The sequence below is a fragment of the Micromonospora sp. NPDC005254 genome (assembly GCF_042872525.1).
Lineage (GTDB): Bacteria > Actinomycetota > Actinomycetes > Mycobacteriales > Micromonosporaceae > Micromonospora.
The window spans coordinates 187054-298590 of record NZ_JBIAKM010000004.1; the positions used below are offsets into that span (position 1 = coordinate 187054).

Annotated in this window: 110 protein-coding genes, 4 tRNA genes and 1 pseudogene (1 of these 115 only partly in view); 59 read left to right on the plus strand and 56 right to left on the minus strand. The window is 72.2% G+C overall.

The genetic code is table 11. The features are described 5' to 3' along the window. On the minus strand, positions 1-1477 hold a 1477-nt coding region (locus ACFYPR_RS14015; protein ID WP_387260246.1), incomplete at its 3' end, for a HAMP domain-containing protein. A gap of 305 nt (positions 1478-1782) precedes the next feature. Between ACFYPR_RS14015 and ACFYPR_RS14020 the strand changes: the two genes are divergently transcribed. Next, positions 1783-3852 carry a SpoIIE family protein phosphatase gene (locus ACFYPR_RS14020; RefSeq protein WP_354853746.1) on the plus strand — a complete coding sequence of 690 codons (2070 nt, stop codon included), beginning with the start codon at positions 1783-1785 and terminating at the stop codon, positions 3850-3852. A gap of 23 nt (positions 3853-3875) precedes the next feature. On the opposite strand, the gene ACFYPR_RS14025 is transcribed toward ACFYPR_RS14020, so the two are convergent. Continuing rightward, on the minus strand, positions 3876-5234 hold the full coding sequence (locus ACFYPR_RS14025; protein ID WP_355134204.1) for an FAD-binding oxidoreductase: 1359 nt from the start codon (positions 5232-5234) through the stop codon (positions 3876-3878). Positions 5235-5330: 96 nt separating this feature from the next. On the opposite strand from ACFYPR_RS14025, the gene ACFYPR_RS14030 reads away from it, so the two are divergent. Both ACFYPR_RS14030 and ACFYPR_RS14035 read left to right on the plus strand, forming a co-directional pair. Then, positions 5331-7427 (plus strand): S9 family peptidase, encoded by a 2097-nt coding sequence (locus ACFYPR_RS14030; RefSeq protein ID WP_387260249.1) that lies wholly within the window; start codon positions 5331-5333, stop codon positions 7425-7427. A gap of 92 nt (positions 7428-7519) precedes the next feature. After that, a complete protein-coding gene (locus ACFYPR_RS14035; protein ID WP_354853948.1) occupies positions 7520-7681 on the plus strand; it encodes a hypothetical protein in 162 nt (53 codons plus the stop codon). 29 nt (positions 7682-7710) lie between these two features. Here the strand turns inward: ACFYPR_RS14035 and ACFYPR_RS14040 are convergent, their stop codons facing one another. The 4 genes from ACFYPR_RS14040 to ACFYPR_RS14055 form a co-directional block, all read right to left on the minus strand. Then, on the minus strand, positions 7711-9234 hold the full coding sequence (locus tag ACFYPR_RS14040; RefSeq protein WP_387260251.1) for an FtsX-like permease family protein: 1524 nt from the start codon (positions 9232-9234) through the stop codon (positions 7711-7713). Next, the gene (locus tag ACFYPR_RS14045; RefSeq protein WP_354853734.1) at positions 9231-9932 is read right to left on the minus strand and encodes an ABC transporter ATP-binding protein; all 702 of its coding nucleotides are present in this window, start codon (positions 9930-9932) and stop codon (positions 9231-9233) included. The genes ACFYPR_RS14040 and ACFYPR_RS14045 overlap by 4 nt, the downstream gene beginning before the upstream one ends. Next, positions 9929-10465, minus strand: coding sequence for a PadR family transcriptional regulator (locus ACFYPR_RS14050; protein ID WP_363935209.1), 537 nt, complete (start codon positions 10463-10465; stop codon positions 9929-9931). Before ACFYPR_RS14050 ends, ACFYPR_RS14045 begins: the two co-directional genes overlap by 4 nt. 192 nt (positions 10466-10657) lie before the next feature. Then, complete coding sequence (locus ACFYPR_RS14055; RefSeq protein ID WP_354853728.1) at positions 10658-11248, minus strand: TIGR03086 family metal-binding protein; 591 nt, start codon at positions 11246-11248, stop codon at positions 10658-10660. Positions 11249-11279: 31 nt separating this feature from the next. Between ACFYPR_RS14055 and ACFYPR_RS14060 the strand changes: the two genes are divergently transcribed. Continuing rightward, positions 11280-12095: a DUF6597 domain-containing transcriptional factor gene (locus ACFYPR_RS14060; protein ID WP_387260255.1), complete on the plus strand. Its 816-nt coding sequence runs from the start codon at positions 11280-11282 to the stop codon at positions 12093-12095. A gap of 73 nt (positions 12096-12168) precedes the next feature. Here the strand turns inward: ACFYPR_RS14060 and ACFYPR_RS14065 are convergent, their stop codons facing one another. The 6 genes from ACFYPR_RS14065 to ACFYPR_RS14090 are packed head-to-tail and all read right to left on the minus strand — an operon-like array spanning position 12169 to position 17758. Beyond that, positions 12169-13707: a SpoIIE family protein phosphatase gene (locus tag ACFYPR_RS14065; protein WP_363935224.1), complete on the minus strand. Its 1539-nt coding sequence runs from the start codon at positions 13705-13707 to the stop codon at positions 12169-12171. A gap of 2 nt (positions 13708-13709) precedes the next feature. Next, positions 13710-15071, minus strand: a complete 1362-nt coding sequence (locus ACFYPR_RS14070; protein WP_354853723.1) for a sensor histidine kinase — start codon at positions 15069-15071, stop codon at positions 13710-13712. Then, on the minus strand, positions 15068-16075 hold the full coding sequence (locus ACFYPR_RS14075; RefSeq protein WP_387260631.1) for a SpoIIE family protein phosphatase: 1008 nt from the start codon (positions 16073-16075) through the stop codon (positions 15068-15070). The genes ACFYPR_RS14070 and ACFYPR_RS14075 overlap by 4 nt, the downstream gene beginning before the upstream one ends. Then, the gene (locus tag ACFYPR_RS14080) at positions 16072-16491 is read right to left on the minus strand and encodes an anti-sigma regulatory factor (RefSeq protein ID WP_354853717.1); all 420 of its coding nucleotides are present in this window, start codon (positions 16489-16491) and stop codon (positions 16072-16074) included. The genes ACFYPR_RS14075 and ACFYPR_RS14080 overlap by 4 nt, the downstream gene beginning before the upstream one ends. Beyond that, positions 16488-16898 (minus strand): STAS domain-containing protein, encoded by a 411-nt coding sequence (locus ACFYPR_RS14085; RefSeq protein ID WP_354853715.1) that lies wholly within the window; start codon positions 16896-16898, stop codon positions 16488-16490. The genes ACFYPR_RS14080 and ACFYPR_RS14085 overlap by 4 nt, the downstream gene beginning before the upstream one ends. Continuing rightward, positions 16898-17758 carry an STAS domain-containing protein gene (locus tag ACFYPR_RS14090; RefSeq protein WP_354853713.1) on the minus strand — a complete coding sequence of 287 codons (861 nt, stop codon included), beginning with the start codon at positions 17756-17758 and terminating at the stop codon, positions 16898-16900. The genes ACFYPR_RS14085 and ACFYPR_RS14090 overlap by 1 nt, the downstream gene beginning before the upstream one ends. Before the next feature lie 166 nt (positions 17759-17924). On the opposite strand from ACFYPR_RS14090, the gene ACFYPR_RS14095 reads away from it, so the two are divergent. Further along, positions 17925-18281 carry an STAS domain-containing protein gene (locus ACFYPR_RS14095; RefSeq protein ID WP_007454464.1) on the plus strand — a complete coding sequence of 119 codons (357 nt, stop codon included), beginning with the start codon at positions 17925-17927 and terminating at the stop codon, positions 18279-18281. A gap of 13 nt (positions 18282-18294) precedes the next feature. Here the strand turns inward: ACFYPR_RS14095 and ACFYPR_RS14100 are convergent, their stop codons facing one another. Then, complete coding sequence (locus ACFYPR_RS14100) at positions 18295-19446, minus strand: MFS transporter (RefSeq protein ID WP_355064795.1); 1152 nt, start codon at positions 19444-19446, stop codon at positions 18295-18297. A gap of 176 nt (positions 19447-19622) precedes the next feature. Between ACFYPR_RS14100 and ACFYPR_RS14105 the strand changes: the two genes are divergently transcribed. The 4 genes from ACFYPR_RS14105 (at position 19623) to ACFYPR_RS14120 (ending at position 21790) form a co-directional block, all read left to right on the plus strand. Next, complete coding sequence (locus ACFYPR_RS14105) at positions 19623-20339, plus strand: FCD domain-containing protein (protein WP_355064725.1); 717 nt, start codon at positions 19623-19625, stop codon at positions 20337-20339. A gap of 39 nt (positions 20340-20378) precedes the next feature. Continuing rightward, positions 20379-20852, plus strand: coding sequence for a large conductance mechanosensitive channel protein MscL (gene mscL / locus ACFYPR_RS14110; protein ID WP_387260257.1), 474 nt, complete (start codon positions 20379-20381; stop codon positions 20850-20852). Positions 20853-20933: 81 nt separating this feature from the next. Further along, positions 20934-21185, plus strand: coding sequence for a hypothetical protein (locus ACFYPR_RS14115; protein ID WP_354853705.1), 252 nt, complete (start codon positions 20934-20936; stop codon positions 21183-21185). A 236-nt stretch (positions 21186-21421) separates the two neighbouring features. Then, entirely contained in the window at positions 21422-21790 is a 369-nt protein-coding gene (locus ACFYPR_RS14120; RefSeq protein WP_387260260.1) for a hypothetical protein, read from the plus strand. An 8-nt stretch (positions 21791-21798) separates the two neighbouring features. On the opposite strand, the gene ACFYPR_RS14125 is transcribed toward ACFYPR_RS14120, so the two are convergent. Next, positions 21799-23052: a benzoate/H(+) symporter BenE family transporter gene (locus ACFYPR_RS14125; protein ID WP_387260262.1), complete on the minus strand. Its 1254-nt coding sequence runs from the start codon at positions 23050-23052 to the stop codon at positions 21799-21801. 56 nt (positions 23053-23108) lie between these two features. On the opposite strand from ACFYPR_RS14125, the gene ACFYPR_RS14130 reads away from it, so the two are divergent. After that, positions 23109-23669 (plus strand): helix-turn-helix domain-containing protein, encoded by a 561-nt coding sequence (locus ACFYPR_RS14130; protein ID WP_387260265.1) that lies wholly within the window; start codon positions 23109-23111, stop codon positions 23667-23669. Positions 23670-23676: 7 nt separating this feature from the next. Here ACFYPR_RS14130 and ACFYPR_RS14135 read toward each other — a convergent pair whose 3' ends face one another. Beyond that, positions 23677-24741, minus strand: coding sequence for a LuxR C-terminal-related transcriptional regulator (locus ACFYPR_RS14135; protein ID WP_354853694.1), 1065 nt, complete (start codon positions 24739-24741; stop codon positions 23677-23679). A 62-nt stretch (positions 24742-24803) separates the two neighbouring features. Here ACFYPR_RS14135 and ACFYPR_RS14140 point away from each other — a divergent pair, with 62 nt between their 5' ends. The 4 genes from ACFYPR_RS14140 (at position 24804) to ACFYPR_RS14155 (ending at position 28900) form a co-directional block, all read left to right on the plus strand. After that, positions 24804-25523, plus strand: a complete 720-nt coding sequence (locus tag ACFYPR_RS14140) for a protein phosphatase 2C domain-containing protein (protein ID WP_354853691.1) — start codon at positions 24804-24806, stop codon at positions 25521-25523. A gap of 81 nt (positions 25524-25604) precedes the next feature. Next, positions 25605-26795, plus strand: a complete 1191-nt coding sequence (gene eis / locus ACFYPR_RS14145) for a GNAT family N-acetyltransferase (protein WP_363935198.1) — start codon at positions 25605-25607, stop codon at positions 26793-26795. 42 nt (positions 26796-26837) lie between these two features. After that, complete coding sequence (locus ACFYPR_RS14150; protein WP_387260267.1) at positions 26838-27587, plus strand: ZIP family metal transporter; 750 nt, start codon at positions 26838-26840, stop codon at positions 27585-27587. A gap of 116 nt (positions 27588-27703) precedes the next feature. Beyond that, entirely contained in the window at positions 27704-28900 is a 1197-nt protein-coding gene (locus ACFYPR_RS14155; RefSeq protein WP_387260633.1) for a hypothetical protein, read from the plus strand. A 112-nt stretch (positions 28901-29012) separates the two neighbouring features. Here the strand turns inward: ACFYPR_RS14155 and ACFYPR_RS14160 are convergent, their stop codons facing one another. Together ACFYPR_RS14160 and ACFYPR_RS14165 are read right to left on the minus strand one after the other, a co-directional pair. Continuing rightward, positions 29013-30095: an NAD-dependent epimerase/dehydratase family protein gene (locus ACFYPR_RS14160; RefSeq protein WP_387260269.1), complete on the minus strand. Its 1083-nt coding sequence runs from the start codon at positions 30093-30095 to the stop codon at positions 29013-29015. A 129-nt stretch (positions 30096-30224) separates the two neighbouring features. Beyond that, complete coding sequence (locus ACFYPR_RS14165) at positions 30225-30527, minus strand: hypothetical protein (protein ID WP_387260270.1); 303 nt, start codon at positions 30525-30527, stop codon at positions 30225-30227. A gap of 208 nt (positions 30528-30735) precedes the next feature. Here ACFYPR_RS14165 and ACFYPR_RS14170 point away from each other — a divergent pair. The 3 genes from ACFYPR_RS14170 (at position 30736) to ACFYPR_RS14180 (ending at position 31414) form a co-directional block, all read left to right on the plus strand. Beyond that, a tRNA-Lys gene (locus tag ACFYPR_RS14170) sits at positions 30736-30810 on the plus strand. 74 nt (positions 30811-30884) lie between these two features. Then, positions 30885-31160, plus strand: coding sequence for a type II toxin-antitoxin system Phd/YefM family antitoxin (locus ACFYPR_RS14175; RefSeq protein ID WP_387260272.1), 276 nt, complete (start codon positions 30885-30887; stop codon positions 31158-31160). Further along, on the plus strand, positions 31157-31414 hold the full coding sequence (locus tag ACFYPR_RS14180) for a Txe/YoeB family addiction module toxin (RefSeq protein ID WP_387260274.1): 258 nt from the start codon (positions 31157-31159) through the stop codon (positions 31412-31414). The genes ACFYPR_RS14175 and ACFYPR_RS14180 overlap by 4 nt, the downstream gene beginning before the upstream one ends. A gap of 11 nt (positions 31415-31425) precedes the next feature. Here the strand turns inward: ACFYPR_RS14180 and ACFYPR_RS14185 are convergent, their stop codons facing one another. Genes ACFYPR_RS14185 through ACFYPR_RS14205 form a run of 5 tightly spaced genes read right to left on the minus strand, consistent with a single transcriptional unit; the run spans position 31426 to position 35480 of the window. Then, entirely contained in the window at positions 31426-31998 is a 573-nt protein-coding gene (locus tag ACFYPR_RS14185) for a hypothetical protein (protein ID WP_387260278.1), read from the minus strand. Then, positions 31995-33317, minus strand: a complete 1323-nt coding sequence (locus tag ACFYPR_RS14190; protein ID WP_387260281.1) for a hypothetical protein — start codon at positions 33315-33317, stop codon at positions 31995-31997. The genes ACFYPR_RS14185 and ACFYPR_RS14190 overlap by 4 nt, the downstream gene beginning before the upstream one ends. After that, positions 33314-34114, minus strand: a complete 801-nt coding sequence (locus ACFYPR_RS14195; protein ID WP_387260284.1) for an ATP-binding cassette domain-containing protein — start codon at positions 34112-34114, stop codon at positions 33314-33316. Before ACFYPR_RS14195 ends, ACFYPR_RS14190 begins: the two co-directional genes overlap by 4 nt. 11 nt (positions 34115-34125) lie before the next feature. Next, complete coding sequence (locus ACFYPR_RS14200) at positions 34126-34932, minus strand: hypothetical protein (protein WP_387260287.1); 807 nt, start codon at positions 34930-34932, stop codon at positions 34126-34128. Then, positions 34929-35480, minus strand: a complete 552-nt coding sequence (locus tag ACFYPR_RS14205; RefSeq protein ID WP_355064704.1) for a sigma-70 family RNA polymerase sigma factor — start codon at positions 35478-35480, stop codon at positions 34929-34931. The genes ACFYPR_RS14200 and ACFYPR_RS14205 overlap by 4 nt, the downstream gene beginning before the upstream one ends. A 332-nt stretch (positions 35481-35812) precedes the next feature. Here ACFYPR_RS14205 and argS point away from each other — a divergent pair, with 332 nt between their 5' ends. From argS to ACFYPR_RS14225, 4 genes are all read left to right on the plus strand, one after another. Continuing rightward, complete coding sequence (gene argS / locus ACFYPR_RS14210) at positions 35813-37531, plus strand: arginine--tRNA ligase (RefSeq protein ID WP_387260290.1); 1719 nt, start codon at positions 35813-35815, stop codon at positions 37529-37531. A gap of 21 nt (positions 37532-37552) precedes the next feature. Then, the gene (locus tag ACFYPR_RS14215; protein WP_387260293.1) at positions 37553-38422 is read left to right on the plus strand and encodes an IclR family transcriptional regulator; all 870 of its coding nucleotides are present in this window, start codon (positions 37553-37555) and stop codon (positions 38420-38422) included. 435 nt (positions 38423-38857) lie between these two features. Further along, on the plus strand, positions 38858-40294 hold the full coding sequence (locus tag ACFYPR_RS14220; RefSeq protein ID WP_387260296.1) for an ABC transporter substrate-binding protein: 1437 nt from the start codon (positions 38858-38860) through the stop codon (positions 40292-40294). Positions 40295-40419: 125 nt separating this feature from the next. After that, complete coding sequence (locus ACFYPR_RS14225; protein ID WP_387260298.1) at positions 40420-42324, plus strand: ABC transporter permease subunit; 1905 nt, start codon at positions 40420-40422, stop codon at positions 42322-42324. Positions 42325-42487: 163 nt separating this feature from the next. On the opposite strand, the gene ACFYPR_RS14230 is transcribed toward ACFYPR_RS14225, so the two are convergent. Continuing rightward, positions 42488-43132 carry a TetR/AcrR family transcriptional regulator gene (locus ACFYPR_RS14230; protein WP_354853618.1) on the minus strand — a complete coding sequence of 215 codons (645 nt, stop codon included), beginning with the start codon at positions 43130-43132 and terminating at the stop codon, positions 42488-42490. A gap of 57 nt (positions 43133-43189) precedes the next feature. Here ACFYPR_RS14230 and ACFYPR_RS14235 point away from each other — a divergent pair, with 57 nt between their 5' ends. From ACFYPR_RS14235 to ACFYPR_RS14245, 3 genes are read left to right on the plus strand one after another with little or no spacing between them, the layout of a single operon-like run. After that, positions 43190-43483, plus strand: a complete 294-nt coding sequence (locus tag ACFYPR_RS14235; protein ID WP_354853615.1) for a hypothetical protein — start codon at positions 43190-43192, stop codon at positions 43481-43483. After that, a complete protein-coding gene (locus ACFYPR_RS14240; protein ID WP_387260300.1) occupies positions 43483-44361 on the plus strand; it encodes a class I SAM-dependent methyltransferase in 879 nt (292 codons plus the stop codon). Before ACFYPR_RS14235 ends, ACFYPR_RS14240 begins: the two co-directional genes overlap by 1 nt. Continuing rightward, the gene (locus ACFYPR_RS14245) at positions 44361-44768 is read left to right on the plus strand and encodes a hypothetical protein (protein ID WP_355064690.1); all 408 of its coding nucleotides are present in this window, start codon (positions 44361-44363) and stop codon (positions 44766-44768) included. The genes ACFYPR_RS14240 and ACFYPR_RS14245 overlap by 1 nt, the downstream gene beginning before the upstream one ends. 7 nt (positions 44769-44775) lie before the next feature. On the opposite strand, the gene ACFYPR_RS14250 is transcribed toward ACFYPR_RS14245, so the two are convergent. The 3 genes from ACFYPR_RS14250 to ACFYPR_RS14260 form a co-directional block, all read right to left on the minus strand. Then, positions 44776-45672 (minus strand): GNAT family N-acetyltransferase, encoded by an 897-nt coding sequence (locus ACFYPR_RS14250; RefSeq protein WP_387260303.1) that lies wholly within the window; start codon positions 45670-45672, stop codon positions 44776-44778. Between the two features lie 10 nt (positions 45673-45682). After that, positions 45683-46846, minus strand: a complete 1164-nt coding sequence (locus tag ACFYPR_RS14255; protein WP_354853603.1) for a low temperature requirement protein A — start codon at positions 46844-46846, stop codon at positions 45683-45685. A gap of 72 nt (positions 46847-46918) precedes the next feature. After that, positions 46919-47716, minus strand: coding sequence for an SAM-dependent methyltransferase (locus ACFYPR_RS14260; RefSeq protein WP_387260305.1), 798 nt, complete (start codon positions 47714-47716; stop codon positions 46919-46921). Positions 47717-47856: 140 nt separating this feature from the next. On the opposite strand from ACFYPR_RS14260, the gene ACFYPR_RS14265 reads away from it, so the two are divergent. Both ACFYPR_RS14265 and ACFYPR_RS14270 read left to right on the plus strand, forming a co-directional pair. Further along, complete coding sequence (locus ACFYPR_RS14265; RefSeq protein WP_354853598.1) at positions 47857-48321, plus strand: hypothetical protein; 465 nt, start codon at positions 47857-47859, stop codon at positions 48319-48321. A 147-nt stretch (positions 48322-48468) separates the two neighbouring features. Further along, positions 48469-49095, plus strand: coding sequence for a phosphatase PAP2 family protein (locus ACFYPR_RS14270; RefSeq protein ID WP_355064682.1), 627 nt, complete (start codon positions 48469-48471; stop codon positions 49093-49095). A 31-nt stretch (positions 49096-49126) separates the two neighbouring features. Here the strand turns inward: ACFYPR_RS14270 and ACFYPR_RS14275 are convergent, their stop codons facing one another. Continuing rightward, the gene (locus ACFYPR_RS14275; protein WP_387260636.1) at positions 49127-49840 is read right to left on the minus strand and encodes a prepilin peptidase; all 714 of its coding nucleotides are present in this window, start codon (positions 49838-49840) and stop codon (positions 49127-49129) included. Between the two features lie 723 nt (positions 49841-50563). Here ACFYPR_RS14275 and ACFYPR_RS14280 point away from each other — a divergent pair. From ACFYPR_RS14280 to ACFYPR_RS14335, 12 genes and pseudogenes are all read left to right on the plus strand, one after another. Next, positions 50564-51100, plus strand: coding sequence for a hypothetical protein (locus ACFYPR_RS14280; RefSeq protein ID WP_387260638.1), 537 nt, complete (start codon positions 50564-50566; stop codon positions 51098-51100). Between the two features lie 38 nt (positions 51101-51138). Beyond that, positions 51139-52041 carry a hypothetical protein gene (locus tag ACFYPR_RS14285; protein WP_363937120.1) on the plus strand — a complete coding sequence of 301 codons (903 nt, stop codon included), beginning with the start codon at positions 51139-51141 and terminating at the stop codon, positions 52039-52041. 46 nt (positions 52042-52087) lie between these two features. Beyond that, the gene (locus tag ACFYPR_RS14290) at positions 52088-52747 is read left to right on the plus strand and encodes an SAF domain-containing protein (protein ID WP_355134129.1); all 660 of its coding nucleotides are present in this window, start codon (positions 52088-52090) and stop codon (positions 52745-52747) included. Positions 52748-52749: 2 nt separating this feature from the next. Then, the gene (locus tag ACFYPR_RS14295) at positions 52750-53550 is read left to right on the plus strand and encodes a ParA family protein (protein ID WP_354853589.1); all 801 of its coding nucleotides are present in this window, start codon (positions 52750-52752) and stop codon (positions 53548-53550) included. After that, positions 53540-55081, plus strand: coding sequence for a CpaF/VirB11 family protein (locus ACFYPR_RS14300; RefSeq protein ID WP_354853586.1), 1542 nt, complete (start codon positions 53540-53542; stop codon positions 55079-55081). The genes ACFYPR_RS14295 and ACFYPR_RS14300 overlap by 11 nt, the downstream gene beginning before the upstream one ends. A 4-nt stretch (positions 55082-55085) precedes the next feature. After that, on the plus strand, positions 55086-55988 hold the full coding sequence (locus ACFYPR_RS14305; protein WP_354853583.1) for a type II secretion system F family protein: 903 nt from the start codon (positions 55086-55088) through the stop codon (positions 55986-55988). A 46-nt stretch (positions 55989-56034) separates the two neighbouring features. Then, positions 56035-56904 (plus strand): type II secretion system F family protein, encoded by an 870-nt coding sequence (locus tag ACFYPR_RS14310; protein WP_387260641.1) that lies wholly within the window; start codon positions 56035-56037, stop codon positions 56902-56904. 24 nt (positions 56905-56928) lie between these two features. Beyond that, entirely contained in the window at positions 56929-57132 is a 204-nt protein-coding gene (locus tag ACFYPR_RS14315) for a hypothetical protein (RefSeq protein ID WP_354853908.1), read from the plus strand. A gap of 5 nt (positions 57133-57137) precedes the next feature. Further along, positions 57138-57581, plus strand: coding sequence for a TadE/TadG family type IV pilus assembly protein (locus ACFYPR_RS14320; protein WP_355064678.1), 444 nt, complete (start codon positions 57138-57140; stop codon positions 57579-57581). After that, positions 57578-58045: a TadE/TadG family type IV pilus assembly protein gene (locus ACFYPR_RS14325; protein WP_354853577.1), complete on the plus strand. Its 468-nt coding sequence runs from the start codon at positions 57578-57580 to the stop codon at positions 58043-58045. Before ACFYPR_RS14320 ends, ACFYPR_RS14325 begins: the two co-directional genes overlap by 4 nt. Beyond that, on the plus strand, positions 58042-58473 hold the full coding sequence (locus ACFYPR_RS14330; protein ID WP_354853574.1) for a pilus assembly protein TadG-related protein: 432 nt from the start codon (positions 58042-58044) through the stop codon (positions 58471-58473). Before ACFYPR_RS14325 ends, ACFYPR_RS14330 begins: the two co-directional genes overlap by 4 nt. 14 nt (positions 58474-58487) lie before the next feature. Next, positions 58488-59520 (plus strand): annotated as a pseudogene (locus tag ACFYPR_RS14335) (LysM peptidoglycan-binding domain-containing protein); the annotation flags it as partial. A gap of 457 nt (positions 59521-59977) precedes the next feature. Here ACFYPR_RS14335 and ACFYPR_RS14340 read toward each other — a convergent pair. Then, positions 59978-60829: a Rieske 2Fe-2S domain-containing protein gene (locus tag ACFYPR_RS14340; protein ID WP_354853571.1), complete on the minus strand. Its 852-nt coding sequence runs from the start codon at positions 60827-60829 to the stop codon at positions 59978-59980. A 117-nt stretch (positions 60830-60946) separates the two neighbouring features. Between ACFYPR_RS14340 and ACFYPR_RS14345 the strand changes: the two genes are divergently transcribed. Further along, on the plus strand, positions 60947-61717 hold the full coding sequence (locus tag ACFYPR_RS14345) for a crotonase/enoyl-CoA hydratase family protein (RefSeq protein ID WP_354853568.1): 771 nt from the start codon (positions 60947-60949) through the stop codon (positions 61715-61717). Between the two features lie 30 nt (positions 61718-61747). Here the strand turns inward: ACFYPR_RS14345 and ACFYPR_RS14350 are convergent, their stop codons facing one another. The 8 genes from ACFYPR_RS14350 to ACFYPR_RS14385 form a co-directional block, all read right to left on the minus strand. Beyond that, positions 61748-65479: a discoidin domain-containing protein gene (locus ACFYPR_RS14350; RefSeq protein WP_387260309.1), complete on the minus strand. Its 3732-nt coding sequence runs from the start codon at positions 65477-65479 to the stop codon at positions 61748-61750. 186 nt (positions 65480-65665) lie between these two features. Further along, a complete protein-coding gene (locus tag ACFYPR_RS14355) occupies positions 65666-68587 on the minus strand; it encodes a discoidin domain-containing protein (RefSeq protein ID WP_387260311.1) in 2922 nt (973 codons plus the stop codon). A 153-nt stretch (positions 68588-68740) separates the two neighbouring features. Then, positions 68741-70363, minus strand: a complete 1623-nt coding sequence (locus ACFYPR_RS14360) for a glycoside hydrolase family 13 protein (RefSeq protein ID WP_387260314.1) — start codon at positions 70361-70363, stop codon at positions 68741-68743. Positions 70364-70505: 142 nt separating this feature from the next. Then, entirely contained in the window at positions 70506-71393 is an 888-nt protein-coding gene (locus tag ACFYPR_RS14365) for a carbohydrate ABC transporter permease (RefSeq protein ID WP_355064670.1), read from the minus strand. Between the two features lie 11 nt (positions 71394-71404). After that, positions 71405-72361 carry a carbohydrate ABC transporter permease gene (locus tag ACFYPR_RS14370; RefSeq protein WP_387260317.1) on the minus strand — a complete coding sequence of 319 codons (957 nt, stop codon included), beginning with the start codon at positions 72359-72361 and terminating at the stop codon, positions 71405-71407. A gap of 81 nt (positions 72362-72442) precedes the next feature. After that, positions 72443-73822, minus strand: coding sequence for an ABC transporter substrate-binding protein (locus ACFYPR_RS14375; RefSeq protein ID WP_387260320.1), 1380 nt, complete (start codon positions 73820-73822; stop codon positions 72443-72445). Positions 73823-74117: 295 nt separating this feature from the next. Further along, positions 74118-75122 (minus strand): LacI family DNA-binding transcriptional regulator, encoded by a 1005-nt coding sequence (locus tag ACFYPR_RS14380; protein ID WP_354853550.1) that lies wholly within the window; start codon positions 75120-75122, stop codon positions 74118-74120. Positions 75123-75228: 106 nt separating this feature from the next. Continuing rightward, positions 75229-75477 carry a hypothetical protein gene (locus ACFYPR_RS14385; RefSeq protein ID WP_387260323.1) on the minus strand — a complete coding sequence of 83 codons (249 nt, stop codon included), beginning with the start codon at positions 75475-75477 and terminating at the stop codon, positions 75229-75231. Between the two features lie 296 nt (positions 75478-75773). Here ACFYPR_RS14385 and ACFYPR_RS14390 point away from each other — a divergent pair, with 296 nt between their 5' ends. Further along, a complete protein-coding gene (locus tag ACFYPR_RS14390) occupies positions 75774-75989 on the plus strand; it encodes a hypothetical protein (protein WP_354853544.1) in 216 nt (71 codons plus the stop codon). A 55-nt stretch (positions 75990-76044) separates the two neighbouring features. Here ACFYPR_RS14390 and ACFYPR_RS14395 read toward each other — a convergent pair whose 3' ends face one another. Beyond that, a complete protein-coding gene (locus ACFYPR_RS14395; protein ID WP_387260325.1) occupies positions 76045-77520 on the minus strand; it encodes a dihydrolipoyl dehydrogenase family protein in 1476 nt (491 codons plus the stop codon). Positions 77521-77610: 90 nt separating this feature from the next. Here ACFYPR_RS14395 and ACFYPR_RS14400 point away from each other — a divergent pair, with 90 nt between their 5' ends. Then, on the plus strand, positions 77611-78687 hold the full coding sequence (locus tag ACFYPR_RS14400; RefSeq protein WP_355064666.1) for a serine hydrolase domain-containing protein: 1077 nt from the start codon (positions 77611-77613) through the stop codon (positions 78685-78687). A gap of 12 nt (positions 78688-78699) precedes the next feature. Here ACFYPR_RS14400 and ACFYPR_RS14405 read toward each other — a convergent pair whose 3' ends face one another. Next, positions 78700-80025 carry a deoxyribodipyrimidine photo-lyase gene (locus tag ACFYPR_RS14405; protein WP_355064664.1) on the minus strand — a complete coding sequence of 442 codons (1326 nt, stop codon included), beginning with the start codon at positions 80023-80025 and terminating at the stop codon, positions 78700-78702. Continuing rightward, positions 80022-80945: a phytoene/squalene synthase family protein gene (locus ACFYPR_RS14410; protein WP_354853533.1), complete on the minus strand. Its 924-nt coding sequence runs from the start codon at positions 80943-80945 to the stop codon at positions 80022-80024. The genes ACFYPR_RS14405 and ACFYPR_RS14410 overlap by 4 nt, the downstream gene beginning before the upstream one ends. Positions 80946-81009: 64 nt before the next feature. Between ACFYPR_RS14410 and ACFYPR_RS14415 the strand changes: the two genes are divergently transcribed. From ACFYPR_RS14415 to ACFYPR_RS14450, 8 genes are all read left to right on the plus strand, one after another. Then, positions 81010-82152 carry a polyprenyl synthetase family protein gene (locus ACFYPR_RS14415; protein WP_354853530.1) on the plus strand — a complete coding sequence of 381 codons (1143 nt, stop codon included), beginning with the start codon at positions 81010-81012 and terminating at the stop codon, positions 82150-82152. Between the two features lie 28 nt (positions 82153-82180). Then, complete coding sequence (gene crtI / locus ACFYPR_RS14420) at positions 82181-83662, plus strand: phytoene desaturase family protein (RefSeq protein ID WP_387260329.1); 1482 nt, start codon at positions 82181-82183, stop codon at positions 83660-83662. Continuing rightward, positions 83659-84279, plus strand: coding sequence for an isopentenyl-diphosphate Delta-isomerase (gene idi, locus ACFYPR_RS14425; RefSeq protein WP_355064660.1), 621 nt, complete (start codon positions 83659-83661; stop codon positions 84277-84279). The genes crtI and idi overlap by 4 nt, the downstream gene beginning before the upstream one ends. Then, entirely contained in the window at positions 84269-85213 is a 945-nt protein-coding gene (locus ACFYPR_RS14430; RefSeq protein WP_354853906.1) for a MerR family transcriptional regulator, read from the plus strand. The genes idi and ACFYPR_RS14430 overlap by 11 nt, the downstream gene beginning before the upstream one ends. 74 nt (positions 85214-85287) lie before the next feature. Next, on the plus strand, positions 85288-86091 hold the full coding sequence (locus ACFYPR_RS14435; RefSeq protein WP_363940251.1) for a polysaccharide deacetylase family protein: 804 nt from the start codon (positions 85288-85290) through the stop codon (positions 86089-86091). A 154-nt stretch (positions 86092-86245) separates the two neighbouring features. Then, positions 86246-86318, plus strand: a tRNA-Glu gene (locus tag ACFYPR_RS14440). Between the two features lie 31 nt (positions 86319-86349). Continuing rightward, a tRNA-Asp gene (locus ACFYPR_RS14445) sits at positions 86350-86423 on the plus strand. Between the two features lie 99 nt (positions 86424-86522). Beyond that, positions 86523-86596: transfer RNA gene (locus tag ACFYPR_RS14450), tRNA-Phe, on the plus strand. A 316-nt stretch (positions 86597-86912) separates the two neighbouring features. Here the strand turns inward: ACFYPR_RS14450 and ACFYPR_RS14455 are convergent. Further along, positions 86913-88148 (minus strand): hypothetical protein, encoded by a 1236-nt coding sequence (locus tag ACFYPR_RS14455; protein ID WP_387260331.1) that lies wholly within the window; start codon positions 88146-88148, stop codon positions 86913-86915. A 163-nt stretch (positions 88149-88311) separates the two neighbouring features. Between ACFYPR_RS14455 and ACFYPR_RS14460 the strand changes: the two genes are divergently transcribed. Then, positions 88312-88833: an SRPBCC family protein gene (locus ACFYPR_RS14460; RefSeq protein ID WP_354853515.1), complete on the plus strand. Its 522-nt coding sequence runs from the start codon at positions 88312-88314 to the stop codon at positions 88831-88833. A 4-nt stretch (positions 88834-88837) separates the two neighbouring features. On the opposite strand, the gene ACFYPR_RS14465 is transcribed toward ACFYPR_RS14460, so the two are convergent. Beyond that, positions 88838-89542: a DUF2786 domain-containing protein gene (locus tag ACFYPR_RS14465; RefSeq protein ID WP_387260333.1), complete on the minus strand. Its 705-nt coding sequence runs from the start codon at positions 89540-89542 to the stop codon at positions 88838-88840. Between the two features lie 126 nt (positions 89543-89668). Here ACFYPR_RS14465 and ACFYPR_RS14470 point away from each other — a divergent pair, with 126 nt between their 5' ends. Next, positions 89669-90130 carry a hypothetical protein gene (locus ACFYPR_RS14470; RefSeq protein WP_354853510.1) on the plus strand — a complete coding sequence of 154 codons (462 nt, stop codon included), beginning with the start codon at positions 89669-89671 and terminating at the stop codon, positions 90128-90130. A 52-nt stretch (positions 90131-90182) separates the two neighbouring features. Here ACFYPR_RS14470 and ACFYPR_RS14475 read toward each other — a convergent pair whose 3' ends face one another. Further along, positions 90183-90572, minus strand: coding sequence for a hypothetical protein (locus tag ACFYPR_RS14475; RefSeq protein ID WP_354853507.1), 390 nt, complete (start codon positions 90570-90572; stop codon positions 90183-90185). 155 nt (positions 90573-90727) lie between these two features. Here ACFYPR_RS14475 and ACFYPR_RS14480 point away from each other — a divergent pair, with 155 nt between their 5' ends. Further along, positions 90728-92071 carry an ABC transporter substrate-binding protein gene (locus tag ACFYPR_RS14480; protein WP_354853505.1) on the plus strand — a complete coding sequence of 448 codons (1344 nt, stop codon included), beginning with the start codon at positions 90728-90730 and terminating at the stop codon, positions 92069-92071. A 66-nt stretch (positions 92072-92137) separates the two neighbouring features. Here ACFYPR_RS14480 and ACFYPR_RS14485 read toward each other — a convergent pair whose 3' ends face one another. Continuing rightward, the gene (locus tag ACFYPR_RS14485) at positions 92138-92881 is read right to left on the minus strand and encodes an enoyl-CoA hydratase/isomerase family protein (protein ID WP_354853502.1); all 744 of its coding nucleotides are present in this window, start codon (positions 92879-92881) and stop codon (positions 92138-92140) included. 28 nt (positions 92882-92909) lie between these two features. Further along, positions 92910-93767, minus strand: a complete 858-nt coding sequence (locus tag ACFYPR_RS14490; RefSeq protein WP_354853500.1) for a 3-hydroxyacyl-CoA dehydrogenase family protein — start codon at positions 93765-93767, stop codon at positions 92910-92912. A gap of 179 nt (positions 93768-93946) precedes the next feature. Here ACFYPR_RS14490 and ACFYPR_RS14495 point away from each other — a divergent pair, with 179 nt between their 5' ends. Next, a complete protein-coding gene (locus tag ACFYPR_RS14495) occupies positions 93947-94249 on the plus strand; it encodes a hypothetical protein (protein WP_354853497.1) in 303 nt (100 codons plus the stop codon). Positions 94250-94295: 46 nt separating this feature from the next. Here the strand turns inward: ACFYPR_RS14495 and ACFYPR_RS14500 are convergent, their stop codons facing one another. Then, complete coding sequence (locus ACFYPR_RS14500) at positions 94296-95075, minus strand: class I SAM-dependent methyltransferase (RefSeq protein WP_355064650.1); 780 nt, start codon at positions 95073-95075, stop codon at positions 94296-94298. A 54-nt stretch (positions 95076-95129) separates the two neighbouring features. Here ACFYPR_RS14500 and ACFYPR_RS14505 point away from each other — a divergent pair, with 54 nt between their 5' ends. Further along, entirely contained in the window at positions 95130-95519 is a 390-nt protein-coding gene (locus ACFYPR_RS14505) for a PPOX class F420-dependent oxidoreductase (RefSeq protein ID WP_234583170.1), read from the plus strand. Between the two features lie 66 nt (positions 95520-95585). Here the strand turns inward: ACFYPR_RS14505 and ACFYPR_RS14510 are convergent, their stop codons facing one another. Together ACFYPR_RS14510 and ACFYPR_RS14515 are read right to left on the minus strand one after the other, a co-directional pair. Next, on the minus strand, positions 95586-95795 hold the full coding sequence (locus ACFYPR_RS14510; protein ID WP_007073996.1) for a BldC family transcriptional regulator: 210 nt from the start codon (positions 95793-95795) through the stop codon (positions 95586-95588). A gap of 250 nt (positions 95796-96045) precedes the next feature. Next, positions 96046-96885, minus strand: coding sequence for a hypothetical protein (locus ACFYPR_RS14515; protein WP_234583169.1), 840 nt, complete (start codon positions 96883-96885; stop codon positions 96046-96048). A gap of 194 nt (positions 96886-97079) precedes the next feature. Between ACFYPR_RS14515 and ACFYPR_RS14520 the strand changes: the two genes are divergently transcribed. Together ACFYPR_RS14520 and ACFYPR_RS14525 are read left to right on the plus strand one after the other, a co-directional pair. Continuing rightward, complete coding sequence (locus ACFYPR_RS14520; RefSeq protein ID WP_355134085.1) at positions 97080-98162, plus strand: Glu/Leu/Phe/Val dehydrogenase; 1083 nt, start codon at positions 97080-97082, stop codon at positions 98160-98162. A 307-nt stretch (positions 98163-98469) separates the two neighbouring features. Next, positions 98470-98685: a DUF3073 domain-containing protein gene (locus ACFYPR_RS14525; protein ID WP_007454329.1), complete on the plus strand. Its 216-nt coding sequence runs from the start codon at positions 98470-98472 to the stop codon at positions 98683-98685. Between the two features lie 143 nt (positions 98686-98828). Here ACFYPR_RS14525 and amcA read toward each other — a convergent pair whose 3' ends face one another. From amcA to ACFYPR_RS14550, 5 genes are all read right to left on the minus strand, one after another. Beyond that, on the minus strand, positions 98829-99065 hold the full coding sequence (gene amcA, locus ACFYPR_RS14530; RefSeq protein WP_354853483.1) for a multiple cyclophane-containing RiPP AmcA: 237 nt from the start codon (positions 99063-99065) through the stop codon (positions 98829-98831). Continuing rightward, positions 99034-100137, minus strand: coding sequence for a cyclophane-forming radical SAM peptide maturase AmcB (gene amcB / locus ACFYPR_RS14535; RefSeq protein ID WP_354853903.1), 1104 nt, complete (start codon positions 100135-100137; stop codon positions 99034-99036). The genes amcA and amcB overlap by 32 nt, the downstream gene beginning before the upstream one ends. Before the next feature lie 126 nt (positions 100138-100263). Further along, on the minus strand, positions 100264-101418 hold the full coding sequence (purM, locus tag ACFYPR_RS14540) for a phosphoribosylformylglycinamidine cyclo-ligase (RefSeq protein ID WP_354853480.1): 1155 nt from the start codon (positions 101416-101418) through the stop codon (positions 100264-100266). Positions 101419-101479: 61 nt separating this feature from the next. After that, positions 101480-103018, minus strand: coding sequence for an amidophosphoribosyltransferase (purF, locus tag ACFYPR_RS14545; RefSeq protein ID WP_354853477.1), 1539 nt, complete (start codon positions 103016-103018; stop codon positions 101480-101482). A gap of 168 nt (positions 103019-103186) precedes the next feature. Continuing rightward, on the minus strand, positions 103187-103510 hold the full coding sequence (locus tag ACFYPR_RS14550; protein WP_354853900.1) for a sterol carrier family protein: 324 nt from the start codon (positions 103508-103510) through the stop codon (positions 103187-103189). Positions 103511-103700: 190 nt separating this feature from the next. On the opposite strand from ACFYPR_RS14550, the gene ACFYPR_RS14555 reads away from it, so the two are divergent. Continuing rightward, complete coding sequence (locus ACFYPR_RS14555; protein WP_387260337.1) at positions 103701-105698, plus strand: hypothetical protein; 1998 nt, start codon at positions 103701-103703, stop codon at positions 105696-105698. Positions 105699-105945: 247 nt separating this feature from the next. On the opposite strand, the gene ACFYPR_RS14560 is transcribed toward ACFYPR_RS14555, so the two are convergent. From ACFYPR_RS14560 to purS, 4 genes are read right to left on the minus strand one after another with little or no spacing between them, the layout of a single operon-like run. Continuing rightward, the gene (locus ACFYPR_RS14560; RefSeq protein WP_354853897.1) at positions 105946-106701 is read right to left on the minus strand and encodes a 2-phosphosulfolactate phosphatase; all 756 of its coding nucleotides are present in this window, start codon (positions 106699-106701) and stop codon (positions 105946-105948) included. Positions 106702-106705: 4 nt separating this feature from the next. Then, complete coding sequence (purL, locus tag ACFYPR_RS14565; RefSeq protein ID WP_387260340.1) at positions 106706-109360, minus strand: phosphoribosylformylglycinamidine synthase subunit PurL; 2655 nt, start codon at positions 109358-109360, stop codon at positions 106706-106708. Positions 109361-109406: 46 nt separating this feature from the next. Beyond that, on the minus strand, positions 109407-110090 hold the full coding sequence (gene purQ, locus ACFYPR_RS14570; protein ID WP_266247815.1) for a phosphoribosylformylglycinamidine synthase subunit PurQ: 684 nt from the start codon (positions 110088-110090) through the stop codon (positions 109407-109409). Further along, the gene (purS, locus tag ACFYPR_RS14575) at positions 110087-110350 is read right to left on the minus strand and encodes a phosphoribosylformylglycinamidine synthase subunit PurS (protein ID WP_387260343.1); all 264 of its coding nucleotides are present in this window, start codon (positions 110348-110350) and stop codon (positions 110087-110089) included. Before purS ends, purQ begins: the two co-directional genes overlap by 4 nt. A 356-nt stretch (positions 110351-110706) precedes the next feature. Between purS and ACFYPR_RS14580 the strand changes: the two genes are divergently transcribed. Then, positions 110707-111390, plus strand: a complete 684-nt coding sequence (locus tag ACFYPR_RS14580; RefSeq protein WP_355134081.1) for a trypsin-like serine protease — start codon at positions 110707-110709, stop codon at positions 111388-111390. A 23-nt stretch (positions 111391-111413) separates the two neighbouring features. Then, on the plus strand, positions 111414-111537 hold the start of the coding sequence (locus tag ACFYPR_RS14585) for a YbjQ family protein (protein WP_355134079.1). The gene runs 440 nt beyond the window's last position; the window shows 124 of its 564 coding nt (coding positions 1-124); its start codon is at positions 111414-111416; its stop codon lies off the right edge, out of view.

Consider the following 111537-nt stretch of genomic DNA (forward strand, 5'->3'; position numbering starts at 1 on the left):
CGTTGGTCACCGAGGCGATGTTGCGGACCTGGCTGGTCAGGTTCGACGCCATCGAGTTCACGTTGTCGGTCAGGTCCCGCCACGTACCGCTGACGCCCTTGACCTGGGCCTGACCGCCCAGGTTGCCCTCGGTGCCCACCTCACGGGCCACCCGGGTCACCTCGTCGGCGAACGACGACAACTGGTCGACCATCGTGTTGACGGTGTTCTTCAGCTCCAGGATCTCGCCCTGGGCGTCGACGGTGATCTTCTGCGACAGGTCGCCCTTCGCCACGGCGGTGGAGACCTGGGAGATGTTGCGGACCTGGCTGGTCAGGTTGCCGGCGAGCTGGTTGACGTTCTCGGTGAGGTCCCGCCAGGTGCCGGAGACGCCACGCACCTGCGCCTGACCGCCGAGCTTGCCCTCAATGCCCACCTCACGGGCCACCCGCGTCACCTCGTCGGCGAACGACGACAACTGGTCCACCATCGTGTTGACGGTGTCCTTCAGCTCCAGGATCTCGCCCTGCGCCGCCACGGTGATCTTCTGCGAGAGGTCACCGCGCGCGACCGCCGTGGAGACCTGCGCGATGTTGCGGACCTGGGCGGTCAGGTTCGACGCCATCGAGTTGACGCTGTCGGTCAGGTCCTTCCAGGTGCCGGCCACGTTCGGCACCTCGGCCTGGCCGCCCAGCTTGCCCTCGGTGCCCACCTCACGGGCCACCCGGGTCACCTGCTCGGCGAAGAGCCGCAGCGTGTCGGTGAGGTAGTTCATCGTCGCGGCCAACTCGGCGACCTCACCGCGCGCGCCGACCGTGATCTTCTGCGACAGGTCGCCCTTGGCCACCGCCGTCGCCACCTGCGAGATCGACCGCACCTGGCCGGTCAGGTTCGACGCCATGGTGTTCACCGAGTCGGTGAGGTCCTTCCAGGTGCCGGCGACGCCCCGGACGTCGGCCTGGCCGCCCAGCTTGCCCTCGGTGCCCACCTCACGGGCCACCCGGGTCACCTCGTTGGAGAACGACGAGAGCTGGTCGACCATCGTGTTCACGGTGCGCCCGATGCGCAGGTACTCACCGCGCAGCGGCCGACCGTCGATCTCCAACGCCATGTGCTGGGACAGGTCGCCGTCCGCAACCGCCACGATGACCCGGGCGATCTCGGTGGTGGGCCGGCCCAGGTCGTCGATCAGCGAGTTGATCGCCCGCTGCCCCTCCGCCCAGGAGCCGTCCAGCCCCTCGTCGTCGAGTCGCTCGGTGAGCCGGCCGTCCCGACCGACGATCCGGCTGATCCGCCGCAGGTCCAGGTACTGCCGCTCCTGGAGCGAGACCACCTCGTTGAAGGCGTCCGCCACCTCGCCGGCCTTGCCGGCACGGCGGGGCAGCCGGACCTTCAGGTCACCGCGACCGATCCGTCGCAGCGCCTCGGTCAATTCACCGAGGAGCGCCTCGTGGTCGGGCGCGGACGGATCCGCGACCGACTGCTTCGCCGTGGTCATCATTCCTCGCTCAACTCGGGGGCCCGTGCCCGTACGGACACACCGGCACCCCATATTGTGCCCGCGCGCGCCGCAGTGCCAGGGTGCGCGACCCGCCGGGCGACCCTGGTGGCCTCCACGATCCCCCCGGCGACGCCCAACCCGGCACAGACCTCGCCGAGTGGCGCTGCTCACCGTGACATCTCGTGGCCGGGCTCCCGCCGTGCCCGCCGCCACGCGACCCACCGCACTCCGCCGACCGGCGTCCGTTCCGCCGATCGCGCATCGGCTTGGCACCCGGCGGGGGAACGGTGGAGGATACGGGGGTGTCAGCCGAGGCGGGGGCCGCGACGGCCGGGGCCGGGAGCGGGGCCGTCCGGCGTGTCCGCCTGCCCGCCGACCGCCGTACGCCCGCCGCCGCCCGCGCGGTCGTCCGCTCCGTCCTCGCCGAGGCGCACCTGGACGACCTGGTCAACGAGGCGCTGCTGCTCACCACCGAGCTGACCACCAACGCCGTCGAGCACGCCGGCACCGAACTGGACATCGAGGTCGTCGCGGACGACGTCGGGCTCTCCGTGACCGTTTCCGACTTCGCGCCCAGCTCGGGCAACGACGAGCTGACCGTCGGCGCCCGCAACGACGCGACCGAGATCAACGAGGTCTCCGTACGCGGTCGCGGGCTGCTGCTCGTCGATCACTTCGCGAGCCGCTGGGGCACCACGTACCTTCCGACCGGCAAGGGCGTCTGGTTCCGGTTGGACCGGCCCGGGGCCGAGCCGGCGGCCGGGGCCAGCGCCGGCGGCACGTCGACGGCGGGCAACACCGGGGCCGTCGACAGCTCGGCTCCGAGCGCCGGCGCGATGAGCGAACTCATGCAGACCGCCCCCGACGTGTACGCGGACGACCCACTGCCCGACTTCGCCGCCAGCCTGCTCAGCCGGGTCGCCGAGATGGTCGGCGCGGCCGGCGGCGCCATCCGACTGGACCGGGGCGACGGTCAGGGCCGACAGTTGTTGGCCCGTTTCGGCCGGCAGCCCCGCCCCGACAGCGAGCTGCTCCGGGTGCCGCTGACGGTGCACCGCCCGTACGCCGGGGAGCTGGAGCTGGACGCCGCGCCGTCGGCGTACGCCCGGCCGCTGGCGGTGCTCACCGCCGAGCGCCTGTCGCTGCACCTGGAGAACGACCGGCTGCGCCGGGCGGACGTGCGCCGGCAGGCGTGGCTGACGTTCCTGGCCGAGGCGAGCGAGCTGCTGGCCCAGTCGCTGGACGTCGAGCTGACCATGGCGCTGATCCCGCAGTTGGTGGTGCCCCGCCTCGGCCAGTGGTGCGCGGTGCACACCACCGACGAGTGGGGCCGGCTGCGGCTGGCGGCGGCCAGCCACGCCGACGAGTCGATGCTGCCGCAACTGCACAAGGTGCTGGCCGAGGCCGGCCCGGACTCGATCCAGGCCCGGCTGCGCGAGGCGTCCCGCAGCGCGGCGCAGATCCCGCTCGGCGGGCCGATGGAGGGTTTCGCGGTCCCGCTGATCGCCCGCGGCCAGCGGCTCGGCACCCTGGCGGTGGGCCGGCACCAACGGCACCGGCACGACCCGGACGAGGTGGCGGTGCTGGAGGACGTGGCCCGACGGGCCGCGCTGGCGATCGAGAACGCCCGCATCCACGCCGAGCGCCGACGGGTCGCGCAGACGCTCCAGCACTCCCTGCTGCCGCCCGTCCTGCCCGTGGTGGACGGCATCGGCTTCGCCGCCGAGTACGTGCCGACCGGCGACGACGCCGAGGTGGGTGGCGACTTCTACGACGTGGTGCCGCTGCCCGACGGGCGCTGGCTCGTGGTGATCGGGGACGTCTCGGGCAAGGGCGTCCAGGCAGCAGCGGTCACCGGGCTGGTCCGCGACGTGATCCGGGTGCTGGTCGGCGACGGCAAGCCGTTACCGGAGGCGCTGGCCCGGCTCAACGAGACGCTTGTCGAACGGGGTGGCGGCCGGTACTGCACGCTGGCCCTGGCGGCGGTCGGGCCGGGTGACGGTGACCGCCTGGACGTCTCCCTGCACCTGGCGGGGCACGACCGGCCGGTGCTGCTGGCCGGTGGGGGCGGCGCCCGGTTCGTCGGCACCGGTGGCACGGCGCTGGGCCTGCTCGACACGATCACCTCCCCGACGGCGGAGATCACGCTCGCCCCGGGTGACTCGCTGATCTTCTACACCGATGGGGTCACCGAGCGGCGGCGCGGCCGGGAGCTGTTCGGCACCGACCGGCTGCGGGACGCGGCAGCGCCGTTGGCCGGCTACTCGGCGGACGTGGTCGCCGCCCGCCTACGCGCCGCCGCGATCAACTTCTCGGTCGAGCCGCCCCGGGACGACATCGCCGTGCTGGTGCTCCGCAACGACGCGGGCTGACGCCGACACCACCCGATCCCGGGTCAGAGGCCGCCGGGGAGGCGGCCGGGGGCGAGGCGGTGCTCCGGGTCGAGGTGCTCCTTGGCGGCCTGCAGCCGGGCCAGGCCGGCCAGCTCACCCCAGAGGTCCACGGCCTGGCGCACCGCCGCGGGGGCGGAGACGACCACGCAGCGACCCTGTCGGGCCAGCAGCACGCCACGGACCGCGGCCAGGATGGATGCCACCCGGTCGGGTGCCACCGCGCCGGGCAGGGCTGCGTGCACCACGCCCAGTCCGGCCGAGCCCCGCACCGGCACGGGAGCGCCGGCCGCGTCCCGCAACGCGTAGACGGCGGCGTGGAGATCGCTGATCGGCACCTCCAGGCGTAGCGCGGTGTCGCCGGGCGCGAACGGGTAACGCCGCCACCACGGCGGGGCGGAGTGGGCGACCGTCGCCTCACCGTGCAGCAGCCCGACCAGCCGCTCAGCGCGCTCGGTGACCTCGGCCGGGCCACCCTCCAGCAGCACGACCAGGCTGCCCGCCCGGGACGGGGCGCTGGACCGGCCGGACATCGACGGGTGGCGCTCGCGGGCGGTGGCGGCGGGGTGGCCGGGCGGGTAGGCGGTGCGCGGCCTGGGCGGCCCGCCCGGCAGGTCCAGCTCGATGGCCGCCGGCTCCAGTCGGGCGGCGAGAATCGCGCGGACCAGGTCGTGGACCTCCAGCGGCGTCCACACCGGACGGGACACCCAGAGCCGACTGGCCGGCACCGGCTGCACCCGCAGGCTCGCCGAGACCAGCACGCCGAGGGCGCCCTGCGAGCCGCAGAGCAGCCGGGCCAGGTCGAGCCCGGGTACGCCACCGCCGGCGCTGACCAGCTCACCGTCTGCGCCCAGGTAGCGGACGCCGAGGAGCTGGTCGCACGGGCTGCCGTGGCGGTGCCGGAGCGGCCCGGCCTCCCCGGCGGCGAGCACCCCGCCCAGCGTCGCGCCGGGCGACGGGGCGTCCATCGCGAGCCGCTGCCCGGTGCGCTCCAGAGTGGCCTGCACCGCCCGCAGCGGGGTGCCCGCACCCACCTCGGCCACCGGCGCGCCGACCGGCTCGTGGCCGATCCCCGCCAGCCGGCCGGTGTCGAGCATGATGTCGACCTGCGTGGGGGTGGCACCCCAGTCGATCTTCGTGCCGGCGCCCCGGGGCACCACCGCCAGATCGTGCACGGCGGCCAGCCGCAGCACCTCGGCCGCGGCGTGCGGGCCACCGGGCACCGCCACCCAGCGGGCCGGACGCCCGGCGACCTCGTCGGCCGGGCCGGCGAGTCGGGCGAACGGCGGACCGCAGATCGCCGTCAGTCGCCGGGTGATCTCGAGGGCTCCGGACCGGCCGAGGGAACTCGCTGCTGCCGCCATGCCGGATATCGTACATGTGTTCGAAAGCCGTGGTGATGGCCTTCGGGATGCCGCTGGTCCGGCGCGCGGGGTGAGCCGGCCGGTAACGTGGCCGCCGTGACCACCGAGACTGCCCCGCCCGCGGCGAAGCGGGTGCCCACCGAGCGCACCCACCACGGCGACACCGTCGTCGACGAGTACGCCTGGCTCGCCGCCAAGGACGACCCGGAGACGATCGCCTACCTGACCGCCGAGAACGCGTTCACCGAGGAGCGCACCGCGCACCTGGCCGCCCTGCGCGCGGAACTGTTCGAGGAGACCCGCCAGCGGACCCGGGAGACGGACCTGTCCGTGCCCACCCGCAAGGGCGGGCACTGGTACTACACCCGGACGATCGAGGGCCAGCAGTACGGGGTGCACTGCCGGCGCGCGGTCCGCGACGGCGAGACCGACCCGCCGGTCAGCGCGGACGGCGCGCCGCTCGACGGCGAGGAGGTGCTGCTCGACGGCAACCTGCTGGCCGAGGGGCACGACTTCTTCTCGCTGGGCGCGTTCGACGTCAGCCCGGACGGGCGCTGGCTGGCATACTCGACCGACTTCTCCGGTGACGAACGGTTCACCCTGCGCGTGAAGGACCTGAGCACCGGCGAGCTGCTGCCGGACGAGGTGCCCGACACGTTCTACGGCACCGCCTGGTCGGCCGACGCGTCGGTGCTGTTCTACGTGACTGTCGACGACGCCTGGCGGCCGAACCGGGTCTGGCGGCACACCATCGGCGCCGCCGCCACCGACGACGTGGTGGTCCACCAGGAGGACGACGAGCGGTTCTGGGTGGGCGTCGAGCTGACCCGGTCGGAGAAGTTCATCCTCGTCGACATCCACAGCAAGATCACCAGTGAGGTGCTGGTGATCCCGGCCGGCAACCCCACCGGGGCGCCGGCCGTGATCGCGCCCCGCCGGCAGGGCGTCGAGTACGCCGTGGAGCACCACGGCCACCGCTTCCTGATCCTGCACAACGACGGCGCGGAGGACTTCGCGCTGGCGTTCACCTCGGCGGACGCCCCGGGCGACTGGGTGCCGCTGATCGAGCACACCCCCGGCACCCGCCTGGAGGCGGTCGACGCGTTCGCGAACCACCTGGTGGTGTCGCTGCGCATCGACGGGCTCACCGGCCTGCGGGTGCTGCCGGTCGGCAGCGACGACTCGTACGACATCGACTTCCCCGAGCCGCTCTACAGCGTGGGGTTGGACGCCAACCCGGAGTACCGCACCGGGCAGATCCGGCTGCGCTACTCCTCGCTGGTCACCCCCGACTCGGTGTACGACTTCGACCTGGTCACCCGGCAGATGGTGCTGCGCAAGCAGAAGCCCGTGCTGCCCGGGCCGGACGGGCGGCCGTACGACCCGGCCGAGTACGAGCAGCACCGCGACTGGGCGCTCGCCGACGACGGCACGCGGGTGCCGATCTCGCTGGTCTGTCGGGTCGGTACGCCCCGGGACGGCTCGGCACCGTGCGAGCTGTACGGCTACGGCTCGTACGAGGCCAGCATGGACCCGTGGTTTTCGGTGGCCCGCCTGTCCCTGCTGGACCGGGGCGTGGTCTTCGCGGTGGCGCACATCCGCGGCGGTGGCGAGCTGGGCCGGCGCTGGTACGACCAGGGCAAGATGCTGGCCAAGAAGAACACCTTCACCGACTTCGTCGCCTGCGCCCGGCACCTCGTCAAGGCCGGCTGGACGGCCAGCGACCGGCTGGTCGCCCGGGGCGCCTCGGCCGGTGGGCTGCTGATGGGCGCGGTCGCCAACCTCGCCCCGGACGCGTTCGCGGGGATCGTGGCGCAGGTGCCGTTCGTGGACGCGCTCACCTCGATCCTCGACCCGTCGCTGCCACTCACCGTCACCGAGTGGGAGGAGTGGGGCAACCCCCTCGACGACCCCGAGGTCTACGCGTACATGAAGTCGTACACGCCGTACGAGAACGTCGCGGCGGTGGACTACCCGGCGATCCTCGCGGTGACCAGCCTCAACGACACGCGGGTGCTCTACTCCGAGCCGGCGAAGTGGATCGCGCGGCTGCGGGCGACCGCACCGCAGGGCGACTACCTGCTCAAGACCGAGATGGGTGCCGGGCACGGTGGCCCAAGCGGTCGCTACGACGCCTGGCGCGAGGAGGCGTTCATCAACGCCTGGATCCTGGACCGCCTCGGTCGCGCCTGACGCTTTGATCTCGGACGTGGTGGCCTCACTCTGCCGTCGAGGCCACCACATCCAGGAAAACTGCGCGATCATGCGCGCCTAGACTTCCCGGAGTGAGCGACGAGGCCGATGCGGACAACCCGGGAGCGGCCCGCCGGATGTCCGCGTGGATGATCCTGGGGGTGGTGGCCGCCGCCCTGGTCGTCTGCTGCTGCTCCGCCGCCGTCGGCCTGCTGATCTCCTGGTCCGCCGGCCTGTTCCACGCCCCGACCTGACCGACCGACGGCCGACCCCACCTCGTCGGTCAGGCCGTCCGCAGCTCGTCCACCGCCGTGCTCACCCTGAGGAAGAGCAGGCCGACGCCGACCGTCACCAGCACCGCCGCCAGGGCGCCGGCGCCGAGCCAGGCCAGCTGTTCCAGGGGTACGGCGATCGCTTTCTCCACCCCGGCGGTCTGCACGATCCGTGTGTACTGGCTGCGGGTGGCCGGATCGTCGCAGAGCGCCGCCGTGGCGTCGCAGACCTCGATCGACGACCCGCTCGTGGTGATGCTCTGGAAGAGCCCTCGGCCGAGCAGCAAGCCCACGGTGAGCGCCAGCAGGATCGCCGGCACGGCCGGGGTGAGCGCCTGCCAGGCCACCGATGCGCTGAGCGTGCTGCGGGGCACGCCGGTGGCGACCAGCGCCGCGTAGGCCCGTCGGCGGGCGACGATCCCCTCGACCAGCGCGACGATCAGGCCGCCCGCCGCGATCAGCACCGCCACGGCCACCGCGGCGTCGACCAGATCCATCGTCGACAGGTAGAAGGGGTTGGTGCCCGCGTCCACCCCGGCGAGCCGGTTCTGCTCCCGTTCCACCTCGTCCTGCGCGACGAAGTAGGCGCGCTGTGCCGCCGCGCCGGCACCGAAGATCACGGCGGCCAGCAACGCGGCGAACGTCCGGCTGCCCGCCCACGGGTCGGCCATCAGCCGGCCCGCCGCGAGCAGCGCCGACGCGCCGCGGGCGTGCCGGTGCAGCAACCGTCCGCAGGTGTGCGAGATCCAGCCGGTGCCGACGACCACCCCGATCATCGCGGCGAGCCCACCCGCCAGGAACAACAGCGGCACCAGCCAGCCCAGCACCGCGTCGTTTCCGTCGAACCGGTACACCACCGGGCGTACGGCGACGAAGGTGGCCACACCCAGGCCGATCAGCAGCCCGGCCCAGGGCCGCGGACCCCGCTCGCGGGCGGCCTTGCGACTGACCCCGAGCGGGCTGGTCGTGACCGTGCGCAGCATCAGGGCGGTGGCCAACGCCGCGATCACCGGCAGACCCAGCACCACCGCGACCAGTGCGCCGACCGACGGCAGCACGTCGGTGGGCAGGGCCAGCCGACCCTGCTCGTCCGGGCGGTGCAGCAGCTCACGGCCGGCCAGGTAGACGCCCAGCCCGGCGAGGGTGCCGAGCAGGCTGGCCAGGCCGGTCTCCAGCACCGCCAGGCGGGTGACCTGACCGGGCGTGGCGCCGGCCAGCCGGAGCGCGGCGAGGCGCCGGTCCCGGGCCGGCGCCCCGAGCCGGGCACACTGGCCGGCCAGCGCCAGCACCGGGACGGCCAACATCAGCAGCGCGAAGGCCGTCCCCCCGCGCAGTCCCGGCTCACTCAGCAGCGCGTTGCGGTACTGCTCGGACTCCACCCGGGCGTCGCCGGGCGGTTTCTGGATGGCCAGCACGGTGAGGGCCGCCAGCCCGGCCAGCGTCGCCAGCAGGGCACTGAGCGCGGTCAGCACCACCCGCGCCGTGTCCGTCCGGTTGCCGGCGAGCGCGAGCCGCACCAGCGTCGCCGGCCTCACCGGGCGCCACCCGCCAACGGCACGTCGAGCCCCAGGCCGGTGTGGTCCACCAGGCCGTCGCGCAGCACGATCTCCCGATCGGCGTACGCGGCGATCCGGGGTTCGTGAGTGACCAGCACGACGGACGTGCCTTGCTCGCGGGCCAGCCGAACCAGCTGGGTGAGCACCTGCTCGCCGGTGAGCGTGTCCAGCGCGCCGGTCGGCTCATCGGCGAAGAGCACCCGCGGCTCGGTGACCAGCGCCCGAGCCGTGGCGCACCGCTGCTGCTGACCGCCGGACATCTCACCCGGCCGGAGGTCGGCCAGGTCGGCCACCCCGAACCGTTCCAGCCAGGTGAGGGCCGCCGTCCGTGCCTCTCGCCGCCCCGTGCCGGCGAGGAGCAGGGGCAGGGCCACGTTCTCGGCCGCGGTCAGCTCGGCGACCAGCTGCCCGAACTGGAACAGCACGCCGAACTCGGTGCGCCGCAGCCGGGACCGGGCCGCCTCCGACCAGGTGTCGATCCGGTGGCCGCGCCAGGTGACCTCGCCCGCGTCGGGCCGGAGGATCCCGGCCAGGCAGTGCAGCAGGGTCGACTTGCCGCAGCCACTCGGACCGGTGACCGCGACGATCTCGCCCTCGGCCACGTCGAGCGTCACACCGCGCAGCGCGGGCGTCGGACCGTACGCCCGAACCACGCCGCGAGCCTGGAGTTGCGTCACGCGTGCACCTCCCGGTGCCAGTCGGCGACCCGGCCCAGGGTGGTCTGCAGCCACCGCAGGTCCGCGTCGAGATGGGCGATCGCGAAGTCGGCCGCGACCACGTCGTTGAGGGTGGCGGCCGGGTCGGTCTTGACCGCCGTCAGCTCCCGCAGCCGTGCCGTGTGCGCGGCGCGCTGGGCCACCAGGTACGACCGCGCCCGGTCGACGTCGGCGACCAGCAGCGCCACCACGACCTTGGCGAAGAGCGTGCTGGCCACGTACGGCATCGGTGGCTCCACCGTGGACAGCCAGCGATCCAGCGTGGACCGGCCCTCGTCGGTCAGCGCGTACGTCGTGCGGTCCGGCCCGGAGGCGCGGTCCTGACCCGCGGTGGCCACCAGACCGTCCCGTTCCAGGCGGCCGAGGGTGGCGTAGACCTGCCCGAAGGCCAACGGCCGAGCCCGCGGCAACCGCTGGTCATGCGCACGCTTGAGCTCATACCCGTGCCGGCTGCCCCCAGCGAGCAACCCGAGCAGCACATGCGGCGTGGACACCCGGCCCACTATTCACCCAGCGAATACCCAAGTCAACCACCCACCCACCCCACCCTCCCTCCCACCCCTCCCCAACCCTGACCGCCGGTGATCAAGAGGTTTGGGTCAGATTTCGCCCCGCTGATGACGCAAACCTCTTGATCACCGGGGCGAAGGGTGGGGGTGGGGTGGGGTGGGGTGGGGTGGGTGGGGTTAGGGGGTTTGGGGCCAGGTGGGGGTTCGGCCGGTCTGGGTCAGGAGGTGGTCCAGGTCGGGCGTGGTGACGGCCGGCGTGGATGTGGGTGGGGTTGGGGTGGGGTCGGCGAAGACGCCCATCTTGCGAGCGGTCGGGCCCAGCCGCTCGACCAGGGCGTGCAGCTCGGTCACCGCCTCCGGGGCGGGCTGGTAGGGCTGGCCGGTCGCCACGGCGAGATCCCAACCGTGCACGATCAGGTCCAGCAGGGCCATGCCGCCGACGACGGTCTGCGGCAGCCCCATGCCCGGCGAGACGCCCTCCAGCGTGGACGGGTCCGACCAGGCGGCGATCAGGCGGTCGGTCTCGACCGCGAACCGGTCCCGCCAGCCGTCGTCCAGGTGGTCGGGTTTCTCGGCCCACTCCACCGGCCTCTTCTCGGCCAACTCCTGGAAGTTCACCACCACCTCGAACAGGTGGTTGAGCAGATCACGGACCACGTAGTCGCGGCACGGAGTGGGCAGGTCGAGCTGGTCGTCGGCGATGCCGCGTACCACGTCGACGGTTCGCGGCGCGGCAGCCGCCAGCAGATCGCTAGTCTGAGTGGCCATACGGCCAGCGTATGAGGGTGGTCTTGAAGAAATGCGACAGCGACCGCGCGGCGACAGCCGGGGCATTCTCGACCCGGCGCGGTTGCTGCGCGAGGTCCGCTTTCGGCGGCACCTGCCGGCCGAACCGCTGCGCGAGTGGGTCGAGCACTACTGGTTGATCGACTGGACGTTGAGCGCGCCGTTCGAGCAACGGGTCGTGCCGCACCCGGCGGTGAACGTGGTGCTCCGCAGCGACGGTGCGAGTGACCGCGACGGCGACGCGGCGGAGGCCGGCGAGGTGGCCGGGGTGGGCCGCGACCTGTTCCGGATCACGCTCACCGGCACCGGCCGGGTCTGCGGGATCCAGTTCCGCCCCGGTGGCTTCCACCCGTTCTGGCGTCGGTCGGTGGCCGAGTTGACCGGACGTCGACTGCCACTGCCCGCCGGCCGGCTGACCCGTCCCGCCCATCCCGTCTGCGCGGGCAGCGACAGCGACCGCTGTCGTGCGCTCGACGCGGCGCTCACCGCGTGGGCGCCCGACCCGGACCCGGTCGCAGCGGAGGCCGTTCGGCTGGCCGAGTCCATCCGGGCCGACCGGACGGTGCTGCGCGTCGACGAGTTCGCCGCGCGGCACGGGGTTCCGGTCCGCCGGCTACAGCGGCTCTTCACCGAGTGCGTGGGGGTCGGTCCGAAGTGGGTGATCCGCCGCTACCGCCTCCAGGAGGCCGTCGAGCGGGCCGCCGGCGCTCCGCTCGACTGGGCGGGCCTCGCCGCCACCCTCGGCTACAGCGACCAGGCCCACCTGGTCCGCGACTTCACCGCCGTCGCCGGAGTGTCACCAGCCGCGTACGCCCGCTCGGTGCACTGAGCCGCACGCGCGACCGCCCGAGCAGCGACCACCGGGCAGCGACCACCGAGCAGCCCCGCGGGTGCCGCCGTGCTCAGCGACGGCGCAGGACGACCACGGCGACGTCGTCCTGGATCTTCGATGGGGCCAGTTCCACCAGCAGGCGGGCGCAGAACTCGTCCAGGTTGTCGTCCACGGTGGCGGCCACCGCGGCGAGTGCGGCCAGCCCTTCGTCGATGGTGGCGTCCCGGCGCTCGATCAACCCGTCGGTGTAGAACACCAGCGTGGCACCGGCCGGCAGGACGAACTCCAGGTCGGCCGGTCGGGGCGCGCGGACGCCGAGCAGCGGCGCCGAGTGCTGCACGAACTCGACCTTGCCGCTCTGGTGCAGCAGCGGGGGCAGGTGACCGGCGCTGGCCAGCCGGACCCGCCCGGTCGGCGGGTGCAGCAGCAGGACGCAGAGCGTGGCCAGTTCGTTCGGCAGCAGGGTCCGCATCAGCTCGTTGACCCGGTGCAGGATCTCGCCGGGTTGGTGCCCCTCGACCGCGTACGCCCGCACCGCGTGCCGCAGCTCGGCCATCACGGTGGCCGCGTGCAGCGAGTGGCCGGCCACGTCGCCGATCGCCAGCAGGAGGTGCCCGTCGAGCATCACCAGCTCGTAGAAGTCGCCGCCCACCTCGGTCTGCGCGCTGGCGGGCTCGTAGCGCACCGCGAAGTCAAGTCCGGCCACCGTGGGCAGGCTGCGCGGGAGCAGGCTGCGCTGGAGGGTGACGGCGATGCGGTGCTCCTCGTCGAAGGAGCGCTGAGCCTCGACCGCCGCCGCCACGGCCTGCGCGAGCTGCACGAGCACCGGCGTTCGGGCGGTCTGGGTGGCGGTGGGGACCACCACGTACAGCGGTGCCCGGTCCTCGCGCAGTCGAGCCGCGGCCACGGTCACCGAGTCGTCCGCCGGCCAGGTCAGCAGCGCCCAGTTCGCCGGGGCCTCCACCTTGACCGTGGCGCCCGTGGGGACCCCGGTGTCGTCGACGACCCAGGGCACGATGGCGGCCTCGGCGCCGGGGCCGGCGCAGATGCCGGCGATGCAGTCACCGTCGAACGTCTCCGCGATCACGGCGGCAGGGCTCTTGAAGATCTGCGCGGCCCCCTCCGCCGCGACCTCCAGCAGCCGTGCGAAGGTCGACGCGGCGTGCACCGCGACTGTGGTGTCGGCGAGGACGAGCAGCCGCTCGGCGAGCAGCTCGGCACGCTTGCGGGCCTGGTAGTACCGCAGGACCGCCCGGGTGGTGGCGATCAGCTCCTCGGGCTCGATCGGTTCGGCCAGGTACGCGTCCGCTCCCCGGGTCAGCCCCTGGGCGCGGTCGGCGACGTCCACCGCGTGCGCGGAGACGTGGATCACCGGCATCACCGGGTGTGCCGCCTTGATCCGCTCGCACACCTCGTAGCCGCTCAGGTCGGGCAGCCGGACGTCGAGCACCACCAGGTCGATCCGGTCCGTCTCGACGCGGGCCAGCGCCTCGGTGCCGCTCTCCGCTTCGAGGACGGTGTACCCGGCCCGGGTCAGCCAACTGACCAGCAGGTAACGCTTGGTCCGACTGTCATCGACCACCAGGACGGTCGCCGGGCCGCCGTCCACCGTCACGCTCCGCCTGTGGGCAGGGAGACAGTGAATGTGCTGCCCCGGCCCGGCTCGCTGGCCAGCTCCAGCGTGCCCCCGAGCAGGGTCACCAGCCGCCGGGCGTACGGCAGGCCGAGGCCGGTGCCACCGACCCGGGTCGCCCCCGGCACCTGGTAGAACTCCTCGAAGATCCGATCGTGCATCTCGGGCGCGATGCCCGGGCCGGTGTCACTGACCTCGAAGTTCCACCGGTCGTCGCGTTGCCGGACGCGCAAGCGCACCTCGCCACGCTCGGTGAACTTCAACCCGTTGTGCAGCAGGTTGCGCAGCACCTGGCCGAGCAGCACCTCGTCGGTGCGGAGCACGGCCGGCGCGGTCGGCTCCTCCACGGTGAGCTCCACCTCCGGCCGGGTGGCCAGCGCCCGCATGGTGCCGCGCAGTTGGCCGAAGACCGGGCGCAGATCCACGTCCGCCCAGTCCGGCTCGATACGGCCCGACTCCGCCTTGGCGAGATCCAGCAGTTCGTTGACCAGCCCGAGCAGGTCCTCCGCCGACGAGCGGATGAGGCCCACCTGGCGGGCCTGTTCGGCGGTGAGCGGGTCGGAGGCGGAGTCGGCGAGCAGACGCCCCAACCCGATGATCGCGGTGACCGGGGCGCGCAGCTCGTGGCTCACGTTGGCCAGGAAGCGGCTCTTCGACTCGCTCGCGGCGCGCAGCTGGGCCGACTTCTCGTCCAGCTCGGCGTAGAGAGCGACCACCCCCCGGTTGGTCTCCTCCAACTCCTCGGTGAGCTGGTTGTAGAGCGCCAGCACGCCGCGGTTGGTCTCGGCCAGCTCCTCGTTCAGCACGGCCAGCTCGTCGCGCTGGCTGCGTACCTCGTCGAGTGCCGCGATGAGCTGGCCGTTCTGCACGGTCAGCTCATCCAGCGCGCTGGCCGGGGCGGTGCGGCCGAGTTCCGCACGGAACTCGGCCAGCCGCTCCGGAGTTGGTGTCGGCGCGTTGGCCGGGACTCTTCGGGACATCCGTACGACCGTAACCCCCTCGACGGTCGACACGCTCAGTGTGTCGACCAGTCGGGAGACCGCACCCGACTGCGGCTCGTACCGGCCGTCGGGCAGCGGGGCCACCGGGGCCAGGTCGGCGCGGAGGTGGAACCGGCCGTCGGATCCCGCGTCGATGTGGAACGTGACGTCCGCGCCGCCGGTCGTACGCAGCAGGTCCCGGGCGACCTCGCTGAGCGCGGTGGCGATCCGGACCTGGTCCTGGCGTTCGAGGCCCACCACGTTGGCCACCTCGCGGCCACGCTGGCGGATGACGAAGATGTCCTGCTCGACCCGCAGCGCCATCTGCAGCAGCGGCGGCGCGGCCGGCTCCGCGCTCATGCCCACGACCTCGCGACCAGAACGCAGGCGTCGTCGCGTCGGACGCCGGCGTCGCGCAGCAGGGTCGCCGCCATCACCAGCGGGGATCGTTCGGCGAGGCCCGGGTAGTCGGTCAACCGCCAACGGTCGGCCACGCCGTCGCTGTGCATCACCAGCCGGGCGCCCGGCCCGAACGGGTAGTCGTAGCCCCGGACCGTCGGCCGCTGGTGCCCGGCGATGCCGGGCAGCGACACCAGCCCCCGGCGCTGGCCGTCGCCCTCGACGATCACGCCGCTGATGTTGCCCAGCCCGGCGTAGTGCAGCACGCCGGCCGCCAGCTCGGCGACCGCGAGCGCGGCGCCGCGGGTGTGCGACATGCTCCGATGCAGGTGACTGACCACCGCTGCCGGTGGGCTGGCCGGGGCGTCGCGGAAGGCCGCGAGCGCCGCCTCGGTGGCGGCAGCGGCCAGCGGCCCGTGCCCCAGCCCGTCGCTGACCAGCACCTGGTGCCGGCCGTCGGCGATCCGGACGGCGTACCCGTCGCCGCTGACCGTCTCGCCGGAAATGGGCCGGGCGAGCGCGCCGGCCCAGGACGGTTGGGCCGGTTCGGCCGGCCAGACCTGCACGGCGAGGACGGTGCCCCGGCCGGGCAGGGAGTACCCGTCGAACCAGCTCGCCTGCCGGACGATGGCGCCCAGGCCGATGCCGAGCGTGCCGGTGGTGGAGTGCCCGTCGCGGGACGAGACGGCGAGGTCGGCCATGCCGGGCCCGGAGTCGATGGCCACCAGCTCCACGCCGGCCTGCCCGGCGCGGCGGACCGGCCGGAGCAGCAGGACACCGTTGTCGGCGTGCTTGACGAGGTTGCTGGTCAACTCGGCGGCGACGATGGCCAGGTCGGCGATGCGCGCCGCACCCATCTCGATCTGCTCGCCGAGGCGTTCCGCGGCCCGTCGTACGGCGCTGGCGGTGCTGCCGGCCTCCACCCGGAACCAGATGCCGCTGTCGGTGACCGGGTCCCCGTTCACCGCGACCACTTGGTCACCGTGATGCGCGTGCCGGCCTCCGCCGACGTCTCGATCTCGAACTCGTCGACCAGTCGCCGGGACCCACTGAGCCCGAGGCCGAGGCCGCCGCCGGTGGTGTAGCCGTCGGTCAGGGCCAGGTTGAGGTCGGCGATGCCGGGGCCGGAGTCGGCGAAGATGATCCGGACGCCCTTGCGACGACCGTTGTCCACGATCGTCACCTCCACGGTGCCGCCGCCGCCGTACACCAGGGTGTTGCGGGCCAGCTCGCTCGCCGCGGTGACCACCTTGGTCTGGTCGACGAGCGACAGCTTGACGGCGACCGCCACCGTGCGGACCAGTTGCCGGACGCGGACCACGTCCTCATCGCTGCGGACCGACTGCGCCTGCGGCTGGCCCAGGTCGACGCCCGCGGTCACGGCGTGGCCGTCTCGGCGTCCGGATCGTCGTCGAGCTGCAGGTCGAGCTCGTCGGCGCGGGCCGCCGCGATCAGCTCCATGCCGCGCTCGACGTTCAGCGCGGTACGGATGCCGTTCAGCGACAGCCCCAGTTCGACAAGGGTGATGGCGACGGCGGGTCGCATACCGACCACCACCGTCTCGGCGTCGAGCACCTTGGAGATCGACGCGATGGTGGAGAGCATCCGCCCGACGAACGAGTCGACGATGTCCAGCGCCGTGATGTCGATGATGACGCCGTGGCAGCCGGTGGCCACGATCCGCTCGGCGAGGTCGTCCTGGAGCTGGACCGCCGTCTGGTCGGACATGTCCAGCTGGATCGAGACGAGCAGGATGTCACCGATCTTGAGGATCGGCACGCGCTCCATCAGACGCCCCGGCGTGGCTGGCGACGGGCGGTCTCCACCCCGTTGAGCCGCAGCACGTGCCGCAGCGCGTCGGCCAGGCTCGCCTTGGTGGCGATGTCGCCGAACTCGATGCCGAGCGCCACGATGGTCTGCGCGATCTGCGGACGGATGCCGGAGATGATGCAGTCGGCGCCCATCAGCCGGGCGGCCACCACGGTCTTCAGGATGTGCTGGGCGACCTGGGTGTCCACGGCCGGGACGCCGGTGATGTCGATGATCGCGTACGGGGAGCCGGTGTCGACCAGGGTCTGCAGCAGCCGCTCCATGACCACCTGGGCGCGGGCCGAGTCCAGGGTGCCGACCAGCGGGACGGCGACCACGCCCTCCCAGAGCTTGACCACCGGGGTGGAGAGTTCAAGCAGCTGCTCGGCCTGGTCGGCGATCAGGCTCTCGCGGGTGCGCACGAAGCTCTCGAAGGTGAACAGGCCCAGCTCGTCGACCAGCTTGGAGAAGGCGACGTAGTCGTGCAGCGCGTTGGCGCCGCCGGACTCCTGCACCAGGTCGGCCAGCACGTCCTTGAGCGCGAAGACGCTGATCGTCGTCTCGGTGGCGGAGAAGCCCTGCCGGGCCCTGCCCCGGGACAGCTCGGACAGCGTGGCGCGCAGTTCCGCGGCGTGCTCGGCGGACAGGTCGATCGTGCCCTGCTCACCGGTGCCGACGATGGCACGGTGCAGGTCCTCGACCTGCCGGCGCAGCTCGGCGTGACTCAGCCGACCCCGCAGCGAGCTGGCAACGATGTCGGTCCACCGCTGCGTGACCTGCTCGGCATGCCCGCCCAGCAGCGCGGCGAGCCGACCACTTTCCTCGGCGTTCAACGCCATCGTGAAAACCCCCCTCGACCTGGACCGGCCGGACTCTATCACCGGGGTCCGCGCAACTACTTGCTCCGTAGCAATGGAATGATGATGGCCACCGGATGCCGGCTCCCGTCCTGCGTCGGATCACGGTCGTGGGATACCGTTCCCCCGATAACAGGAGGTCTGGCGAATGTCCCTGACGGTGCACACGGAACAACGCGGCGACGTGGTCGTCGTGTCAGTCGCGGGCGAGCTGGACATGGCAACCGCACCGCAGTTGCAGGATCAGATCACCGACCTGCTCGACAAGGGCCGTAACCGGCTGGTGTTCGACCTGGCGGACGTCTCGTTCTGCGACTCGACCGGTCTGTCGGTGTTCGTTCGCGCCAAGAACAGCTGTGACGAGGCCGGCGGTGTGGTGCGGTTGGCCGCTCCGCAGCGCGGGGTGCTGCGCATCCTCGAGGTGAGCGGGCTCGTCGAGGTGCTGCACACCTACCCGACGGTGGATGAGGCCGTCGCCGGCGAACCCACCCCGGCGTCCTCCTGATCGCTGTCGCGACCTACTCGTCCTCGACGTACCGGGGACGAGCGATCGCCATGCCCGCAGTCGTCTGCACGGCGAGTGCGACCAGCAGGAACCCGATCGGCGCGGTCCAGCCGCCGGTGGCCTCGTAGAGGATGCCGACCAGCAGCGGGCCGAGGGCGGCGATCACGTACCCGGTGCTCTGCGCGAACCCGGAGAGCGCGACGGTCCCCTCGGCGGTGCGGGCGCGTAGGCCGATGGCGGTCAGGATCATCGGGAACGCGCCCTGGCCGATCGCCAGGAGGGCGACCCAGAGCAGCGCGGCGCCGTGCGGTGCGAGCGCCAACCCCAGGTAGGCCAGCGCGGAAGCGGTGGTCAACCCGAGCACCAGCGGACGCAGGCTGCCCAGCCGACCGGCCAGGGTGGGCATCAGCAACGCGATCGGCACGCCGAGCGCGGTCACCCCGGCGAGCAGCAGCCCGGCCGACTCCGGATGGTAACCGGCGTCGCGGAAGAGTTGGGCCAGCCAGCCCATGATCGCGTACCCGCTGAGCGACTGCGCCCCGAAGTAGACGGCCATCGCCCAACCGAGCCGGGTCCGCGCCGGCCGGACCCGCGCCGGCGTGGCGACGGCCGCCGTCAGAGTCGCCCGCCGCGCGCCCGCCCGGGTCCGCAGCGCCAGCGGCACCCACGGGAGTACGGCCACCGCGGCCATCGCGGCCCAGACGCCGAGCCCGGCCCGCCAGGACCCGAAGGCGTGCGCGATCGGCACCGCGGAGGCGGCGGCCACCGTGGTGCCCACCGTCAACGTCATGGTGTACGCCCCGGTGACCAGGCCGGTGCGGTGCGGGAAGTGCTGCTTGACCAGCATCGGCAGCAGGATGTTGGCGACCGCGATGCCGGACAGCGCCAGCGCGCTGGTGAGCACGAAGATCAAGGCCGAGTCGGTGGCGACCCGCAGCACCTGGCCAACGGCGAGGGCGAGCATGGCGACCACCAGCACCCGGGCCGGTGCCACCCGGCGGACCAGCCACGGGGTGAGCGCGCCCAGGCCGGCGAACGCGATGGTCGGCAGGGTGGTGACCAGACCGGCCATGGTGCCGGAGAGACCCAGCCCGTCGCGGACCTCGTCGAGCAGGGCGCCGAGGCTGGTGACCACGGCACGCAGGTTCAGCGCGACCAGCAGCATCCCGACCAGCACGAGCGCGCCACCGGTCGCCGGGTGCGTCCGCCGGCCCCCGGGGTCGCGCGTCGGGCGGATGTCGACGGCGGCGGGAGCGGGCGGGGCCGGAGCGGCGGTGGGTGGCGGGGTCATGACCTCTAACCTACAATCATGGGATGAATTTAGGGCCGGTGATGTAACCAGTGCCACCGTCGGTCGATTCCCCCTCCGCGCCGTCGGCGCCGCCCCGCGACCAGGCCGCCGTGCCGCCGCGCGGGCACCGCGTCCGGCAGACCATCGAGCAGCTCCGGGCCCGGATCCTGGGCGGCGAGTGGCCGATCGGCGGGCGCATCCCCACCGAGCCACAGCTGGTCGCCGCGCTGGGTGTCGGGCGCAACACGGTCCGCGAGGCCGTCCGCGCCCTCGTGCACGCCGGGGTGCTGGAGTGCCGGCAGGGCTCCGGCACGTACGTGGTGTCCACCGACGAGCTGGCGCCGGTGGTGGCCCGCCGACTCGGCGACGACCGGATGACCGAGGTCATCGAGGTCCGGCGCGCGTTCGAGGTGGAGGCCGCCCGGCTCGCCGCGCTGAGGCGTACACCGGAGGACCTGGCGGCCCTCGACGGCGCGCTCGCCGAGCGCGAGGCGGCCTGGCGCGGCGGCCGGGTCGACGCGTTCGTCGAGGCCGACGCGGCCCTGCACGTCGCGGTGGTCGCCGCCGCGCACAACACCATGCTCGCCGAGCTGTACGCCTCGGTCGGCGCGGCCCTGCGCAGCACCGTCGCCCAGGCGATGGGAGGCGCGCTCACGCCCGAGCGCTACGTCGACCACACCCGGCTGGTCGAGGCGATCCGGGCCGGCGACGCGGGCCGGGCGGCTATCGAAGCCGGCGCTTTTCTGGAGCCCGCCCCCGGGGCATAGGTTGTGCCGGACGGAAGACCGGACACCTCGGGAGTACGGATGCTCAAGGGCTTCAAAGATTTCATCATGCGCGGCAACGTCGTCGACCTGGCGGTCGGTGTCGTCATCGGCGCCGCGTTCACGGGCGTGGTCACCCAACTCACCAAATCGTTCCTCGAACCGCTGGTCCGGGTGATCATCGTGCTGATCACCGGGAACAAGAACGGCCTCACCGGCTCGGTCCCCACGTTCCGGGAGATCCCGTTCGACTGGGTGGCGTTCGTTAACGCGGTGATCACCTTCCTGCTGACCGCGCTGGCGCTCTACTTCCTGGTCGTCTACCCGATGAACCGGCTGGCTGAGCGGCGCAAGCGGGGCGAGGAGCCGCCGCCCTCGGCGCCGAGCGAGGAGGTCAAGCTGCTCACCGAGATCCGGGACGCCCTGGTCTCCGCCGGCCACACCACGCCGGGGCAGCAGCGCGGGGCGCTGGACGACGTGCTGGGCCGCCGCACCGAACCGCCGGCGCCGCGCTGACCCGAACGGATGCACATCGGCCCCTGCGGGATTCCCGCAGGGGCCGCACCTTCTCGTACGTGTGTTCGATAGAGTCCCGCCATGGAGCAGCGAAAGCACTGGTGGAACGGGAAGTGGGGGCGACTGGCCCGGCGGGACGTCTTCCTGCGGGTGGACGCCGACCGGTGGCACGTCGAGCAGCGGGCCGGCGGCGCTGAGGGCATCTCCCGTTTCTACGAGTACGGCAGCGCGGACGAGGCCGAGGAGACCGTCCGGGCGCTGCTCGACGGCCCGGACACCTGGCGGGAACTGTCCCCGCGCCCACCGGGCAGCTGGACGCTCCCGAACAGCTGAATGGGCGGGCTGTGCGCGGTGCGCGGGTGGCGCAGGTGCGCGGTGGAGCGCTCGTATCCCGGTCTGTCGCCCGCCATCGTCGCAGAGCCTTGGAGGCGGTATTGCCTTCGACGGTTATGACTCTGAGGTATGAATATTCCTCTGAGGTATACCGCTCTCCGGACCTCTCGCCTCCGCGCCGGCCACCAGCAGGCCGACGGCGTTTAGCCGCGCACGACCCCGGGAACCGCTGAGGGATGGACCAGCAGGACGAGCAGCAGGCGACCATCTCGCGGATCACCACCGGGATGTCGGTGATCGACTCCGCCGGCACCGAGGTCGGGACCGTGGACCTCGTCCAGCGGGGCGACCCCAACGCGGTGACCGTGCAGACACCGACCGCCGACCCGGGCAGCAGCCTGGACGAGCTGATCGAGGCGACGGCTGTCGACGAGCCGGACGTTCCGGCCGACCTGGCGGCGCGGCTGCTGCACACCGGCTACCTGAAGGTCTCCACCGACTCGGCCGTCGGTGCCGTCTACGTGCCGGCCGACCGGATCGCCGCCGTCGCGGAGGGCCGGGTACGCCTCACGGTCGGCGTGGCCGACCTGCCACCCGAGGAGTGACCGCCGGGTCAGTGATGTTGCGGTGTCCGGTCGGCGGGGATGGCGTCACTCCCCTGAACTGGTGTTGATCTCTCCGCCGAGGGCACGGGGAGCGCGGCGGGCGGCGCGGGTTGGCGGCGGTGGAAGAGCAGCAGCATCAGGCAGCCGGCGACCAGCCCCCAGAACGCGCCGCCCACGCCGATCAGCGTCACCCCGGAGGCGGTCACCACGAAGGTGACCACGGCGGCCTCCCTGGTCGCCGGGTCGGTCACCGCCGCGGCGAGCGCGGTGGCGAGCGCACCCAGCAGGGCCAGACCGGCGACCGCCTCGATGAGGATCGGCGGCGCGACCGCGACCAGGGCCGTGGCCACGCCGGCGCCCAGCCCGAGCAGGGCCAGCCCGAGCCCGGCGGTGACCGAGGCGACCCACCGGCGCTCCGGGTCCGGGTGGGCGTCGGGGCCGGCGGCCAGCGCGGCGGTGATCGCCGCGAGGTTCACCGCGTGCCCGCCGGCCGGGGCGGCCAGCAGGCTGGCCAGACCCGTGGCCCGCAGCGCCGCCCCGAACGGCGGCCGGTAGCCGTAGCCGACCAGCACCGCCATGCCTGGCACGTTCTGCGCCGCCATCGTGACCAGAAACAGCGGGAGGGCGAGCCCGACCAGCGCGGACGCGTTCCAGGCGGGCACGGTCAGGGCGAGCGACGGGGTCAGCGTGGCACCGCTCAGGCCGGCCGGCGGCGCGGTCAGCGCGATCGCCACCACCGCCACCAGCAGCGCGCCGGGCACGGCCCAGCGGCGGGCGAACCGGTGCAGCAGCAGCCAGCCGAGCACCACCGGGCCGGCCACCCGGGGCAGCTCGACGAGCGCGCGGACCGGGGCGGTGCACAGGGGCAGCAGCACACCGGCGAGCATCGCGCCGGCCACCGGCTTGGGGATCGCGGCGACCGCCCGGCCCAGCGGCGGGAAGAGCCCGGCCGCGACGATCAGCGCCCCGGAGACGAGGAAGGCGCCCACCGCCACCGGCCAACCGCCGGTCGGCGGCCCGGTCGCCACCAGCAGCGCCGCGCCCGGCGTCGACCAGGCCACACTCATCGGGATCCGGTGCCGCCAGCCCAGCCAGGCGGCGGCGAGCCCGCACGCCACGCAGAGAGCCAGCAGGCCGGAGGCCGCCTGCGCGTCCGACGCGCCCGCCGCGCGGAGCCCGGCCAGCACGACGGTGAACGAGCTGGCGAAGCCCACCAGCGCGGTCACGACGCCGGCCAGCACCGGTTGCGCCCGTCCCGCCATCCCGACCTCCCCAAGCGTTCCGTTTACGGAACGACAGCGTGTAGCACGATAGCCGGGTGCCGCACCCACCACCAGCGCGCCGTCCGGGCCTCGACGTGGATCCCGCCGTCGTCGGCCGACGGGTCCGTGCCCTGCGGGAGGAGCGGGGGATCTCGCTGTCCACACTGGCGCGGCTCGCCGGCGTCGGAAAGGCCACCCTCTCCGGCCTGGAGAACGGCACCCGCAACCCGACACTGGAGACGCTCTGGGGGGTCACCGCACAGCTCGGCGTGCCGCTCACCGCGCTGCTTGCCGAGCCGGCCGCCAAGCCCACCGTGCACGGCGCCGCGGTCACCGCCACCCTGCTGGAGGTGTTCGACGACACCGACGCGACCTACGAGCTGTACCGGATGCGCGTCGCACCCGGCGTCGTGCAGATCTCCCCCGCCCATCAACCGGGCGTCACCGAACACGTCACCGTCTTCGCCGGCGTACTGCGGGCCGGCCCGGCCGACGCGCCGCTGACCGCCCCGGCCGGCGGTCACCTGCGCTGGGTCTCCGACGTGCCGCACAGCTACGCGGCGGTGGGCGACGACGAGGTCGCCGCGAGCCTGCTGTTGCGCTACCCGCGCCGCTGAACCCGACTCAGTCCACCGGGGCGGGCACCGGCAGCCGGTGCCGGACCGCCCAGAGCGCCACCTCGGTACGCGACACCGAGCCGGTCTTGCGCAGCAGGTTCGACACGTGCACGGTGACCGTCCGCACCGAGATGCCGAGCGCCTTCGCCACCTGCTTGTTGGACATCCCGGCGACCAGGCAGCCCAGCACCTCGACCTCGCGGGCGGTCAACTCCGGGTCGAGCGGCACGTCGACGACCGCATCGGCCGCCGACGCCGGAGCGCGCGGCGCGGTCGGCTGACGTGGCGGACGCGGGCCGGGCAGCCGCCGCAGCAACGCCTCCGGTCCCTCCGACGCGTGTGCGGCCAGCAGTTCGGTAAGCGCGTACGGGTTGCCGCCGGTGCAGCGCCAGAGGGAGGTGACCAGCCGACCGGACGGGGTGCTGCCCGCGTACACCTGGGTCAGCACCTCGGCGACCTCGGCCGGGCGCAGCGGGCCAAGATGTTGGCGGACGGCGCCGCGCACGCCGCTGAGCCGGGCCAGCGCGCGGCGGGTGAGGTCCGGCGCCACCGCCTCGGCCGGCGGTCGGCTGGCCACCACGAGCAGGGCGGGCAGGTCGGCGACGGTGGCCAACTCCCCGACCAGGTTGACGCTGGCCGGGTCGAGCGCGTGCAGGTCGTCCACGACCAGCACGGCCGGGCCGGCGCCGACCAGCAGCTGGACGGTCCGCACGGCGAGGCGGAGCAGGGTGCCCGGGGCGTACCGCTCGCGGGGCGCGGTGGGCTGCTGGGCCAGCCAGGCCAGCGCGTCCGACGGCAGGCCGAGCCGGCTGGTGTCCCGACCGGTGAGCACCGCCGCCAGCCAGTCGTACGGGGCCGGGCCGTGCACCCGGGCGGCACCGGAGAGAACCAGCGCGGGACGCGGCGCGAAGGCGTCCACAGCGGCCGCGACCAGCAGACTCTTGCCCACCCCCGCCGCTCCGGTGAGCACCGCGACGGCAGGCGCCGAGCGGCGTACGGCCGCCACGGCGGACCATGCCCGGTCGAGCTCGGCGAGCTCGCCGGCGCGTCCGACCATGGACACCGGCATCATTTCTCAACCCTACGCAGTAGTGCGTAGAGACGAAGGCAGGGTGTTCTTGGCAAGCTGACACCATGACGCTGATCCTCCGCTCGGTCATCCTCAACGACATCGGCCTGGTCCGCACCAACAACGAGGACTCCGCCCTCGCCGGTGACCGCCTGATCGCCGTCGCCGACGGCATGGGCGGGCTGCCCGCGGGCGAGGTGGCGAGCGAGATCGTGATCCGGATCCTGGACGAGCTGGCCCCGCCCACCGACCCGGACGGGGCCGCCGACGCCCTCCGTGCCGTGGTCAGCACCGCCAACCAGCGCATCCACGCCGCGATCACCGTCGACCCGGCCCGCGAGGGGATGGGCACCACGCTCACCGCCGCGCTGCTGGCCGGGGAGACGCTGGTGCTGGCCCAGGTCGGGGACTCCCGCTGCTATCTGCTGCGCGACGGGGAGCTGACCCAGCTCACCCGGGACGACACGTTCGTGCAGGCGCTTGTCGACCAGGGCACGCTCTCCCCCGAGCAGGCCCGGCACCACCCGCAGCGGTCCCTGGTGACCCGGGCCGTGCAGGGCGCCGACACCCCGCCGGCCGTCGGCGTGCTCACTGTGGTCCCCGGCGACCGGTTGCTGCTGTGCAGCGACGGGCTCTCCGACTACGTCGAGGACGAGGCCATCGCGACGACGCTGGGCATGTACGCCGACCGGCAGCAGTGCGGTGAGCAGTTGGTGAAGCTCGCCCACCACGCCGGCGCCCCGGACAACGTCACAGTCGTCGTCTCCGACGTCACGACCCGCTGACCCACGCGTGGCCTGCCGGTGGCCCGCGCGGATCGGGCCAATCCAGTTGCTGCGACCTGCGCGGCGGGTTGAGATGGGCGGATGACCATCCGACGGGTGACCGCCGACGAACGTCTCACGACGAGTTTCCCGCTGGCCGCGTACGCCTTCGAGGCATCGCCGCTCAGTGCCGCCCGGGTGGAGGAGTTCCGCGACTACCTGCCCTACAACCAGGGCAACCGGACGCTGATCGTCGAGGAGGACGGCACCACCCTGGCCGCCGTCTCGGCCATCGGCATGCGGCAGAACCTGCGCGGCGTGGTGCTGCCGATGGCCGGTGTCGCCGGGGTGGCCACCCATCCGCTGGCCCGCCGGCAGGGGCACGTCCGCAGGCTGCTGCACCAGCTCCTCGACGAGATGCGCGACGAGGGGCACGTGCTCAGCGCGCTCTACCCGTTCCGGCCCAGCTTCTACGCCCGGTTCGGCTACGTCGGGCTGCCCAAGCCGCGTACGGTCGCCTTCTCCCCGGCCGACCTGGGCCCACTCGTCCGCGCCGAGCTGCCCGGCGAGGTGGGCTGGGAGCGGATCGCCGCCGGTTATCCCGCGTGGCGGGCGTTCACCGAGCGCTGCCTGCAGACCCGGCACGGCTTCTCGGTGTTCCCGGACCACCGGGCGGCCGGCCTGCGCGACCGGGACGAGTACTGGCTGGTCACCGCCCGGGTGGCCGGTGAGGTCACCGGCGCTGTCACGTACCGGATCGACGACCACGGCGGCACGCTGATCGGCAACGAACTGCTGGTCGCCGACCCCCTCGCCCGTACGCTGCTGTTGCAGTTCTTCGCCCGGCACGTCGACCAGGTCGAGCGCGTCACCGTCCAGGTCCCGCCCGACGAGTTGCCGGAGCTGTGGCTGACCGACCTGGACGTGCACGTCGAGGCGCGGGTGGGCCGGCCGGGCTCGTCCGCCCCGATGGCCCGGCTGCTGTCGCTGGACGCGCTGCACGGGCTGCCCGCCGGCCCAGGCCGGGTCCGGGTCGAACTGACCGGGGACCGGTGGCTGGCCGGCACCCATCTGCTCGACGGTACGACCGGCGCGCTGGAACTGGTCTCCGACGACAGCGGCCGCACGCCGACGGCCACGCTGACCGCGGCCGGGCTGTCCGCCCTGGCGTACGGGGTGCTGGACCCGGCCGAGCTGCCGTTGCGAGGGCTGGGCGACGTGCCGGCAGACGCGGCCACCGAGCTGCGCGACATCTTCGGGCGCCGGGTGCCGTACCTCTTCGCCGACTTCTGAACGCGGTTTGCCGACCTCGGTCCAGCGGGTACGGTCCCCGGAATGCCGGAGTGGTTGCAGGCGGGTGGATGGGGATTGCTGGCCGGGTCGGCCCTGCTGATCGGGGCGGCGGTCGGCTTCTTCGTCCGGGTGCCGCAGCGGATCACCGCGTCGATCATGGCGTTCGGCGCGGGGGTGCTGCTCTCCGCCGTCTCGTACGAGCTGATCCAGGTGGCCCACGAGCAGGGCGGGATGCTGCCCACCGTGCTCGGCGCGGCCGGTGGCGCGATCGTCTACACCCTGGCGAATGTGGGCCTCGCCCGACACGGTGCGCGGAACCGGAAGCGCTCGGGCGACCAGCAGCCCTCCGAGGGTGAGCAGCCCGGTTCGGGGTCGGCGATCGCGGTCGGGGCGCTGCTGGACGGCGTACCGGAATCGGTCGTGATCGGCGCCAGCCTGCTCGCCGGCGGCACGGTCAGCCTGGTCACCGTGGCGGCGGTGTTCCTCAGCAACGTCCCGGAGGGGCTGTCCAGCGCGGCCGGCATGCGCCAGGCGGGCCGCACCCGGCGGTACGTCTTCCTGCTGTGGACCGGGATCGCGCTGATCAGCGGTGTGGCGGCGCTGCTCGGCAACACCCTGCTGGGCGGCGCACCGCCGGAGGTGCTGGCCGCCATCACCGCGCTGGCCGGCGGGGCGATCCTCGCCATGATCACCGACACGATGGTCCCGGAGGCGTTCGAGAACGCCCACCTGCTGGTCGGCCTCATCACGGTCGCCGGCTTCCTGACGGCCTTCGCGCTCTCCCACGCGTGAGCGCGAAGGGCTGCGTGAGTCGACCGCCGGCGAGCGGCATTGCTTAGCGGCGCATTAAACCGGCACGGCGGATTCGTCGTGACGCCGTCGGGGCTCCTAGCATCACCGGGGTGCGCATGACGTCGCTTGCCGCTCTGCTCGTCCTCGGTGTCGCCACCGCGACCCTGCCCGCCTGCGGGTCCACCGATCCGGCTCCGGCCGGCGCGTCGGCCACCCCGGGGGCCACGCCGGACGTCCTCTCGACGGGCGACCAGGGTGTCGCACCGGTGGGCCGGGACGGTCTCGGTGGCCCCGGGGCCAGCGCGAGCCCGAAGCCGACCACCCCGGCCGCCAAGGCGCTCGCGGCCGGCAACCCGAACGGCCACGCCACAGTGCCGACCGAGGCGCGCGCGGTGGACACGTCGAAGCCGACCCGCACCATCGGCACCGGCACCCCGGCGAGCTGCACCTCGGCGGCGGTGGTGAAGGCCGTGGCCGCCGGCGGCGTCATCACGTTCAACTGTGGACCGGCCCCGGTGACGATCAAGATGGCCGCCACCGCGAAGATCCGCAACGCCAACGGGCCGAAGATCGTGCTCGACGGCGGCGGCCGGGTGACGCTGAGCGGCCAGGGGCAGCGCCGCATCCTCTACATGAACACCTGCGACGAGGCCCAGGGCTTCACCACCTCGCACTGCCAGAACCAGGACCACCCGCAGCTCACCGTGCAGAACCTGACCTTCGCTGACGGCAACTCCACGGGCGACCGGACCGAGGGCGGCGGCGGGGGCGCGATCTTCGTCCGCGGCGGGCGGCTCAAGGTGGTCAACTCGCGCTTCGTCCACAACCGCTGCGACCGTACCGGCCCGGACCTGGGGGGTGCGGCCGTCCGGGTGCTGAGCCAGTACGAGAACAAGCCGGTGTACGTCGTGAGCAGCACCTTCGACGGCGGCTCCTGCTCCAACGGAGGGGCGCTGAGCAGCATCGGCGTGTCGTGGGTGGTGCTCAACAGCCTGCTCAGGAACAACGAGGCGATCGGCAGCGGCGCCAACCCGGCCAAGTCCGGCACGCCCGGCGGCGGCAGCGGCGGCGCGATCTACTGCGACGGCAACGAGTTCACCGTACGGATCGCCGGCACCGTCATCGAGAACAACAAGGCCAACGAGGGCGGCGGCGCGATCTTCTTCGTCAGCAACAACCGCACCGGCACGATGAAGATCGAAAACTCCCCGCTGCGCCGCAACCCGAGCGGCAAGTTCGAGACCCCCGGCTACCGCGGCATCTTCTTCCTGGGCGCCCGCAACCCCGAGGTCATCGGCCCCAAGCCCGCCTGACCGCCCGCCCTCTGACCGCCCGCGCCTGGCCGCCTGACGGCCTGTCGGAGGTGATCAAGAGGTTCGGGTCACCGAGGCCGGGTTTTCTGACCCAAAGCTCTTGATCACCGCGTCAGTAGGGGTTCTTCTCGCCTGGCGGGTGGGCGTGCAGGAGGCCGGCGGGGCGGCCGGGCAGGGTGCGCGCCGCGGAGAGCGGCGGGCTGGCCGTGTGGTCGCCGCCGGCCATGCCGACGAACAGCTCCTTGAGCGCGGTCAAAGCGTCGATCTTGGGTACCCAACCCAGCTCGGTCTCGGCCCGCTCGCTGGACATCAGTGGCGCGTTCAGGCCCAACTCGACCCAGCCCGCGTCGACCGGCTGCAACCGCGCCCGCCAGGTCAGCGCCGCCGCCACCCGCAGCACCGGAGCGGCGACCGGCACCGTCCAGCCGTGGAAGTGCCGAGCCACCAGCTCCGGGGTCAGCACCGGGTCCGCGGCGACGTTGAACGCGCCGCGCGCATCACCCAGAACCGCCCTGGCGTACGCGTCAGCCACATCGTCGGCGTGGACCGCCTGCATCCGCAGCCGCCGGTTGGTCGGCACCAGCGGTATCCGGCCGAAGCGCAGCAGTCGTACCGGCGCCAACGGGCCGAGAAAATAGCGGGTGATCTCCGTACCGGCGTCCCGCTGGAAAATCAGACCGGGCCGCAGGCGAACCACCCGCAGCGTCGGGTGCTCCCGCTCCAGTCCGTCCAGCAGCGCCTCGACCTCGGCCTTGTGCTCGCTGTACGACGAGCCGGACACTCCGGTGGCCGGCCACCGCTCGCTGATCGGGTGGTCCTTCGGGCCGGGCGCGTACGCGCCGACCGACGAGGCGTACACCAGAGCGGGCACCCCGGCCCGCGCCACCGCCTCGAACACCGCCCGACTGCCGTCGACGTTCGTCCGGCGCAGCACCCGCCGGTCGTGACTGGGTTGGATCTGCCAGGCCAGGTGCACCACCGCGTCCGCTCCCGCGAACACCTCGGCGAGCTGGCCCACCGCGCCCGGCGCACCGATGTCGCAGGAGTGCCACTCCACCTGCTCGTACGGCGTACCGGCATCCGGGCCGGGCAACCGCCGGACCACCCCGGCCAGCTCCACGCCCCGCTCCCGGCGCAGCCGCCGCAGCACCGACGTGCCGACGTTGCCACTCGCCCCCACCACCACGATCCGCATGCCCGACCCCGTACCCGTCCAGCAGCCGGTCAACCGCTGCCGCGCGCCGCGCCCTTGATCCACTCGGCTTCCTGCACGTCGGGGTATCGGCGTGGGCGGGACAGCCCGACTTCCCAGAACCCGAGTCGATCAAGGGCGCGGCGAGTCGCGGACCCAGCCGTGCTTCTCCTTGCCGCGGCGACCGAGGGTGGCCGCCAGGCAACGCGGGCAGACCCAGCCCACCGCGTCCGCCTCGGTGAGCACGTCGGTACCCAGATAGTCGAAGCGCACGTGCGGAAAGCGGCGCAGCCGGGTCCGGCTGAGAGCCAGACCGCAGACGGTCTGGTTCTGGCCGGGCAGCCACGCGTGCACCTCCCCGCCCGGCTGACGTACGCCGTCCGGCCCGATCTCCTCCCCGGAAGCCGCCACCGCCGGGCTGCCGCTCGCGCTCATGCCCGTCCCCATTCCCCAGCCGTCCCTCGCCACACACGGCGGAGTGAGGTCGTCTTGATCCACTCCACCTCCCCGACACGGCGGTATCCACCGCCCCGGACACCGCCACCTCGCCGACCTGGTGTTGATCACCTGGGCTCGCCAGGCATCGACGGCCGGCTGGAAGCCGAGAGTCAGCGACGCTGACTGTCAGGTAACCTGAGCGCGCGGGCCGCTAGCTCAATGGCAGAGCTGTGGACTTTTAATCCATAGGTTCAGGGTTCGAGTCCCTGGCGGCCCACCAGTTGATCTTCTGTGAGAGTCTCCCCGGGTCACCTATGCGAGGTACAGTTTTCTGTACTTGCCCTGGAGGTGGTCATGCGGACCGTGAACTTCACCCAGCTTCGACAGAACCTGGCCGCCGAACTCGACAGCGTCATCAACGACGCGGAGGAAGTAGTGGTGACCCGGTCCGGACACGAGCCCGTGGTGATCGTGCCACTTGCGGAGTACGAGTCGATGAAGGAGACCGAGTACCTCCTTCGCAACCCGGCCAACGCCGCAGCCCTGCGCCGCTCGATGGCAGAGCTTGAGGAGGGCGACGCGGTCGAGCGGGACCTGATCGACCCGGCCACCGTCCGGGACATCGCGTGAGGCTGGTCTTCACCGAGACGGCCTGGAACCAGTACCTCAGCCACACCGACCGCAAGTTGGTCAAACGGATCAACGATCTCATCGCGGACGTGATGCGCAACGGATACGAGGGCATCGGCAAGCCGGAACCCCTTCGAGGAGAGCTGTCCGGCTTCTGGTCCCGCCGGATCGATCGCGAACACCGGCTGGTGTATCGGGTCACCAAGGACGACGTCGAGATCATCGCCTGCCGGTACCACTACGTGGACCGGTAGCGGACGGCCAGTCACTCGCGTCGGGCGGCTCCGCGCATCGCGTACGTCACCAGGCCGGTGACCGCCAGGACGGCCGCGACCGACGCCGCCGGCCGGCTGGTGTGGGGTTGTCCCGGCCAGGTGGCGAACGCGCCCCACGTGCTCGGCTGAGGGAACATGGCGGCGACGACCGCCCAGCCCATGGGGAGGAACCAGGCGCGGGCCGCGCCCACGACCGCCGCGCAGAGGGCGGTCAGGCCGAGCAGGCCGGCGGAGTCGCGGACCACCAGCGCGGCGGGGCCGAAACGGGCGCCGGTGGGCTGAGTGGCGAGCAGCACGACGAGTACGACCGCCAGCGCGGCCAGCAGATGCACGGCTCGGCGCCACGGCCAGTGCAGTGCGGCAGTGCGTTCCAGGTCTTCGTCCGGAGCGGCCAGCGTGGTCGACAGGACCGCCACCATCAGCATGACCGTCAGTACGACGAGCAGGAGGATGGCGTCGCGCTCCTTCGAGAGGGTCAGCCACAGCGCCCAGATCAGCGCTGCGGCGCCGACGGACGCGGCCAGTGCCAGGGGTACGCGTCGTGCGCGTAGGTGGAGGGTCATCGCGACAGCAGTCCGGTGGTGTCCTGGCAGGCCAGGATCGCGTCGCGTACCGCCGTCACGCGGGCGATCGCCTCCGGTGCCGGTAGCTTCTGCAGGCCCTGCCACAGGGTGGCCGCCTCGGCGTTGAGCTGCGGATCCTCCTCGATCATCTCGGGGATCACGCCGACGTCGGAGACCGGCTCGCGGCCGAGCAGGTGGTAGGCGGCTGCTCGTTCGACCGCGCCGTTGCGCTCGCATTCCCCGTTGCCGTACCCGGTGCCAAGGCCGAAGACCATCTCGGGGACCACGGCGTCGGGGTGGGCCAGGCCGCCGTGGTCGTCGATCCGGACGTCGATCGTGACGATGTCGGCGTCGCGGGCGGGCGCGTCCTCGAGGAATAGGGCCCGCCTGTCCTCGTGCGCCTGCGTGGGGGCGTTCGGCATTTTCGCGAGGACGGACAGGCCCTGGCGGGCGAGGGGGGTCAGCGCATCCAGCACGTTCGCGTGGACTCGGGTGACGCAGACCTTCGGCGCGTCGTCGGTGCAGACGAGTTCGCGGGCGACGGGGTCGACAGGTGCGACGAGGGCTGCGTCGTCGCGGGGGACGATCGCCGCCGCGGCGCCGAAGCCGAGCAGCACCGGCAGCACGGCGGCCACCGAGGCCCGTCGGCCCCCGGCGACCAGCAGGAGTACGCCGGTCAGCGCGAGCCCGCCCATGAAGAGGGCGAGCACGGCGGTGACCCGCGGGTCGATGGTCTGGAACGGGTAGAACGGGGTGCTGCCGTAGGCGGGCGACAGGATCGCGCCCATCCAGTCGGGCCGCATGATCACGGTGAAGAAGACCAGCAGCACACCTGCCACGGCGAGCACGGGTGCGGTCACCAGAGTGGGCAGCAGCCGCCCGATGCCCAGGCCGAGCCAGGCCGCCGCGACGAGGCAGAGCGCGCCGACCAGCGTGATGGCGACGACGTCCGGCGGGAAGTAGGCGGCGGTCGACGCGATCCGCAGGCCGCCCGCGGCGACCACGAGCAGGAAGGCGAGCCCGACCGAGGATCCCATCGCGACGAGGACCGGCAGCATCCGGCGGATGCGGGACCGGGGTGTGGTGGCGAACAGTTCGCCGACCTTGGCCCGGTGCTCGCGGCGGCCCTGCCACGCTCCGGCGGCCAGGGCGATCGGCCACAGCAGGATCATGTACTCCTTCACGGTCAGCGTGAGGGACATCCAGCCCTCCGACCAGCGCCCCGGGGCGATGTAGAGGGCGGCGACGCCGACCGCCAACGCGAGCAGGGCAGCGCCGGCCGCGGTGGAGCGCCGCAGTTCGATCCTCAGGACACTCATCGGGCGGCCTCCGCGTGGTGGCGGCGGAGCAGGGCCGAGTAGCCGCGTTCGGCGGGGCTGTCGCCCGGGTGGTGTTCGTCGCCCTGGGTGGCCAGGGCGGCGGGTGTGCCCTGCCACACCAGCCGGCCCTCGTTGATCAGCACGACCTCGGTGCAGGCGGCGACCACGTCCTCGACGAGGTGGGTGGAGACCAGTACGCAGGCGTCCGTGCCCAGGTCGCGCAGCAGCTCGCGCAGGTCGAGGCGCTGTTCGGGGTCGAGGCCGACGGTCGGCTCGTCCAGCAGCAGCACCTGCGGGTCGTTGACGATGGCCTGGGCGACGCCGGCCCGGCGCAGCATCCCGCCGGAGAGTGTCCGGAGGCGGGCGTCGGCCTTGGCGCTGAGTCCCACGCGGTCGATCGCGCGCTGCGTGGCCGCCGGGATGTCGGGCTTCGGCATCTCCTTCAACCAGGCCAGGTACGACACGAACTCGCGCACCGTGAACCGCGGGTAGTAGCCGAAGTGCTGCGGCAGGTAGCCCAGCGCGCGCCGGGCCTGGCGCAGGTCGGCGCGGCCGTCGACCGAACTGCCGAGCAGGGTGAGCCGACCTCCGGCCGGCTTGAGCACCGTGGCGAGGGCACGCATCAACGTCGTCTTGCCCGCGCCGTTGCGCCCCAGCAGGCCGTGCACGCCGGTGCCCAGGCTCAGGTCGAGCCCGTCGACGGCCAGGTGGCGGCCGGCCCGCACCTTCAGCGCCTCGGCGTGAATGGCCCAGGGGTGGATGGTGGCGGCCGTTTCGGCCGTGCTCACCGCTCGCATGGTGGTTCCCTTCAGAACGAGGTGAGGCGCCGGAAGCTGTTGGCGCGCAGGAGGGTCAGGGCGGCCAGCACGACAGTGACGACCGCCCACCCGCCGGTGGCCGCCGGTTCCAGGAGCACCGGCAGTTCGGCGGTGGCGAGGCTGGGCGCGACCACGGCGGCGGCCCAGGCCACCATCAGGCCGATCGCGGCGCGGTGAACGCCGACGAGGGAGCCGAGCAGCAGCGTGGCGGCGGTGAAGGCCAGGCACGGCAGGAGCATCAGCGCGGGGTTCGCCCGGCTGGCGCCGAGGGCGGCGAACGCGGCGAGCACCGGGATGACGAGGACGAGCACCACTGCGGTACGGCGCAACAGCATCGTCAGACCGGCGGAGGGGGTGCCGATGATCAGCTCCCAGGCCGGGTCGGCGCGTCTGCTCCAGGCCGCCGCGACCCCGGGCAGCGGCGCCAGGGGCGCGAGCAGCAACACGATCGACGGCAACTCGGACAGGAAGTACGTGAGCAGGGCCGCGGTGCCGAGCACGCCGGCGGTCATGGCGACCCACGGCAGCAGCGCCGCCACGAACCAGCGCTGCCGTACCGGCGTACGGAAGAAGGCCCTGGACCGTGGGGCGGGGCCGGCGGCGATCCCACGGTCGACGGCTGCCGCGACCTCGGCGACCAGGGCGCGCGACTCGGCCGTGGTGCTGCCGGCCAGGCGGGCGCGGCAGTCGGCGCAGTCCTCCAGGTGCACCTCGATCGACCAGACGGTCGCCTCGTCGAGGCCGGGATCGAAGTCGGCGTAGCGGTCGATGTCGTTCAGGGTGGGATGCGTGGTCATGACAGGGCCTCCCGCAGGACGATCCGGGCGCGGCGGATCCGGGACTTGACGGTGTTCTCGGGTACGCCCAGCAGCACGGACGTCTCGCGGACGGTGAAGCCGTCCAGGACGGTGGCGCGCAGCACCGCGCGGACCTCGGGCGCCAGCACCGCGAGGGCCTGTTCGAGTTCCTGCCCGACCCGGCCGGCCAGCACCTCGTCCTCGGCGGCGGGCACGACCGTCTCGACCGGGTGCACCTGCGGCATCCGCGCCTGCCGGGAGCGACGCCGGAACGCGTCGACCAGGCGGTGCGCGGCGATGGTCCACAACCAGCCGACGGCGCTGCCGCTGACCTGGTCGCCGGCGAAGCTGCCGGCCGCCCGCCAGAGGGTCAGGTAGGTCTCCTGGAGGACGTCGGCGACCACGTCCGGGTCGGCGCACCGACGCCGCAGCCGCACCTCCAGCCAGGGTGCGGTGCGCCGGTAGAGCTCGTCGAAGGCCCGCCGGTCACCGTGGGCCACGCGGCGTACGAGTTCCTGCTCGTCGGCCGCGTCCAGACTTCGTCTCACATCAGGTAAGACGACGACCCCCTCGTGATCGGGTCCCGCATCGGTGTGACCGCCGTCACCGACGTCGGCCCGGTCGACGTCAATGGCGTTGCACGGCCACGGGTCCGCTGGTTAGGTTGACGCCATGTCCAGCTCGTACGCGTCCCCGACGGCGTCCCCCGACGTCCTGTTCGGCGCGCTGCGACGCCGGCGGTCCTGCGACCGCCCGCGCTGAGCATCCCTCACCTGCGACCGGCGGATCGAGCCGCCGGTCGTCACCGATCGTCCTCGGTCCGCCCGCATCCCCTTCCGGTGATCCGCGAGCGGCGGATCCGAGCGAGATCGGCGTACCCATGGATCTGGAAAAGCTGCTGACCGACCGGCTGGCGCCGGCGTTCGCGACGGTGGCCGGCGTACCTGTCGACCCGGTCGTGCGGCGGTCTCCGCGCGCGGACTTCCAGTCCGACGCGGCGCTGGCGTTGGCCCGGCGGCTCGGCCGGCCGCCGCGCGACGTCGCCGCCGAGGTGCTGGAGTACGCCGACCTGGCCGACGTGTGCAGTGTCGCCGAGGTGTCCGGGCCGGGCTTTCTCAACCTGACCGTCGCCGACGCGGTCCTGGCCGGGCTGGTGTCCGCGCTCGCCACCGACCCGCGGCTGGGTGTGCCGGTGGCCGCCGAGCCGGAGACGGTGGTCATCGACTACTCGGCGCCGAACGTGGCGAAGGAGATGCACGTCGGGCACCTGCGCTCGACGGTGATCGGCGACGCGGCGGCCCGGCTGCTGGAATGGCTGGGGCACCGGGTGCTGCGGGCCAATCACCTGGGCGACTGGGGCACGCCCTTCGGCATGCTGATCGAGCATCTGGCCGATCTGGGCGAGGCCGAGGCCGCACATGAGCTGTCCATGGGGGACCTGGACTCGTTCTACAAGGCGGCTCGGGCGAAGTTCGACGCCGACGAGGCGTTCGCCGAGCGGTCCCGGCGGCGGGTGGTGGCCCTGCAGGGCGGCGATCCGGTGACGCTGCGGCTGTGGCGGCTGCTGGTGGAGCAGTCCGAGCAGTACTTCCTGACCGTGTACGACAGGCTCGACGTGACCCTCACCGAGCGGGACTTCCACGGCGAGAGCAGCTACAACGACCTGCTCGCCCCGGTGGTCGAGGACCTGGGTCGGCTCGGCCTGCTGCGCGAGAGCGAGGGGGCGGCCTGCGTGTTCCCGCCCGGCTCGGTGGGCCGGGGCGGCGAGCCGCTGCCGCTGATCGTCCGCAAGTCCGACGGCGGGTACGGGTACGCGGCGACCGACCTGGCGGCGATCCGGCAGCGGACCGACGCGCTGGGCGCGACCCGACTGCTCTACGTGGTCGGGCTGCCGCAACGGCGGCACTTCGAGATGGTGTACGCCGTCGCCGCACAGGCCGGTTGGCTGTCCCCGCCGGCCCGGGCCGAGCATGTCGGGTTCGGCTCGATCCTCGGGTCGGACGGGCGGATGCTGCGCAGCCGGGCCGGCGGGTCGGTGAAGCTGGTCGGGCTGCTGGAGGAGGCGATCGCGAGGGCCACCGCGCTGGCCCGGGACCGGAACCCGGAACTGGGCGAGGCGGAGGCGGCCGAGGTGGGCCGGGCGGTCGGCATCGGCGCGATCAAGTACGCCGACCTGTCCAACGACCGGCACCGGGACTACGTGCTCGACTGGGAGCGGATGCTGTCCCTGGACGGCAACACCGCGCCCTACCTCCAGTACGCGTACTCCCGGATCCAGTCGATCTTTCGGCGGGCCGGGGTGGCGGCCCGGCCGGAAGCGGCCGTCTCGCTGGCCGAACCGGCGGAGCGGGCGCTGGCCTTCGAGCTGGTCGGCTTCGGCCGGGTGGTCGGCGAGGTGGCGGAGAACCTGGAGTTCCATCACCTCGCCGGCTACCTGTACCGGCTGGCCGCGGCGTTCAGCGCGTTCTACGAACGGTGTCCGGTGCTGCGGGCCGAGGGGCCAGTCCGGGACAGCCGGCTGGTGCTCTGCGACCTGACCGCCCGGGTGCTTCGGCAGGGCCTGCACCTGCTCGGCATCCGGACCCCCGAACGCATGTGAACGCCCCCTTACTGCTCCGCCATGGCCATGGCGCTCGGGGCTGACGTGGCTATCCTCTTCAGGTGCTGGTCCGTGTGGAGATCGTTGGCACGAGTCCGGCACTGCGAAGGGACCTTCGACATGCCCCGTGTGGTACCGGCAGTCATCCGCGCGCTTGACGTCCTCGAACTGTTCCTGGATTGCCCCCAACTGTCGGCCCGCCAGGTGATGGAGCGGCTCGACCTGCCCCGCACCACAGTCCACGAGCTGCTCGTGACGCTTGAGGCTCGCTCGTACCTGATCTCCGTACCGGGCCAGCCGGTGCAGTACCGGCTCGGCATGCCGCTGTTCCAGCTGGGCGCGGCGTTCGCGGGCCGGCTTGATCTGGTACGCGAGGCGCAGGGCGTCGTACGGGACGTGGCCGCCAGGTGTGACGAGGCGGTTCATGTGGCGGTGCTCGACGGCGCCGATGTCATCTACCTCGTCAAGTTCGACAGCACGCACCCCGTTCGGATGGTTTCCGGAGTCGGGCTGCGGCTGCCGGCCCACTGCACGGCGGTCGGCAAGGTACTGCTGTCGGCCCTCGATCAGGCGGACCTGGACGCCGTCCTGTCGAAGGATCCGCTGCCGGGGATGACGCCGGACAGCATCACCGACCCGGACCTTCTCCGTGAGCATCTCGAAGGTGTCCGGGCGGAGGGTGTCGCGGTCGACGTCGGCGAGTCGGACAGCGCGATGCGCTGCGTCGCGGCGGCGATCCGGGACCATTCTGGTGCCGTCATCGCCGCGATGAGCCTGTCCGCGCCGATCATCCGCTGGACGCCTGAGGTGCAGGTGGAGTGGACCGGGCTGGTTCGGGAGGGCGCGGCCGCGCTGTCGGCTCGGATGGGCTACCGGGCCCAGTCTCGATAGCCGACCTCCCGCTTTCGGGTCGAAACAGCATCGAAACATTGACATTACTCAGTGCCCTGCTCTAGCGTCGCGACCACTCGATCCGGTATATCGAACCTAGTTCGAAATCTCGAACGGCGGTGGTCCCGTGACCCGACCGAACTGGAACGTCAGCGCCACCATCTCGGCCCGGTCGCCGATCGCCTCAACCTCGTCGCGCTGCCCGACGTGCGGCACCCGAAATGTCGCGAGTGGCCCGGGCGAAGCGTGCGTGAGCGGACGTTCCCCGGTGGTGGGCGGGCCCGCTCGCCACCGTGGCGACCCACGAACGACCTGATCTCGCCGGACGACCGTCCGTGGTCGCCGCCACAGAAACCCAACTGGAACCCAACCATCGCGGTGTCCGCCAGGTGAGCCTTCGGCGTGCAGCCGTACGCGGGGAAATGAAGGAGGCGAATGTCCATGGAAGAAAAGCCGGCGTGGTCTCGGCGCGGCTTTCTGGGGGTGGGGGTGGGTGTGCTCGGCGCGACCGGCCTGGCCGCGTGCGGGGGCAGCTCCGAATCGCCCAGCAAGGTGCAGCCGGACGTTCCTCAGGAGCTGATCGACGCGGCGTCGTCGATGAAGGGCTCCTCGATGGGGATGCTGTCGCAGAAGCTGTACTCGACGGCGGCGAACGAAGCCCTCGACAGCTCGGTCAAGAAGTTCGCCGACACCACCGGAACGAAGATCGAGAACAGTCTGGTCCAGGCCGACGCCGGTGACGTGGTGGCCAAGATCGACGCCGAGGTCAAAGGCGGGGTGGCGCGCGACCTGGCGTTCATGACCGACTCGCGGTTCGTCGCGCAGTTCCAAGCGCTGGGCGACCTGGAGGACGTGACGGACGTCGTCACAGCGCTGACCGCCACGTACGGCCAACCCTCCGCCGAGGCCACGAACTTCTGCGTCTTCGACGGGAGGTGGTTCGCGATCCCGTACCACTTCATCGGGATCGGATCGTTCCTGCGCAAGGACTGGATGCAGGACAAGGGCATCACGCCCAAGGACATCTACAGCTGGGAGGAGCTGCGGGACCTCTGCCTGGAGATCTCCGATCCCAGCAAGCGCCGGTTCGGCTGGGGCATGACGGTGAACCGGTCCGGTGACGGCAACGGCATGATCGAGGCGCTGATCAACGCGTACGGCGGGTCGATCGCCTCCAACGACGGCCGGAAGGTCACGTTCGACTCCCCCGAGACGGTGCAGGCGGTGACCTTCCTGGGCGACATCTACACCAATCCCAAGTACAAGCCGATGCTGCCGCCGGGGGTCGCGAGCTGGACCGACACCAGCAACAACGAGAACTGGCTCGCGGGGATCCTCGGCTACACCCGCAACCAGTTCAGCGTCTACGCGGATTCCCGGACCAAGAAGAACCCGGTGTACGCGAACACCCACGTGTTCTCCGACTGCATCGGGCCGGCGACCAACAATCCCCTGCTGCTCGGCCAGTCGCAGGGCTTCGTCGTCTTCAAGGGCGCCAAGAACCCCGGGCTCGCCAAGCTCCTGGCGCAGTACCTGGTCAGCGCGCCCGCGCTGCTCGGGGTGGCGAAGGAGGCGCCCGGCCTGGTGATGCCCGCCTGGGAGAAGGTCTGGGACGCCGACCCGTTCTTCACCAGCGGCGACCCGGCGTTCCCCATGCTGCGCAAGATCACCGAACTGAAGCTGCCGCTGAACACGAAGAACGGCCTGGCCTTCCCGCAGAAGGCCAGCGCCGGCCAGCAGGCCGTCGGCGCGGCCTACGTCCTCACCGACATGATGCAGCAGGTCGTCCAGGGCACGGCGCCGGCGCAGGCCGTGACGGCCGCCCACGCGAAGATGGTGCAGATCTTCAACCAGCAGGGGCTGCCACAGTGAGGTCGGTCCGTCCCGCGCGGGCCCCGGCGGCGAGGAGGTCCCCGCCGCCGGGACCCGGCTCCCTCACGGCGGTCCAGCGGCGGCTGGGTCGTGACTGGCGACTGGCCGCACTGTTCCTCGCGCCCATGGCCGTACTGGTCGGCGGGCTCGTCCTCGTGCCGATCGCCAGGTCGATCGTCACCAGCACCACGGAACGGCACGGGCAGGACACCGTGTTCGTCGGCCTGGACAACTACCTCCACCTCGTCGGCGACGACCAGTTCCACACGGGCGTGGTGAACTCGTTCGTCTTCACCGCGTACGCCGAGATCTTCAAGGTGGTGCTCGGGCTGGCCGCGGCCCTGCTGCTGCACCACCGGCGCCGCGGCCGCGCGGTGCTGGCGGGGTTGCTGCTGGTGCCGTGGGTGGTGCCGACGGTGGTGACGGCGTTCAGTTGGCGCGCGCTGCTCGACCCCATCTTCGGCAGCGTCAACACCCTGCTCACCGCCACCGGGATCGGGCCGCTGCTGGCCAGCGCGCACCTGGTGGACAGCTGGCCGGCGGGCTGGCTGTCCGACCCGTCGCTGGCCATGCCGTCGGTGATCCTCGTCAACGTCTGGAAGGGGGTGCCGTTCTTCACCGTGTGTTTCCTGGCCGGGTTGAAGGCCATCCCGGCGGACCTCTACGAGGCGGCGACCATCGACGGGGCCTCGTCGCTGCAGCGGTTCGTCAACGTGACGCTGCCCGGACTCCGTCACGTGATCACCGTGACGGTGACCCTGTCGTCGATCTGGACGTTCAACAACTTCGACCTGGTCTGGTTGCTGACCCAGGGCGGCCCGGGTGACGTGACCGCGCCGTACGTGCTCGTCGCGTACTCGAAGGCGATCTTGCAGTTGCAGTACGGCGCGGGCGCGGCGGTCACGCTCGTCATGCTGCCGGTCATCGGCGGGCTGGTGTTCGTCCTGGTCCGGCTGTTGCGCCAGGACTCGGGAGCGAAGCTGCCCCGACCACGCCGCGCAGCGCGGTGGGTCGGTACGCGGTGGACCCCGACGGCACGCAAGGCCCTGCCGTGGGTCGTCGCGGCGGTGGTCACCGGCCTGCTGGCCTGGGCATCGCCACAGATCTTCTGGAAGGCGGCGGTGGTCCTCGGGGTGATCCTGCTGATCGCCGCGGCGGTCGGCCGGGTGGTCTCGACCCTCCAGTCGCGCGGCGGGCGCCGGGCGTCGTCGGTGGTGTCGGGACTGGGATCCGGTGTCGCGCTGGCCGGGCTGCTCTTCTTTGTGCTGGGCCCGCTGTACTGGATCGCCGTCACGGCCTTCAAGTCCGAGGGCCAGGTCGTGATGCGGACCGACGACCTGTGGCCGACGCCGTGGACCACGGAGCAGTTCAGCGGACTCTTCGCCAACCAGCCCTTCGGTCGCTGGTACCTCAACACCCTGCTGGTGTCCGCGGCGTCCACGGCGGTGGCGCTGGTCTGCGCCGCCCTGGCGGGCTACGCGCTGGCCCGGCTGCGGTTCCGCGGCGCGCAGGGCTTCACCGTCACGGTCCTGCTCACCTACGTGATGCCGGGCGCGCTGCTGTTCATCCCGCTGTACCAGATGCTCATCGGCGCGCGGCTCACCGACTCGTTGTGGTCGCTGGTGGTGACGTACCCGACCTTCACACTGCCGTTCGCCACCTGGCTGCTGGTGGGCTACTTCTCGTCGATCCCCGTCGAGCTGGAGGAGGCCGCGCTGGTCGACGGTTGCAGCCGCGTCCAGGCGTTCGGCCGGGTGGTGCTGCCCCTGGCCAAGCCGGGGCTGCTGGCGGTCGCGCTCTTCACCCTGACCAACGCCTGGAACGAGTTCCTCTTCGCCTTCGTGTTCATCACGAAGGACGAGTACAAGACGCTGCCGGTGGGGATGCAGTCGATGATCGCCGGTGACGTCGTACCGCAGGGACAACTCGCCGCGGCGTCGCTGCTCGTCAGCATCCCCGTGGTGATCATGTACGCCCTCGGGCAGCGCTTCCTCACCGAAGGGCTCACCGCCGGCGCGGTCAAGGGCTGACCGGGTACGTCGAGTCGCGAGCCCAAGCGCGGACGTGCATCAGGTGTAGGCGAGCAGGAAGTCCACGGTGCCCGTACCGCCCAGCTGGCCGGGTGGGGTCTGGAGAGCGGTCGGTAGCACCACGCTGTCGCGCAGAATCCGGACGCCGGAACGGATGTGACCGCTATTCGGCGCCGGCGATGGTGGCGCCACTGACGGTGTCCACGTACCACCTCTGGTACCGCTCCAGCGACCATCCGCGTTGCCGGACGAGCCAGTCGAAGTTACGGACGTCCTGAGCCAGCCAGAGGATGTCGGCCACCTGATCGACGTCCAGGTCGGGGCGGAGGCCCCCCGTGCCGACGAGTTCGGCGGCGAACATGGCCATGCCCCGGCGGCGCTCGTCGATGTTCTTGCGCCAGATCTCGGCGGCGTCCGGATCGGCCGTGGCTGCTCCGGCCAGCGCGAGCATCACCTGGACCTGTCGGGCGTTGACCTCGGCCAGATGGCGGGCATAGCGGACGAGTTTGGCGCGAGGGTCGGCGAGCGCGCGGATCTCGGCCACGAAGGGCCGGTCCGGCAGGGCCACCGGTTCGTCGTCGCCGGCCAGGGTGACGTCGACCAACTGGGAGAGCAGGTGCCGCTTGCTGCCGAACACCGCGTACAGGGTCTGGACCGCGACGCCGGCTTCCGCGGCGACCGCGGTCAGCGGGGTGGCCGCATACCCGGGGTCGACGAACAGGCGGCCGGCCGCTTCGAGGATTGCTCGCCGGGTCTGTCGGGCCTGCTCCTGTCGGCGGGAAGAGTCGTAGATTCGCTTGACAACCACCGGTCGAGTGTAGTGCTCTATTGGATAGAGGCTCACTCTATCGAGAGGCGGCGGCCGATGCCGTTCGGTGTGTTGCAGGAGATGCCCGGCGTCAGTGAGGCGGAATACCGGCAGGTGGAGCGGCACCTCGGGCCGGACCGGCCACCGGGGCTCCTCGCCCATGTCTCCGGACCGACCGAGGACGGCTGGCGGATCATCAACATCTGGCAGGACGAAGCGGCGTTCCGCCAGTTCCAGTCGGAGCGACTGGTCCGCGCCGCGGGCTTGGCGGCGCAGGAGGACGGCTTCGACCCGACGAAGGCAGCCAACTTCCGGTCGGTGAGCGTCGACGGCGCCGAGATGCCGTTCTGATGGCCGACACCGCCGCCCTACGCTCCCGCAATGCCGCCTTCTGGGCGGGAGCGGCGGCCGGCTGGATCCGCCACGCCGAGCGGCAGGACGAGACCGGCCGACCGCTGGGCGCGGCGGCAATGGATCGACTGGCCGCACGGCCCGCCGAACGGATTCTTGACGTGGGCTGCGGCTGCGGCGGCACCACGGCCGAGCTCGCCAGGGCGGTCGGCGAGACCGGCGCGGCGGTCGGCGTCGACATCGCCGAGGCGATGGTGACCGCAGCCCGCCAGCGGTTCCCGGACATTCGGTTCCACGTGGCCGACATCGAGACTCTCGATGTCGTGCCGGGGGCGCCGTTCGACGCGGCGTTCTCGCGCATGACCCTGATGTTGCTGGCGGATCCGGTCGCCGGCTGCGCCACGATCCGACGATCCCTGCGCCCGGGCGGACGCCTCGCCGCGACCGTCTTCCGCGACGGCGGCGTCAACCCGTGGCTGTCCGCCGCGATGCTCGGCGCAGCACCGCACCTCGGGCCGCTACCACCGCTACCGGTAGGTGACGAGCCCGGTCCGTTCTCCTTCGCCGACCCGGCGAGGCTCGTCCGAGTCCTCACCAGGGCCGGCTGGACCGCCGTCACGATCACGCCGTACGACGTCGAACTGGACGCCCCGGACGACGCCGACGCGGTTGCCGAATGGCTCATCGAGGTCGGCCCCGCCGGTGCCGCGTACCGGGCTGCCCCGCTGGCTGGGCAGGCTCCGGCCCGAGCAGGAGCTGCCCGGCTGCTCGGCCGGTTTCGCGAGCCCGGCGTCGGCTATCGACTGCCCACCGGCCTCTGGCTCGTCACCGCGACCACCGGGGCTGACCACCAACAACCAGGTCAGGACAAGAATTGATGATGAGAAGCAATCGCTTGATCGCGCCAGCCCTCTGTCTTGTGTTCGCCCTGACGGCATGCACCGACGCCGACGCGCCCGAGCCCTCCACGCCCGCAGCGCCGGGCACCCCGGCAGCACCCGATGCCGCGCCCAGCGCGGCCGGATCCGCTCCGGCCCGCGGCTCGAATCCGGTGTCGGCGAAGGAGGTGTGTGCCTACCTGGACGGCCAGTTGCCGACGCTGAAGGGGATCGGGTCCGAGACGGGCGCGATGGCCAACCTGACCGTGAACCTCTATTCCTGGTACGAGAAACAGGGCCCCGTGCCGAACGGCCGTCAGATCGACGACCAGACCCGTCAGGAATGCCCGGCGATCCGGACCGAGGTGCTGGAGCTCGCCGGGATGGAGAGCTTCGAACGGCTGTAGCCACTACTTACTGCCCGAGCTGCTTCTCGAACCAGTGGTGGGCGTAGCGCTCGGTGTTGTACGGCTCGATCTCCCGGTAACCGGCCGCGTGGTACATGGCGATCGCCTCGGTGAGGTTGCGGTTGGTGTCCAGCCGGACCGCGCTCACGCCTCGGTCGGCGGCGTACCGTTCCAGCTCGCTCAGCAGCCGTCGCCCGATGCCCAGCCCGCGGACGCTGTCCGCCACCCAGACACGCTTGATCTCGGCGGGTGCGTCGCGGTGGAGTTTGACGGCGCCGCAGCCGACGGGCTCGGTGTTGAGGGTGGCCAGCAGGAGCACGCCGGCGGGCGGGGCGATTTCCTCGTCGTGGATCGGCTTGCTCAGTGCCGGGTCGAACCCGTCGTCGAACCGCCGCCCGATGTCCCGGGCGTAGGCCCGCAGGCACGCCCGGGCCCGCCTGTCGCTCGGTGGGCACGGTGCGATGACCACCATCGACCCGATGAGCAGGCGTTCGACCTCGGCCATGGCGGCGACGAGTCGTTCGCGGCGTCGCTCGGTGAGCGGTTGGAGGATCGAGGCGGCGAGTTCGTCGGACCGCTCGTCGAGTTCGGCCCATTCCGTACGGCCGGCGTCGGTGAGCTGGGCGACGCGTACCCGGCCGTCGCCGCCGGCCTGGCCGGCCGGGCCCACGGTGACCAGCCCGTCGTTCTCCAGGGTGCGCAGGAGTCGGCTGAGGTATCCGGAGTCCAGGCCGAGCCGTGCGCGTAACGCCGCGACCTCGGCGCCGACGGGGCCGATCTCCCAGAGCAGGCGGGCCTGCCCGAGGGGTCGGCCCTGCGCCATGTACTCGTCGTCGAGCGCACCCACCCGCTGGGTGACAGTCCGGTTGAACCGCCGCACTGCGGCGATGAGCGCGGAGTCCATCTGCCTGACTTTAGTCAGCAGATCTGCGCCGGCGATAGGTGAAGGGGGCGGCGTGGTCCAGAACCGCCACCACGAGCACCACGCCGGTGGCGACCGCGCTGATCGCCAGCAGCGGCAGCCGCAGGGCGGCCGCCGCGCCGGCCAGCACGAGCAGCGCGCCAACCCGAGGCCAGGACAACCGCCGGTGGATGGCCAGCGAGAACAGGATCCGGCCGACGAGGAACAGCGTGGGTCCGCCCAGGATGACCGCGACAGCCCTCATGTCGCCGACCTCGGAGGGATGAGCGATGCTCAGCTCGGCCCCGACGGCCGTGACCACTATGCCGGCGATCATCACGAGGTGCAGGTATCCGGTGACGACACCGAGCCGGGACGGGTCGGCGCGCTCGATGGCCGAGCCCAGCTGCCGGCCGGCGGGGGTCACGTAGAGCAGACCGATCAGCACAGCCGTGGCGAAGACCAGCAGGAAGGCGGCGGTCTCGGCGAGGTCGAGGCGGGTGCCGGCGTACGAGAGCCCGGCGGCCAGGACGAGTTCGCCGAGCGCGATGATCATGATTTGCTGGTAGCGCTCGGCGAAGTGCGCGCCAGCGAGGCGCAACTCCTGCTGACGGGCGCGACCCAGCCTCGGCGTGGGCCAGCCGAGCCGTGGGCCGGTCACGTCGATCGCGAGGGCGAGCACCCAGAGCGGCACCCGCCATTGCGGCAGGAACGCGCCCGCCAGCCACGGCACGGCGGTGACCGTGTACCAGCAGAGGATCCGCAGCGCCCGGCGCTGCCGTGGATGACCGCGCAGCATCGAGGCGGTGACCACGCCCCGGACGAGATGGACCGCGACGTACGCGCCGGCGAAGAGCACCCCCCGCTCCTCGAGCGCCTGCGGGATCGCCACCCCGGCCAGCAGGCTGCCCAGCGTGGCGACGACTAGCACCACGCGGATGGCCGGGGTCTCCGGGTCGTACCAGTCGGCGCTCCAGGTGGTGGTCACCCAGATCCACCAGACGCCGGCCAGCAGCAGAGCGGTGTGCAGCGCGCCGGCCAGCGTGAGGTCGTGCAGCAGGTGCGCGGCCGACTGGCTGAGGGCGAGCACGAACGCCAGGTCGAAGAAGAGCTCCAGGAACGAGGCGCTCAGCGGCGCGTCGCTTGTCCGCAACAGCCGCTCGGGCCTGCTCGCCATCGGCGCTCCTCCCGGTGGCAGGCGCTGTTTCCGTCGTACCACCCGAGGCCCGCCACCGGAGGCGAAAGCGCGTCAGCGGCGGACGCCGACCCCGGCGTAGCCGTGTGAGTCCCCGACCTCTGGCTCGCCGTCCGGCCGCCACCGGGTGGTCTCGACCAGGCCGGGCTCCACCAGGTCGTACCCGTCGAAGAAGCGCAGCGCCTCGGCGTGGGTGCGGGGCACCAGCGGGGCGCTGCTGGTGCGGTACACGGCCTGCCCGCGCTCGGCCACCTCCGACGGGACGCCGTCCAGCGTCAGGTGCGACAGCACCAGGTGGCTGCCGGGCACGGTGGCGTCGCGCAGCCGGGCGACGGCAGCCCACGGGTCGTCGTCGTCCGGCACGAAGTGCAGCACCGCGAGCAGCAGCACGGCCACCGGGCGGTCCAGGTCGAGCGTGGCCCGCACCTCCGGGTGGGCCAGCAGGTCGTCCGGCCGCCGCAGGTCGCCCTGCACGACGGCCGCGCCGGGCACGTCCGTCAACAACCGCCGGGCGTACGCGACGGCCACCTCGTCGTAGTCGACGTAGACCACCCGGGCGTCCGGCGCCACGGCCCGTACCACCTCGTGCACGGCCCCCTGGGCGGGCAACCCCGCCCCGATGTCCAGGAACTGGTGGACGCCCTGCCCGACGGCGTACCGGACGGCTCTGCGCAGGAAGTGCCGGTTGGTCTGGGCCGCGAGCCCGGTGCCCGGGAAGATCTCCAACACCCGCTCGGCTGCGGCGCGGTCGGCGGCGAAGTTGTTGCTGCCACCCAGGAAGTAGTCGTACATCCGGGCGACGTTGGGTCGGGCGGTGACGTCGGTCGTGTCGGGGGTCGGCTGGTCGGTCACGAGGGGTCCCTTCGCCGCGGTCAGATCTCGATGTCTAGCAGCCGGGGCGACGACCCGCTGACCCCTCGTGTCGTTGATCCGGCTGCACCCCTGGTCAACCCCGACCACGGTGGGGGCACCGAATCACCGAGGGGGACGCGATGACCGGTCAGCGGGAAACCGTGCGCGTCGACCACGACCTGTTCCGCGCCGTGTACGACTCGCCCGCGTCGCTGCCCGGCCGGCACCGGTGGACCACACCGGAGTCGGACGTCCGCCGTCTGGAGAAGCTGCTGGGAATGCCGGCACGCAGCATCGGCGCCCCGCTGTGGGTCAGCGGCGACGAACCGGACTGCCCGAAGTGCGGCCGGCGGATCACCTGGTACGACATCGTCTCGTCGGCGCTCACCGGCCTGCACGACAAGAACATGATCGCCACGGTCATCCTCGGCGAACACAGGTACGTCAACACCGAGGTGCCGGAGGCCATCCCCGGGGTGCGCTGCGCCGACTGCCACACCGCCATCGACGGCCTGCGCAGCTTCAAGTGCCACAACTGGGCGTACGCCTTCGAGGCGCTGGAGGCCGTCCGCGAGCGCATGGCCGGCGGGCCCGCGCCGACCTGAGCGCCTGCGGCGGACCTCCGCCGACCTGAGCGCCTGCCGGCGGGCCTCCGTGCGGCCGGCTCGACCTTCGACTCCTGCGCTGCCCCCTGCCGCGTTCCCAGGGTGTCTTCCAGGTGAACGAGGTATGAACGTCTGGTGAGGTGATTCATGGCCGACAACGGCAGCACGGACGTTCCAGAGATCAGCGCCGAGTGGTACCGCGACATCGTCGACGCGGCCGCCGGCACCCCGCACCCGGTGCAGTGGTTCGTCGGGCACGCCACCGAGGGGGTGATCCTGCTGCTCGGCGCGCTGCTGGTGGCGGCCGCGCTGCGCCGCCTGGTCGGCGGCCCGCACGACCGGGCACTCGCCCTGGTCGCGCCGCTGCCGACCCTCCTCGCGTACGCGAGCAGCGAATGGCTCAAGACCGTGGTGGACGAGGACCGACCGTGCCGGACGGTGGGCCGGGCGATCGTCGCCGGCACCTGCCCACCACCGGGTGACTGGTCGTTCCCCAGCAACCACGCCACCCTGGCCGGCGCGCTGGCGATCACCACACTGCTGCTCTCCCGACGGCTCGGACTGGTCGCGCTGCCGCTGGCCGTGCTGGCCGCGTTCTCCCGGGTCTTCGTGGGCGTGCACTACCCGCACGACGTGGCCGCCGGCCTGCTGCTCGGCGCCCTGGTCGCCATGGTGGCGACCCCGCTTCTGGCCCGCCTGACCGCCGAGGCGCTGCGCCGCCGCGCCGATGCCCGCCGCCCGGTACCCGACCTGGCCAGCCGACCCCGCCCCTGACCCGGCCGCCCGACGGTCGGTGGGGTGGGCGTCAGGAGGTCAGGAGGAGGGCACCCACCGTGCCGAGCAGCAGGAACGGGCCGAACGGCAGGTGCGTGCTCCACCGGGCCCGTCGGGCGACCAGCAGTCCCAGACTCACCAGCGCGGACAGCCCGAACGCGAGCAGCAGCCCGAGGAGCAGGACGGGCAGGCCGTACCAGCCGAGCAGTGCCCCCACGCTGAGCGCCAGCTTCGCGTCGCCCAACCCGAAGCCGCGGCGGCCGAGCAGCAGCGTGCTGGTGGCGAAGAACAGCGCCAGCCCCGCGCCTGCGGCGACCGCCCGCAGCCAGGGGCCCGCGTCGGCGTCGGCGAGCGCGGCCGCGCCGAGCAGCAGCCAGGTCCCGGCCGCCGCGGGCAGGGTGAGCCGGTCGGGCAGTCGGTGCGCGGCCAGGTCGACGAGGACCGCCGGCACGGTCCAGGCGAGCCACCATGCCAGCGCCGGCATCGCCCCGCCCGACGGGCCGACCAGCGCCAGCAGCGCCACGGCGGCGAGCGCGGCCACCTCGACCGTGCCGGGCGGCGGCCCGACCCGGGCCCGGCACCGGCCGCACTGGCCGGCCGGGCCGAGCGCCGGCCAGGGCCGGGTCAGGCCGACCGCCGCGCCGCAGGCGTCGCAGCCGGTCCGGCTGGAGGTGCCCGAGGGTACGGCGTAGCGCACGACTGCCAACCGCAGCAGCGGACTGACCGTCAGGATCGCCAGCCCGATCGCGAGCCGAAGACGGCCAGCACCCGGGGCAGGCCCCGCCGCCGCCCGATCGGTCGGGTTTCGCCGACCGGGTGCCGCCGCAGGGGGGCCGGTCAGCGCCACGTGGACCACGCCGAACGCCGGCCACCCCCGGTAAAGGTGAACACGGATCGTGACTGAACGTTCGCTCGGGTGTAGCGGATGGCGCGGAAACCGACGTCCACCACCGGCGGCACGATGATCTCCCCGTCCGAGGGCGGGCCGGTCGGCACCGCAGACGGGGTGGCCGGTCCGTCGCCCCGGGACGCAGTCCGGATGCCGGGATGGCGGCGCGATGTCCCACTCTCGGGACCGACGCAGGGGTTGCGGCGGATCGGCCCCGGCCGGCGAGGCCGGACCGTCGGCGACCCCTCGACCGGCCATCGTCCGGAGTGCAGCACGAACACCCGCCACCACCACCCATCATCACGCAGAGTGTTCACTTGAATTGCCTCTGTTGCATCGGCGAGCGTCAGCCTATGCTCGCCCCTTGGGTGTGACGCAAGCCTCACCTCTACAACCGGACGACACGGGACCTTGCATTTGTAAAAGATCCGTAACGGTGAATGCAGAAGCGCAATGAGAGCTCCGGAAGGCACTGATCCGGGCGCGCTTCCGCATGCCCGGCGGCGGCGTTTCATGGCCACGTCGGGCGACCACGAGGAGGGCTCAGCGGTGCGCGGACGGCAGCTCAGGCGAGCGGCAATCTGCCTGCTGGCGGTCGTGGCGGCGGTGCCGGTCACCGCCTGCGGCAGCGGGCAGGAGGCGGTCGATCGGCCGGCGACGGCGCGGGACGACGGAGCGCGGGCCGATTCGGGCGCGGAACGGGAAGCTGCCGAAAAGGCGGCGCTCGCGGCGTACTCCGGTTATCTCGCAGCATCGCGGACGGCGAGTCGGCGCAATGATCCACACGCGCCGGAACTGTCCCGGTTTCTCGCTGATCCGCTGCTGACCCGGGTGCAATTGTCCATTCGCGACGCAAAGGAGCACGGCGCGATGCGTACCGGGACGCTGGCGTCCGATCCCAGCGTGACCGCCGTCAGCCTGGACTCTGACCCGGCCACCGTGGAGATCCAGGACTGCCTGGACGCGAGCGGCTACCGGCTGGTCTACACCAAGGACCAGCGCGTGGTCCCGGGCAGCGGTGGCGGCAAACATCTGGCCACCGCCACCGCCACCCGCTATCCCGACGGTCGCTGGCTGATCAGCTCCGGCTCGGCGCACCCGGACCAGCCGTGCTGACCCGGGGGCGGAGAACCCGCACCGGCGCGGCCCGGCGGATGCTCGCGGGGGCCGGTCTGGCGTTGCTACTGGTGGTCGGCGCGACCCTGCCGGCCGCCGCCGCCCGACGCGCCGACCCGGGGGCCGGATGTCCGCCCGGCCAACCGGACTGCAACGTCTGGGACGACGAGCCCGGTACGCCGGGCGGCCCCGGCGGCGGGGGCGACAACGGCGGCGGCGACTCCGGCGGCGGCGGGGGCGGCGGTGTCTGTCAGTGGGGCGGGCGGACGATCCCCTGCTACGACGACCTGCTGGGCTGGTTCAACAACGGTGACGGGTGCTACTACAAGCTCGCCTCGCCGCAGAAGCCGGCACCCGAGGGTCAGCAGTGGTACGTGCAGACCTGCAACGGGGGCGATCTCGGCGCACAGGACACGGTGCTGCGGGACGGGCCGCCGCCCGGCTTCGGCGCTCCGCCGGACCCGGAGGAGCTGGCCCGCCGGGCCCTGGCGTCGATCAAGCTGCTGCCGGCGCGGCTCAAGGTGGCGCCCCGCAAGGACATCGGCCCGGGCCTGGTCGGCCTGCCCGTGTGGATGTGGGCCACCCCGAGCGCCAGCTACTTCGGGCCGCTGCGCGCCTCCGCGTCCGACCGTGGGCTGACCGTCTCGATCGAGGCGAAGGTCGACCGGATCGTCTGGAACATGGGCAACGGCGACACGGTCACCTGCACCAAGGCCGGCACCCCGTACGACCCGAAGGGCAAGCGCGCCGGCCGCACCTCCCCGGACTGCGGCTACGACCGCGGCTACCCGAAGGCCGGCACCTACCGGGTGGGCGCCACCACGTACTGGACGGTGCGCTGGTGGACCGGCAACGGCGACGAGGGTGACCCGATCCCGCAGACCCGGACCAGCGGCACCGTGCCGGTCCAGATCAAGGAACTCCAGGTGGTGACCAGGTGAGTGAGCCGATTCTGCGAGCCCCACAGTCGGGAATGGAGATCGAACGGTGAGTGTGGCTACGCGTAACGCGACCGGGCCGGTGGACGCGCCGGTCAGCCCGCCCAAGGTGGTCCGGCAGCGCCGCGTCCGCCCAGGGCTGCTGGGTCTCGCCGTACTCCTGATCGCCCTCGGTGGGCTGGGGGCGGCGTTCGCGGTCACCTCGGTCCGGGCCACCGGAAGCTACCTCGCGGTGGCCCGGCCGGTGGAGGTGGGTCGGGAGGTCAGCGCCGCCGATCTGATCACCGTGCAGGTCGCCGGCGGTCAGGGGTTGCACCCGGTGCCCGCGGGCCGGCTGGACGAGGTGGTCGGCAAGCGGGCCGCCGTGGCGCTGGTGCCGGGCACCCTGCTCACCCTCGGGCAGGTCACCGACGACCCGCTGCTCGGCCCGGGTCAGCAGCAGATCGCGCTCGGCCTGAAGACCGCCCAGGTGCCGGCCCGAGCGCTGCACCCCGGAGACAAGGTGCTGCTGGTCAGCACCCCGGACGAGAACGCCACCGGGGCGGCGGCCGGGGCGGGCACCCGGTTCGCGGCCACCGTCATCGACATGGTCAGCCCGACGGACGACGAGAAGGTGCTGTACCTGGCGCTGCTCATCCGGGACGTACCCGCCGTGGTGGCGTTGGCCGCCCAGGAGCGGATCGCGGTCGTGCTGACCGAGGCGGCCTGAGCATGGCGATCATCGCGTTGGTGTCCGCGAAGGGTTCGCCCGGCGTGACCACCTCGGCGTTGGCCTGTGCCCTGACCTGGCACCGCCGGCTGGTCCTGGCCGAGTGCGACCCGGCCGGCGGATCGATCCTCGCCGGCTACCTCGGTGGTCAGCTGGACGGGCCGCGCGGCATCGGCGAGCTGGCCGTCGGGGAGCTGCGCGACGGCAACCTGGAGACCGGGTTCTGGTCGCAGCTGGTCGACCTGGACGCGCCGCGCCGGGAACGGCTGCTGCTGCCCGGGTTGGTCGACCCGGCGCAGGCCGGCAGCGTCACCCCGCTCTGGCAGCGCTTCGCCGACTACTTCAACGCCCTGGACCGGGGTACTCCCGGCTACGACGTGCTCGTCGACTGCGGCCGGCTGCACGTCACCGGCCCACCGTGGCCACTGCTGCGGGCCGCCTCGGTGGTGCTGCTGGTGACCCGGGCCCACCTGCCCGACCTGTCCGGCACCCGGGCGGTGGTCACCGCGATCGAGCGGGACTTCGCCGAACACCGGGTGCCGCCGGGCACCCTGCGGCTGCTGCTGGTCGGCGACGGGCACGGGCGCGCGGAGATCAGCCGTGGACTGAAACTGCCGGTGATCGCCCGGCTGCCGCACGACCCGCGTACCGCAGGGGTGCTCGCCCTCGGTGGGACCGTACGGTCCGGACGGCCGCTGCTGCGCGCGGCCGCCGCGCTGGAGGTGCCGGTCGGGGCGCTGCTGGAACGCCGGCGGGCACGGCTGGCCTGGCCGGTGCAGCAGGGGGTGCCGGATGCGGTTTGAGCCCGTCTCCACCGACCCACGTCAGCAGCCGCCGGCCGCGACGTCCACCGCGCCGCCGCTGGCCCCGCCGAACGGCCGGCACCACCAGTCGGCAGCGATACCGCAGCCGATGCCCACGGCCACGCCGCCGCCGGAGGTGGCACCCCGACCCCGGATGGATTTCCAGGTGGTCCGGGAGCTGCGCCGGGAACTCACCGAACGGCTCACCCTGTGGCAGCGCGGCCGGGAGTTCACCGTCGACGAGGAGGACACCGAGCGGGCCCGGCTGGCCGTCACGGTGGTCGCCGAGTACGCGGACGCGGTCCGTCGCGCCGGCACACCGATGGCCGCCGGCGAGGAACGCCTGCTGCTCGACCAGGTGACCGCCGAGCTGGTCGGGCTGGGCCGGCTACAGACCCTGCTGGTCGACGACACCATCGAGGAGGTGCACATCCTCGGCTGCGACGTGGTGCGCATCACCCGGCACGGCGGTGGGGTGGACTGGGCCGAGCCGATCGCCGACAGCGACGCCGAGCTGGTGGAGATCCTCCAGGCGGCGGCGCGGCGGGCCGGCGCGACCGAACGGTCACTGTCCACCGTGAAGCCCACCCTGGACCTGCAACTGCCCGACGGCAGCCGACTGGCCGCGGTGTTCCTGGTCAGCCACCGGCCGTACGCGGTGATCCGCAAGCACAACACCCTGGACGTGAGCCTCGACGACGTGGCCGGCGCCCGGGGTGACCTGGACGAGATGATCGACCCGCTGCTGCGCGACTTCCTTCGCGCGGCGATGCGCGCCGGGTTGAACATCATGGTCGCCGGGCTGGCTGGCGCCGGGAAGACCACGATCATCCGGGCGCTCATGAACGAGATCCCACCCGACGAGCCGTACGTGCTGCTGGAGGAGAGTCGGGAGTTGTTGCCGGCCCGTCGCCGGGAGCGGCACCGGGCGGTGATGAGCTTCGAGGCGCGGGAGGGGCACGGCGAGCGCGGCTTCGACGGCCGGCCGGCGGGTGAGGTGACGATCGCCGACCTGATCCCGCTGTCGCTGCGGATGGGCGTGCTGCGGATCATCGTGGGCGAGGTCCGGTCCCGGGAGATCGTGCCGATGCTCCAGGCGATGACCACCAGCCGGGGCTCGATGTGCACCATTCACGCCCGTACGGCTGCCGGGGTGGGTGAACGGATCGTCGAGCTGGCGCTGGCGCACGGCCGGGAGATGACCGTCGACCAGGCTCGCCGGATGGCCGGCAACGCCCTCGATCTGATCGTCTACGTCACCGTCGAGGACGAGAGCGCGATCGGCGGCCGTAAGCACCGGTTCGTCTCACACGTGGAGGAGGTGATCGGGGCCGGTGAGGCCGGCCGGATCACCACCACCACCGTCTTCGGTCCCGGTCCGGACGGCCGCGCAGTCCCCCGGCACCTGCCGGAACGGGTCCGCGACCAGTTGCTGCGGGTGGGGTACGACGCCCGGCTGCTGACCCGCTGGATCGAGGCCGGTACGGGTGCCTGGCGGCGTCCCCGACAGACCCGACTGGCCCGGCGGTGACCTGATGGGGAACAGCCTGGAGTTGATCGCTGTGGTCTCCGGCGCCGCCTGTGTGGCCGGGCTGCTGCTGGCGGTCGTCGCCCTGGTGGGCAGCCGCCGGCCCGCCGGGCCCGGCCCGGGAGCTGGCCCTGGCCTGAGCCGCCTCTGGCGCGGCTCCGGCGCCACTCCGGCCGAGCGGCGGGCCTACCAGGCGCTGCTGCTCACCGCGGTGGTCGCCGGGGCGTTGGCGTTCCTGCTGACCGGGCTGCCGGTGGTGGGCCTGCTGGTGGCGGTGGCGGTGCCCGGCACGCCTTGGCTGTTCGCCGTCGGCAAGGCCGAGCAGCGGGCGATCGCCCGGATCGAGGCCGTCGGCGAGTGGACCCGCCGGCTCAAGGACGTCTCCGGTACGGGGCAGGGCCTCCAACAGGCGATCATCAGCACGATCGGCAGCGTGCCACCCGGCATCGAGGACGAGGTACGGCTGCTCGCCGCCCGGTTGCAGGCCGGCTGGCTGGCCCGTTCCGCGCTGCTGGCGTTCGCCGACGAGATCGGCGACCCGGTGTGCGACCAGGTCGTGGCGGCGCTGATCCTGCACCTCACCGACCGGGGTGAGCGGCTGGGCGACGTGCTGGGCTCGATCGCCGGCGCGGCGGCCGCGGAGGTGGCGACCCGCCGGGAGATCGAGGCCAAGCGCACCCAGCCCCGGTTCGCGGTCCGCTTCCTGACCGGGATGACGCTGGCGACGCTGGCGTACGGGCTGGTCAACACCGAATACATCAAGCCGTACGGCACACCGACGGGTCAGGTGGTGATGGCCGCTCTCGGTGCCGCATTCATCGGCCTGCTGGCCTGGGTGCGGTCGATGAGCCAGCCGCAGCGGCCGGCCCGGTTCCTGCCGGCCCCCGACCCGCAGGAGGTGATCGCGTGAGCGCGAGCGGCGAAGCGCGGCGCAGCCCCGGAAGGCGGTCGCGGTGATCCTCAACTGGCACCTGGCCGTCGCGGTCTGTGGCGGGGCGACGATCGGGTTGGGCTTGTTCCTGGTGATCCGGGAGCTGGTTCCGGCGACCCCCGCGCTCGGGCCGGCGCTGCGCCGCCTGCACCAGCCGCCGGGCACCGGGCGGGTGGCCGCTCCCGCCTCCCGCCGGCTGGACTGGCTGACCGGGCTGTCCCGCTGGTTGCGACCACCGCACCGGCAGCTCGCCCTGATCGGTCAGACCCCCGAGCAGTACGCCCTGTCGGTGCTGCTGTCCGCGCTCATCGGACTGGCCACGCCGACCCTGCTCGGGGTGGCGCTGTTCGTGCTCGGTGTCTCGCTGCCGCTTGTCGTACCGGTGCTGGGTGGCCTCGGCATGGCGCTGATCGCCGGCCTGCTGGCGCACCGCTCGGTGCTGGCCAAGGCGGACGCCGCCCGCGACGAGTTCCGCCAGACCGTCTGCACGTACCTGGATCTGGTGGCTCTGCAGCTCTCCGCCGCACACGGGCCGGTGCAGTCGCTGGAGCGGGCCGCCGCGGTCTGTGACGGCTGGGTGTTCGACCGGCTTCAGGAGTCGCTGCGGATCGCCCAGATGCAGATGCACGCGCCCTGGGACGAGCTGCGTGACCTCGCCGACAAGATCGGCATCCCGGAGCTGGGCGACGTCGGCGCGATCATGCGCTCCTCCGGCAGCGAGGGCGCGCAGGTGCACGAGACCCTGCGCAGCCGGGCCGACTCGCTGCGCGACCAGATCCGCACCGACAACCTGGCCCGCGCCGAGGGCGTGACCAGCCGACTCGACATCCCGGGCGCGCTTCTCGTCTTCGTGCTGCTCGGCTTCGTCGTCTATCCGTTCATCGCCCGTGTCTGATCCGACCCCGAGAAGGAGTACGCCATGTCCATCCTCACCTACCTGCACGTCGTGGTGACGACGCGCTTCGCCGAGCTGCGGCGGGACGGCGAGCGCGGCGACAGCCCGGTACCGACCGCCGTGATCATCTTCGGTCTGGTCTTCGTGGCGACCATCGTCACCGGCCTGGCCCTCGGCAAGGCCAACGACTGGATGAAGGCCATCCCGAACCACACGAACCCGAAGTAGCCGGCATGCGCCGAGCCGCGTCCGGAAGGTGGCGCCGGGCGGTTCTCGCCGCCCGGTGTCGCCTCGTGGCCGGCGACCGGGAGCGGGGTGCCAACCCGGTGGAGCTGGCCGTGGTGATGCCGCTGATCCTGGTGCTCCTGTTCGCCTCGCTCCAGGTCTCGGCGGTCTTCCTGGCCCGCTCCACGGCGTTGAACGCCGCCCAGAGCGGGGTCAACGCCCAGCGGCTCTACAACGCGTCCGACAGCGCCGGGAAGGCCAGCGCCACCCGGTTCCTGTCCGCCACCGGCGGCTGGTTGCTGGGCTGGGACAGGACCGGCCCGACCTGCGTGACCACCGCGGTCGAGGTGACCTGCACGGTGACCGGCCGATCCCTGTCGGTGGTGCCCGGTGTGGACTTCGCGGTAGAGCAGACCGCGCACGGGACGGTGGAGCGGGTGACCCCGCCGTGAACCGGCCCGCCGAGCGGGGCTCGGTCTCCATCGAGGTGGCGGTGCTCGCACCCGCGTTCATCGCGCTGATGGTGCTGGCCGGCGTGGCCGGACGCAGCGCGGTAGCGGCGGAGGCCATCGACGCCGCCGCCCACGACGCGGCCCGCGCCGCCTCGATCTCCCGCAGTGCGGCCGACGCCCGCAGGGAAGCCCGCGAGGCGGCTCAGCAGCAGCTGGACTGGCGAGGGCTGAATTGCAGCGGCACTCCGACCGTGACGTTCAGCGGCTCGGTCGGAGGCGCCACCACCAGCTTCGACAGGGCCTACCGCAGCGCGCTCGGCCAGGATGCGACAGTCACCGTCACGGTCGCCTGCCGGGTGTCCTTCCGGGATCTGCGCCTCTCGGCCGTGCCCGGCATGCCCAGCGAAAACCGCGTCGAGGCGAGCTTCACCTCACCACTTGACCGCTACCGGAGCCGGCGATGACCGTCCGTCCGCTCTCCGGCGACCACGGCCGCGTGAGCATCTTCCTGGCGGTGGCGATGATCGGCGTACTGGCCATCGTGGGTCTCTCGTTCGACGGCGCCGGTCAGCTGCGCACGCTGCAACGCGCGGACAACCTCGCCGCGGAGGCGGCCCGCGCGGGCGGGCAGGCCATCGACCGGGCCACCGCGATCGAGGGTGGGCCGACGCGGATCGACCAGCCGCAGGCCCGCGTCGCGGTCGCCAACTATCTCTCCGCCGCCGGCACCACCGGCCACACCGTGAGCTTCCCGCAGATCGCCGGGGAGACCGTCGTCCGGGTACGCGTCACGATCACCTACCGCCGCTCGATGCTCGGGCTGTTCGGCTTCGCCGACCGGGTCACCGTCACCGGCGAGGCGACCGCGCGGGCCATCACCGCAGGACCGTAGGAAGGAAGGCCGCCATGTCCGCATCGGGTCGGTCCGTCGTACGGCGGACCGGACGCGTCCTCACCGGCGTCGGCGCGCTCGTCGTGCTCTGCGCGCTGGTTGCGGGCGCGCCGGTCGCGCTGCTCGCCTTCGCGGGCAATCCCCTGCCCGACCATCTGCCCACCCTCGCCGAGGTGGGCACCGCCCTGACCAGCCGCGACGACGGGCAGCTCTTCCTGCGGGCCCTGGCGCTGGCCGGCTGGTTCGGCTGGGCCACGTTCGCCTTCTCCGTCATCGTCGAATTGGGCGCGCAGACCCTGCGCCGGCCGGCGCCGAAGTTGCCGGGGATGAGCCGCCAGCAGAAGGCCGCCGCCGCGCTGGTCGGTTCGGTCGCGCTGATCCTCGCGGCCAGCCCGGCCGCCGCCAGCGCCGCGGCGGTCTACACCGCTCCGGCGTACGCCCAGTCGAGCGCTTCGACCAGCGCCGCCCGACTGCCCGAAGGTGGGCCGCTCGGCATGGCCGGGAGCGGGCCGCTCGCGACGACCGGGAGCGGACCGCTCGGGCTGGTCGCGCCTGACGGGCCGAGCGCCGGTGACCAGGCGGCCCCGGTGTATCGCGTGGCGCGGGGCGACTACCTCGGCGAGGTGGCCGAGCGGTACCTCGACGAGTTCGGCGACTATCGACAGCTCGCCAAGCTGAACCGGCTGGACGACCCGGATCGGATTCGCCCCGGCCAACTGCTCCGGCTGCCAGCGGAGGCCGCCGACCAGGGCGCCCGCCCGCACGCCACCGGAAAACTCGTCGGCCGGCCCGCCGCGCCCAGGCCGCCGGCCCCGCGACCGGCGCCCGAGCGGACCGCGCCGGAGCGGGCGGAGCAGGCGCCCCCCGGCGGTACGGAGTCGACGGGTCAGGTACCCCCGATGACCGTCGGCGCGGCGCGGGCCGGAACCACCGACCGGGTGAACCGACCGCTGGCGGTCTCCGCCGTGCTGGCCGTCGCGAGCATCGTCGGCGCCCAGATCGGCGCGGTGCTCGGCCTGGGCCGCCGCCCGGCCACCGCCGGCGCGGCTCCCCGGCTGGCCGCGGCTGCCCGCGCGCCCCGGCGCGGCGCGGATCGGAGCGGCGCGGATCGGAGCGGCGGCAGCTCCCGCAGCGGCGGTCGGAGCAGCGGCGCCGCATGGGCCGCCAGCCGCGCGGCAGCGGCCACCGAGAGCACGGCGGCGCCCACCGGAGACCCGGCCCTGAGTGCGGCACCGGGCTGGACCGGCGAGGAGGCCTGGACCGGCGACGAAGGCTGGACCGGTCGTGACCAGCGCGGACCGGCCGCCGGCGGGCCCGACTGGGATGCCGTGCCGGACGAGCCATCGACCGGTCGGCACCGGCGAAGCTGACCGGTCGCGCGACAGCATGCGGCGGCAGATGGTCTGGAAAGCGATATACCTCAGAGGTATATCTATGACTCTGCGGTATGTCGACGGGGAGCGACACCAGCCCGACGGCGTCCGGTCGCGCTCAGCCGAGCATGTCAGGGGACGCGGGTCTGGAGCACGCCGTCGCGGATCCGCGTGGGCAGGATCTGCTGGTCGTTGCCGGAGGGCCCCAGTACGACCTCGCCGCCGTTGAGCCGGAACGCGCTGCCGTGCCACGGGCAGACCACGCACGCGTGGCCGTCGATCTCCTGGACCTCGCCCTCGCCGAGCGGCCCGCTCTGGTGGGGGCAGCGCTCCAGCATGACGGTGACCTCGTCGCCGTGGCGGTAGAGGATCACCGAGACGTCGTCCACCTCGCGGGTCACCAGCGTGCGCTGCGGCAGGGCCGACATGTCGACAAGCGAGTGCCAACCGTCGCTCATCCGGCGCAGCTCGGAGATGCTCTGGTTGACCTGCGCCCCCTGCTTGTACGCCAGGTGCCCGCCGATGTAGGCCCCGAGGCTCGCGGCGGACAGCCCGAGGAAGCCGAGAGCGCGGCCCATACCGTGCCGGCCGGAGAGCCGTGCGGCCAGCGAGCCGGCGTAGAAGGTCAGGCCGATGCCGTTCGCGGCGGCGTGCACCAGGCCGACGCGCCGCTGGTCGGGGGCGAGCGCCACCCAGTCGTTCAGGCCGGCGATCGCCGCCGGCACGGCGCTGACGGTGCCCAGCCCGACCAGCGCGGTGGCAGCCCGGCGCTGCCCGGGCATGAGGTCCAGCACCGCCGCGCTGATCCAGGAGCCCACCGGCACCTGCACCATCGCCGGGTGCAGGGGATGGCCCAGCGGCACCCCGTGCAGGAGGTCGCGTAACCGCCGTGGACGCAGCGTGCCCAGCACCACCCGTTGCAGCCGGTCACCCACCCGGTCCAGCCGGGACGCCTGCTCGATCTTCGTCAGGATCTCTCGCACGAGGACCGACTTCCCGGCGAACGCCGTCGCAAACCGGTCGGCGGTGACGGACCTGTAGCAACGTGTGCGGATGCTCCGGTGGGTGCGCTCCGGCGCTCCGCCAGGCACCATGGGCCGATGGGTGTACGGGTGGAGCGCGCCGGGCCGGTGACGACGGTGATCCTGGACCGCCCGGCGGCCCGCAACGCGGTCGACGGGCCGACCGCGCGGGCACTCGCGGACGCCTTTCGCTCGTTCGACGCCGACCCGGACGCGGCGGTGGCCGTGCTCTGGGGTGCCGGCGGCACGTTCTGCGCGGGCGCCGACCTCAAGGCGATCGGCACGGCCAGCGGCAATCGGGTCGAGCCGGAGGGAGACGGCCCGATGGGTCCGACCCGCATGGCGCTGAGCAAGCCGGTGATCGCGGCGATCTCCGGGTACGCGGTGGCCGGCGGCCTGGAGCTGGCACTCTGGTGCGACCTGCGGGTCGCCGAGTCCGACGCCACGCTCGGGGTGTTCTGCCGACGCTGGGGAGTGCCGCTGATCGACGGCGGGACGGTCCGGCTGCCCCGGCTGATCGGTGAGAGCCGTGCCCTGGACCTGATCCTCACCGGGCGGGCGGTGCCCGCCGACGAGGCGTACACCATGGGGTTGGTCAACCGGGTGGTGCCGCCGGGCCGGGCGCGGGCGGCGGCCGAGGAGCTGGCCGCGGCGATCGCCCGGCATCCGCAGACCTGCCTGCGCAACGACCGGGCGGCCGTGCTGGCCGGCGCCGGACGGCCCGAGGCGGAGGCGCTGGCGACCGAGCTGGCGTACGGGATGGATTCGCTGGCCACCGACGCGGCGGCCGGGGCGGCCCGGTTCGCCGCCGGCGAGGGCCGGCACGGCGCGATGCCGCCGGGAGGGTGAACCTCCCGGCGGCATCCGGTACGGCCTGACTCAGTTGCGGTTGATGGTGAAGGTCGAGGTGGTGTTGCGGATGTCCACCGCGTTGTTGCTCAACCGCAGGTTGTTGAAGGTCACCGACCCGACGGCCGGCCCCTGCCCGGACTCGGGCATCTCGTTGACCCAGATGCCGAAGCCGGACTTCGCGTCGTAGGCGTCACCGCTCTTGCGGGCGCCGCTGATCGAGATGTTGGTGAAGACCGTGTCGGTGACCGGGAACTGCGGCTGCCCACCGACGTAGTTGGTCTGGAACATGATGCCGCTGTAGGTCGGATCGACGATGTCCACGTCGCTGACCCGGATGCCCTGGAACACCTTCGAGGCGGAGAAGACCCAGATCGCCGGGAAGGTCTGCGCGCCCCAGAAATGCCCACCGGCCCGCACGATCGAGATGTTCTCGAAACGGGTCGGCGGGCTCGCGCCGAAGCCGTTCATCGGGTAGCCGAAGTCGAGCGAGCTGATGGTGATGCCGGAGTAGACGAGCGTGTCCGCGATGTAGATGTTGCGGAACGTGTTGCCGTAGCCGCCGTAGACGGCCACACCGGCGGCCCGCCAGGTCAGGGTCGAGGTCAGGTTCTCGTAGATGTTGTCCCGCATGTCCGCGCCGCCCGCGTCGATCGCCGAGAACAGCGCGAAGCTGTCATCGCCGGTGGCCCGGGCGTCGTTGTTGCTGACCAGGTTGTTGGTGCTGCCGTTGGTCATGTTGATGCCGTCGGCGAACAGGTTGCGGATCCGCGAGTTCTTGATCGTCATGTAGTCGGTGTTGGCGCCCCAGTAGAGGCAGACCTGGTGCTCGGCCCAGATGTTGTCGATCACGATGTTCGACACGTTGGCGAAGTCGAACACCTTGCCCGGCCCGTCGATGCGCGAGGTGTAGTTGCCGAAGTAGGCGAAGTTCGCGAACGACGATCCGGCCGCGGAGTTCTCGGCCCGGAAGCCGATGTCGGTGTTCTCCTGGCCGGAGGGGGCGTTGAACCGGGTGTACCAGGGCCCGGCGCCGGTCACCTTGACCGCCTTGCCGTACACCTGGAACTTCGACGAGGTGGAGTAGTTGCCGGCGGGCAGGTACACCCCGATCAGGTTGCCGGTGGTGTCCATCCGCACCCGGTCCAGGGCGTTCTGCACGTCCTGGTGGGTGAAGCCGGCCGGCGTCGCGTAGCGGGCCGAGTCCGGGTTCGCGATCGGCGAGACCTGCTCGGTGTTGATGAAGTCGATCGCGTACGTGGTGGTGTTGGCCGCGTCCTTCTGGAGGCGGATCTTGCTGCCGGCCGGCACGGTCGAGTTGAGCATGACGTTGGCTTCGTCGTAGATGTGCCGCGGTCCGCCCGCGCTCGGCGAGTTGCCCGGGCTGGTCTCGTTGCCGTACAGCCAGGCGTAGCGGGACGTCAGGTCGATGGCCTTGTGGAACGTGCCGTTGACGTAGACGTTCAGCGTGGAGTTGATGCCCCCGCCGCCCGACGCGTCGGGGATGGAGAAGCGGGTGACCAGCGTGTTGGTGCTGGCCCGGGTGGTGAACTCGACGTAGCTGCCGGTCGAGTTGAGCGTCACCGCACGCCGGCCGGACGCCTCACCGGCCACGTCGCCGACGGTCCGGTTCGGGCCCACCACTGCCGCGCCGCCGCCGACCACGCCGTCCTCGGCCTCGTACATGTCGTACGGCATGTTGGCGCCGCGCCCGACGAAGAGCGGACGGTCGCTGGTGTTGTTGCCCTGCTTGGCCGGCAGTTCGTTGCTGTCGGCGGCGAGCACGACCCGGACGGTGTACTTGCCGTTCGCGGCCGTCCAGGTGCCCAGGTCGACCGGGCCGACGGTGGCCCCGGCGTTGATCACACCGGAGTACGAGCCGGTGAGGGTACGCACCACCGTGCCCGATTCGTTGAGCACGGTGAGCGTGATGCCGTGCGACCCGGACGCGGAGGCCACGCTGCCGGCGTTGCGGATCGACACGGAGAAGGTGACCGTGCTGCCGGCCGACGGGTTGCCCGGCGACCAGGCCACCGCCGAGGCGACCAGGTCACTCGTGGCGACCGGGCTCACCACCAGCGGGCTCGGGTTGGAGTAGCTGTTGTTGGTGTCGTCGGACTCGACGACGGTGTTGGACTCGTCGACCTTCGCGCTGAGCGGGTAGCTGCCCGCGTCGCGGGTGCCGATGCTGGCGCTGACCGTGGTCGAGGCGCCGGCCGCGAGGCCGCCGACCGACGCGGTGCCGACCCGGGTGGAGCCCAGGTAGAAGTTGACGTCGGTGGCGCCGGAGGCCGCCGAGCCGGCGTTGCGCACGGTGGCCGAGAGCGTGATGGTGCTGGTCTCCACGGGGGCGGACGGGCTGACCGACATGCCGGTCACGGTGAGGTCCGGGTTCGGCGCGGGGGTGCCGATGACCTGGAACTCGGCCACCTGCCCGGCCGGGGCGCCGGTGTTCGAGGCGATCGAGAGCCGTACGTCGGCGGCAGCCCCGGAGACCGGGATGGTCACCGTGTTGCCGCTGCCCGGGTTGAAGGTGTAGTTCGCCGCGCCGACCAGGGTGGTGAAGGTCGACGAGCCCTGGTCGCGGCCGAGCACTGTGATGTTCTGGGTACGCGTACCCCAGGCGGAGTCCGGGTTGAGCTTCAGCACGACCTGGCTGAGGCTGGCGTTCGCGCCGAGCTGCACGGTCAGCGTGCTCGGGTTGCCGTTGCCCTCCCAGTAGGTGGTCACGTTGTTGTCGTTGGCGTTGGTCGCCACGAACGTGTGCACGTACCCGGAGGCGGTGATCGGCTTGCCGACCGCCAGGTTGGTGCCGGTGGGAGGGGTGCCGGTGCCGGTGCGGGTCACCGTGTTGCTGTTCGACGACTGGTTGCCGGCCGCGTCCCTGGCCCGCACGTAGTACGAGACCGTGGCGGTGTCCGGCTGGCTGTCGGTGTACGTCAGCGTCGAGCCGCTGACGCTGCCGCGCAGCGCGCCACCCGCGTAGACGTCGTACCCGGTCACGCCGACGTTGTCCGTGGACGCGGACCAGGCGAGCCGGATCTGACCACTGGCGGGCTGGGTGTAGGCCAGGTTGCCGGGGGCGCTGGGGGCCTGGGTGTCGGTGCTGCCGCTGGCGCCGTACACCTCGACCTCGGAGAACTGGGCGGCCGGCCAGCCGGTGTTGCCGGTGACCTGCACCCGTACGTAGCGGGTGCTGGCCGCGGTGAAGCTGACGGTCGCGGTGTTGCCGGTGCCCGGGTCGAACGTGTAGCCGCCGGACGCCTTCAGGGTGGTGAAGGTCGAGCCGTTGGTGGAGCCGAGGATCGACAGCGTCTGGGTGCGGGTCTGCCAGTCCGACGAGGGCGGCAGCTTGAGCACCACCCGGTCCACGTTGACGGTGGCGCCGAGGTCGGCCTGGATCCACTGCGGGAACGCGTTGTTGGCGCTCTCCCAGTAGGTCGACGCGTTGCCGTCGTTGGCGTTGCCCGCGACGTAGTTCTGGTTGTAGCTGCTGGCGCTCATGCTGGCGGAGAGCCCGGCGAGCAGGGCCGCGCGGGCGGACCCGGCCGGGGCCGGAGCCGGCTTCGCCGCCGGTGCCGCGGTCGCCGGGGTGAGGGCGGGGACGGCGGCGAGGAGCAGTCCGGCGAGCGCGCCGGCGAACAGCCGCCGGCGGGCCGGCAGTCGGCCGGCTCGGTGGGCTCGGTCGGCTCGGTCGGCTCGGGGGACGGGACCGGGCGAGCCGGCACGCGGGGTGCCTCGGGTGGGGCCGTTTCTGGACATGGGTGGCTACACCTCTTTCGGGGGTGGTGTGGGTGCGTTGCCCGGTGACGGGTGCAGGGGTACGCCCGTCGTGCCGCGACAGGTGGGGGACGGTGCGGTGCGGGACGGGTGCGGGCGGGCCGGCGCCGCGCTGCGCCGGGCTCCCCGACCGGTGGCCCCCGCCCTGCTCGGGCGGGGGCCGTCGGCCTAGCTGGAGTAGACCTCGAACTCGCTGAGCTGGCCGGCGGGCCAGCCGGTGTTGCCGGTGACGGTCAGCCGCAGGTACCGCTGGCTGGTCGCCGTGAAGGTCACGGTGACCGTGTTGCCGCTGGCCGGGTTGAAGGTGTAGCCGGCGGACGCCTTCAGGGTGGTGAACGACGAGCCGGTGGTGGAGCCGAGCACCGACAGCGTCTGCGTACGGGTCTGCCATGCCGACGACGGCGGCAGCTTCAGCACGACCCGGGACACCGAACGGGTGGCGCCCAGGTCCACCGTCAGCGACTGCGGGAAGGCGTTGTTGGCGCTCTCCCAGTAGGTGTTGGCGTTGCCGTCCACCGCGTTGGGAGCGGCGTACACGTCGGAGTGGCTGGTTTCGGTGATCGACCGTCCGGCCGCGAGGTTGCCACTGGGCGGGGGCGTCGTGGGCGGGGCGGTGGTCGGCGGGGCGGTCGTCGGTGGGGCGGTGGTGGGCGGTGCCGTGGTCTGCGTGCCGCCGTACACCTCGACCTCGCTGAGCTGGGCGGCCGGCCAGCCAGTGTTGCCGGTGACGGTGACCCGGATGTAGCGGCGGTCACCGGAGGGCAGCCCGATCGACACGGTGTTGCCCGTGCCCGGGTCGAAGACCCGACCGGCGGACGACGCCAGGGTGCTGTACGACGAGCCGTCGGTGGAGCCGAGCACCGACAGCGTCTCGGTGCGCTGCTCCCAGCCGGCGGGCAGCTTGAGCACCACCCGGTCGACCGAGCGGGCCGAGCCCAGGTCCACCGTCAGCGACTGCGGGAAGGCGTTGTTGGCGCTCTCCCAGTAGGTGGCCGCGTTGCCGTCCACGGCGTTGCCCGCCGTGTAGCTCTGGTTGGTGCTGGTCGCGGTCGTCGACCGGTTCAGCGCCAGGTTCCCGCCGGTGGGCGGCGGTGTGGTCGGGGGCGGCGTGGTCGGGGGCGGCGTGGTCGGCGGGGCGGTGGTGGGCGGCGCGGTGGTGGGGCCGGTGGTCGGCGGGGTGCTGGGGCCGCCACCCCACTGCGGCTCCGGCCACGGGCCGCAGTACGGGGTCGACGTGTACCAGCCCGAGTTGCCGGAGCCCTGGGTGATCTGGAAGCCACTGCCCACGCAGTTGTGCATCGGGTTGCTCTGCGCGATGTTGGTGGCGCGCACGTTGGTGAACGACACCTGGCTGGGCGCCTGCACCTGGAGCGCGTACGTGCCGGCGCCGTCGATCCGTACGTTGGTGAGGTTGATGCCGCTGGTCTGGCCCTCGATCCAGTGCAGCGCGGCGTACGAGCTGTCCAGGATGTCGGTGTCGGTGATGTTGATGGTGGCCTGCTGGAACGCCTCGTTGAGGGCGGAGAACCAGATCGCCCCGACGCCGAAGTTCCAGTTGTAGTCCGAGTTGCCGTTGCGGATCAGCGTGTTCCGGGCGATCGTCCAGGTGCCCCGGACCGCGGTGTCGCCCTGCACGCCCGGGTAGCGGTTGGCGACGTGGATGCCACCGCCGTTGGTCAGCGAGTCGGCCGTCACGTTGTCGGTGATTGTGATGTCCCGACCGCCGTAGCTGACCAGGTGGTTCGCCAGCAGCGTCACGCCGATGGTGTTGTGCGTGAACGAGTTGTTGACGTTCGGCACGCTCTGCGCCCACATCGCCAGGGCGTCGTCACCGGTGTTGCGGACGAACGTGTTGGTCACCGTCGAGTTGGTGACGCCGGTGTGGAAGTTCACCCCGTCTGCGGTCTGGTCCAGGATCCGGCTGTTGCGGATGGTGAAGTTGTCCATCGGGCCGTCCATCCACGCCCCGACCTTGGTGTTCTCCAGCCACAGGTTGTCCACCACCGAGTTGGTCATCGCCCCGCCCAGGGCGTTGACCTGGTCCTCGTCCACCCGCTCGCGGATATCGCCGATGATGGCGAAGTCCCGCAGGGTAACGTTGCGGCTCGGCCCCCCGGCCTCGTGCGCCCGGATCTCACCGGTGTAGCCGCCGCCCGGGACGTACTTGCCGTAGATGCCGGCGGCCCGCTTGCGGTCGGTGGGGTGCCGCCCGCCGAGCACCGAATACCACGGGCCGGCGCCACGCAGGGTCACCCCGTCGACCACCACGTGATCCCAGAGGGTGAACGTGCCGGTCGGGATCCAGACGGCCCGGCCCTGGGCCTTTCCGGCGTCGACAGCGGCCTGGAACTTCGCGGTCGAGTCCGTCGCGCCACTCGGGTCGGCGCCGAAGTCGGTGACCACGTCGAGCACACCGGAGGGCTTGCTGATCGCCGGGGCGACCAGCTCGAAGTCCGCCAGGTCGATCGTGAACGTCGGCGACTGGGCGGTCGAGGAGACCTGCAACCGGATCTTCGTGCCGGCCGGGTAGGTGGTGCCGAACATCGCCCGGGTCTCGTCGTAGAAGTGGTGCGGGTTCGTGTCGCCCGGGTTGTTGTTGAACGGGTAGCCGCCGTAGTACCAGCCGTACTTCGACGTCACCGGGACCGACTTCAACAGGTTGCCGTTGGCCCGCAGGTCAATGGTGGCGTCCCGGCCGGTACCGGCCGGGCTGTCCGGCAGGCTGTGCCGGAAGGTGACCGCGTTGGCCGGGGCGGTGAGCGTGAACTCGACGTACTCGCCGACGGAGTCGAGGGTGACCGCCTCGCGGCCGGACGCCTCCGACGGCAGCGTGCCGTAGCGCCGGTCCGGGCCGATCCTCGTGCCGTTGAAGGCGGCCTTCTCCGCCTCCTGCTCGATGAACGGGACGGTCGCGCCACGGCCGGAGATGTCGAAGGGGGACAACCCGGCCGCCGAAGCCGGGGTGGCGGTTCCGGTGACCGCGAGGGCGGTCACCGTGGTGGCGGCGAGCAGGGTGGCGGCGATCGCGGCCAGCCCGACGCGTGCCGGGTGTCGGAGGTGGTGCGGGGTGGCGGTGGTGTGGATGGCCATGAGCTGCGCTCTCCCTTTCGTCAGGCAGGCCAGGTCCCCCGTTGCGGTGCCGCGTTGCGGTTTCTCCCCCCTCGTTCCTCCTTCCTTGGTCGTGGTGTGCGGGTGGGTGGTGCCGGCGGCCGGGACGGGACCGCCGGCACCACGTCGGTCGGATCAGGTCAGGGCGGCGGCGTCCGCGCGCGGTCCGTCCACCGCTTCGGGGGTACGCAGCCAGACGGCCGTGTCCGACGGCAGCAGACCGTCGTCGAGGGGTCCACTGGCCAGCAGCAACTCCCCGTCGGCGGGCAGCGGCACCGCCGCGTCGGTGAGGTTGACCAGGCAGCGGAAGCCACCGCCACGGCTGAACGCCAGCACCCCGTCCGGGGCGGGCAGCCACGTCAGCTCACCGTCGCCGAGCGCCGCCTCGGCCCGCCGGATGTGGATCGCCGCCCGGTACAGCTCCAGCATCGAGGCCGCGTCGCCGGTCTGCGCCAGCGCCGTCCGGTCCTTCCAGTCGGCCGGCTGGGGCAGCCAGGGCGCCGCCGCCCCGTCCGGGCTGAACCCGAACGGCGGCTCGTCACCGGCCCACGGCAGCGGCACGCGGCAGCCGTCGCGACCGGGGTCGATCCGACCGGAGCGTTCCCACATCGGGTCCTGCCGCAGCGCGTACGGGATGTCCTCGACCTCCCAGAGCCCCAGCTCCTCGCCCTGGTAGACGTAGGCGGCGCCGGGCAGCGACAGCGACAGCAGCGCGGCGGCCCGCGCCCGGCGGGTGCCGAGCTCCAGGTCGGTGGGGATCCCCTCGCGCTTGGCCGCGAAGCTGAACGTGGTGTCCGCCCGGCCGTAGCGGGTGACGTGCCGCGTCACGTCGTGGTTGGACAGCACCCACGTGGCCGGTGCGCCGACCGGCGCGTGCGCGCTCAGCGTCCCGTCGATGCTCTCGCGCAGCGCGGACGCGTCCCAGGCGCAGCCGAGGAAGTCGAAGTTGAACGCCGCGTGCAGCTCGTCGGGGCGCAGGTAGTTGGCGAACCGCTGCCGGTCCGGCAGCCACACCTCACCGATCAGCGCGCGATCGGCGTAGGAGTCGGCGACCCGCCGCCAGCCCCGGTAGATGTCGTGCACGCCGTCGAGGTCGTGGAACGGGTGCTGGTGGTCCGGTCGGACCTCGGGCAGCGTCCCGTCCTTCACCAGCAGACCGGCGGAGTCGATCCGGATGCCGTCGACGCCCCGGTCGAACCAGAACCGCAGGATGTCCTCGAATTCTGCCCGCACCCGGGGGTGGTCCCAGTTGAAATCCGGCTGCTGGGGGGCGAACAGGTGCAGGTACCAGTCGCCGGGCGTGCCGTCCGGGTTGGTGGTGCGGGTCCAGGTCTCGCCGCCGAACTCGCCGATCCAGTCGGTGGGCCGCTGGTCACCGTTCGGGCCGCGGCCGGGACGGAACCAGAACAGGTCCCGCTCGGGCGCTCCCGGGCCGCCGGCCAGCGCGGCCTGGAACCACGGGTGCACGTCGGAGCAGTGGTTGGGCACCACGTCGACGATCGTCCGGATGCCGAGGTCGTGCGCCTCCGCGATCAACGCCTCCACCTCGGCGAGCGTGCCGAAGACCGGATCGATGTCGCGGTAGTCGGACACGTCGTACCCGGCGTCGGCCATCGGGGACGGGTACCAGGGGCTGAACCAGATCGCGTCGACGCCGAGCGCGGACAGGTGTTTCAGCCGGGACCGGATGCCGGCGATGTCACCGATGCCGTCGCCGTTGCCGTCGGCGAAGCTCCGGGGATACACCTGGTAGATCACGGCTCCACGCCACCACGGACTTTTGTCAGCTGTGGACACGAGCACCTGCTTTCTGCGTCAGTACGTCGGCGGGTTCGCCGGAGGGAGATATGTGTCGGGACGAACGGTCGTTGTTCGCCGCGCGGGTGAATGCGGTCGTGGGCTATCCCTTGATGCCGCCCGTGGTCAGGCCGGACATGATGTTCCGTTGGAAGATCAGGAAGATGATGACAGTCGGGATGGCGGCGATGACCGACGCGGCGATCACCACGTTCATCGGCGTACCGCCCGCGAAGGTGTAGATGCCGACGCTGACCGTCCGGGTCTCGGGCGACGGCATGACCAGCTTCGGCCAGAGGAAGTCCTTCCAGACCGCGGTCACGGCGAAGATCGAGACGACGCCGAGGATGGGACGCGACAGCGGCAGGATGATCGACCAGAGCGTGCGCAGCGACGTCGCCCCGTCCATCAGGGCGGCGGCCATCAGCTCCTCCGGGATCGAGTCGAAGAACCGCTTCAGCAGGAAGATGTTGAACGCGTTCGCGACCATCGGCAGCCAGATCGCGAACGGTGAGTCGAGCAGGTTGATGTGCAGGATCGGCAGGTCGAGCACCGTCACGTACTGCGGAACGATGAGGACCATCGCCGGGATCATCAGGGTGCCCAGCATCAGGGCGAGGATCGCGTTGCCGAAGATCGGCCGGAGCTTCGACAGGGAGTACGCGGCGGCGCTGTCGAAGACGAGTTGGAACAGCACCGCCCCGATGGCGTAGTAAAAGGTGTTGAACAGCAGCTTGGCGAGGGCGAGGTTGTTCCACGCGTCGATGTAGTTCTGCGGCTGCGGGTCCTTCGGGAACAGCGACGGCGGGGTCTGCGCGATCTCCTGGCCGGACTTGAGCGCGCCGGTGACCATCCAGTAGAGGGGCCCGAGGAAGACGAGCGTGAAGCCCGCCACGACGACCACGAGCAGCGTCCAGTAGATGACCTTGCCGCGCCCCCGGCTCAGCTGGGAGTGGGAGATGAGGGTCCGGGTACCGGAATCCTGTGCCATTGGGCGCCGTCCTAGTCCTGTTTCGCAGTCAGTCGCACGTACACGGCGGAGAAGCCGGCCAGCACCACGAGCATGATCACGCCCAGCGCGGCGGCGCCGTTGAGATCGTTCTGGAAGAACCCGTGCTGGTAGATGAGGTACGCCACCGAGGTCGCGGAATCCTCCGCGCCCGCGCCGTTGGCGAGGATCAGTGGCTCGATGAAGAGCTGCATCGTGGCGACGATCTGCAGCATCGCCAGGAGCGCGAGGATCAGCCGGGTCTGCGGGATCGTCACGTGGCGGATCCGCCGCCAGATCCCGGCGCCGTCGAGCTCTGCCGCCTCGTACAGCTCACCGGGAATGTTCTGCAACGACGCCAGGTAGATCAGGACGGCGCCACCCATGTTCATCCAGGTGGACGCGATCACCATGGCCGGCATCGTCATCGCCGGCGACTGCATCCACTGCGACGTGGGCAGGTGCAGCGCCGTGAGGATCGCGTTGAACAACCCCGCCTCGCTGGGGTCGTACGCGTAGAACTTGAAGAGGAACAGCGCCGAGGCCGGCGGCAGCATGACCGGCAGGTAGACCAGGACCCGCAGGTAACCCTTGGCGTGGCGGAACTCGTTGAGCAGGATCGCCACGAAGAACGGCACCGCGTACCCGAGCACGAGCGCGAGCACAGTGAAGTAGAGCGTGTTCTTCCAGGCGGGCCAGAAGCTGGGGTCGGCGATGAGGCGGGAGTAGTTGTCCCAGCCCACCCAGGTCGTCTCGCCGCGCCTGGTCCGCTGGAAGCTCATGACGATGCCGCGGATCATCGGGTACCAGGAGAAGACCACGAAGCAGAGCACGGCGCCGATCAGGAACGCGTGCCCGGCGAGGTTGTCCCGTACCTTGCGGCCGAGGCTCGTGCGCTGCGGCCCTGTCGCGTACGGCGACATCGGGCGACCCGGTTTCCTGGGGGCCTGGGGGACGGCGGTGATCGCCAAGGCAACTCCTGCGGAAGTCAGTGACGCGGACGGTGCGGCGCGGGATGTGGGGGCCGGCGGGCCGACCCCCACACCTGCCGGTCAGCTCTCGGCGGCCAGGAGCTGGTTGACCTTCTCTTCCGCCGTCTTCAGCAGCGCGTCGATGTTCGCGTTCGGGTTCGTCAGCACTCCGGACATCGCGGCGTCGAGGACCGCGTAGATCGCCTGCGCGTTGCGCGGCTCACCCTTGATCGGCACCGGGGTCGCCTCGAAGATGGCGAAGTTCGCGGTGTCGACGTTCGCGTTCGCCTTGCGCAGCTCGAGTTCCTGCTTCTGCGCCTCGCTGCCGTTGGCGAACAGCAGCGGCTGGGGCAGACCCACCGGGTAGTTCTGCGGCTTGGCCCGGACGTAGTCGAACTGGCCCTTGCCCGGCGTGAGCTTCTGGTAAGCGATCCACTTCAGACCGGCCTTGACCTGCTCGGGAGAGAGGTCCTTCTTGAAGAAGTAGCCCTCGCCGCCGCCGAGCGTGCCCTTCGCCAGGCCGTCCTGGCCGGGCAGCGGGGCCATCGCCCAGTCCTGGAACTTGCCCTGGAACTGGCTGACGATCGCCTGGGTGGCGTCCGGGGCGCCGATGAACATGCCGACCTTGCCCGCGCCGGCGTTGGTCAGCAGGTCACCCCACTGGAGCAGCTGGCGGGAGCCCATGCTGTTGTCGCCGTACCGCATGTCCTTGATGTTCTGCAGGACCTGCTTGCCCATCGCGTTGTTGAAGTCGGCCTTCTTGCCGTCCGGGGTCAGCATCTGGCCACCCTGCGAGTAGAGCAGCGAGGTGAAGTGCCAGCCGCCGGTGTTGCCGGCGCTGTACTCGGAGTAGCCGGCGATGCCGTTGCCGAGGGCGGAGATCTTCTTGGCGGCCGCCCGGACGTCGGCCCAGGTCTTGGGCGGGTTGTTGACGTCGAGCCCGGCCTTCTGGAACAGGACCTTGTTGTAGACCAGGCCCATCGAGTAGTTCTTCACCGGGACGGCGTACAGCTTGCCGCCGTCGGTGAAGGCCTCCTTGAGCGCCGGGTCGACGCTGTCCCAGGTGGGGATCGTGTCCTTGTTGACGACCCCACTGATGTCCATCGCCTGACCGGAGTCGAGCACCTGCTGGAGATCGGTCATGTACCCGTAGAACACGTCAGTCACGGTGCCGCCGGCGAGGCGGGCGGTGAAGTCCGGCGGGTTGTTGCACTGCTCGCCGACGCTCACGCTCTTGACGACGATGTCCGGGTTCTGCTTCTGGAACTCGACGACATCGTCGTTCCAGTTCTTCAACAACTCTTTTTGTGCGCCGACCGGTTGGCAGTCGACCGTGATGGTGACCTTGCCGCCGGCGGTCGTGCCCTTGTCGTCGCTCTTCGTGGAGCATGCCGTGAGGCTGAACCCCAGGCCGGCCACGAGCGCCAGCGCCGCAGCCCTTCGGTATTGCGGTACGGACATCTGTCCATCCCTTCGGGAACGGGTGTCTCCATGAGGTGCGCTGATCTGCGGTGATGCGACCTGACGCCCTGTAGCTGCGCCGGAGCCAGGTGTGAGTGGAGTCACTGTAACGAGGCCGACTCATTTCAGCAAGGTGTCGACCGTGTTTTGAAAAGACACGACTTCTTGACGACAGAGACCGACAGCCGCTTGTTTTACGCCGGATTTGATCGCTTATGGACGCAAAAAAAGCCGCCGACCGCGATGAGCGGTCGACGGCCGGACGGGGCTGGCGGTCAGTACGGCAGGGGCATCGTCAGCGGCCGGGGGCGGGCGCGGTGGAACCGCGAACCACCAGCTCCGGTTCGAACAGCAGCTCGTCCTGGAGGACGCCGGCGCCCTCGATCTGGGTGACCAGCAGATCCACGGCGGCCTGACCCATCGTCTCGATCGGCTGCCGCACCGTGGTCAGCGGCGGGTCGGTGCAGGTCATGAACGCCGAGTCGTCGTAGCCCACCACCGAGATGTCCGTCGGCACCGCACGACCCAGCCGCCGTGCGGCTCGAATGGTGCCCAGGGCCAGCACGTCGCTGGCGCAGATGATGCCCGTGACGCCACGCTCGACGAGCTTCGTCGCGGCGACCCGCGCCCCCTCCATGGAGAAGCTGGAGCGCTGGACGCACTCAGCGTCGCCCTCGCCCCAGCCCGCAACCTGGACCATCGCGTCCAGCTTGCGGCGGGACGGCACGTGCCCCTCCGGGCCGAGCACCATCCCGATCCGCTCGTGGCCGAGCGAACGCAGATGCCCGTACGCCTGCTCCACCGCCACCGCGTCATCGGTGGAGACGCGCGGAAAGCCCAACTCGTCCACACCGGCGTTGACCAGCACCACCGGAAGGCCCCGATCGGTGAGCCTCCGATAGTGGTCGTGCCGGGCGTCGGCGAGCGCGTACGAACCACCGGCGAAGATCACCCCGGAGACCTGGTGGTCGAGGAGCATCTCCACGTAGTCCATCTCGGACACGCCGCCGATCGTGCGGGCGCAGAGCGCCGGGGTGTAGCCGCGCTGTGCGAGGGAGCCGGTGACGACCTCGGCGAGCGCCGGGAAGATGGGGTTCTGCAGCTCGGGCAGCACCAGCCCGACCAGCCGGGCACGCTCGCCGCGCAGCTTGGTCGGTCGCTCGTAGCCGAGCACGTCCAGCGCGGTCAGCACCGCCGTCCGGGTCGTCTCGGAGACCCCGTCCCGGCCATTGAGCACTCGGCTGACGGTGGCCTCGCTGACGCCCGCCTTCTTGGCAACTTCAGTCAACCGCTTAGTCACGGTCGCAATCGTACGTCACCAGAATGAAAGAAATGAACGGCAATTGAGGCAAAATTTGCGGTCCGACTGTCGCACCGCGCTCGCCAGTCGACAGTCAGATTCTGAGTCACGTCGTCAGGCGCGGACTGGATCGTCGTGAACGCCCGACCGCCGGTTCGACCCGGCGCTGGACGCGCAGCCCGGCTCTTCGGACAAACAGCTCGCGCTTGGCCCTCGCCAACCCCTGCGCGTCGAGCGCATAATCCGTGATCCAGAGCCAGCCGGTGTACGGGTCGACCTCGCCCAGTGACACCAGCCGCAGCAGGAGGGCCCGCTCACCCGTGAACTGCACCGAACAGGCGGCCCCGATCAGCACGACATCTCCCGGACGAGGTGCCGACGTCGTCACCGCTCCTCGCCAGGCCAGTGCCCGCGATTGATCGGGACGCGATGCCTGACTCGGCACGGCAACTCGTTCCCACACCGGCAGACGTTCCGCCACCTGACCCACGACCACACCGGCTTGTGCCGGCGAGCCAGCGTCAGCGCGACCGCCGTCAGGTACTCGGCGTAAGAAACACGTCGGGTCATACGCCTACAGTCGCCACCCCGGACGAATTAGTCAACTGGCAATAGCCAAAAGGAAAGGCTAGGTCGTCTTACGTTCGGGCCATGGACCGAGGGCCGGGTCAGCTCATGGGGCCGTACGAGATCGCCGAACGCCTGGGCGTCTCGCGCCAGCGATTCCAGCAGCTTGCCCGGTATCCCACCTTCCCGAAGCCGTACCAGGAGCTACGAGGGACGAAGGTCTGGTTGGCCGAGGATGTCGAGGCTTGGATCAAGAAGTACCGCCAGCCTCGCCCAACGGAGGACGACACCCCGGGCTGACCGAGTCGAGCGGTCAGCCCCAACGCTCGGCAGCACACAGAGCGGCACGCCACCGTCAGGACAGGTCGCGCAGCGCGTCCTCGATGGCGCGGTGGAAGGTCGGGTACGCATAGATCATGTGCCGCAGCTGACTCAACGGCACGGCCGCGTGCACCGCCACCACCAGCGCGGACAGCACCTCACCACCGGCCGGGCCGACCGACGTCGCGCCGATCAGCACGCCCTGGTCGGCGTCCGCGATGAGCTTGATGAAACCCTCGTCACCGACCTGGTGGATCCAACCGCGGGTCGAGCTGCCCAGCTTGGTGAACCCGACCTGCACGTTGATGCCGCGCTCGCGGGCCTGCTGCTCGGTCAGCCCCACCGCCCCGACCTCGGGATCGGTGAAGGTCACCCGGGGCAGCGCGCGGTAGTCGGCGCGCGGCACGGTGCCGGCCGACCCACTCGACCCGCTGGCGGCCAGCGAACTGGAAGCGCCCATCGCGCCGCCGACGACGCTGGCGGTCCCGCTGGCGTCGGCCCCCGCCGTCGCCCCCCGGGCGTGGGCCAGCAGATCGGCCACGACGATCCCCGCCTGGTACATGGCGATGTGGGTGAACGCCCCCTCGCCGGTCAGGTCGCCCACCGCCCAGATGCCGTCGGTGACGTGCAGCCGGTCGTCCACCGGCAGGTAACGCTGGGTGGCGTCCACACCGACGCTGTCCAGCCCCAACTCCTCCAGGTGCGCCCGGCGGCCGGTCACCACGAGCAGTCGCTCGGCGGTGAACTCCGCCCCACCGCCGCCGTGCAGCGTGAAACGGTCGCCATCGTGCTCGACCCGTTCGGCCCGTACGCCGGTGTGGATCTCGACGCTGTCGGCGCGCAGCGCGGCGGCGGCCACCTCGGACGCCTCCGGCTCCTCGACGGCCAGCACCCGGTCCAGCGCCTCCACCACGGTGACGCGGACGCCGAAGCGCGCGAAGACCTGGGCCAGCTCCAGCCCGATCGCGCCCCCACCGAGCACCAGCAGCGACTCGGGCAGCTGCTCGACCTCGATCGCCTGGTGGTTGGTCCAGTACGGCGTGTCGGCCAGGCCGTCGATCGGCGGCACCGAAGGCCGGGTGCCGGTGCCCAGGACGACGCCGTGCCGGGCCTGGAACACCTGGTCACCGACCCGGACCCGACCCGGGCCGTCGAGCCGGCCACTGCCCCGGACGAACCGGCCGCCCTTGCCGGTGAACCGCTCGACCGCGACCGTGTCGTCCCAGCTGTCGGTGGCCTCCTCGCGGATCCGCTTCGCCACCGGCGCCCAGTCCGGCCGGACCTGCGCCGTGCCCGCGAGCCCGTCGACCCGACGCGCCTCGGCCAGCGCGTTGGCGGCCCTGATCATCATCTTGCTCGGGATGCAGCCCCAGTACGGACATTCGCCGCCGACGAGGTCCCGTTCGACGCCGACCACGCTGAGGCCGGCCTCAGCGAGCCGCCCGGCCACCTCCTCGCCGCCGACCCCGAGCCCCACCACGATCACATCCACCAGCTCCGGCTCCGCCATCGAGACAGCATCCCCCAGCGGTCTCTCCCCGACCACCGGGGTCGGGAAAAGTCGGCACGGTAACGCCGTCGGACCGCCTACGGTGATCCGATGCCTGCACGCTTCGACCCCGTCCGGGACTGCTTCCACGACCTGCTCGCTTCCGGCCGGGAGTCCGGCGCCAGCCTGACCGTCTGGTACGACGGCCAGCCGGTGCTCGACCTGGTCGGCGGCTCCCGGACCGCCGACGGGCCGTCCGACCAACCGTGGCGGCCGGACACGCTGGTCAACGTCTACTCGGTCGGCAAGCCCGTGGCCGCGCTCTGCCTGCTGCTGCTCGTCGACCGGGGACAGGTCGACCTCGACTCGCCAGTCGAGAGGTACTGGCCGGAGTTCCGCACCCCGGCCACCGTGCGGCAGGTGTTGTCGCACACCGCCGGGCTGCCGGCCTTTCCGGTGCCCCGGCCGGCGGCCGCCATCACCGACTGGGCGCTGCTGGCGGGCGACCTGGCCGCCGCCGACCCCGAGTGGCCGCCCGGGTCGCTGGCCGGAGAGCACGCCTGGACGTACGGCCATCTGGTGGGCGAGCTGGTCCGCCGGGTCGACGGCCGCGGCGTGGGCCGCTTCCTGGCCGACGAGATCGCCGGCCCGTGGCAGCTCGACCTCGGCTTCGGGCTGGCCGAGGCGGATCAGCGGCGCTGCGCGGACCTGCGCTACGGCGACCCACAGTGGCCGAGCCGGCAGCTCGGCGAGCCCGGCTCACTGCGGGCGCGGGCGATGGGCAACCCGGCCGGCGGGCTGGACCTCGCCGTGCTGAACAGCCCGCTGTGGCGGGCCGCCGAGATGCCGGCGGTCAACCTGCACGCCACCGCCGCCGGCCTGGCCCGGCTCTACGCCGGCCTGCTGGCCGGTGGCGTCCTGGACGGCGTACGGCTCTTCAGCCCCGGCCTCGTCGACGAGGCCACCCGGGTCCAGTACGACGGGCCGGACCTGGTGCTGGACCGCCGGGCCCGGTGGACGCTGGGTATGCAGTGGGAGCCGGACGGCAGCTGGGGCATGGGCGGGCTCGGTGGCAGCAGCGCCTGGGCCGACCCGGTGCGCGGCTACTGCCTCGCGTACGCCACGGCGCTGCTCGCGGAACACGACCGGGTCGACGAGCTGGCCGAGGCCCTGCACTCGGTGCTCTGACGCGTCGTCGCCTCAGCGCAGCCAGACCGGGTCGGTGCCGGGTACGGAGAGCGGCGGCGGGTAGTCCACCGTGCGGCGGAGGTCGTCGGGCAACTTCCACGGCTGGTGGACGGCCTTGCCCGGCACCTCCGACAGCTCCGGCACCCAGCGGCGCACGTAGTCGCCGGCCGGGTCGTACCGCTCGGCCTGCCGGACCGGGTTGAACCCCCGGTACGGCTTGGTGTCGTTGCCGGTGCCGGCGACCCACTGCCAGTTGCCCGAGTTGTTGGCCACGTCCCCGTCGAGCAGCCAGCGGAAGAAGACCCCGACACCGGCCCGCCAGTCCTGCCCCAGGTGCTTGGTCAGGTAGCCGGCGGTGATCAGCCGCGCCCGGTTGTGCTGCCAACCCTGCGCCCGCATCTGCCGCATCCCGGCGTCCACGATCGGCATTCCGGTCCGCCCCTCGGCCCAGGCCGACAGGGCGTCATCGTCGTAGCGCCACTCTTCGGTGGCACCCCGCCGGTAGGCGGCCGTCGAGATCTCCGGAAACGCGGCGGTGACCTGGTAATAGAAGTCGCGCCAGCAGACCTGCCGGACGAAGGGCCCGGACCGGTCGCCGGCACGGTTGGCCACCGACAGCGGGGACAGGCAGCCGAAGCGCAGGTACGGGCTGAGTCGGGAGGTGTCGTCGCCGGCCATGTCGTCGTGCTGGTCGTCGTACCGGCCCAGCTCGGGCAGCCAGTCGGTGAGCCGCTGTCGGGCGAGCCGCTCGCCGCCGACGGCCGCGTCCGGTGACTCCCCGGCCGGCGGGGCCGGCACCCGACCCACGCGCACCCCGTCGGGCAGCGTGATCCGGCGGGGTGCGGCCAACTCCTCGCGCCACCGCGCGGACGCCCACGCCCGGTGGTACGGGCTGAACACCCGGTAGTGGTCGCCGCCGCCGCCGGGGCGCAACGCACCCGGCTCGACGACCGTCAGCCCCGGAAAGAGCCGCAGGCGCAGCCGGTGCCGCTCGCACTCGGCGCGCAGTCGCCGCTCCCGCCGACGGGCGTAGCGGCTGACGTCGGCGGAGAGTGCCACGGCGGTGGCGCCGACCTGGCCGGCCAACCGGATCGTCTCGGCCACCGGGTCGCCGCGCCGCACCACCAGGTCACCGCCGCGCTCGCGCAGCGCGTCGCGCAGGTCGGCGAGCGCCTGGTGCAGGAACCGGGTGCGGTTGGCCGACAAGCCGGCCAGAGCCGGGTCGAGCACGTACAGCGGCACCACCCGGTCGAACGCCGCGCAGGTGGTGGCCAGCGCCGGGTGGTCGTGCACCCGCAGGTCGCGGGTGAAGAGCACGATCGCGGTGCCCGCCGTCATCGGGCCGCCGGCTGGACCGTCGGCCCGGGGATCGTGACCGGGGTACCCGTCGGGGTGAGCAGAGCGCGGGCGGCCACCGCCATCCGCCGCCGCTGCGGCACCAGGGCCCGGCGGGTGAAGACGTCGTAGTCCTGCGCGGCAACCTCGTCGAGGATGCCGCCATAGAGGGCGTACGCGGTGCGCATGCACGCCTGCGACGCCGGCGCGAGCATGGTGATGCCGGGCGCGGCGGCGGCATAGTGCGCCTGCGCCCGGGTCACCTCGTACTCGATCAGCTCGCGCGTCCGGGGCGTTCCGCGCCCGCGGGCGCTGGCCTCGGCCAGGTCCTCGCGGGTGACGCCGAACTTCGCCAGGTCCTCGTCGGGCAGGTAGGTGCGACCCCGGTCGAGGTCCTCGGCGACGTCGCGGATGAAGTTGGTGAGCTGGAAGGCGAAGCCGAGCTGCCGAGCCGGCTCACGGGCGGCCGCCGGATCGGTGCTGCCCAGGATCGGCAGCATCATGGTGCCGATCACCGCCGCCGAGCCCTCCATGTAGTCGAGCAGGTGGTCGTACGTCGCGTACGAGGTGACGGTCAGGTCCATCGCCATGCTCGTCAGAAACGACGCAAAGTCGTCCCGGTCGAGATCGAAGATGGCGATCGTGTGCAGCACGGCCGGCAGCAGCGGGTCGTCGACCGGCGCACCGTGCAGACCGGCCACGAACCGGCTGGCCCAGTCGTCGAGCCGGGCGGCCCGCTCGGCCGGTGGCAGGTCCTCGGTGCGGTCGACGATCTCGTCGGCGTACCGCGTGAATCCGTAGAGGGCGTGCACATGTCGTCGTTTCCACGCGGGGAGCAACCGGGTGGCGAGATAGTAGGTACGCCCGTGCCGTTTGTGCAGCTCACGACACCGGTCATAGGCAGCGGTGAGATTCGTGTCCACCGGCCCTCCTCAATTATCGACGCACCAATCGACGCAACTCGCACCCTAGGGTACGCTCGCCACCATGGCCAACGACGCAGTAGCGGGCAACGCGACCCGTGTGGCGCCGACAGGGCCGGGCGACAGGGACGATCCGGTCCGCGCCGTCCTGGCCGCGTACACCCAGGACCTGATCACGGCGGTCGACGAGACCCTCTCCACCTTCCTCACCGCCGAGGTCGACGCACTCACCGAGATCGACGCGGCCATGGGCGGCTTCGCGTCCGCCGCCCGCGAAGCCGTGCTGGCCGGCGGCAAGCGGATCCGGTCCACGTTCGCCTACTGGGGCTGGCGCGGGGCGGTCGGCGGCACCGAGCCCCTCCCACCGGTCCTGCCCGCGCTGGCCTCCCTCGAACTGCTGCACACCTTCGCGCTGGTACACGACGACGTGATGGACGCCTCCACCACCCGCCGCGGCCGGCCCACCGCACACGTCGCGCTCGCCGCGCAGCACGTCGCCGCCGGCCACCGGGGCGACCCCGACCGGTTCGGCGAGGCGGCCGCCGTGCTCATCGGCGACCTCTGCATGGTCTGGGCCGACAAGCTGCTGGCTCGCGCCACCATCACCCCGGCCCGACTGTTCGAGGTCCGCCGCTGCTACGACCAGATGCGCGTCGAGACGGTTGCCGGGCAGTACCTGGACGTGCTCGGCGAGAACGACCCGAGCAACTGGTCGGTCGACCGGGCACTGCGCGTGGCCCGCTACAAGACCGCCAGCTACACGGTGCAGCGACCGCTGCTCTTCGGCGCCTGCCTGGCCGGGGTGACCGCCGACGCCGCGCTGGTCACCGCGTACACCCGCTACGGCCTGGCCGTCGGCGAGGCCTTCCAACTCCGCGACGACCTGCTCGGCGTCTACGGCGACCCGGCGGCGACCGGCAAGCCGGCCGGCGACGACCTGCGCACCGGCAAGCCGACCACGCTGCTCATGCTGGCTCGCCAACTGGCCACTCCCCGCCAGCTCCGAGCACTGGAGCAGGCCGACGGCGAGCCGGTCGACCGGCTCGCCGACCTGGTCGCCGAGACCGGCGCGGTGGCCCGGGTGGAGCGGATGATCGCCGAGCGGGTGGGCGACGCCCTGGCCGCGCTCGACAGCGCGCCCGTGGACCGGACGGCGCGTACCGCGCTGACCGGGTTGGCCGCCGCCGCCACCAGCCGGCGGGCCTGATGAGCGATTCTCACGAGGAGGTGGTCACGTGCGGACGGTGACGGGACGGACGGACCGGGTGGTGGTCGTCGGCGCCGGGCTGGGTGGGCTCGCCTGCGCGCTGCACCTGGCCGGCAGCGGCCGACAGGTGACGGTGCTGGAGCGCGAGCCGGTCCCCGGCGGGCGCGCGGGCCGACTCTCCGTGGGTGGGTACGAGTTCGACACCGGCCCGACCGTGCTCACCATGCCCGACCTCATCGCCGAGGCGCTCGGGGCGGTCGGCGAGGAGCTGCACGACTGGCTCGACCTGACCCCGCTCGACCCGGCCTACCGGGCGTACTACCCGGACGGCTCGACCCTCGACGTGCTCACCGACACCACCCGGATGGCGGCCGAGATCTCCCGGGTCTGCGGGCCCCGAGAGGCCGACGGCTACCTGCGCTTCGTCGACTACGCCCGGGAGCTGTGGCGGCTGGAACGGGCCGACTTCATCGAGCGCAACCTGGACGCGCCCACCGACCTCATCACCGGCAACCTGCTCAAGCTGCTCGCCGGCGGGGCCTTCCGCCGCCTCCAGACAAAGATCAACCAGTTCTTCCGGGACCCGCGTACCCAGCGGATCTTCTCCTTCCAGGCGATGTACGCCGGGCTCGCCCCGCACGACGCGCTGGCCATCTACGCGGTCATCGCGTACCTCGACTCGGTGGCCGGTGTCTACTTCCCCCGCGGAGGCATCCACGCGGTCTCCCGGGCGATGGCCGGCGCGGCCGAGAAGCACGGCGTGCAGATCCGGTACGACACGACGGTGACCCAGGTTCAGACCGCGAACGGCCGGGCCACCGGCGTGCTCACCGCCGACGGCGAGCTCGTGCCGGCGGACGTCGTGGTGCTCAACCCGGACCTGCCGGTCGCCTACCGGGACCTGCTCCCCGCCGCGCCCGCGCGACGCCTCACCTACTCACCCTCCTGCGTCGTCCTGCACGTCGGCTCGCGACAGGGATATGCGAAGATCGCCCACCACAACATCCATTTCGGACGCGCGTGGAAGGGCACCTTCGATGAGGTCATCCGCAGGGGCGAGCTGATGACCGACCCGTCGCTGCTGGTGACCAACCCCAGCCGGACCGACCCGTCGGTGGCCCCACCGGACCGACACACCTACTACGTGCTCGCGCCGGTGCCCAACCTCGACCGGGCGCCCTTCGAGTGGCGCGGCGACCTGACCAGGCGCTACGGCGACCAGCTGATCAGCACGCTGGAGGAGCGCGGGTACGTCGGCTTCGGCGCCGGGGTCGAGGTGTTGCAGGCGATCACCCCCGCCGAGTGGGCGGAGCAGGGGATGGCCGCCGGCACCCCGTTCGCCGCCGCGCACACCCTCTTCCAGACCGGGCCGTTCCGCCCGTCGAACCTGCACCGCGACCTGTCGAACGTGGTCTTCGTCGGCTCCGGCACCCAGCCCGGTGTGGGCGTACCGATGGTGCTGATCTCCGGCAAGCTGGCCGCCGGCCGGATCACCGGAGAAGGCCGATGACGAGCCGCGAGGACCACCTCGTCGAACTGGTCGACGACCGCGGGCAGCCCTGCGGCGACACCACAGTCGCCGCCGCCCACCAGCCGCCGGGGCAACTGCACCGGGCCTTCTCGGTGCTGCTGATCGACCCGGACGGCCAGGTGCTGCTGCAACGACGGGCCGCGGTCAAGACCCGCTTCCCGCTGCGCTGGGCCAACTCCTGCTGCGGCCATCCGCGACCCGGCGAATCGCTGACCGAGGCGGCCAACCGGCGGCTGAAGGAGGAGCTGGGCACCGGCCCGGTCGAGCTGACCGAGGTGGGCGTCTACGTCTACTACGCCGAGGACCCGACCTCCGGTCGCGTCGAATTCGAGTACGACCACGTGCTGCGCGGCGAGTTCCTGCCCGCCGCCCCGCTGCGACCCGACCCGGACGAGGTGGCCGAGCTGCGCTGGGCCGACCCGGCCGCCCTGGAGGCCGAACTCGACCGCGACCCCCGGTCGTACGCACCCTGGCTGGGCGGGGTGGTGAACCGACTGCTGCGCCCCTCGGGTGCTCCGTCGGGCGCCCCCGGCTCGACCACGACCCCGGCCGGATCGTCGGCGGATGACGCGGCGGAGCGGTCGGGTGGCCGATGAGGCGCTGAGCGCGGGCGCCGTCGCGCGCCGGCTGGGGGTCGCGGTCACCACGCTGCGCACCTGGCACCAGCGCTACGGGCTCGGGCCCAGCGAGCACGTGCCCGGCCACCACCGCCGGTACACCCCCGCCGACCTGGCCCGCCTCGAAACCATGCGGCGGTTGACCGCCGAGGGCGTGAGCCCGGCCGAGGCGGCCCGGTGGGCGCGGCAGGCACCCGACCGGACGTCCGTCGACACCGTCACCCGCAGCCGGATCCGTCCGCCCGGCCGCGACGGTGGCGGCGCCATCCCGGTGGGCCGCGCCGGCCCGGCCGCCCGGGGCCTGGCCCGCGCCGCCATGCGCCTGGACGCCGCGGCGATCAACGAGACCATCGCGCACACGATCGCCGCCAGCGGCGTCGTCGCCACCTGGGAGACCCTGCTGCGCCCCGTGCTCGCCGGCATCGGTGACCGGCACGCCGCCACCTCCGGCCTGATCGAGGTCGAACACCTGGTCTCCCGGTGCGTGTCGGAGGCATTCGCGGCAGCCAGCCAGGCCAACGCGCCCAGCGGCCCCGCCCGGATCCTGCTCTCCTGCGCCGACGAGGAACAGCACACCCTCCCCCTGGAAGCGTTGGCCGCCGCGCTCGCCGAGGCCGGGGTGAGCTACCGGATGCTGGGTGCCCGGGTGCCGGTGGCCGCCCTCGTCGAGGCGGTCAACCGCACCGGCCCGGCCGCCGTGGTGCTCTGGTCACACACCCGGGCCACGGCCGACCCGGCCCAGCTCAGCGCGCTGCTCGCGGCGCCCCGCCGCCCGCTGCTGATCCTCGCCGCCGGCCCCGGCTGGCGGGCCGACACGCTGCCCGCCGGGGTGGTCCGGCCCGTCGACCTGGCCGAGGCGGTCTCGCTCGCGATGGCGGTCCGTGACTCGCTGGACCAGTCGCGGGAGGCGTGACCGGACTGTCGGTCCCCCACTCGCTTCCACTACCGTCGGGGCGTCCGCCTGCCCCGACCCCCGGGAGCGAACAGATGCAAGCCCGCGCCGCCCTGGCGTCCGTCCTCGCCGTGGTGCTGGTCTTGTCCGGTTGCGCTCAGCCAGACAGCACCGTCCACGCCGCCGGCGGGTCGCAGCCCGTCGAGTCGACCACCCCGACTGCCCCGCCCACACCGACGCCCACCCCGTCGCCGAGCCCCACCCACACCAAACCACCGAAGCCGCCCCTGCGACCGCTGCCGGCGAAGCTCCCAGCCGGGCTGCGGCGCACCACCGGCGTACGCCCCGTGGCGTTGACCTTCGACGACGGGCCCAGCCCGGCCTGGACCCCGAAGGTGCTCGACCAACTGCGGTCGGCCCACGTGACGGCCACCTTCTGCGTCGTCGGCCTCGAAGCCCAGCGGCACCCGGAGCTGATCCGGCGGATCGTCCGGGAGGGGCATCAGCTCTGCAACCACAGTTGGCGGCACGACCTCGACCTCGCCCGCCGACCGGTGGCAGAGATCAGGGCCGACCTGGTCCGCACCAACAAGGCCATCCAGGCAGCCTCCCCGGGCACACCGGTGTCCTTCTACCGGCAACCCGGTGGTCGGTGGACACCTGAGGTTCTGGCCGTGGCGAAAGAGCTCGGCATGCGCCCGCTGCACTGGGCCGTCGACCCGCAGGACTGGGACAAGCCGACCGCCGCCACGATCGCCAAGCGGGTCCACAACGCGGCACGTCCCGGTTCCATCGTGCTGCTGCACGACGGGGGCGGAAACCGGGCCGCGACGCTCGCTGCCTGCCCGCACCTGATCGCCGACCTGAAGCACCGCTTCGGCATCACCCGCCTCCACTAGATTGGCTCTGACCTGCGGTTATGCGGTGCACAACGGCTCCAGCGATACCGGTTTTGTCGACCAGCCAGGCATCACGTATGCTTTCCAAGCCTCCGGCGGGGCCGGATGGGAGCAAGTCCGCTTGAAGTTGCGAATGTGCAATGATGGCGGGGCCGCCCTCATCGTCTAGCGGCCCAGGACGCCGCCCTTTCAAGGCGGTAGCACGGGTTCGAATCCCGTTGGGGGCACGACCGGCGCAAGCCGGAGCAACACAAGCTAGGTCCTGTGGAGCAGTTGGAGTGCTCGCCGCCCTGTCAAGGCGGAGGTCGCGGGTTCAAGTCCCGTCAGGACCGCAGCGCTGACGCCGCGCCTCGCGCGGCGTTCTGCGTATCGGAGCAGGTGACCCTGCCAGCGGTTCATCCGGTTGGCGGGTAGCATGAGCCGAGCAACACGGCCAGGTAGCTCAGTTGGTACGAGCGTCCGACTGAAAATCGGAAGGTCGGCGGTTCGACCCCGCCCCTGGCCACATAGCCTTTCGCCGGGCTACAGGAGCGCCGACCAGCGGAAACGCGGTCGGCGTTCTGCTTTTCCGCCGCAGCCTGCCCGGCCTTTCCCCGTGATCGCTCGGCCTGGCCCGTGATCGCCCGGCCTGGCCCATGATCGCCCCCGCCCGGCCTGTGATCGCCCGGCCTGGCCCGTGATCGCCCCGCCTGCCCCCGTGATCGCCCGGCCTGCCCCTTGATCGACTCGCTTTCGGCGATATCGGGGTATCGCAGCGACCGGGATACCGCGACATCGCCGAACCCGAGTCGATCAACCGCGTCGGCCGCGCTGGGCGCTGGTCACTGATCGCGGCGGCCCTGTTGACGGTGCTGGGCCATCCCGCCCTGGATCGCCTCCCACACGCTGCGCCCGGCCTGCCGCAGGGTCTCACCCGCCTGCTCGGCGAGTTGTGCCGCGCTCTGAGCTGCGGCATGCGCCCCACTCGAAACACCACCGCCACCCTGGCCACCACCACCGGCCTGCCCGCCGCCCTGACCGCCGCCACCCTGACCACCACCACGCTGGCCACCGCCTCCCTGACCGCCGGCGCCCTGACCACCACCGGCCTGCCCGCCGCCGCCCTGGCCACCACCACCCTGACCAACGCCACCCTGACCATCGCCGCCCTGGCCGCCAGCCGCTTGCCCGGCGGGTTTGCCACCACCGCCACCCTGGCCGCCCTGATTCCCGCCGCCGGAGGCCCGCGACTCACCAGGACCGGGGGTTGGCGAGCCACCCGGCTGACCGGCGGGCTTCCCGGTCGACGATGCAGCCGGAGCGGGTCGGTCTCCCCCCGGACCACCCCCCGGTTGCTGCCGGTCCTGGCCCTCGGGCGGCCGCTGCCCCGCAAACCCCTGCCCCGCGGAGGTCGGGTGCGCCTGCGCGGAGGCCCGGTCCACCGGCCACCGGCCCTGCAACCGAGACTCCGGCCGCTGACCTTCCGCCGGGCGCGACTCCGCTCGCTGAGCTTCCGCCGGCCGGGACTCCGCCGCTCGCGACTCCGCCGGCCGGGACTCCGTTGGGTAAGGCTCCGCCGGGCGGGCGGGTCGTGCTCGCGTCTGGTCGCCGAGCGCGCCGGGCACACCCGCCTGTCGGGCCAGCTCGTCGCGTACGCCGGAGTGCTGCGCCTGCGCGGTGACCTGGGCGGCGCCGGCGGCCAACTGCTGGGTGCTGCGGTTGACGTCGTCGAGCGCGCCGCTGCCCGCCCGGGCCAGGGATTCGATGACCTGCGGGTTGTTGTCGATCGTGTCGAGTGCCCGGCCCAGGAGTGTCACCAGCTGCTCCAGGCGTACCCGTAGCTGCGCCTCGGCGTGCACCCCGTCGATGTCCAGCTCGACGCCGTTCAGGTGGACCCGTACGCCGGCGTCGAGCTGGAGCAGGTTGGCCAACCGGGCGCGCAGCGAGATGTCGGCGTCCAGCCCGTCCACGACCAGCCGGATCGAGTCGACCGACACATTCGGGATGTCGAGCAGGACGTCCGGGTCCCCGGCGTCGACGTCCCGGTCCGGATTCCGCTGCTGCGCGTTCTCGCTCATGCTCTCCCGCTCCCGTACGCCGCCCCGGTCGTCCGAGCCGTTCGGCGCGGTTACCCGCTTTCCGGCGGGGCATCCCGTGCGTGACGGCTCGGCAACCCACTGTCTGGAACCGGGCACCGCGCGAAGCTGCACACCGAGGCATCAGCCGGTATGGTCCGGGCCTATGGGACAGGGGATGACTGATCCGGCCGACATCCGGCAGGACCTGGAGCGGTTCTCCTTACGGTGCAGCCTCCTCGTCCCGGGTTCCGCAGAGCGGGCGTTCGCGGTCTTCACCGATGAGCTGACCGACTGGTGGGTCACCGAGTACACGTGGTCCGGTCCGGAGGCCCTCGCCGAGCTGGGCATGGAGCCACGGGCCGGCGGCATGCTCTACGAGATCGGCCCGTACGGCTTCCGCGCCGACTGGGGACGGGTGCTCACCTGGGATCCGCCCCGGCGGCTGGTCTTCGCCTGGCAGCTCGGTCCGGACCGGGTGCCGGTGCCGGACCCGGCGAAGGCGAGCGAGGTCGAGGTGCTGTTCCTCCCCGACGGGCCGGAACGGACCCGGGTCGAGCTGGAGCACCGACACTTCGACCGGCACGGCGAGGCGGCCGAGGGATACCGCAAGGCGTTGACGGCGGGCTGGCACGAGTTGCTCACCCGCTATCTCGCCACCGTGTCACGCGGCCAACAAGCCGCCTGAGCAGTCAGCGGTCGAGTTGTCGACCAGCCCGGCTGCCGTCCAGGCCCCGGCCGCCCAGGTGTGCGCGGTTTCCGGCCTCCGCCCCGGAGCCGAAGCCCGTGCCGCCGAGCCGGCGTGCCGGTGCGGTCCGCAGTCGCGGGTACTCCTCGGTGAGCCGTCGTTGCACCCGGTCGGAGCGGTCGGCCAGCATCAGCGCCACCGACGGGCCACCCGACTCGCCGGCCGCTGCCGTCTCGGCCGCCCAGAGCCGGCCCCCGATCACCTCCGCGAAGCCGGCGAGCCAGGACCGCCGGAAGGCGGCCGGATGGTCGTCCGCGGGCACCGCCGTGGCGGCCAGGCCGTGTGCGGCCTGCACGAGCAGTGAGGTGAAGAGCAGGTCCACCCGTTCCAGGTCGCTGGCGAAGCCGAACAGGTGCACCGCGAACCCGTTGCCCTGCCGGCGACGGACGCAGCGGCAGCGCAGCGGCTCCGCGACCGCGGCGAGCAGGCCCACCTTGTCCCGGGCGTACGGGGCGACGATGTCGAGCACCCGGTCGCTGACCGGGTCGGTGGTCGGATCCCGGACGGCGAGCAACGCCCTGTCGACGCCGTAGCGGGCGATCAACTCGGTCGCCTTGGCGGTGAAGGCCGCCGACTCGGCGGGTGTGCAGGCCGGGTCCTCGGCCTGGGCGAGCAGCTTGCGCACCTTGCTGAGCATGGCCTCGGACATGCCCCCAGAGCTATCACACACGGCGGACGATCTGGGACCACGATCGCATTGATCGATCAGTATCATCGTCACGATCAGCTCGACCGTCCAATACGGACGGTCAATTAACTGTTTCCGGAGGCACGCATGTCATCCCCGACCGCCCGCCTGCTCGCCGTCGCCACGGCCGCCGCCCTGCTCGCTACCGGCGCACCCGCCCAGGCCGCTCAGGCCGCCGCACCGGCCGCCCCCGCCGCCGACTCCACCGACGTCACCTCGGGGCCGAACCTCTTCGCCCCGCTCGCCACCTGTTACGGCGGGGCGGTTCGCTCGTTCTTCCAGACCGGCGGCTACGGCGGCCAGGCCGGCCCGTACCGCACCACAACCCGGTGCCGCGACATCAACGTGCGCAACGCCAGCGCGTACGGCACCGACGCCTGCGTGATCTTCATCGACAAGACCGGCAACTGCAACTACTGGACCTACCTGCCGGCCAACTCCGGCTGGGTCACCGTGGCGACCGACGTCCGGGACGGGGTCAACTTCCGGGTCCGCTTCGAGAACGTCCGCTACGAGTACGAGCCACTGGTCGCGTACCACGCCTTCTGAGCGGCCCGTGCGGGCGCGGCACCCGACGGGAGCCGCGCCCCGGGAGGCGTGGTCAGCCGGCGCGGCTACGCAGGGTGGCGACCGTCGAGCCGGCGAGCGTGAGCAGACAGTCGGAGAGCAGCCCGTCGGCCGCAGCCGCACCGAACAGGGCCTCCCCGGTCGGCACGTCCCGGTTGGCGTACGCGCTCACGAACCGGGCCACCCAGCGGGTGTCGTAGTCCGCCTGCTCGATGCCCGGGAAGTCCAGCGCGCATCCGGTGCTCGGCGCGGCGTCACCGACCATCGTCGCCGCCAGGCACCAGGCGACCCCGTACGCGCCGGGCAGGCCGGCCCGGTCGACGACGGCGTCGAACGCACCTGTCACCGCTTCCCCATCGCCGGCCAGCGCCGAGCGGAGCACGGCGGTCGCGTCGTCGAACGTCTGCTGTGGTAGGTCCGTCACCCAGCGCACAGTAGGACGGAGGGTCAAGGCCCGCCATTTCCGTCACTCTGCGTGTTCGATGCGAGCGACCTGCGCATTTCGCCACCTCCACGGTCCCGCCGCCGGCCCGGGCACGCTAATGTGCGCAGCGGACCTTCGCCGGAGGAAGGACGACCATGCTCGTATCACGCCGCTCGCGGGTAGCCACACTGGCCGCCTGCGCGACGATCCTGCTCGCCACAAGCGCTTGCGGGGATGACAAGGCCGAGGAGGGAAGCGCCCAACAGGTGCGCCTCTACGGCACGGACGGCAACATGCTCAACTCCTACCCAGCGGAGTTGAAGGATCGCGCCGATCTCGTCGACGGGATGAAGGGAACCACGCCCCTCACCCCGCTGCCCGACGACTTCAAGAGTCGGCTACGGTCCGTCAATCCGGCGCTGACGGACTACCTCTACGCCGCCGAGACGTACGACGCTGTCGTGATCGGTGTGCTCGCCGCCCAACTGGCCGGCAGCACCGACCCGGCCGCCATCGCCAAGCAGATCGTCGGCGTGACCAACAACGGTCAGCGCTGCGAGGACCCGGCCAGTTGTCTCACGCTGGCCCGGGCCGGGCAGGACATCGAGTACCGCAGCGTCTCGCTGACCCGCGCGGGCTTCACCGACAAGGGTGAGCCGGCCACCGCGAGCTACGCCACGCTGACCTTCGACGGCCAGCAGATCAACGACGGCAAGACCGAGTTCGTCGGCGCGGGCGCCGAGTCGGCGGCGAGCACCAAGACCCCGCCGAAGGCGAAGAAGGCACGCCCCGGTGAAGCCGACGACCAGCAGCCGCTGATCGTGGGCGGACTGCTGCCGAAGACCGGCGACCTGGCGATCGCCTACCCGCCGATGGCGGCCGGCGCGGCGCTGGCGATCCGGGAGATCAACGCCGCGGGCGGCGCGCTGGGCAAGCCGGTGACGTGGAAGGACGGCGACGACGGCACCAGCACGACGGTGGCCAAGGCGACCGTCGCCAAGCATGTGGCCGACGGGGTCAGCATCATCATCGGCGCCGGCGCCTCGGGCATCTCCCGGGAGGTGCTGCCGGACGTGGTCCGGGCCGGCAAGATTCTCTTCTCGCCGTCCAACACCGACTCCAGCCTGACCGACGTCGAGGACAAGGGCCTCTACTTCCGCACCGCCCCGCCGGACAGCCTGCAGGGTCGGGCGCTGGCCGACGTGATCCTCCGCGACGGGTCGCAGAAGATCGTCATCGTCGCCCGCAAGGATTCCTACGGTGAGGGCCTCCAGGCCACCGTCCGTGACGAGCTGGAAAAGGCCGGCATCGCCGGCGACCGACTCAAGCTGCTCACGTACGACCCCCCGGCCGACGCCTCGGCGGCGCCGGTGGACTTCACCGGTGGCGCGAAGGAGATCAAGGAATTCGGCGCGGACGCCGTGCTCATCATCGGTTTCGGTGAGTCGGCCCAGGTGATCCGGGCCCTCGCCGACACCGGGGTGCAGATCCGGCACTGAGCACCACCGCGGACCGCGACGGCCGCACCGGCTTCGGAGCCGGTGCGGCCGTCCTTCGTTTCCGCCTCAGCGGGCTCGGCGGCGCTCCAGGAACTCGGTCATGCGGCGGTGCTTCTCCTCGTCCTCGAAGAGCACCGCCTGGCTGACCAGGTCGAGCTGCGGATGTGCGGCGGCGGGCGCGTCCACCGCCAGCTTGGTGAGCCGCAACGCCAGCGGGGAGCCCTGCGCCATCTCGTCGAGCAGCCCGTGCGCCACCGTCAGCAGGTCGCCGGGCTCGTCCACCACCCGGTTTACCAGACCGATGCGCAGCGCCTCGGCGGCGTCCACCCGCCGGCCGGTGAACAGCAGCTCCTTGGCCCGGCCCTCGCCGATGAGGGCGGGCAGCCGGTGGGTCGCGCCCGCGCCGGCCAGAATGCCCAACCGCACCTCCGGCTGGCCGAAGACCGCCCGCGCCGTGCACACCCGCAGATCGCAGGCGTACGCCAGCTCCGCGCCACCGCCCAACGCCGGGCCGTCGACGGCGGCCACGCTCGGCATCGGCAGCGCCCTGATCCGGGCGAAGGCCGCCGAGTTGATCGCGGCCAGCGCGTCCGTGCGGCCTCGTTCGCGGAGCTGACCGATGTCGGCGCCGCCGGCGAAGATGCCCTCCGCGCCACCGGTCAACAGCAGCAGTCGGGGGTGCGCCTCCAGCTCGGCGCAGACCTGGTGCAGCTCGGCGATCAGGTCGGCGTCGATGGCGTTGCGCTTCTCCGGCCGGGCCAGCGTCACCACGAGCCGATCCGGCCGCTCCTCGATCCGCAGACCGCTCACCGTGCCCACCCTCCGTTCACCACCGCGCTCACCGCTTGACCCCGCCGTCCCAGTGGTAGAAGCCGTGCCCGGACTTCTTGCCCAGCCGGCCGGCGGCCACCATCTCCACCAGCAGCTCCGGCGGCGCGAAGCGGTCCCCGTACGCGGCCTGGAGGGTGCGGGCGATGTCCAGCCGCACGTCCAGGCCGACCAGGTCGGTGAGTTCCAACGGCCCGATCGGGTGTCGGTAGCCCAGCACCATCGCCTTGTCGATGTCGGCCGGGCTGGCCACCCCGTCGGCGACCATCCGGATCGCCTCCAGCCCCAGGGTGACCCCGAGCCGGGAGGTGGCGAAGCCGGGCAGGTCGCGTACGACGACGGGGTCCTTGCCGAGCCGGCCGGCGAGCGCGACGGCCGCCGCGGTGGTCTCCTCGGCGGTAGCCGGGCCAACCACGATCTCCAGCAGCGCCATCGCCCAGACCGGGTTGAAGAAGTGCAGGCCGAGGAAGCGCTCGGGCGCGTCCAGGCCCGCGGCCAACTCGCCGATGGCGATGCTCGACGTGTTGCTCGCGAGCAGGGCCGGGCTCAGGGCGGCGGCGTCCCGCAGCACCGTCCGCTTGAGGTCGAGCCGCTCCGGCACCGCCTCCACGAGCACTCCGGGAGCGGGGGCGACCTCGGCGAGGCTCGGGCGCAGCGTCACTCGCTCCCGGTTCGCGGCGGCCTCGTCGGCGGTCAGCTTGCCGCGCTGCACCGCCCGCTCCCACAGGTCGGCGAGCCGGGTCAGCGCGGTCGCGCCCCGGGCTGGGTCCACCTCGACCAGCTCGACGGCGTGCCCGGCTCCGGCCGCCACGTACGCGATGCCGAGCCCCATCGTGCCCGCACCGACGACCACGAAACGATCGTTCATCACGCCTCCCTGTCCGCCCCGGTGGCGCGCGGGGTCCCCGCCACGCCGGCCCGGGTGCTCGGCCCGCTCCGCTCGCTCATGGTGCGACCCTAAACAGCACGACGAACCCGCCCAGGCTTGGGGGAGCGCGCGATCGGGTACGTACGGCCTGTCAACCCAAAGGGAAGGACCGCATCGAGATGAGCCAGGCACCGGAGAGCGTCACCACCGGGGAGAGCACCAACTCCGAGACCGTGGAGACCCGGGGCGACGAGCGGGTCGACCTGCTGCGCGCCGACACCAACAACGACGGCAAGACCGACGTGTGGGTGGTGGACACCGACGGCGACGGCAAGGCCGACCTGTTCCAGTTCGACACCGACGGTGACGGCAAGGTGGACATCACCATGGTCGACATCGACGAGGACGGCACCCCCGACGAGGTGGTCGACGGCGATGGCGGCCTCCCGCCCGAGCAGCTGCCCCCGACCGTCCAGGTCTGATCTGCCGAAAAAAGGGGGGCCCTCCGACGAGGGTCCCCCTTTCCGGTCAGCCGGCGAGGCGCAGGGTGGCCAGGTAGTAGGGGGCGTCGCGGTCGTCCACATCGGTCAGCTGCCAGTCGCTGCCGTGCACCAGCTCGGCGAACTCGTCCGGCGAGCAGACCAGATAGTCGAACCACTCGGTGCCCAGTTCCCGGTAGCGCAGCCGTAGTCGCAGCTGGCCACCGAGCCGGCCCCGGCGGCGGTTGCGCTCGTGATAGCCGGTGTGCAGCGGGTCGCGGGTGCCGTACGGGTTGGTGCCGTGCGCGATGATCTGCGCCCCCGGTCGGGCCAGCGCGGCGAGCGCGGCCAGGAACACTGGCGCCCGCTCCCGCCCCTCGAACAGCCCGAGGTTGTTGCCGAGCAGCAGGAACGTGTCGTACCGCTGCCCGTCGGCGACGTGCGTGTCCACCGTGCCGTGCACCAGCCGCCGTACGCCGCGACGCCCGCTGACCGCGAGCGCGCCCGCCGACGTGTCCAGCCCGGTGACCGGCACGCCACGCTCCTGGAGCAGCAGCGCGATCCGGCCGGCCCCGGTGCCGACGTCCAGCGTCTCGCCCCGGGCCCGGTCGACGGCCCGGTGGTCGTACGGCTGCCAGTCGGCTGGCCCGTCGAGGTAGTGCGCGGCAGGAGCGCCGTTGATCAGGCCGTCGTCCCGTTCGATGATCTCGATGACCGGCCGGGGCAGCCGCCCGCCGACCATGGGCCGGGGCCCGACCCCGGTGGCCACGGCGAGCGCGTCCCGCAGCAGTTCGCCGACCACGTCACCGATTAGAGGTTCCCCCGTCACGGGGTTCACGCTATCCGGCCACTGATTGGCCCGCGGCGGCCGTATCCTTGCGGCGTGACCACGCTGGACCGGCTGTCGGCCGAGAAATACCTCCTGCTCACGACCTTCCGTAAGGACGGTCGGGCGGTCCCGACCCCGGTCTGGGCGGTCCGCGACGGAGACGCGTTGGCCGTCTGGACCCGGGCCGACTCGGGGAAGGTGAAGCGGATCCGCCACAACGGCGAGGTGACCGTGGCCCCGTGTGACGTCCGGGGCCGGCCGCACGGGGCGGAGGTGCCCGCCCACGCGACCCTCTACGGTGGCCGCGACACGGGCCGGGTGCGCGACCTGCTCAAGCACAAGTACCGGCTGATCGGCCGCCTCAGCCTGCTCGGCAGCCGGCTGCGCCGCGGCGAGGGCGGCACGGTCGGCATCCGGGTCACGCTGACCGAGGGGCAGCGCTGAGGGCGGGCACGACAAAGGGCGGCGGATCGAGATCCACCGCCCTTTGTCGGAAAAACTCGTACCGGCTCAGTCGCCCTGCCGCTGCTGCGGGATCTGACCCTGCAGCAGCGCCCTGACCTCCGACTCGCGGTATCGACGGTGGCCACCCAGGGTGCGGATGGCACTGAGCTTGCCCGCCTTCGCCCACCGGGTCACCGTCTTCGGGTCGACACGGAACATCGACGCCACCTCGGCCGGTGTGAGTAGCGGCTCTGGTTCGTGCGTTCGCGATGCCATCGGTCACTCCTCCACATGTATAGACATCGGCCGGGGTCCCGCCGGCCGACGCGTCTCCCATGGTCCGGCTAGTCCCCGATGTCCGACATGGGCCGAACGGATGAAGGTCCCTAGACGGACGGATGAACCATGCCCGATTTTTACGACTTTTACACAGCAGAAACTACCTTATTCGGACTCATGATCACGGTTCGTGATGCGTCAACTACGAGCGCACCTCGCCTTGGGAGCGCTTCTGGGATGAAATGCCCTAGTTGCACCGCTCCAGCAGCTGCACGGCACGCCACCGGGCCACCAACTTGTCGTACGCGGCGGACGCCTCCTCGGCCTCGCCGCGCGACAGCCCGGCAAGGCCACCGGCGACCAGCTCCGGCGAGTCGTCCGCGGCGAGGGTCTCGTCGGAGAGCAGGGCGACCAGGCCGCCGTAGTCCAGCTCCACCACCGAGCGCGGGTGGAACTCCTCCAGCCAGCGGGCCGCCTCCTCCACCGCCTCGGTGATCGGCGCCTCGCCCACCGACTTACGCAGCACCGACAGCGCCCGCGACGATCGGCGACGGGCCTTGGAGATCTCCGTCCGGTAGCGCAGCGCCCGCCGGCCCGGTTCGGTGACCAGGTCCCGTTCCGCCGGGTCGAAGAGCACGAACCACCGCAGCGGCACGCCCCAGGTGGCGATCTGCTCGTGCACCCGGGGCACACCGTGCTCCAGCACCCGGGCGCCGCTGCGCCAGTCGTCGACGACCGCCCTGGCCTGCCCGGCGAGCACCGGCGGCACGAAGGCGTCGGCGAGCACCGAGGGCACCCCGTCCCGGGCGTTGAGCGCCGCCTCGGCGACCCGGATGCGCAGGTTCCAGGGGCAGACCAGCAGGCCGTCGTCCGTCTCCAGGACGTACGCCTCCTCGGGCAGGTCGGGCAGCCGGGTCCAGCCCGCGCCCAGCGCCTCGATCACCGCCGTCCGCTGGCGGCCGGGCCCCTCGACCGGGGCGACCGCCCGCCCTTCGGAGACGTAGCGGCGCCAGTAGCTCTGCCGGTCCCGGTCGAAGGCGGTCAGCGGCTCGTACACGCGCAGGTAAGAAGCGAAGAGCGACGGCACCGCGCGATCCTCCCACGAACCGCACCCGTACGGGCCCAGCGGCCGGACCACGCGCGCCGCAACGTGAGATGACGCCGGCACGTCGGGCGGCCGCTCGGCGGCCGATACTAGGCTCGACCGCACCGGCAGCATCCCCGCCGGGGTCCACCAGGTCCGCGTCCCACAAGGAACGCACACCACCGTAGGAGCCAGTCATGGGCGTATTCGCGAGCACCGACGACCCGGTATCGACCGGTCACGAACAGGTCGTCTTCTGCCAGGACAAACAGAGCGGCCTGAAGGCGATCATCGGGATCTACTCCACCGCGCTGGGGCCCGCGCTCGGCGGCACCCGCTTCTACCCCTACGACAGCGAGGACGACGCGCTCGCCGACGTGCTCGACCTGTCCCGCGGGATGGCGTACAAGAATGCTCTCGCCGGGCTGGACCTGGGCGGCGGCAAGGCCGTCATCTGGGGCGACCCGGAGCAGATCAAGAGCGAGGCGCTGCTGCGCGCGTACGGCCGCTTCGTGGAGTCGCTGGCCGGCCGCTACTACACCGCCTGCGACGTCGGCACCTACGTCGCCGACATGGACATCATCGCCCGCGAGACCCGGTACGTGACCGGCCGCAGCGTCGAGCACGGCGGCGCCGGCGACTCCTCGATCCTGACCGCGTGGGGTGTCTTCCAGGGGATGCGGGCCGCCGCCGAGCACGTCTGGGGCACGCCGAGCCTGCGTGGCCGGCGTGTCGGCGTGGCGGGCCTCGGCAAGGTCGGCAAGTACCTGACCGGGCACCTGCTGGAGGACGGCGCGGAGGTGGTCGCCACCGACGTCAACCCGAAGGCCCTGGCCTGGGTGCGCGCGAACCACCCGCAGGTCACCCTGGTGGACGACGCCACCGCGCTGGTCGCGGCGGACATCGACGTGTACGCCCCGTGCGCGCTGGGCGGCGCGCTGAACGACGACACGGTGCCGGCGCTGCGCGCGAAGGTGGTGACCGGGGCGGCGAACAACCAGCTCGCGCACCCGGGCATCGAGAAGCTGCTGGCCGACCGGGGCATCCTCTACACCCCGGACTACGTGGTCAACGCCGGCGGCGTGATCCAGGTGGCCGACGAGATCGAGGGCTTCAACTTCGAGCGGGCGAAGCTGCGGGCCACCCGGATCTACGACACCACCCGCGAGATCCTGCACCTGGCGGACGCCGAGGGCGTGCCGCCGGCGGTCGCCGCGGACCGGTTGGCCGAGCGGCGGATGGCCGAGGTCGGTCGGCTGCGCACGATCCACCTGCGCTGACCCCTCCCGGAGGCGGAGGCGGATCGACCGAGATCCGCCTCCGGGCCTCCCGCGCCGGTCCGACTCGGTAAGCTGAGGCCGGGTCAAGTTTGGCGTGTTTTGTCCGGTGTCACGGGTGCTCTTCGTTCCGCTCCTTACCAGGTACACTGGGTGACGGCCGGATCGCCGCGACGCGCAGAGCCGGCCGACGGTAACCCGAGGTGCCGAACGATGGCATCCCCATGTACCGTAAGAGCCACGAGAGATGCCTGACGTCATCGGGGCCCGCCTTCGGGCTGCCCCGCATTCTGTGCGAGGGGGTCGAGCCATGGGGCGCGGCCGTGCTAAGGCCAAGCAGACGAAGGTGGCCCGGGAGTTGAAGTACCACTCCCCGAACACCGACCTCACCGCCTTGCAGCGCGAACTGGCGGGTGCTGGTAAGTCTGAGCACCACTTCGACGACGACTCGAAAGAGTTCGTCGACGACGATGATGAGAATCACGCGGACGACGACCCGGATCCCTGGGTCCGACCGACCCGCTGACCTCTCGACGCAGCTGAGCACGCGGTGACCCCCGCGTGCTCACGCATGTGCCCATCGGGAGCGAGACCGGTGCCGATCATCAGGGGCCTGCCCTGGCCGGAGGTCACTCCGGCCGGCCGACAGGCCCCTGATCACGGTCGGCCTCAGCGCGGGCGGTTGTTCCAGTTGTAGAAGGTCGGGATGTTCTCGAAGTGGTTCCAGGCGCAGACCGCGCTGACGCCGTCTCCGCCCGACACCTCCGCCCGCAGCCGCCGCGCGTCCTCGGCTTCCTGAAGCAGCGCGACGAGCCCGGGGGCGGCCTCCCGCACCCGCTTGGTCACTCCGTCCGGGGCGTCGTCCGCTTCGCGCTCAGGCCGCCGGTGACTGGTGGTCTCGGGCATGCTCCAACACTCCCTCCAATAGGCGGATCTTGCTGTTGCGGCAGTGCTCGGTCTCCGTACCGTCAAAACGCCCCAGCTCGAAGTAACGGTTGGCGGCATGACCGCCGCCGCAGAAGCCGAAGTACGGGCAGGACGCCCGGCACGCCTCCACGCCCCCCAGGAACTCGCCCACCCAGGGCGTCGACGCCGCGTCCGTCAGGATCCGGGCCAACGGAGTGGCCAGCACGTTCCCGCTGCTGAAGTCGCCGTAGTGCGGATCGGTGAACCCGGCCAACTCCGGGGAGAGCACGGTCACCGAGCCGTCGTGCCCGATGGTCGGGATCGGGTCCAGCCGACGGGGCAACACGCCGTCCGCCGCGCCGTCGAGCACCGCCGCCGCGTACCGCAGCGACCACTCGACCTCGCGAAGGTGGATCCGGGGCTCCTTGCGCCAGGCCGAAACCAACTCGGCCCAGAACGCCGTCACCGCAGCCGCGTCATGGCTGTTGTCGCGGGTGTTGACGCCCTCGGTCTCCTCGATGTTGATGCCCAGCACGTCGCAGCCCAGCCCGAGGAAGTAGTCGTACAACTCGGCGGCGAGCCCCGGCGCCGGCCGGGACACCACGGCCAGCGCGGAGAAGGGCAGCCCGTGTCGGCGCAGCGCCGCCACACCGCGCAGGATCCGGTCGTACGCCGGCTGACCGCCACGGTTGACCCGGTCGCCATTGCGTTCGGCGGGCCCGTCCACGCTCACACTCACCCGCACCTCGTGCCGGGCGAAGAACGCGCACCACTCGTCGTCGATCAGCGTGGCGTTCGTCTGCACGTGGTGCTCGACCTCGGGCCCGAAGGGCGCGATCAGGTCGGCCAGGTGCTCCCGACCGGCGGCCAGCGGCTCGCCGCCGTGCCACACGACGGAAAAGCGACCGGCCGCCGCCCACGGGTTGACCGCCGCTGCCACCGCCTCGGCCACCGGCACCGACATCCGCCGGTCAGCGGCCCGAAACGGCAGGTAGCAGTACGCACAGTCGAGGTTGCAGAGGGTCGTCGGCTGCATGACGACGTACGACGGGACCGCGGCCAGACCGCGCATCCCGCTGAACGACAGTTCCCCCGCAGCCATCACCCTCCTCCGCCCAGCCTGAGCCCTTCAGGCTAGGCGGCACTGGCCACTCGGGTGAAGCCCTGATCAGGTGCCCGTACGATCACCGGAGCGTGATCATCCGCGAGTGTGCTGACCGACCATCTGCACGTTGCCGGTGCCCTCGATGATCTCGCCAGCCTGCCACGCCTCGACCCCACGGCCGGTCAGGGTGGCCAGCGCACGGTCGGCGTCCTCGGCCGAGACGATCGCGAACATGCCGACACCCATGTTGAAGGTCGACTCCATGTCGTGGTCGTCGATCCGGCCCTTCGACTGGATCAGGTCGAAGATCGGCTGCGGCTTCCAGGTGGACCGGTTGACCACCGCGTCGACGTGCTCCGGCAGCACCCGGACCAGGTTGCCGGGGATGCCGCCGCCGGTGATGTGGGACAGCGCCCGCACGTCGGCCTCGGCGATCAGCTTGAGGCAGTCCTTGGCGTAGATCTTGGTCGGGGTAAGCAGCTCCTCACCCAGGGTCCGCTGCCGACCGAAATCGTCGATCACGATGTCCAGACGCATCCGGGCCGCGCCCAGCAGCACGTGCCGGACCAGGGAGTAGCCGTTGGAGTGCAGGCCGGAGGAGCGCATCGCGATCACCACGTCGCCCACCTCGACCCGCTCGGGGCTGAGGATGTCGGCTTCCTCGACCACGCCCACGCCGGTGGCGGAGATGTCGTACTCGTCCGGGCGCAGCACACCGGGGTGCTCAGCGGTCTCCCCGCCCAGCAGCGCGCAGCCCGCGTACCGGCAGCCGTCGGCGATGCCCGCGCCGATCTCGGCCACCTTGTCCGGAACGACCTCGCCGGTGGCGATGTAGTCGAGCAGGAACAGCGGCTCGGCGCCACAGGCCACCAGGTCGTCGACGACCATCGCGACCAGGTCGATGCCGACCGTGTCGTGGATGTCCATCTGCTGGGCGATCACCAGCTTGGTGCCCACACCGTCGGTCGAGGACGCCAGGATCGGGCTCTTGTACTTCTTCGTGTCCAGCCGGAACAGGCCGGCGAAGCCGCCGAGGTCACCCAGCACCTCGGGGCGACGGGTCTGGCGCACCTTCGACTTGAGCAGCTCCACCGCGCGGTCACCCGCGTCGATGGAGACCCCGGCGTCGGCGTACGAGACCGAGCGTTTACGGGCCTGACGGCCAGCACCGCCCGTCCACGGCTGGTGGTCGCCGCCAGCGCCGGTCGGGCTGCTTCCTGCGCCGCTGCGCTCGGACACGTGCGTCACGGTTCTCCCCTTTGTGGTTCTCGGTGCCGCGCCGGCGGTGGCCGGGCCGCGCCGGTTGGTGCTACGGGCGGTTTGCGGTCACGCCACCCGGAGTGGCGACGAGCGGGCCGAAGCTGTCCGGGGCTTCCGGCGTCGCGTTGGCGACCCGGCGGCCCACCCCTTCGAGGACGTGCTTGCCGATCAGGTTGCCGGCCGGCAGCTCGATCGGGTACTCCCCATCGAAACACGCCCGACACAGCCGGGTCTTCGGCTGCTCGGTCGCGGCGATCAGGCCAGGAAGCGAGACGTAACCCAGCGTGTCGGCGCCGATGGAACGCCGGATGCCGTCGTTGTCCAACCCGTTGGCCAGCAGCTCCGCCCGAGTGGCGAAGTCGATGCCGTAGAAGCACGGCCAGCTGACCGGCGGGGAGGAGATCCGGACGTGCACCTCCAGCGCCCCCGCCTCGCGCAGCATCCGCACGATGGCCCGCTGCGTGTTGCCGCGCACGATCGAGTCGTCCACGACCACCAGCCGCTTGCCGCGGACGTTCTGCCGCAGGGGGTTGAGCTTGAGCCGGATGCCCAGCTGGCGCAGGGTCTGCGACGGCTGGATGAAGGTGCGGCCCACGTACGGGTTCTTCATCAGGCCCGCGCCGTAGGTGATGCCGGACGCCTCCGCGTAACCGATCGCGGCCGGCGTGCCGGACTCGGGCACCGGGATGACCAGGTCGGCCTCCACCGGGTGCTCCTTGGCCAGCTGACGACCGATCTGCACCCGCGCCGCGTGCACGTTGCGCCCGGCGATGGTGGCGTCCGGGCGGGCGATGTAGACGTACTCGAAGAGGCAGCCCTTCGGCTCCGGCGACGCGAACCGGGTGGAGCGCAGCCCCTCCTCGTCGATCGCGATCAGCTCACCGGGCTCGACCTCGCGCACCACGCTGGCGCCGACGATGTCCAGAGCGGCGGTCTCGCTCGCCACCACCCAGCCACGCTCCAGCCGGCCGAGCACCAGCGGGCGCACGCCGTGCGGGTCGCGGGCCGCGTACAACGTCGACTCGTCCATGAAGACGAAGCTGAACGCCCCGCGCAGCTGCGGCAGCACCTCGAGCGCGGCCGCCTCGACGGACAGGTCCGGATGGCTGGCCAGCAGCATGGTCACCAGCGAGGTGTCGTTGGTCGAGCCGTCCGCGACCAGGCCGCGCTCGGCGACCTCCTTCTCCAGCTCGGCGGTGTTGACCAGGTTGCCGTTGTGGGCCAGCGCGATGGTCGTGCCGGAACTTGTCGACCGGATGGTCGGTTGGGCGTTCTCCCAGTTGGAGGCGCCGGTCGTGGAGTAACGGGCGTGGCCGATCGCCAGGTGGCCGCGCAGGCTGGCCAGGGTGGGCTCGTCGAAGACCTGGGCCACCAGGCCGAGATCCTTGTAGACCACCACGCCCGAGCCATCGCTCACCGCGATGCCTGCGGCCTCCTGGCCACGGTGCTGCAGGGCGTAGAGGCCGAAGTAGGTCAGGTTGGCGACCTCTTCACCGGGGGCCCAGACACCGAAGACGCCGCAGGCGTCCTGGGGGCCGGGTCGTTGGGGGTCAAGGTCGTGGCTCAGCCGGCCGTCGCCTCGGGGCACTACCGCTCCCTCATGCTGGTCTGGACCGGCCTGGCGGGGATCACGGTGCGGATCCACACTCCTCGGCCGGGACCACTGTCGTCGCCTGACAGTGTACGCGAGTCGCCGTCGATACAGATAGTCACGATTTCCCTGCCGAGAGTCACGATCACTCGGACATCCGCGCAGCTAGAGGGGCAGGTACGCCGAGAGGTCCGCCCGGATGCCACTCACCTGAACGCGACCATCGGTGACCGCTTCGGCCCACGCGATCCGGCCGGTGGCCAGCCCCAACCAGGTCTGCGGGGACATCTCGACCACGTTCGGCGGGTTTCCCCTGGTGTGTCGAGGACCGGGAACGCACTGGATCGCACCGTATGGTGGGACGCGCACCTCCACCGATCGGCCGGGGGCGCGCTCCGCGAGGACGGCCAACAAGGACCGGACCGCCTCCCGGAGTACCGGCCGTTCGGGCGTACGACCCTCGTCAAGCGCCGACAAAGCCGCCGCCACGGCGGCGGACTTACTGTGCGGAGAGGACACGACGGGACGATACGACGCACAGGTGAAGCACTCGACGCTGGCCCTGGGTCGCGCCGATCCAGTCAGACAAGGCATAGTGGCCGACGGCGTATTCGTACCGTGATGATCCCCGGCCCGGCGCCCCGCCGGTCAAGGGAAGTCAGCCCGGAAGGCGGTGGACGTGTCAACACACCGACGTGCCTGGAAGCAGCGGGCCGGTGTGGTCGTAGCGCTGGTTGCCGGCGCTCTGCTCGCCGTCCCCGCCACACCAGCCCTGGCCGCAGAGGTCGACGTCTCCCCCGGCTCGGTCACCGTGAACGCCGGAAGCGACGCCACGATCACCGTGCGCGTCACTCCCGGTGACAACGACCGGAAGGCCAAGATCAGTCTCTCCGGCCTGCCGTCCGGCGTCAGCTGCGCCAGCGGCTGCGGCGACGTCGACTTCCCCGGCCTGGGCAACCCGCAGGCCAAGTCGGTGCTGGTCAGGATCGCCGCCAACGACAACGCCGGCGACGCGACCGCCACCGTCACGGTGGCCGTCGAGGCCGACTCCGGCCCGGACACCGCCACGGTCGCGCTGACCGTGAAGGGCAAGGCCGCGGCTCCGCCGACGCCGCAGCAGACGCAGACCGTGAAGTCGGTGTCCGGCAAGGTGGTCAAGAAGGCCGACAACACCGCGGTGCCGAATGCCTTCGTCGTCCTGCAGGACAGCGCCGGTCACCGCTACGACGCCCTGAGCGACGGCAGCGGCAACTTCCGCTTCACCGGAAGCACCTCCGCTCCGATCGCTCCCGGGCGTATCGACCTCGGCGCGTCCTCCGACAACATCAAGGCGTTCAAGAACTTCACCGCGAGTGCCGGGCAGTCCATCACCGGCCAGCGGATCAGCCTGGAGATCAAGGTCGAGGTGACGCCCAGCGCCACGCCGTCCGCCACCGCCGAGGCCCTCCCCACCGAGGAGGCGACCGAGGAGGATGGCGAGGAGCAGCCGTCCGAGGCGGCCAGCCCGGGCGCCCCGGCGAACGCCGCCAACGAGGACGACGGCGGCGGCTTCGGGTCGTACCTGATCATCCTGCTCGGCGGCCTGCTGGTCGCGGCCGGCGTCGGCACGATCGTGCTGCTCTGGATGAAGCGCCGCGAGAGCGGCGACGACGATGACGAGCCGGCGACCGCTGGCGCGGCTGGCGCCGTGCCTGCGGCCCGGGGCGCCTTCCACGGGACTGACGACCAGACCCGGGTGGTCAACCGCGCCGGTGGCGGTCCCGACCCGACCATGGTCGGCGGCGCGGCGCTGAGCGAGGCGCCGACGATGATGCACCGCCCGGTGGTCGACGACGTCCCGCCGGACCCGTACGGAGCGCCAGCGCAGCCCTACGGCGCGGCGGGCCAGCAGGGCTGGGGTGGCACCGGCTACGGCGACGAGCCCGCTCCGGGCGGCTACGGCGCCGGTGGCTACGGCAACGCGCCGTCCTCGGGCGGCGGCTACGGCACGGCGGCAACGCCGGAGGGCGGCTACGGCGCCGGCCCGGCGGGGGACCCCTACGGTGCCGCACCCGGCTCGGGCGCGGGCTACGGTGGCGCTGCCGCCCCGGGTGGCGGCTACGGCAGCCGTGACTACACCGCCCCGGCCGGTGGCGCGGGCTACCCGCCCGCTCCCGCCGGTGGGGCGGGCTACGGCGAGCGTTTCGACGAGCCGACCGGCCGCTACACCGGTGACAGCACCCAGTACCCGGCTCCGGCCGACCCGTACGCCACCGGCGTCTACCAGCCGGAGCAGGATCCGGGCTACGGCCAGCCCGATCCGACGGCCCCGTACGGCGGCGGTCGCGCGGCGGAGCCGGCTGGCGGCTACGGCCAGCAGACCAGCGCGTACGACCAGGGCGGTTACGGCCAGCAGCAGGGCGGCGGGTACGACCAGGGCGGCTACGGCCAGGAGGCCCCGCAGCAACGCGGCGCCTACGACGACCGGGGCTACGACCAGGCCGGCTACGGCCAGCAGCAGGGCGGCGGGTACGACCAGGGCGGCTACGGCAAGGAAGCCCCGCAGCAACGCGGCGCCTACGACGACCGGGGCTACGACCAGGCCGGCTACGGCCAACAGCAGGGTGGCCGGGCCCGGCCGGACGGGCCGCCGCCCACCGAGCGGGGCGGCCGACGCCTCGACTGGCTGGACGACTGACCAGCACCACGGCACCGCAGCACGGCAGAACGGCCGCCCGGATCTCCGGGCGGCCGTTTCGTTGCGGGCGCTGGTCGCCCGGTCCTCCAGCGTGATCAGCTCGTCTTCCAGGAAGGCGGGCTGTCCGCGTTACCTCGACACACCGACTTCCCGGAAACCGAGTTGATCACGCCCGGCACCGGACGGGCGCGGGCGCGGCGGGACGCGGATGTGGGCGCGGCGTGAGCGGGCCGGCGACCCGCGACGGTCAGGCGGCGGAGAACACGCCCTGGCGGAGAACCGGTACGACGTCCGACACGCCCACCCGGACCGCGACGTCGACGTCGGCGCCGAAGCCGCCCTCGGTCAACTCCCGACCGGACACGCTGCCGCGCACCGCGGCGGGCACGTCCGGAGTGCTGGCCAGCGCGGCGAGCGCCATGGCCGCCTCCACGGAGAGGCCACCCGGCACACCGGACAGGGCGTCCAGCACGCTCGCCGCGCCGAGCTGGTCCTCGACCGACGGTCGTAGCGACCCGTCCGGCCACCGCTCACCTGAGGCGACGACGCCGATGGGGGCGTCCGTCGTGCCGTACCCCTGGCGGCGCAGCCAACGCCCGACGGCGCGGGCGTTGCGCAGGCACGCCGCGACCACCGGCAGCCCGGTGGCGCTGGCGGCCGCGCTGATCGCGGAGCCGTTCGGTGAGGGCAGCACCAGGTCCGCCACGACGGGCGCGGCGCTCAACGCGGCGGGTGAGAGCGACCACGGATGGTCGGCTGTCACCCGGCGACGGCCCACCGCCGCGACCGCGCCGACCCGCACCGCGTACTCGGCGGCCTGCTCGCCCCACGGGAACGGGTGCACCCGCATGCCCCGGGCGACCGCCACCTCGACGGCGGTGGTGAACGAGAGGACGTCCACCACCACCAGCGCCGCGCAGACGCGGCCGAGTTCGGCCGCCCCGGTCAGGCCCCAGTCGAAGCGGGCACCCGACCCGGGCTGGCCGTAAACGGCCGCCGTCAACGCCTCAGCGCTCGTCAGGCGACGGCTCGGCGGCACCGGGGTCAGACTCGGACGATTCGCCCGGCGGCTCCGACCCGACCGGGTCGACAGCTCCGGTCTGCGGGGACGGACCGGCCGAGGCGATCGGCTCGGAGAGCACCTCCGACGCGTCCACCGGCTCGGCCGGGGCACCCGGCAGCGGCACGGCCTCGACCGCGCCCGCCACGCCGGCGGCCGGCGCGGGCACGTCGACGGCCGCAGCGCCGCCGAAGAGGCGCGGCAGGGTCTCGGTGTGCGCGGCGCGCAGCTCGTCCAGACCGATCCGGAACTGGCCGTGCACCTCCAGCGCACCGCCGGTCGGGTCGGTGACGCCGATCAGCTCGAACGGCACCCCCCGCTCGGCGCAGAGCGCCGCGAACGCCTTGTCGTGGCCACGCGGCACCGACACCAGCGCCCGCGTGGCGGACTCGCTGAACAGGTAGACGAACGGCATCGAACCGTCGGCGAACTGCTCGGGCACGGCGATCCGTGCGCCGACGCCACGCCGCAGGCAGGACTCGACCAGGCTCTGGGCGAGGCCACCGTCGGACAGGTCGTGCGCCGAACTGAGGTGACCCACCCGGGCCGCCTCGGCCAGCAGGTCGGCCAGCGCCTTCTCGCGAAGCAGGTCGACCTGCGGCGGGATGCCGCCGAGGTGCTCGTGCGTCACCCAGGCCCACTCCGAGCCGGACAGCTCCACATTCGTCTCGCCGAGCAGGTAGAGCTGGTCGTGGTCGCCGCCGGGACGCGGGACGAAGCCCATCGGCACCCGGTCGGCCACGTTGTCCAGCACACCCAGCACACCGACCACCGGGGTCGGGTGGATGGCCGCCGCGCCGGTCTGGTTGTAGAAGCTGACGTTGCCGCCGGTCACCGGGATGCCCAGCTCCAGGCAGCCGTCCGCCAGGCCGCGCACGGCCTCGGCGAACTGCCACATCACGCCCGGGTCCTCCGGGGAGCCGAAGTTGAGGCAGTTGGTGACGGCGATCGGCGTCGCGCCGGTCACCGCCACATTCCGGTACGCCTCGGCCAGGGCCAGCTTGGTGCCGTTGTACGGGTCGAGCCGGGCGTACCGGCCGTTGCCGTCGACCGACAGCGCCACGCCGAGCCCGGTCCGCTCGTCGATCCGGATCACGCCGCCGTCCTCCGGCTGCGCGAGCACTGTGTTGCCCAGCACGTAGCGGTCGTACTGCTCGGTGACCCAGGTCTTGTCGGCCAGGTTGGGCGACGCGATCATGCGCAGCACGGTCTCGCGCAGCGCCTCCGGGTCGGCCGGGCGGGGCAGCGTCTCGGCGCGGTCGGCCTGGAGCAGGATCAGGTCGGCCGGCTCCCGCATCGGCCGGGCGTAGACCGGGCCGTCGTCGACGAGCGAACCCGGCGGCACGTCGACGACCAGGTGGTCCTGCCAGGTGATCAGCAGTCGGCCGGGCCGGCCGTCCGGCTCGGGCGCGGTCACCTCACCGATCGCGGTGGCGAGCACGCCCCACTTCTCGGCGGTCTTGAGCACGGCTTCGAGCTTGTCCGGCTCGACGACCAGCAGCATCCGCTCCTGCGACTCGCTGGCCAGGATCTCGTGCGGGTCCATCGAGGGCTCCCGCAGCGGCACCCGCTCCAGCCAGACCCGCATGCCGGTGCCGGCAGCAGCGGCGGTCTCGGTGAGCGCGCAGGTCAGGCCGGCGCCACCGAGGTCCTGGATACCGACGACCAGCTGGCCGTCGTACAGCTCCAGGCACGCCTCGATCAGCAGCTTCTCGGTGAACGGGTCGCCGACCTGCACGGCCGGGCGACGGGCCTCGCTGCCCTCGTCGAAGGTGGCGCTGGCCAGCACCGACACGCCGCCGATGCCGTCCCGGCCGGTCTTAGCGCCCATCAGCACCACGACGTTGCCGGGGCCCGCGGCGGCCTTGTTCTGCAGCCGGTCGACCGGCAGGACGCCCAGGCAGAGCGCGTTGAGCAGCGGGTTGCCCTGGTAGGACGGGTCGAAGACCAGCTCGCCGCCGATGTTGGGCAGGCCGAGGCAGTTGCCGTAGCCACCCACGCCGGCGACCACGCCGGTGAGCACCCGGGCGGTGTCCGGGTGGTCCGCCGCGCCGAAGCGCAGCGGATCCATCACCGCGATCGGGCGGGCACCCATGGCGAGGATGTCCCGGACGATGCCGCCGACACCCGTCGCCGCGCCCTGGTACGGCTCGACGAAGCTCGGGTGGTTGTGCGACTCGACCTTGAAGGTCACCGCCAGCTCGTCGGAGACCCGCACCACGCCGGCGTTCTCGCCGATGCCGGCGAGCAGCCGGTCGCTGTGCGGGGCCTTCTCACCGAACTGGCGCAGGTGCACCTTGCTCGACTTGTAGGAGCAGTGCTCGCTCCACATGATCGAGTACATCGCCAGCTCGGACTGCGTGGGTCGACGGCCGAGGATGTGCCGGATCCGGTCGTACTCGTCGTCGCGCAGACCCAGCTCGGTGTACGGCTGCAACTCGCCCGGCGTGCCACCGGCGCGCGGCACGGTGTCCACGCCGTCGGTCCAGTCGGCGGTCGCCGGCTGGGACGGAGCGGCGGGCTGCGCCAGCGGCTCGGTCGGCTGCGCCGGGGCGGAGTACGCCTCCGGAGTGTCCCGTACCGGGTCCGGATGGGTGGTCATGACCTCTCCTCGCTGCGCTCGTGCCCGCCTGACCGACTCCTCGCGTTCACGCGGGCGCCCCCACCAGGTGCTTGAGGACCGAGGTGAAGAAGCCCAGGCCGTCCAGCGAGGGGCCGGTGAGCGCCTCCACCGCGTGCTCGGGGTGCGGCATGATGCCGACAACGTTGCCGGCGGAGTTCGTGATGGCCGCGATGTCGCGCAGCGACCCGTTGGGGTTGCCGCCGACGTAGCGCGCGACGACCCGCCCCTCGGCTTCGAGCTGGTCCAGCGTCGCGGTGTCGGCGACGTAGCAGCCCTCGCCGTTCTTCACCGGGATGAGGATCTCCTGGCCGGGCTGGAACGCGTTGGTCCACGCCGTGCCGGCCGACTCGACGCGCAGGACCTGGTCCCGGTTACGGAAGTGCAGGTGCTGGTTGCGGGTGAGCGCGCCGGGCAGCAGGTGCGCCTCGCAGAGGATCTGGAAGCCGTTGCAGATGCCGAGCACCGGCAGACCACCCCGGGCGGCGTCCACGAGCGTCTCCATCACCGGGGCGAACCGGGCGATGGCGCCGCAGCGCAGGTAGTCACCGTAGGAGAAGCCGCCGGGCAGCACGACCGCGTCCACACCATGCAGGTCCGGGTCACCGTGCCAGAGCCGGACCGGCTCGGCGCCGGCGATCCGGACGGCGCGGGCGGCATCCCCGTCGTCGAGCGAGCCGGGGAAGGTGACCACACCGACCCGGGCGGTCACGAGCGGGCGTCCGCGGTCTCGTCGGTCTCGACCAGGCGGACGGTGAAGTCCTCGATGACCGGGTTGGCGAGCAGCTTGTCGGCGATCTCCCGGGCCCGGTTCAGGTCCGGTTCACCGGTGAAGTCGATCTCGATGCGCCGGCCGATCCGCACTGAGGCGACGTCGCTGACGCCGAGCCGGGGCAGCGCGTTTGCGACGGCCTGGCCCTGCGGATCGAGGATCTCGGGCTTGAGCATGACGTCGACGACGACGCGAGGCACTGGGCACTCCTGACTGTGTACGCAGTTGGGTGCCGACCCACAACGGGCGAGCGCAGCCAGCGTACCTGGCAGATACCGTCGCGGACGCACCGGCCGGGCGCAGTTCAGGCAGTGATCCACATAACCGGCGGCGGGTGCGGCCGGCGGGGCGGGACAGGCGGCCCCAGCAGGGCATATACGGCGCGCTGGGTAGCCGAATCGTTACATTGGTTGATCTCGATAAGTTTCTTGAAAACGATGCTCGTCGGCCCTACAGTACATCGACATCACTCGATGCCAGCGGCGGCGGGGATCTCCCGCTGTCGCCACCGGGCACCCGGCGACCCCGGGCCCCAGCCCCTCCAAGGAGTCCACCGATGCGCGTTCGTCCCCTGCTCGCCCTGATCAGCACCGCGCTGGTCGGCGCCCTCGCCGCCGCGTCCGGCGCGTCCGCCGCCCCGGCCGGCCCCCAACCCATCATCGGCGGCGGCACCGTGTCGTCCGCCCCCTGGGCCGCCGCCGTGCTGAGCAACGGCTCGTTCACCTGCTCGGGCAGCGTGATCGCCGCGCAGTGGGTGCTCACCGCCCGACACTGCATCAGCGGCACGATGTCGGTCCGGGTCGGCAGCGTCTACCGCGCCTCGGGCGGGGTCACCCGTACCGTCAGCGCCACCTACACCCGTAACGACCTGGCCCTCATGCGGCTCTCCAGCACCGTCAGCACCTCGGCGGTGTCCCTGGCCAGCAGCAACCCGCCCGTCGGCTCGACCAACTCGATCTACGGGTGGGGCATGACCTGCTACAGCGGGTGCGACGCCTCCAGCCAGCTCAAGACCGCCACCGTCCAGGTGACCAGCACCAACGTCACCGACGCGTACGGCGGGCAGGCGATCCGCAGCACCCGGATCAACGGCAACGCCTGGCGGGGCGACTCGGGCGGGCCGCAGTTCTACAACGGCCAGCAGGTCGGTGTGGCCTCCACGGCCGACGGCTCCTCCATCCAGAACTACGGCAGTGTCGCGTACAACCGGGCCTGGATCACCTCGGTGGCCGGTGTCTGACCGTTAGCGCCCGCGCGGCGCGAATGGTCGGCGGCGTGCCGACCGTCCGCGCCGCGTCGTTTTGCAGCATCCGATCAGGTGAACACGGCACCCGATCGGGTCGCGCAACTCCTGACAGCATCGGAACCGTGCTGGTCGTGACGACAG

What these genes read in the sequence shown, in the direction of transcription:
- ACFYPR_RS14525 (WP_007454329.1), top strand. Translation starts at nt 98,470, where the DNA reads ATGGGGCGCGGCCGTGCTAAGGCCAAGCAGACGAAGGTGGCCCGGGAG.
- ACFYPR_RS14190 (WP_387260281.1), bottom strand. Translation starts at nt 33,317, where the DNA reads ATGAGTGTCCTGAGGATCGAACTGCGGCGCTCCACCGCGGCCGGCGCT.
- ACFYPR_RS14240 (WP_387260300.1), top strand. Translation starts at nt 43,483, where the DNA reads ATGGCCGACACCGCCGCCCTACGCTCCCGCAATGCCGCCTTCTGGGCG.
- amcA (WP_354853483.1), bottom strand. Translation starts at nt 99,065, where the DNA reads ATGCCCGAGACCACCAGTCACCGGCGGCCTGAGCGCGAAGCGGACGAC.
- ACFYPR_RS14220 (WP_387260296.1), top strand. Translation starts at nt 38,858, where the DNA reads ATGTCCATGGAAGAAAAGCCGGCGTGGTCTCGGCGCGGCTTTCTGGGG.
- ACFYPR_RS14195 (WP_387260284.1), bottom strand. Translation starts at nt 34,114, where the DNA reads ATGCGAGCGGTGAGCACGGCCGAAACGGCCGCCACCATCCACCCCTGG.
- ACFYPR_RS14345 (WP_354853568.1), top strand. Translation starts at nt 60,947, where the DNA reads ATGGGTGTACGGGTGGAGCGCGCCGGGCCGGTGACGACGGTGATCCTG.
- ACFYPR_RS14455 (WP_387260331.1), bottom strand. Translation starts at nt 88,148, where the DNA reads ATGAGCGAGAACGCGCAGCAGCGGAATCCGGACCGGGACGTCGACGCC.
- ACFYPR_RS14495 (WP_354853497.1), top strand. Translation starts at nt 93,947, where the DNA reads ATGAGCCAGGCACCGGAGAGCGTCACCACCGGGGAGAGCACCAACTCC.
- ACFYPR_RS14395 (WP_387260325.1), bottom strand. Translation starts at nt 77,520, where the DNA reads ATGGCGGAGCCGGAGCTGGTGGATGTGATCGTGGTGGGGCTCGGGGTC.
- ACFYPR_RS14125 (WP_387260262.1), bottom strand. Translation starts at nt 23,052, where the DNA reads ATGGCGGGACGGGCGCAACCGGTGCTGGCCGGCGTCGTGACCGCGCTG.
- ACFYPR_RS14055 (WP_354853728.1), bottom strand. Translation starts at nt 11,248, where the DNA reads ATGGCCACTCAGACTAGCGATCTGCTGGCGGCTGCCGCGCCGCGAACC.
- ACFYPR_RS14390 (WP_354853544.1), top strand. Translation starts at nt 75,774, where the DNA reads ATGGACCGAGGGCCGGGTCAGCTCATGGGGCCGTACGAGATCGCCGAA.
- ACFYPR_RS14255 (WP_354853603.1), bottom strand. Translation starts at nt 46,846, where the DNA reads ATGGCGAGCAGGCCCGAGCGGCTGTTGCGGACAAGCGACGCGCCGCTG.
- mscL (WP_387260257.1), top strand. Translation starts at nt 20,379, where the DNA reads ATGCTCAAGGGCTTCAAAGATTTCATCATGCGCGGCAACGTCGTCGAC.
- ACFYPR_RS14160 (WP_387260269.1), bottom strand. Translation starts at nt 30,095, where the DNA reads ATGCGGATCGTGGTGGTGGGGGCGAGTGGCAACGTCGGCACGTCGGTG.
- ACFYPR_RS14100 (WP_355064795.1), bottom strand. Translation starts at nt 19,446, where the DNA reads ATGCTGCTGGTCGCGCTGAACCTGCGTGCCGTGGTCACCAGCCTCGGC.
- ACFYPR_RS14320 (WP_355064678.1), top strand. Translation starts at nt 57,138, where the DNA reads ATGCGCCGAGCCGCGTCCGGAAGGTGGCGCCGGGCGGTTCTCGCCGCC.
- eis (WP_363935198.1), top strand. Translation starts at nt 25,605, where the DNA reads ATGACCATCCGACGGGTGACCGCCGACGAACGTCTCACGACGAGTTTC.
- purL (WP_387260340.1), bottom strand. Translation starts at nt 109,360, where the DNA reads ATGACCACCCATCCGGACCCGGTACGGGACACTCCGGAGGCGTACTCC.
- argS (WP_387260290.1), top strand. Translation starts at nt 35,813, where the DNA reads ATGGATCTGGAAAAGCTGCTGACCGACCGGCTGGCGCCGGCGTTCGCG.
- ACFYPR_RS14120 (WP_387260260.1), top strand. Translation starts at nt 21,422, where the DNA reads ATGGACCAGCAGGACGAGCAGCAGGCGACCATCTCGCGGATCACCACC.
- ACFYPR_RS14375 (WP_387260320.1), bottom strand. Translation starts at nt 73,822, where the DNA reads ATGTCCGTACCGCAATACCGAAGGGCTGCGGCGCTGGCGCTCGTGGCC.
- ACFYPR_RS14235 (WP_354853615.1), top strand. Translation starts at nt 43,190, where the DNA reads ATGCCGTTCGGTGTGTTGCAGGAGATGCCCGGCGTCAGTGAGGCGGAA.
- amcB (WP_354853903.1), bottom strand. Translation starts at nt 100,137, where the DNA reads ATGCGCGGTCTGGCCGCGGTCCCGTCGTACGTCGTCATGCAGCCGACG.
- ACFYPR_RS14400 (WP_355064666.1), top strand. Translation starts at nt 77,611, where the DNA reads ATGCCTGCACGCTTCGACCCCGTCCGGGACTGCTTCCACGACCTGCTC.
- ACFYPR_RS14330 (WP_354853574.1), top strand. Translation starts at nt 58,042, where the DNA reads ATGACCGTCCGTCCGCTCTCCGGCGACCACGGCCGCGTGAGCATCTTC.
- ACFYPR_RS14300 (WP_354853586.1), top strand. Translation starts at nt 53,540, where the DNA reads ATGCGGTTTGAGCCCGTCTCCACCGACCCACGTCAGCAGCCGCCGGCC.
- ACFYPR_RS14025 (WP_355134204.1), bottom strand. Translation starts at nt 5,234, where the DNA reads ATGGCGGCAGCAGCGAGTTCCCTCGGCCGGTCCGGAGCCCTCGAGATC.
- ACFYPR_RS14265 (WP_354853598.1), top strand. Translation starts at nt 47,857, where the DNA reads ATGACCGGTCAGCGGGAAACCGTGCGCGTCGACCACGACCTGTTCCGC.
- ACFYPR_RS14350 (WP_387260309.1), bottom strand. Translation starts at nt 65,479, where the DNA reads ATGTCCAGAAACGGCCCCACCCGAGGCACCCCGCGTGCCGGCTCGCCC.
- ACFYPR_RS14435 (WP_363940251.1), top strand. Translation starts at nt 85,288, where the DNA reads ATGCAAGCCCGCGCCGCCCTGGCGTCCGTCCTCGCCGTGGTGCTGGTC.
- ACFYPR_RS14225 (WP_387260298.1), top strand. Translation starts at nt 40,420, where the DNA reads ATGGCCGTACTGGTCGGCGGGCTCGTCCTCGTGCCGATCGCCAGGTCG.
- ACFYPR_RS14215 (WP_387260293.1), top strand. Translation starts at nt 37,553, where the DNA reads ATGGCCATGGCGCTCGGGGCTGACGTGGCTATCCTCTTCAGGTGCTGG.
- idi (WP_355064660.1), top strand. Translation starts at nt 83,659, where the DNA reads ATGACGAGCCGCGAGGACCACCTCGTCGAACTGGTCGACGACCGCGGG.
- ACFYPR_RS14355 (WP_387260311.1), bottom strand. Translation starts at nt 68,587, where the DNA reads ATGGCCATCCACACCACCGCCACCCCGCACCACCTCCGACACCCGGCA.
- ACFYPR_RS14140 (WP_354853691.1), top strand. Translation starts at nt 24,804, where the DNA reads ATGACGCTGATCCTCCGCTCGGTCATCCTCAACGACATCGGCCTGGTC.
- ACFYPR_RS14460 (WP_354853515.1), top strand. Translation starts at nt 88,312, where the DNA reads ATGGGACAGGGGATGACTGATCCGGCCGACATCCGGCAGGACCTGGAG.
- ACFYPR_RS14270 (WP_355064682.1), top strand. Translation starts at nt 48,469, where the DNA reads ATGGCCGACAACGGCAGCACGGACGTTCCAGAGATCAGCGCCGAGTGG.
- ACFYPR_RS14285 (WP_363937120.1), top strand. Translation starts at nt 51,139, where the DNA reads ATGCTCGCGGGGGCCGGTCTGGCGTTGCTACTGGTGGTCGGCGCGACC.
- ACFYPR_RS14245 (WP_355064690.1), top strand. Translation starts at nt 44,361, where the DNA reads ATGATGAGAAGCAATCGCTTGATCGCGCCAGCCCTCTGTCTTGTGTTC.
- ACFYPR_RS14490 (WP_354853500.1), bottom strand. Translation starts at nt 93,767, where the DNA reads ATGAACGATCGTTTCGTGGTCGTCGGTGCGGGCACGATGGGGCTCGGC.
- ACFYPR_RS14060 (WP_387260255.1), top strand. Translation starts at nt 11,280, where the DNA reads ATGCGACAGCGACCGCGCGGCGACAGCCGGGGCATTCTCGACCCGGCG.
- ACFYPR_RS14085 (WP_354853715.1), bottom strand. Translation starts at nt 16,898, where the DNA reads ATGGAGCGCGTGCCGATCCTCAAGATCGGTGACATCCTGCTCGTCTCG.
- ACFYPR_RS14465 (WP_387260333.1), bottom strand. Translation starts at nt 89,542, where the DNA reads ATGTCCGAGGCCATGCTCAGCAAGGTGCGCAAGCTGCTCGCCCAGGCC.
- ACFYPR_RS14520 (WP_355134085.1), top strand. Translation starts at nt 97,080, where the DNA reads ATGGGCGTATTCGCGAGCACCGACGACCCGGTATCGACCGGTCACGAA.
- ACFYPR_RS14200 (WP_387260287.1), bottom strand. Translation starts at nt 34,932, where the DNA reads ATGACCACGCATCCCACCCTGAACGACATCGACCGCTACGCCGACTTC.
- ACFYPR_RS14580 (WP_355134081.1), top strand. Translation starts at nt 110,707, where the DNA reads ATGCGCGTTCGTCCCCTGCTCGCCCTGATCAGCACCGCGCTGGTCGGC.
- ACFYPR_RS14115 (WP_354853705.1), top strand. Translation starts at nt 20,934, where the DNA reads ATGGAGCAGCGAAAGCACTGGTGGAACGGGAAGTGGGGGCGACTGGCC.
- ACFYPR_RS14090 (WP_354853713.1), bottom strand. Translation starts at nt 17,758, where the DNA reads ATGGCGTTGAACGCCGAGGAAAGTGGTCGGCTCGCCGCGCTGCTGGGC.
- ACFYPR_RS14510 (WP_007073996.1), bottom strand. Translation starts at nt 95,795, where the DNA reads ATGGCATCGCGAACGCACGAACCAGAGCCGCTACTCACACCGGCCGAG.
- ACFYPR_RS14165 (WP_387260270.1), bottom strand. Translation starts at nt 30,527, where the DNA reads ATGAGCGCGAGCGGCAGCCCGGCGGTGGCGGCTTCCGGGGAGGAGATC.
- ACFYPR_RS14070 (WP_354853723.1), bottom strand. Translation starts at nt 15,071, where the DNA reads ATGAGCGCGGAGCCGGCCGCGCCGCCGCTGCTGCAGATGGCGCTGCGG.
- ACFYPR_RS14155 (WP_387260633.1), top strand. Translation starts at nt 27,704, where the DNA reads ATGACGTCGCTTGCCGCTCTGCTCGTCCTCGGTGTCGCCACCGCGACC.
- ACFYPR_RS14415 (WP_354853530.1), top strand. Translation starts at nt 81,010, where the DNA reads ATGGCCAACGACGCAGTAGCGGGCAACGCGACCCGTGTGGCGCCGACA.
- ACFYPR_RS14480 (WP_354853505.1), top strand. Translation starts at nt 90,728, where the DNA reads ATGCTCGTATCACGCCGCTCGCGGGTAGCCACACTGGCCGCCTGCGCG.
- ACFYPR_RS14135 (WP_354853694.1), bottom strand. Translation starts at nt 24,741, where the DNA reads ATGATGCCGGTGTCCATGGTCGGACGCGCCGGCGAGCTCGCCGAGCTC.
- ACFYPR_RS14305 (WP_354853583.1), top strand. Translation starts at nt 55,086, where the DNA reads ATGGGGAACAGCCTGGAGTTGATCGCTGTGGTCTCCGGCGCCGCCTGT.
- ACFYPR_RS14470 (WP_354853510.1), top strand. Translation starts at nt 89,669, where the DNA reads ATGTCATCCCCGACCGCCCGCCTGCTCGCCGTCGCCACGGCCGCCGCC.
- ACFYPR_RS14315 (WP_354853908.1), top strand. Translation starts at nt 56,929, where the DNA reads ATGTCCATCCTCACCTACCTGCACGTCGTGGTGACGACGCGCTTCGCC.
- ACFYPR_RS14095 (WP_007454464.1), top strand. Translation starts at nt 17,925, where the DNA reads ATGTCCCTGACGGTGCACACGGAACAACGCGGCGACGTGGTCGTCGTG.
- ACFYPR_RS14295 (WP_354853589.1), top strand. Translation starts at nt 52,750, where the DNA reads ATGGCGATCATCGCGTTGGTGTCCGCGAAGGGTTCGCCCGGCGTGACC.
- ACFYPR_RS14365 (WP_355064670.1), bottom strand. Translation starts at nt 71,393, where the DNA reads ATGGCACAGGATTCCGGTACCCGGACCCTCATCTCCCACTCCCAGCTG.
- ACFYPR_RS14250 (WP_387260303.1), bottom strand. Translation starts at nt 45,672, where the DNA reads ATGGACTCCGCGCTCATCGCCGCAGTGCGGCGGTTCAACCGGACTGTC.
- ACFYPR_RS14150 (WP_387260267.1), top strand. Translation starts at nt 26,838, where the DNA reads ATGCCGGAGTGGTTGCAGGCGGGTGGATGGGGATTGCTGGCCGGGTCG.
- ACFYPR_RS14175 (WP_387260272.1), top strand. Translation starts at nt 30,885, where the DNA reads ATGCGGACCGTGAACTTCACCCAGCTTCGACAGAACCTGGCCGCCGAA.
- ACFYPR_RS14185 (WP_387260278.1), bottom strand. Translation starts at nt 31,998, where the DNA reads ATGACCCTCCACCTACGCGCACGACGCGTACCCCTGGCACTGGCCGCG.
- ACFYPR_RS14405 (WP_355064664.1), bottom strand. Translation starts at nt 80,025, where the DNA reads ATGACGGCGGGCACCGCGATCGTGCTCTTCACCCGCGACCTGCGGGTG.